The organism is Paenibacillus sp. 11B (genome assembly GCF_030487755.1).
GTDB lineage: Bacteria > Bacillota > Bacilli > Paenibacillales > Paenibacillaceae > Paenibacillus > Paenibacillus vandeheii.
In genome coordinates, this window is sequence record NZ_JAUKNS010000004.1 from 806577 (window position 1) to 921919 (window position 115343).

Genomic DNA, 115343 nt, shown 5'->3' on the forward strand with positions numbered 1-115343 from the left:
CAGTCTGATACTGCTTGATGATGTCGTTAACCAGCTTGTTCTGCTGTGCTGAACTGCCCGCTGGCCAGAGGTGCATAAACTTGAGGGTCACCTTTCCATCGGACCCGCTACCGCTTGCTTCACCCTTTTCATCGGAATCCGAACTGCTGCATCCGGTTAAAAATATGGTGAGGATAAGCGTCAATGTCAGAAGCATTGCTATGGGCTTTTTATTCATTTTCCCAACCCCCTGTATTCGTTTTTCGGTTGATGTAACCGCTTTAATTAAATTCTAACATGGGTACACCGACCCCATAAGACCAGGATGATTTGGAAAAACTCCACTATTTTATGGTTATTTATTCTCTTGATTGGTAATGGAATGACGATATTTACTTGGGCTGATCGCTTCGAGGCTCTTAAACACTTTAATAAAATATTTATCCGTCTGATACCCAACCTGCTCGGCGATCTCCGAGATGGGCAAGGCGGTCTGAACGAGCAATTCCTTGGCTCGCTGAACACGTTTCCGGGTCAGATATTCACTGAAATTAATTCCCATCTGCTCCTTGAACAGCACGCTGAAATAACTTGAGTTCAAATGCAAAAGCTCAGCGATTTCCCGCATGGTGACAGGCTCGCCCAGATGGGCCTCCACATAAGCAATAGCTTCGCTGATCTGGGGATTAAGTCGCTGATCTCCTCGCTCCCTGGCATCCAGCAGCTTCGGATCAACGAGCTTCTGCATCGTTTGAATGCGCCGCTGCTGTTCACCAAGTTCCAGGGCTTTCTCAACCGTCTGGATCAGCTGCTCCTTCTCAATCGGTTTGAGCAGATAATCCACCACACCGAGCTTGATGGCCTGCTGGGCATATTGAAAATCGGCATGTCCCGACATGATCAGTACGACAGGTTTACTCGGATAATCCTGCACCGCTTCAACCAGAGACAGGCCGGAGAACTCCGGCATTCGTACGTCTGTGATCAGCAGGTCCGCTGACTGTTCCTTGAGCCATTCGGCTGCCTCGACTCCACTAGCTGCCGTTCTGATCTCATTGCGGCCAGCCGACCAGCCTTCCAGCGTCTTGCGGATGCCCTCTCGTGTGCGCGGCTCATCATCGACGATTAGAATCGTTTTGCCATGAATCATATGCACCCTCCGTATCCTTCGGAATATCAAAGCCAATGATGGTTCCTTCACCCATTTCACTTTTCACAGACAACCCGCAAGCTTTACCGAGCTGATTGCCAAAATAGAGCTTCAGCCGACGATCGACGTTAATCAGACCCACGCCTGTCCCTTTGTCGGAAACTGCAGGTCCCCCATTCAATGCGTGGTCGACAGATTGAAGCCTTTGATCATCCATACCAGGTCCGTCATCCCGAACTTCAATGTGAACAAGCCCCTCCTTTGTCGATGCATCGACACGAACACTTACCTTTCCAGGTCCGATTCTGCTCTCCACTCCGTGAAGAATGGCGTTTTCCACCAACGGTTGGATGAGCAGTTTGGGGATTTTCACCATTCGCATGCTATCACTTAATTGAATCTCCCATGTCAATCTGTCGCCAAGTCTCATCTCCATGATCCGAAGATAACGTTCGGCGTGCTCCAATTCATCGGCAAGCGTAACCCATTCATTCTGATTCGGACTGGAGATAATATAGCGAAATAAACGGGACATCGCTACAACCATACGTGCCATTTCCTCATCTCCTTTGTCCTCAAGTGACCAATAGAACGCCTCCAGCGTGTTGAACAAAAAATGAGGATTAATCTGCGACTGAAGTGCCTTTAGTTCCGTTCGAGACTGCATAATTTCCTTCTCATACACTTCCTGGGTCAACTCGTTCAGCCTGTATACCATCTGATTGTATACTTCATTGAGCTTATGTATCTCCATTGTTGAACTCACCATAATATTGGGCTCCATTGCTCCCGGACGCGCACTGCGCATGGCCCTCATTAGTCGCCTGATCGGACGTGTAATCATGGTAGACAAGAGGAAGGACATGATTAGAAACAAAACGACGCCAAATAATCCGGATATGAGCAGCGCCGTACGAAGGATGGATACTCCTTCGGTTGTTTCACTCACAGGAGTAAGGACAGCCAGGGTCCACCCCGTAATTTCGGAATGCTGTCTGACCACGATATAGGGCTCATCCCGGGTCTGAACAATGGAGCGATCACTGCTCAGCAATGCCTCCACATTCAGGTCTGCTTCCAGATTGGAAGTCACAACGCTCCCATTGGCATCCGCCAACAGAATCGAGTCCAGCGTATCGTCCGCATCATCCAGATCATTCAACTGAAAGAAACTGCGCTGCATCCGCACTACAACGTAGCCTCCATGTTCAAAGGCCCGGTCCATCAAGCTGACACGCCGAATAGCCATAATCACGCCGGGATCTTCCGGATCGGGGCCAGTCCAGATCAGCCTTCCTTTTTCCTTGTCCGCTTCCGTAATCCAGTTCCGGTCCAGCCTCACATCCAGGGAGCGGTCATCCATGGGGAAAATCCGGCTGTGATTGGTGGTGTAGATTTCCATGCTCTGTACGCCATTCATAAAGGATTGATAGCTGCCCACAATCTGCAGGAGGGCCTGACGCTGATTGAATGTTGCCGATTCTCCGCTTTTTTCATTGCTCAGCAAACGCTGAACGTAAGGATCATCCGCCACTTGGGCTGTCAGGGAGTTCACCTGTGAAATAAGGGCATCCAATCTGCCGTTGGCCTGAACAGCCGTCTGATAAATATGCTTCTCCGCATTGGTCTTCAGCAGACCGGATACCCGATCATAGGCAACAATGCCTGCAATGAACAAGACCATCAGCATCACCAGTACAAAACCAACAAAGATCTGATTGCGTAATGAATTCCATCTGCCCATTTTCCCTCGCAAGACCCATCCTCCTCGCTGCATGTAAAAGAAATCGCCACCCGAATCTCATGCTGGGTGACGATGGAGTACAAGCTATGCCGAATCCAGCATCAGCAATATTTAAAGCGTTTACATAACGGCTGATTACTCCCTTTCTCTGCGCTTTGTTTATCGATTAAACTAACGACTAAAAAATAGCACAGTTCCCTTTGTTAATCAATCACTTATATCTATCATCCTGTCCAAGCAAGCAAAAGAGCCATAAAAACAAAAAAAGGCGGGCTCCATGATGAGCCCAACCTCTCATTTATTATTTTACCGAGCCTTGTGTCACCCCGTTGATAATCCACTTCTGCGCGAACAGATAGATGATGATCATCGGCAGCAATGCCAGCAAGTATGAAGCAAACGCCAGGTTAAAGTCGGTATTGAATTGACTCTGGAATACATACTGCACAAGCGGCAGCGTGTATTGTGCCGGATCACTAATGATAATGAGTGGCAGCAGGAAGTCATTGTAAGTGGACAGACAGGTCAGGATACCCACTGTGGCACTGATCGGCGCCATCAATGGGAAAATGATTTTCCAGAACGTGCCCCAGGTTGTCGCTCCATCTACAAAGGCCGCTTCCTCCAGTGCTACCGGAATGGACCGAATGTATCCGACGTATACAAATACGTTAAAGGCAAGTCCATATACCGTGTGCAACAGGATTAGACCCAACAGATTCGTCATGTCCAATGATGCAGTCAGCTTAACAATCGGCAGCATGATGATTGGAAACGGAATGAACATCGCGCTGACGAAGTAGTAGTACAGCCCTTTGAAAAACTTCCGTTTCTCCATATTTCGCGCAATCGCGTAAGCCACCATGGAGTTACTGAGCAAGGTCAGGATAACTGTTGATGCAGTAACAATCGCACTGTTACGGAACGATTGAAAGAAGTTAGTCATGTCTATTGCGCTTGCAAAGTTCTCCCAGTGAAGCGTTGTCGGAATGGCAAATACCGATTGGGCCATTTGCTCCGGATTTTTCAATGCGATGGTAACCGTCATATATAACGGGAACAGAATGAACAAGGTACCCAGAACAATCAACAACATAACAGGCCAGTTGGTACGTAAACGGCTTCTCATTACAGATCCGTCTCCCTTCTTTGCAGGAACCGGATTTGCAGAATCGAAATCACCGCAATAACGATGAAATAGATAACCGAGTTCGCAGATTGATATGCATATTCGCCGCCTTCAAATCCACCCGTGTAGATCAGATGGGAGATGGACTGTGTTGCCCGTCCCGGTCCACCATTGGTCAAGGCCACAATTTGGTCAAAGACCATCAATGAGTTTTTCATCGCCAGCACCATGTTAATCGTGAAGAATGGAGCAATGAGCGGGAATGTAATGCTCCAGAATTCACGCCATTTGCCGGCGCCGTCCAGATTTGATGCTTCATACAATGTTGTAGGGATCGTTTGCAATCCCGCCAGATATAGAATCGTATTCAATGCAACGGATTGCCATACGGCCACAATCACGATCCCGATCCATGCCAGGCTTTCGCTGCCCAGAATGTTGGTGGATAGGGCGTTGATGCCCAGGTTTTGTCCCCAGATCGGAAATACGTTGGAGAACAGGTAGTTAAATATGTAACCTACAATCAATACACTCAGGATATTCGGCAAGAAGTAGATGCCCCGGAAAAAGTTACGGAACTTGATCTTGGCATTCAGCCCGAGTGCAATGAGTAGGCTTAGAATATTCGTCAGGATCGTTACAACGATCGCAAACTTGAAGGTAAACCAGTAGGCATTGCCTACATTGTCATCCTGAAACAGATTGAAATAGTTTTTGAATCCAACAAAATCATAACCATTACCAAATCCGTTGTAGTTCGTAAAAGAATAATAGATCCCCTGGAGGGCCGGCAGCGTCATAAATACGAAGAACAATACTACCGCCGGAACCGTCATCCAGTAATAGGGCGCAATGCGCTTGTTCATACTCCATCCTCCTTCGGACAAGGCGTTATCGCCGATTCGCTACCTTGTCCCATTCTTTGTCGAGTGTATCCAGATAGTTGTCGATGTTTTTGTTCTGCAAAAAGGACTGTACGATGGAATTCAGCTGCACCGCAGCCGGAATATAGTGATCGGCAAAGTCGATAACCTTGCCCTGCTCAATGTAAGGTGTCAGTTCCTGTACAGCAGGATCATCTTGTTTTACACCTTCCACCGCAGAGAACAGCGTTTGTTCCTTAATGTACTTGCCTATATTTTCAGGCTCCAGCAGAAATGCGATGAACTGCTCAGCCTGTTCCTTGTTTGGTGTATCCGCTGCAATGGTAAACAGGGAGTCGATTCCGTTCACCAGCTTAATCTGGCTTGGGTCATTGCCTGTCGGGAATGGGAAGAAACCAATGTCCACATTCGGGTTCGCTTTGCGAATCTCGGAGATCGCCCAGGTACCCTGGATGTACATATAAGCTTCGCCATTGGCAAAGGCACGGTTACCATCCGAATACGCTTTACCGAAGTTGTCGCCGTGACCATAATTCATCAGTTCCAACTGCTTCTCCGCGACCTCACGGTATTTCTCCTTGAAGGTCACCTTGTTCTCGCGACGCTCCAGATAGAAATCAATACCAACCAAGTTAGGTCCGAGTGCATTGAACGGCAGATTCGTCTGCCAGTCATCCTTGTATGTGAAGTAAAACGGAATTTTACCTGCATCCTTAATTTTTTGGGCTGTAGCAATCAGCTCGTCCCAGGTTTCGGGAACATCCAAACCCATTTCCTTAAACAACGTTTTGTTATACATGATTCCGTTTGCATTTGTTGCGTAAGGAACGCCCGTCACTTCATCCATTCCCGTGACATCCTTCAGCATCTGTATGTAGTTGGGATCGATTGTTTTTAACAGTGGACTATCGGTCAGATCGGCGAAAATATCACTCTGTGCAAGAATGGAATAGGTATCCGTCGCCCCCATCGCCATAATATCTGGCACATCGTTCTTCACCACACGTGTCTTCAGCACCGTCTCCGCATCTGGTGGATTCACCTGAGTGACCTGAATATCGGAGTGTTCGGCGTTAAATGTTTTGATTAACTCATCAAATGTTCCTTTGGCTTCGGGTTTGTTCTGAAAAAATTCAACCTGCACTTTGCCGTTGGCATGATTCCCGCTGGTGCAGGAAGACAGCAATACAGCCGTTATTCCACAAAGCAGCATTATCCCGAGTGCCTTGGTAAACGATGTTCTCATGTTGTACCTCCCTCAGCTTATATACGTTAAGATTTACCCATTAAATTAGTGAAGTAACCATGTGGTTAATCCTTCCACCGATTCCTACTATGAGCGTTGACTATAATGTGTCCTATTATTCCTAAAACGGTTTCGATAAAATTGAATCAGCCCCACTGAGCGTGAGTCCGGTCATCGACATAACAAAAAAAGACATCGGATGATATCCAATGCCTCTTAATTATTCACTTATAATGGCCTACAGCAAAGCCGTTGCTGTCTCATTATGAACGTTCAATTTTCGGCAATGCATTTCGCAATCGCTTCGCCCGATAGCTCTGAAATGCACGAATTAACATACCGATGACCAGCAGCATCACGCCTATGTTTATTGCAACATCCGCCAGATTGAGTATTCCGCGTCCCGACGGAAACACGAGAAAATCCGTTACGCGTGCGTAAATAAAGCGATCGATTGCATTCCCCAAAGCACCACCGACCATGAAGCCAGCACCTGCCTGCATCCAGAAACCGCGAATTTCACCTTTTCTCCGATAATACATCATACCTGCGATAAATAGAATGGCGACCACGCCAAACAGACGCGCGTTCCCCTGAAACAGGCTGCCGGCCATTCCACTGTTCTCATAATGCTGCAGCTGCATACCCGAATCGCCAAGTCTCATCGTGTCGCCAACTTCCATATACATCCTCACCGCCATTTTGGTGCCCTGATCCACCAAGGTAACCAGCAGTGCTATAAAATAAAACAACATGTTGCCTCTCCTCCTGCCAGACTGTACAGCCTAGCCTATGTTAACCCCTCAGTCTTCTACCGTACCATTGGGTTTAACGTAATGTTTCCTCCACTTTAACACAGCCGCTGTATTGAATCCATATGAGCTGTCGTACCTGTGCTCACACGTTCTCTCGTTTCCGTTTCAAATGAAAAAAAGCCCCCAGCCGTCTTATACGGAATGAGGGACAATTAACGAAATTATCGAATAGCGGAGAGCACATCCAGCAGCATCGATTTGAATTTCGGACGGTCAATGGCCTCGCAGACGCGTACGTTCGGTTCTTTGCCGAAACGTCCGTTGATATCCACCACGCTATATCCGCGCGTTAATTCTCCTGCTGCTTCCACATCCACGTAATACTGACCGGATTTGGTCATGAGCGACTCATCTGCAGCAACAGCCATTAGCAACGTATCCGGATGAGTGGTGCCGTTCAGTTTATGTACCGATTTGTTGAACTGCATAACCACTTTGTTGATGGCCGTGAAGAAATCCGCACCAGATGTACCTAGCGCTGCAATCTCCGCATGATCGTCATCATCCATAACGGAATACTGAGTACACATCTCCCAGCCAACCATGGTAATCGGAATGCCCGCGTGTAATACAATTTTGGCTGCTTCCGGATCAACATAGAAGTTATACTCCGCGGCTGGCGTAATATTGCCCAGTGCATTATTCGTTCCACCCATGATGTAGAGATGTGCAATCTCTGGAATAATGGTCGGGTCCTTCTGAATGGCCATCGCAATGTTGGTCAGCGGTGCAATCGCCAGAAGTGAGATCTCGCCCGGCTGTGCGTGTACCTTTTCAATGATAAAATCAACTGCATGCCCTGCCTCGGGACGCTGGTCCGCCTTCGGGAAATGGGCTCCGCCCATGCCGTCATCACCATGTACGTCTTCCACCGTGCGGTGTTGGGCCTTGCCATAGGCCATTAACGGGCGTTCGCATCCTTTGTACACAGGCACCTTGCCGCCATGACCCGCAACCTGCACGGTGTACAGTGCATTTTCCACCTCTTGGTCAAACTGCACGTTCCCACCTGTAATCGTGATGCCCTCCACCTGGAAATGGTGCAGTGCCGTCAGGATCGCAATCGTATCGTCTCCTGCTGTATCTGTATCAATGATGACTTTTCTCATGATGCTGCGCTCCTTCTTGGTTAAATATTTATTCTGAATTATCGTTTATCGCTAGCATTTATTTTACATCAAAAATGTACCGATGACGATGGAAACGCCGATGATAATGGAACGCAGCAGCTGTGCCACGGCCATATTCCCTCGTGCAATTTCATCACATACCCGCATCTTGGGGGTCAGGAAGTCAAATATAATATAGACCAGACACAAAATAATGATTCCCAGCGCCGACCAAAGCAGCATATCCAGCCACGAGTGCGTGGAGAAGGACACCATGCCCACAATAATACACAGGCCCAGCAATTTGCTCCCCATGTATATGCCTGCCGCCTCGTTGCCTTTCGCAATTTCCTCACTATCGTTATACCGGGTCAGTTGGCTAAAAGCGAAATACCCGCATACCAATACAACCAGTAAAATGCCCACACCTACCGCTACATTCAGCAGGTTCAATCCCAAATTGTCCATTCCTTCTCCTCCTCATCATCCATCCGTTCATTGACCGTGGCCGCACAATAATAGGCCATATCCCCTGTCACTTTCTCCCCGATTCGCGGCAGTACACCCGCAAAACGTCCATTAATGACAAATACTCCGGTAAGCAAATAACCTCTGTATTCGCCATCCTCTGTCTGAATCACGGCCTGTTCCATTGGAACGAGCTGCTGATAAATCTTGGGCTGATTGTTATAATAGGCGGCAAGCTCCTCTTCTTCATCCACTGTGCCTGTTTCGTTCGAGTTTGATGGCGTCTGAACGCTCACAGGTGAATACGTATTCGGCTTGCCCGTAGTCTGCTCCGTTTCGTCACCCAGCAGTGAGGTCCCTCGGCCTTCACGTCCCCAATAGCTTTTGGCTACATATGGAATGGAATCCAGCTCAAAGGGTCCTGCTTCGAAATAAGTTGGCAGCAAATACCGCGAAATGGTTTCCAGATCCGCATCGTTAAACAGCCGAAATCCGCAATATTCCGGGGTCTGTTCATTGCGTTCATAGAGCGACCAGATGGCGGCCATGAAGCCTTTGCTCTGCATCAGCACATGTTGTACGGGATTCATCAGACCGAGTCGTCCTTCCTGTACCAGCTCAAGCAGCGCAGCGCCGATATCCACCCCCGTCGTCTCGTCTCGATCATCGATCAGATACTCCAGGGGATATAGACGGTACAGCAGGTTGATCTCGCGCCCTTGATGGTAGAGTGAATCCCCGGGGATAATCTCCAATTCCTCCAGTGGAGCGTAAAACGTTTCATATCCCGCTTCCTGACACAGCTTCATCAGATACTCCGTATTGGTCCGATCCTCCACATGATCTCCGAACGAAGTAAAGGTCACCACGCCTTGCAAGCCCTGCTTTGCATAAGCACCCAACCAGCTGCGAAAGCATTCTCGGATACACTCATCCATGCCTTTGGACGGAGGATAGAGCGATGTTTTTTCAGCCATCCCAACCAAAATACCTTCCAATGCAGCTGCTTCTGGTATGCCTGTTGGGGTATCGGTGTTATTTTCAATGCATTTGGGACCCGTTTCCCCAATAATCCAGTCCTGCCGAGTGATCCCGCCTGTCACCATCTCCATACGAGCCGCTGGAATAAGGCCAGGGTGAATACCCAATTGATGCTCCAGAAAAGAGTCGGGCATGTATTGCTGGATAAAACGCATCACCTTGCAATAAATCCCGTCTACAGCCTCAACTGCTGCACGTAATTCCTGCATCTCCGCAGGGGTATAGACCGTTAATGCAGGTACACAATATTGCTTGCCATACATTCGGTGATAGGGAACTTGTTGCCCTGCTTCGTCCCTGAATACTTCTTCATGGCTGAACGGCATCTCGTATATATGCCTCATCAGGTTCTAACCTCCCGAACTGCGGAAGAAGCTGCCAAAGCCGCTCGATTTGGAACTGGATTTGCTGTAGGAACTGCTGTCCTTGTTGCTCCGATAGGACGATCCGCCACCATAGTAATAGTGCCCGCTGCTGGAGTCATACTCACATCCGGTATCGTATTCCGGGTCGCAATCATCGCTATTGCTGCCACAACCGGATAATACGGCAGGCACTGCAAGCATGAGCGAGAAGGCAACCAGCTTGGCACGTGAGCCGGGTGTGGGTGTGAGATTTTCGGCCATTACAGATCCACCTCCTTCATAAAAAACAACACTTTCTTGCGATCCGCATCCAGCACGGAATACACAAATTCATAGGTTATACCGCCTCGGACCATGTAATGGTCCAGTAGTTGCTCGCCAAGCTCCATCGTGTACGAGGAGGATTCTGCCAAGTCCAATTCCTGAAATGCACTCCCATTCCACAGCATGTATTCCGCGCTGTACATGGAGGACATTTTGCACATCGACAGTGCAGCGTCCGCAATCGCTGTACCGTGTTCCGCAGGCTTTTGATTGTTGTACTCGGTCAAGTAGACTGCATGCTCCCGACGATCCTCGCATTCATTGGACAGATGTGCCCAAAGCTTATTTTTCATCAGGGTGGCATCAACCAACTTGCGCATGAACAGTTCATCGCGAGTGACCGAAACCTGCTCCAATACCCCCGTCTCCACCTGCCGATCATCCGACCAGTTCCGATAAGTCAATGAATAATAAATAACGATAACCTGCCTTTCTGTAAGCTCTAAGAGGAGCCGTTTCAATACACACAAACGTATTAAACGCACGAGAAGGAAAAAAGTTACACTATTCCCGCTGACATGTAAAAAAGCATTTTATATAAATCCCAAGAGCGCTTTTCAAAGTAAAGAATATGTACACTTGCCACTCCGATGACAGAACAACCTTCCGATCGCTGTTATCGTGTAAATGATTAGTTCAATTTATAGAGATCGAAATGAATCTATTCGTATGTTAGTTTTGAAAAGCAAAAAGGCCAGAGAATATTCTCCAGCCTTCTTCCGTTCTTCATCTATTTCAAATCTATTTCAAGATCTATTTCAAATCTACCTTGAGATCAGCTCCATATCGACTGTCTCACAGCTCTGCCCACTGGGCCAACATTTCATTGTATTCCCCAGAAAGTCGCTCGCGTTCGTTCCATATTTGCTCCAGCTCATCTGGCGTGTTCTCCGCAGATTCAAGCTGATGATCCAGCACCTGAATTTGCTCTTCCAGTCGAGCCAGTCTCTGCTCCAATTGTACAGCGGAAAGCTTCTTGGATGTGGACGTTGTATCAGGCGTTGCAGCGGACTTCGTCTCCTGTGGCGGTTTCGCACTCCCACGTGTTGGAGTCGCTACACCTGCCATCTGCTGATTTGTTGCCGCTGCATGGGCTTGCAGTTCAAGCTTCTTCTCGCGATAGGCTTCATAGTCTCCCAGATAGGCGATCATCTGCCCATTCTCCAGTTCCCATACACGGGAAGCGAGTCGATTGACGAAGTAGCGGTCATGTGAGATGGCCAGCACCGTTCCTTCAAAATCAACGAGCGACTCTTCGAGCGCTTCCCTTGAAGCGATATCCAGATGGTTGGTCGGTTCATCCAGCAAAAGCACATTCGGCTTGCGCTGAACCAGAAGAGCCAGCCTTAGCCGTGTCCACTCCCCTCCAGACAGCTGCCCTACCGAGCGGAACACATCTGCTCCGTAGAACAGATATCGGGCCAAAATACCACGTGCTTCTCCTTCTTCCACGCCCGCTTCCAACCGGAAGTATTCCAGCACGTTCAGCTTCGGATTGGAAGGCTCCTCCTGCTGGGCCAGATAGCCGACATCCACTCGTGCACCCCACTCCAGGCTGCCTGCACTCGGCTGCTCCTCGCCCAACAAGAGCTTAAACAACGTCGTTTTGCCTGAACCATTGCGTCCAATCAGGGCAATTTTGTCGCCATATTCGAGCAAACCCGAGACACCTCGCAGAATTGGGCGTTCTCCATAAGCCTTTTCGACCTGTTCCAATACGGCCACCCGTTTTCCCGTACGATCCGTAGGACGTACATCGAAGTCAGCGTTACGCCGCTCCAGTACTGGCCGCTTTACCTGCTCCATCCGCTCAATAGCCTTGCGCATGGAAGCCGCACGCCGGAAGAACTTTTCATTGCCCCCGACTCGGCCCCATTCCTCCAATTGGCGGATCGTTTCCTTCATTTTTTTGATCACCTTCTGCTGCTCCTTGAACTCCTCAAACTGCTGCAGCAGTCGTTGTTCCTTCACCTTCATATATTCCGTATAACCGCCAGCAGACGTTTGCGCTTCTCCATCCTCCAGCTCCAACGTCCTAGATGCCACACGGTCCAAAAAGTAGCGATCATGTGAGATCAGGATAATCGTACCTGTATACTCGCGCAAAAATCCTTCCAGCCATTCCACCCGCTCCAGATCAAGATGGTTGGTCGGCTCATCCAGCAATAACAGATCAGGCCTTACAATTAGCTGTGAAGCCAGCACAACCCGTGTCTGTTCACCACCAGACAACGAACCAAAACGCCATCCGTAATGCTCCTTCGCAATATCCAGACCGTCCGCGACCTGATCGATCCGGGCATCCATCTCATATCCGCCCTCACGCTCAAACTGTTCCTGCAACGCCGCATACCGCTTCAACAGGCGCTCCAATTGGTTCGGATCGGCTGCACAGTCCGGATCGGACATCTGCTGCTCCATTTCCTTCATTTGGCTCCGGCACGCCATAAGCTCCCTGAATCCAAGACTCAGCACATCCAGCACCGTGTAATCATCCATTCCTTCCGGCACCTGAGCCACGTACCCAATACGAGTATCCTTCTTAATCATTAATTGTCCTTCATCCGGTTGGCTCAGTCGTGCCATCAGGCGCATCAATGTTGTTTTGCCGCTTCCGTTGCGGCCGATCAGGGCGACCTTGTCGCCTTCCATAATTTCAAACGTAATGCCGTCCAGCACCAGATGTGCTCCGTGGTATTGAGTCAGTTGTTGTGCGCTAATAATCATCATAATAAGGTTCCTCCTATGGATTGGAAGATCCTGACCGCAACACAAAAAGAGCCGCAGGAGGTTAGCTCCGCGGCTCTTCAGAATTCAAGCAAAATTGCTTATCGTCCGAATGAGGTCAAGGCAGGCATCTTCTCGCAAATGTTAATTTCCGTATATTCAAATTTAGACAGACTTCTCCCGTTAGTTGGAAAAGTATGAACAATGCCAGCCATAGCAATCGGCAGCTGGCTAATACGGTTGTTAAGCATCGCGTGATTCACCTGTCTTCACCTCCCTTGTCATAATTAATGCCAATATATCACAGACGAATGCATTCCTGCAACCGTCCGATCGCTCCATCATTTTTAAAGTACAGCAGTTTAACTGTTCTGATTAATTCCTTCCCCGACGCCGGAACACCACATCCGTAATTGCCACCGTAATTAGTGTCAACATTCCCGATGTACCGAGCGATGCCCCAAGCAAGGCATATCCGATGCCGTTCCACCCGCCAATATCAATGCTAATCATGATCACAGTAGCTCCGCCGAGCAAGGCCACACATGGCAGTATATATTGAACCCAGGTCATTCGGCGTCCTTGCATCCGATAGATGAGCCATTCAATCAACAGCAGCACCGCCCACATACCGACCGTCCACAGGATGAGTACATCCATAAGGTTATCCTCCTTCTTGCTGAATGGTTAGAACCCGTTGTTACAGACCACGTATTACTTCAACCAGTTCGCGAAAAAGTTCCGGTATCCCTCTTTCATGATCGTGCGTGAGAAAGCACCGAACGCATACTCCCGGTTATCTTCCGACACACTGCGCGGCGCGGCAGCCGCCATGTTCACCAATTCAAACCAGTTATCCTCATTGCCTGCAAAGGCATGCGTGGAGCGAATGTGGCCGTAGCAGGCATGCTCCGGCTTCACAACCATTTTGCCCATCGCCATCGCTTCGGTCAGCGGCATCGCAAACGTATCAAAGGCCGAGCAACTCCAATATACCTTGGACGAGTTCATCAGGGTGAATACTTCATCCTGCGTCAGCGCGAATTGCAGTTTTACGTTGTCCGGGATGCTGTATTTCTTCATGCTTTCTTCGTATCGTCTGCCCCCAAACACCATGTACACTTCCTTGTCCGGGTTCTGCCGGGCATATTCCAGCACCAGATCGGGGCGACGATTCGCTTCATCCCGACCGATCCAGAGCACGCGATTATGCACGACCTGACTCGGGTCGTAATGTCGGTTCGCCAGCTCTTCACTAAAGCCAATCGGAATGACGTTCACGTCATGTACCCCGAAATTGCGGCCCAGCTCTGTTTTCAAAAACTCCGTCTGCACAATCGCTTTATCCACCATTGTATAGAATGGCTTCATCATCTCATATCCCGTCAGCGCCGGGTCGGGAAAGCTGTGCGGGAACAACACGCTTTTCGGTAAAAACATCTTCAAAAACGTAAACCCGGATACGGTATAGATGACATGCTCTATATTTTGGCTATATATCTGGTCCAGTACGATATCATAGTTCACCAGGTCGCCTTTCTCATGCTCATAACCCGGCAACCAGTCATACCCGCTCACATGGCGCTCCGGCGAGATGAACACAATCTCCACACCCAGCTCCAGCCCGATCTGCTTCAGCCGATCCGCAAATACGCGCGGGCCCTGCGCCTCGGTGAATTGAATTTTACGCATAACGAGTCCTACTTTACGCATGTTCTACACCCCTCATTTCTATTCCGTGAACAATCGGTTCATGCACTGTTCCAGCGTCATTGCCGTCTCGTGCCACTGGTTCCGCAGCTGTCCCTCGGGCCATACACAGTCTGCACTTCTCAGATCCCCATCAATTAGACGCAGCATCCAGAGCGAGAATACAATGGCATATGCACTGTACCAGCTTTTAAAAGTAACCCGATCAACCTGAACGCTATGGCGCTCCAGCCCGTCCAGATAAACATTAATGATTCGCTCCCGCAGCTCAGGCGTAACGGTTCTCGGGTACAGCGGATGCGATAGATCCACCAGATGATATATGTCCCAAAGCGGCGTGTTGAGATGGGCATGCTCCCAATCGATGATGACCAGTCTGCCGTTCACATCCGCCATGTTGCCGGGATGCAGGTCACCATGACACAGAACTCGTGGAAGCTCTTCGTCTGCCTTGCTGATTAGCGTGATGATGCTGTCCCAATCGATTGGAGACAGCGTCATTCCCAGTTTAAACAGCAAAGCCTCGGTAGCTCTCGCCTGCCCGAGCAGCTCGTCCAGCATGTTCCGAATGGGTGGTTTCTGACCTTCATGAGGCATTTCGTCCCAGCCGGAAACAGGTATCATGTGCCATTTGGCCATGTTTACAGCAGCAGCTGACAGCGTATTTTCCCGCGAATCATGCACCAGTTGCCCCAGATCCTCGTAGATCAGCCAGCTCTGAGCCGGTGTAGCGTCTCTGACTGATGCAGCGATGAGCCGGGGATAGATCGGCGGTAAATGCACCAGCACATGCTCTGCCACCCATTGTTCACGCCCATGCTGCCCTTGATGGGTCAACGGCTTAAAAATATAGCTCTCTCCGCCCGGGGCTGTGAATCGCTCGACATATCTGCCGTTCATGCCTTTGTACAGCCGTTCACGTTTGCATACATAACGGTCATTCAACATTCCCTGCGGGGTCACCCAGCAAGAAACATGTAATTCTGCATTCCTCTGGTCCCCCATACTCCGTGCCCTCCGTAATTCGTCCGTATGATAACGCCGGCATTTTGCATCATTAGCTTCCGCCATACCCGCAGGGACAAAGCTCCCGTTGAACAGGCGTATCCCTCTATATCTTGCAGTTTGTAAAACGTAATCGGTAATGATGTAAAGTGCTTATTTCTATTCATCATACGTTGACACCTACCAAGCTGCAAGCTTTTGAACAGAAGCACTCTGGATGCAGAATATCAAGCAATTCATAAATTACACTTGCAATTTAGTTAGTTATCACTTACTATACAATCATGAAGAACAAACCTCATGCAGACAGCAAAAAGAAAGACATCTTACAAGCGGCAATGCGCTTGTTCGCAACCAAAGGCGTTGACGGCATTTCCGTCAAAGAGATCGGTGACGCCGCTGGTGTAACCGATGCGGCGATTTACAAACATTTTAAGAATAAAGATGCTGTTGCTCTCGAAGCCTTCACCCAATATTGCGCGGACTATACCGCCTTGATTGACGGTTATGTTCACCAGGAAGGTCCGGTGCTGGAACGCTTCCGGCAACTGATTACAGAGGTTCTTCAATTGCATGATGAAGATCCTTACGGACTACTGTTGATCTCACAGAATCATGAGATTTTCATTGAAGCTGGAAGCAGCGAAGATTACCGTCAGCCGCTGGATGCGTTAATTGACCTGGTCGATCAAGGAATTATGCGGGGGGAGCTGCCAGATCAGGATTCACGGCTCACGGCTGTTCTGGTTATTGGCGCCATTACACGCATGGGCGTCTCCAGTATGCAAGGTGAACTGCCTGAGCTGCTTGTTCCGTACACTGGGGAAACCGTTCATCGCCTGTCATCGATGTTGGGGCAGGTATCGGCTGAATTGGGATAGAACCGACGACTACAGGCATTGTGAAGCCGTTCCGATCTCGCAGTCTTTAAGAGATGGCTCTGATCAAGATGGGTTCCGTTGTAATATCATTCGTTTAAATTATAGGCAAACCAGCTTCAACTACCTTCAGGGAAATTCCTGAACGATTACCGGGTCATTCGTGACCTTTTCTTTTTGCACATGAGGTTAGTGTTCATTAACTAAAACAGACAGGACGTGTCGTCATCATGAAGAAAATATTAATCATCCAAGGCAATCCCGTTTCCCCAAGTTACAATGGCGCAATCGCCGAAGCTTATCGTAAAGGTGCTGTGCAGGCAGGTGCCGAGGTTCGCATGATCACCCTAAACGAACTGGAATTCAACATGAATCTAGAGGGAGGCTATCGTAATAAACTGCCGCTTGAACCGGACTTGCTAGAAGCCCAAGAGGCTATTAAATGGGCAGAGCATCTCGTATGGATATTCCCGATTTGGTGGGGAGGACCGCCAGCTTTGTTCAAAGGATTCATCGACCGCATCTTCATGCCAGGTTATGCCTTCAAATATCACAAAGGTAAACTTTTCCCGGATCAGCTGCTCAAAGGCCGTACGGCTCGCATGATCACCACCATGGATGGTCCGAACTGGTACTACAAATGGTTCCAAGGTGAGCCCGCACACAAAATGATGAAGATCTCTACCTTTGCTCTGACAGGCATCAAACCTGTGCGCATAACACCTGTAGATCTGGTGGGAAAACAGTCCGAGGAACAGAGAAAGAAATGGTTGGAGAAGATTGAGCAGCTTGGGCGGAAAATGGGGTAGAAAGGCCAGGTTACCAGACTCCTTTAGGTGGATACAGCGTCGTTTAATACGTAAGATTGGATCGAACAAAAAATAAGGTTGCACCCGCGTGCAACCTTATCATCTGTTCAACAGCAACTTATTCTAAGCTGAACCAAAACATTATTTAGCTATACACGAGGCGTCCAGACGGATGCTCGGGCAAGATGGACGAAACCAACTGCTGTACAGCCGGATGCTGGGACTGAAGAATCGATTCCTTTTCGTCTCCACAAAACACCAGTCGCCCCTGATCCATCACCGCCACCCTGTCACATATCGTCATCGCCGCTCGAATGTCATGTGTGATAAACAGGTAGGACAACCCATAGGAAGCGCGCAGCTCTGCCAGCAGCGATAAAATTTGAGTCTGATGCACCATATCCAGGCTGCTGACCGACTCGTCCAGGACAATCAGCTTGGGCTTGAGAGCAATCGCTCTCGCAATGTTAACACGTTGCAGCTGTCCACCACTGAACTGATGTGGGAGCTTGCTGCTGTCCTCAGGTGCAAGCCCCACCTGTTCAAGCAGCTGACTAATCTTCCGCTGCTGTTCCTTCGCTGACATTCGCTCATAATTATCCAACGGCTCGCCAATAATTTGCGCTGCCGTCATCAGCGGATTCACAGCAGAATAGCAATCCTGAAATACGACTTGCAGGTCACGTCTCAGACCCTTGAGCGCACGCTTGCTTGATTGATAAATATCCTGCCCCTGGAACAAAACCCGCCCTTGCCGGGGTCTTTCCAGCCCCAGTATAATTTTGCCCAGCGTACTTTTGCCCGCACCGCTTGTACCCAGCAGACCCAGGCAAACTCCCTGCTCGATCATGAGTGAAATATCCGCCACTACTGGAGCGGGCGTACCCGAGCGATCCAGCCAGTTACGTCTGCCATAGCTATGGCTTACTTCACAAACTTGAAGCACAGGTCATCATCCTCTCACATTCCTTGGCCTTACACCGCTTTGTCCCTTACCCATACTTCTCGCAGTCTGCACACACTCCATACCGTTGCAGCCCGTAGATAATACCTCATCAGCCCAAAGCCAGCCTTGGCCGGGCATGGAGCAGCATTCGTGTATACTCATGCCGGGGATGATCGAACAGCTGGTGAATATCTGCCTGCTCCACGATTCGTCCCTTCTGCATGACAGCCACTTCATCCGCCATCTGCGAGATAACGCCCAGATCATGCGAGATAAGTAAAATAGACGTCCCGTGTTCCGAACGAAGCCGGTCGAGCTCTTGCAGCACTCGACTCTGATTCACGACATCCAGCGCTGTAGTAGGCTCATCGGCAATAACCAGGGCCGGTCGCAAACACATGGAGATGGCAATCATGACCCGTTGCAGCATGCCTCCGCTGAGTTGGAACGGATAACGCTTCATTAGCTTGGCAGGCTCCGGTAAATTCATATCGGCCATTGCTGAAATCGCCTGTTCCCGGGCCTGTTTCTTGTTCATCCCTGTATGTGTACGCAAGGTTTCAATGAACTGCGAACCTACCGTATGTACCGGTGTAAAAGCATTCATCGGATTCTGCATAATGAATCCAATCTCCTTGCCCCGGATGCGGCGCATCTCCTCACGGGGCAACGAACCAAGCTCCCGCCCATGTAGACGTATGCTGCCGGATACTTCCATGCTGCGCGGGTCAAGCATCTGTAGCAATGCATTACAAGTGATGGTTTTGCCACTGCCACTCTCACCGACCAGACCAAACACACAGCCTTTTCTCAATTCAAAATCAATCGGAGCAAGCAGCGAGACCGGACCATCCCCGGTTTTAAGCTTTACTTGCAGACCACGAACCTCAAGCACCTTGTCTGTATCCACCATACTTACGTTCACCCCCGTAAGGCTGCCAGCCCATTTCAACTAACGTTTTGCAATGCCATATCGCTCGGACAATGCTTCACCCAGAATATTGAACGTCATAACCACCAGCAAAATCAACACGCCCGGATAAATCATCAGCTCTGGATGACTTCGGATGTAACCCGTTCCCTCATGAATCATCGCGCCCCATTCCGCATTGGGAGGCTGTATACCAAGCCCTAGAAAGGAAAGCGCGGATATGTCCATAATCGCCCAACCCATCTCCAGTGTGCCCATCACAACGATGGGGCGCTGTACGTTCGGGATGATATGTTTACGGATAATCTTCCAGGAGGATGACCCGCTAATGCGCGCAGCGGTGATGAAGTTCCGCTCCTTCAGACTCACGACCATATTCCGGCATATCCGGGCATAATACACCCACTGCACCATCATCAGAGCGAGCAGAACCTGCATCAATCCAGGGCCAAAAATACCAACGATACCCAGCACCAATACCAGATTCGGAAATGCCATAATCCCTTCACAGAGACGCATGAGCATACTGTCAACCCAGCCGCCAACATACCCGGAGACAGAGCCTACAATCACACCAATAATTAGAGAGGAGAGGAAAATAAGAGTAGCAAAACCAAGTGACACTCTCGCTCCATAGATTAGTCGGGATAGGGTATCCCGGCCCAGGTGGTCCGTTCCCAGCCAATGCTCCACAGATGGACTCTTGAGCTTTTGCAACAGATTCACCTTGACCGGATCATGCGGAGCAATCCACGGGGCCAGGAGCGTCACCACGAAGAACAGCAAAATAATAATCGAGCAGACCAGGATGGCTCTCTGCCCTTTGAACACTGTACGCCATTTGTTTATCAATGCTCTGCCCGTCCTTTCGCTGAAATTCGTGGGTCCATAGCCAACTGCACCAGATCAACGAGCAAATTACATACGATGAACAGGCATGCCGCAAGAAAGACGTAACATTGGATAACCGGAATATCCCGGTTAAATATCGCATCGACAAAGTAACGTCCGAACCCAGGCCAGGAAAATACCTGCTCCACAATAATGGTTCCTGTGAGCAGCTTGCCCATACTCATCCCCATTCCCGTAATAAGGGGGGATATCGCGATTTTCAGGACATGCTTCAGCATAATCACCCGTTCCCGTATCCCGCGTGTTCTCGCGTACTGCACATATGTCTCCTGTAATTGCTCCAGTACGCTGGAACGTAATAACCGAGTATATAAGGCAATCAGAATTAAGGAGAGTGTTACTGTAGGCAGCACCAGATTCTCCCACGATCCGCGTCCTTCCACAGGCAGCCAGTCCAGCTTCACCGAGAAAAAAAAGATAAGCAGATACCCGAGCCAAAATTGCGGGATGGACGCCCCAAAATAGGAAATCCCCCGGCTGACCATATCAATCCAGCTATTTTTGTACACCGCCGCCAGTATTCCCAGGGGAATGCTCACCAGTGCGGAAAACAATATGCTCCACAAGGCCAATTCAGCCGTCGCGGGGAGCTTTGATTTCACCTCATCAATGACAGGTTTGTTTGTGAGATACGAAGTGCCAAAATCCATCCTGGAAATCTTCCCAAGCGTATCGATATATTGGGTAAACAGTGGTCGATCCAGACCAAATTCATGACGTTTCTGCTCCAGCAGCTCCGGTGTTGGATAGATGTGTGCCGCAGTCAGATAAGCCTCTGCCGGATCAACCGGTGAAATATGAATAAGCGCAAACGTAACAAGCGTAGCGACAAAAACGATAGGAATGATCGCGATCATCCGTTTACCAATATAGCTGATCACTAAAACGTTCCTCCCTTTTTTATCAAGCTACATCGCCTGCTGTATAAAATCATATTGATGTGTTTATTTATTGTTCTCCCACTTCAATGCCCGGAAACGGATTTTCATCACGATTGGCCGGGAAAACAAAGTTGGTAATACTCTTCTGATATACTGCCGTTTTCTTGATATAGGAGATCGGGACAATCGCCGATTGCTCCTGAAGTGTTGTCAGGATCGCACTATACAGCTCCTGGCGTTTCGTCTCGTCTGTCGAGGACAGAGCGGCGTGCACCTGCTCGTCCAGTTCCTTTTTCATGGGCAGCGCACTCAGCGTCTCAGAGATTCCAAATCCAGGACTGGCCACAACATTAATAAAGGAATGTGGATCATATGGAGCTCCGTAATTATACCAGAAGTACAGGTCGAAGTCGTTGGCCTTCAAACGCTTGATCTGCACAGTCAGCTCAAGCCCGGTAAGGTTCACTTTGACCCCCAGCTCGCTCCATTCCGCCTGAATGGTCTCCGCCATCGCTTTTTGAATCGGGTCTGTTTTATCAAAAATCATCTCGAATTCAAGCTGCTGACCATCCTTCTCACGCACTGAACTCCCCGCAGACTGCTTCCAGCCCGCTTCATCCAGCAATGCTTTGGCCTGCTCCACGTCATATTCGACCGGTTTCAGGTCCACATTGGTGTAAGGATAGTTTTTGGACAACACAGTATCCGCCGGTTCTTCCAGACCGGAAGTAATCCCTTCGACCATTGCTTTTTTGTTGAATCCTTGCTGAAGCGCCATCCGCACTCTCACATCAGACAGCTTTGGATTCGAAGAATTCAGCAGCAGATCGCGAGTTCCCACCGGCTCAGACAATTGAGTCACATATTCGTCATTGTCGCGAAGCTGTTGGAATGCATCCAAACTGATGACACCTTCACCGTAGATCAAGTCGAGATCCCCTTTTTCAAAGGCAAGCACACGGGTTTCTGCATCAGGAATAATTTTGACCGTGACCTGATCGATCTTCGGTGCAGTTCCCCAGTAATTCGGATTACGCTTAAAGACGGCATATTCATCCTGTTTGTATTCAGCCAGCATCCATGGGCCAGTACCCACCGGCTCCTTGATGCCTTTGGACGTATCGCCATCATCGGGGAATCCAGCTTCTCCCAGGAAGCGGAACGGACGGACAACAGACAAGTCCTGAAGCACAGGATAATACGGCTCTGTGAGTGTCATGCGGAAGGTATGGTCGTCCAGCACCTCCGTCTTATCCAGCACACTCACAATGCCCAGCCAGCTGTGTGTGTCTTTATTTTTCATGACAGCATCAAAGTTCTTCTTCACAATCTCCGCATTAAAAGGCGTGCCATCGGAGAATGTAACGTTCTGACGAAGCTTGAAGGTATACACTTTACCGTCCTCAGAGATCGTCCATGATTCAGCCAGTGCAGGCTCGAGCTTCCCGTCCTTCTGATAACTGATCAGCGGCTCATAGATCATGGATTGGGCAAAAAGTTGTGAAGGATTATATGTGTGCGGATTCATCGTACCGATATCACGCGGCCAAGACATCGTAATGGACTTGCTAGAGGATGCTTCATCCGAGGCAGACGATGAGGAGGCCTTCTTGTTATCTGTATTGCTGCAGCCCACCATAACCAGCAGCAGCAATAACGCGGTTGCCAGCAGGAAGGCAGACGATTTTCGATGTGATGCAAACATGGATGTGGAACCCCTTTTCTCTATATTATATTTGATAATGATTCTCATACTCATCTATTAAGAATAGGCAGGAGCTTACTTTTTGTCAATATAATTCGACAGTTCGACAGTCAACTTTAGCACCTGCTGGTGAAAACTAAAAAAGATACCCTTCCTATTATAAGAAAGAAGAGTACCTTTTCATTGGAATTTTAATTATCGATCATTGAAACACCTTGCCATTCAATTTAAACTTCCACCGCAATGCCTTCATAGAAACGGCGAATGATTTTCTCCGCTGGTTTACCATAAACGCCGTATCCATCGTCGCTCAGGGCATCCTGCTTCTGATGCAGATGGGCACTCCAGTCCCACAGTCCAAAGCCGCGTACCCACTCCCGCTGACTGGCATGACGGAACATGGCTTCATAGAACTGCTCCTGTTCCTGCGCGTTGACCTCACCTGTTAACCCCCAGTCGTTTGGTACCTGCGCCGATCCACTGCGGCTAGGGCAACCTGCTTCCGCGAAGAAGAAAGGTTTGCCGTAGGGTGCAATGACCTGTTCAATCCGATCCAGCTGCGCTTCCCAGTCTCCGATGGGATAGTATCCACTCGACGAGATGACGTCCACGGCATCCCACCATTTCACATGCCCTTCTTGGTACTTGTCCGTATTGTACGACACGAGCCCGGAATACACTTCACGCACTCCCGCGATGACCTCGCGCCATTCCTCACTCCGACGCTCAGACTGCACCATCTCACAACCTACAATAAACATCTCGCAATTCTCGCGCTCTGCAATGGCTGCATAGTGCTTCTGATACGTGGTATAACTGCGGAACCAGTCTTTCCATTTCCGCTCACACGGCACATCGATATCAAAGAAATTAATGTGTGCCCGCCATGTGCCATCGGTGCAATTGACAGTTGGTTTCAGAATGACCCGCAGTCCGAGCGTGCGGGCGTAGCGTATCATGTCCACCAATTCATCGTCTTCCACCATATGTTCACCCTCATATTTGACCTCTACCGCCTGCGGATGATCCTGCTGCGCCGCCAGTGCAAAAATAACATGCGAACTGCCTGTGCGTTCAGCCATCAGACGCAAAGATTCTTTCGCTTCCGGCTTGCGGAAATCCCCCCTGCCACTCATCCAGCCAAATGTAAATCCCTTGATGTATTCCATATGCATTGTTCCGCAATGCTCCTTTTTCACTTAATGTAAAATGAATGACCGAATGTTACACGTCCAACTACGATTGCAGTACCATCTTCCGATCGCCGTTATCCCCAGATTTTTTTGATTCCCTGATGAAAGGGAAAATCCGAGGATAAATGCGAACACTTCGTTTCTTCAGATCGGTTCTGCACTCTCCGTTTTTGTGTAAATTTCAGCTTTATTTAAAATTGTTTCACTTCAATTTATAGCTTTCCTTCCTCACGGTCTCCGGCGATAACTTCGTCGGTCCCAATCACGTAGTTCACGATCTCTTCGACAGTTGTATACGCCACACCAACGTAGGTGTCGGCTGCTCCATAATAGATGACGATCCGTCCTGTCTCCGCATCATGCAATGTGGCGCAAGGGAAGATAACATTGTCCACAAAGCCTTGCTCCTCATACCATTTTTCCGGTGTCAGCACGAAGTTGGAGGAACGATATTTTACTTTGGATGGCTCATCCAGATCCAGAATGACCGCACCCATGCTATATACAAAACCATTGCACGTACCGGTTACGCCGTGGTAGAACATCAGCCAGCCTTCGGACGTTTCAATCGGAGCAGGACCGCCGCCAATTTTGACCGATTGCCACCAGCCTTGACCACCTTTGCTCATGACATGACGGTGTTTGCCCCAGTACACGAGATCCGGACTTTCGCTGAGGAAAATGTCTCCGAACGGTGTATGTCCGCTGTCGCTTGGTCTGGATAACATCACATAATTGTCATTGATTTTACGCGGAAACAACACGCCATTGCGGTTAAACGGCAGCATTGGGTTTTCGAGACGCACAAACGTTTTGAAATCATCGGTTTTCGCCAAGCCCAACGCTGCGCCGTAGAAATCGGTACACCAGATGATGTAATACGTATCTTCCACTTTTACCAGACGTGGGTCATATGCATAGTTCGGCATGAAGGCATCGCCGGTTTCATCCACAAAGGCAATGCGTTCCTCTTCGATACTCCACTCCAGCCCATCCTCACTCGATCCCATATGCAGGTGCGGACGTCCGTTAATCGTTTCGGCGCGGAATACCCCGATGAATTTCCCTTCATAAGGAATCACTGCACTGTTGAAAATACGGGCAACTCCCTTGACCGGATTACGCGGCACGACTGGGTTGGCTGAGTGTCTCCAGACTGGTCCGTCTGTTCCCTCCGGTTTATCCTCCCAAGGTATATTCGGCAATGCATCCCCAACAATGTGTACGTGTTTCGTATCGACAACTGTCATCGTTTCATTTCTCCCTTCGTTTATTATTTAACCGAGCCTTGTGCAAAGCCGTTATAGATGTACTTTTGTAGCAGCAGGAAGATGATCATCGTTGGAATGATGGCAATCATAATCCCCGCGCTGATAACCTCCCACTGTGATCCGAACGGTCCCTTGAATTTGAAAAGAGCCGTGGATATGACCTGCAAGTCTGTCTTGGGCATGTACAGGAACGGCGTGTAGAAGTCGTTGTAAATGTTGACACCCTTCACGATAATGACCGTTACAATCGCCGGTTTCAGCAGTGGCAGAATGATTCTCCAATAAATCGTGAAGTAGGAGGCACCGTCCAGCATGGCGGATTCATCCAGTGCGTTGGAGATGGAGCCCAAGAATTGCAGGAAAATATACACCGCAATGATATCTGTACCCAGGTACATTACAATGGCTGCCCAGCGGGTGTTGAACAGGTCGAGTGCGTTGATGATCTGGAAAGTGGCGACCTGCGTTGTGACACTTGGAATGAGGGTAGCAAGCAGGAAAGCTGCGACCATAATTTTTTTGCCTTTGAATTTGAAACGATCCAGCACATACGCGATCATGGAACCTGTTAAAGTGGCACCCACGATGGAGATGATCAGGATGATAATTGTATTTTTGAACCCGACCAGCATGTTGCCGTCCACAAAAGCCTTTGTATAGTTCGCGAAGTTCAGCCAATTGGCTGGTGGGGCAAGCGGACTACTGGTCGCATATTCGGCATTGGTTTTGAGCGATGCAAACAGCACCACAACGATGGGTACCAACGCAATGAACGCGGCGAGAATGAGTGAAGCATATTTAAATATGCTCGCAAGGGTGTATTTGAATTGGTGCACGTTCATTCCTCCCCTTTCATGGTGACACGCTGAACCAGCGTAACAAGAATGACAATAAACAGCAGCACAACAGCCATCGCTGACGCCAAGCCCAGCTTGCCGTACTTGAATGCCAAGTGAACGGTCTGAATGACAAATGTCTCACTGCCGTTGGAACCATCGGTCATAATATATGGAATATCGAACGCACTGATTGCGCCGCTAATCGCCAAAATCAGGTTGAGCTGCAGGATGCGCGTAATACTCGGCAGAATGATATGCCGGAACTGCTGCCAGCGATTGGCCCCATCAATATCCGACGCTTCATACACATCCTTCTGAATGGAAGATATTGCACCCAGGAAGATGATGAAGTTAAAGCCCATGTACCTCCATACCGATGCGCCCGCGAGCGACACATTAATAATGTTCGGATTCCCCAGCCAAAGCTGAGTGTATTGTCCAAGCCCTACAGCCTGCATGAGTGTATCGAGGGTACCATCCGGTTTGAAGAAAAAGAGGAAGATAAATCCGATGGCTACGCCATTCAGTAGATAAGGAAAGAACAATATGCCTTTGAAAAAGTTTTTTCCTCGGATTTTGAAGCTCAGAATCGTTGCAAAGTAGAGGGCCAGACCCATTTGTACGAAGGTAGCCACAAAATAATACAGACTGACAATAAACACTTTAAAATACTCAGGGTCCCTGAATATCCGCGTGTAGTTCTCAAACCCAACATAATCAAACCTTTTGCTGTATCCGTTCCAATCCGTGAAGCTGTATTTGAACATGTTAATGACCGGTAAATAAGCAAACGTGAACAGCAGTGCCAGCGGAATGATTGAGAAGGCACAGATAATAAATATACGTTGCGCTGAATAGCCCCAATTCGAAATCTTCAAGTATTTCATGCTCTCCACACCTCCAAGCGGTTCTACCGCTTTTATATCAAAAGAAGACTCCCATCCAGTACGCGGTACTTCGCTGCATGTCAACGGTGGTCGGCCATATTCATCGCGCTTTTATTGGCCGACCCATCCGCCGCAACTGGCTTATTTTGCGAGTTCTGCCCGCGCTTTCATCCATTTGTCATTCAGGTCCTTCATGATGTCGTCATACGATTCGCTGCGGTTACCGATGCCTGCTTCGATAATGCGTTTCTTAAAGTCAGGCTGCCAGAGACCGATTTCGCCTTCGTTGTCAATTTTATCAACCAGACCTTCCTGTCCTTCTTTGGCTGGAGTCAGTGTGGAGAATTTAACATCTTTGTACTGGTCCAGAATCGGTGGCAATTCAGCATTTTTGTCTGCGCTCATGCCTCCACCTTGCTCAACCGCGTAGTTCGATTTGGCCAGGAACCAGTCAATCCAGGCTTTTGCAGCAGGTTTGTTCTCGCTGTTTACGTTCATGCCAATGTTATAGTCTGCAGCAAGCGGAACGACCACATCACTTGCATTCGTAGGGAATGGCAAGAATCCGATGTTATCCGGTGTATCCGTCAAACCTTGAATTTGTGTAATTGCCCATGATCCTAGTGCCATCGTTGCAATTTTGCCATTCGCCAGATCCGCCTTGGAGCTTTCCCAGTCGGTTGTCGTTGGATCTTTCTCGATCAGGCCATTTTTGGCTGCATCATAAAGCACTTTGTACAATTCGTAGTGCGGCTTGCCAGCCACAAAGTTCTCATCCGTGTTCGGTTGATCAATGTTAACGTAGTCGACACTGCCTGCAACCGTCGGCAGATCCGCTTCCCATTGTGTCAAAGCCCAGCCGGATGCATAGTTGGTGTACAGTGGCACCGCATCTGTATTATCTTTGACCAACTGAAGCGCAGCCTGGAATTGCTCGGGTGTTTTCGGAACTTCCGCAATGCCAGCATCTTTGAATACCTGTTTGTTATAAATGATACCGGAGAACGTAATTACCGTTGGAATGCCATACACCTGGCCGTCCACCATACGTTCTTCAATGCCTGTGTACTTATCTTTCAGCTCATCGTACGTGCCCAGCGGTTCAAAAAAATCCGGAATGTCCGCAATTGGTACGCTGGTGGGGATCATCAGCACATCGCCGTAATCCTTGGTGCTCATACGGATCTTCACTTGTCCCTCATAATCGGCCAGTGCCTGGAAGTTTACTTTGACATCCGGGTATTCCTTATTGAACTCCGCAGCATAGTCTTTGAACACGGTATCCACAATATCTGTACGCTGCGTCAGGACGGTAATTTCACCCTTGATGTCCGCCGGATCTGTGCTAATTTCCTCTCCTGCCTGTGAAGAGCCACCGCCGGAAGAGCAAGCTGCGAGCAGAGAAGTAATGAGTAGCATGGTAAACAGCAGTATCCAACCTTTGTTTTTTCTCAATTGATTCTACCCCTTTTCTAAGTTAATTTAAGTTATCGTTAAGGTTACAAAATGAATTTTATTATGGTAACGCTTACCTGTCAATTAAATTATTTATTACTTAACAAAAAGTTTTTCTTTGATGACTCGTTGACAACGTTATTATCCGACACTAATATTATTTAATAAAGTTAACGATAACTTAAATTAATTCGAATCCTGTACTTTGAAGGAGCCCTAACTTATGACTTACACCCTTGACATCAAAACGGAAATAAAGGAACAGTGGGAAGGACATATATTGCCATTCTGGTCTGCCCTCAAAGATCATAACAACGGCGGCTTCTATGGCCGGGTCGGCAATGACCTTCAGGTGGATCCTCTCGCTCCCAAAGGCGGCATCGCCACGGCACGGCAGCTCTGGTCCTTTGCAGCCGCCTACCGGGTAACCGGGAATGAAGTCTGGCGGGTTCACGCCGAACACGCCTACCGTTTTCTTGCGGATCATGTGCTGGATGCCGAGCATGGAGGCTTGTACTGGATGGTGGATGCCAAAGGGGAACCACTGGACACAAGTAAACATGTGTATACGCAATCCTTTGGGGTGTATTCACTAAGCGAGTATTATCGCGCAACCGGGGATGAATCTGCTTTGGAACTTGCGAAAACGCTTTTTGCGCTGATTGAGGATCAAGGCCTGAATGCCGAATTACCTGCATACAAGGAACAATTCGACCGCTTCTGGAATGAACAGCCCAATGAAATGCTGAGCGAAAATGGTGTGATTGCGGATTACACGATGAATACGCATATTCATGTGCTGGAGGCCTACACCACGCTCTACCGCGTATGGCCGGATCCGCAGGTGAAAGCGGCGCTGGAGCGCCTGCTTGGGATTTTGTATCAACGAGTGTATGACAAAGACACGAAGTTTCTCGGGGTGTTTTTCGACAAACAGTGGGATTCCATTATCGATCTGCGCTCGTTCGGGCATGACATTGAAGCCAGTTGGCTGATCGACGAAACATTGAAAGTACTAGGTCTGGATCAACACCCGGAGTATTCCGCAATGGTTACGGATATTGCCTATAACATTTCCCATGTGGCCGTGAATACAGATGGTTCGCTGTTGAATGAACAAGAGGGTGACCTTGTAGATGAGACGCGCATTTGGTGGGTTCATGCTGAGGCAATGGTCGGTTTCTATAATGCCTACCAGCGCACAGGTGATCCGTTGTTTCTGGAGAGAGTGGAACGTTTGTGGACGTATACGAAGGAACATATTATCGATCACCGTGCTGGCGGGGAATGGTACTGGTCGGTAGACGGGAACGGCATACCGGATCAAAGTGAAATCGCCGGACCGTGGAAATGCCCGTATCACAATAGCCGATTCTGCATTGAACTAATTGAGAGGATGGGATAACGATGATACACCCCAAATACAATGAATTGTTGGAGCAACAGGAGCAGCTGCTTACGCGTCAAAATGAAATTGATCCTTCCTTCTACAACGGCGTATATGATCGGTACCGATATCCGGTAATCACACGCCATCATGTACCGCTGCACTGGAGATTTGATCTGGACGAAACGACAAATCCACACTTTATGGAGCGTCTGGGCATTAACGCTACGCTTAATCCGGGGGCCATCTATTTCAACGGTAAATATGTGATGGTCATCCGAACCGAGGGCTTGGACCGCAAATCCATCTTTGCCCTGGCTGAGAGTGATAACGGCATTGACGGATTCCGCTTCACAGGCAAACCATTAGTATGGGAAGATATCGATGCCGACGAGACCAACCAGTATGATATGCGATTGGTACAGCACGAGGATGGCTGGATCTACGGCATCTACTGTTCTGAACGCAAGGACCCGGAAGCTCCGGCTTTTGATACATCCAGTGCCGTAGCCCAGGCCGGACTTGTCCGGACGCGTGATCTGGTCAGCTGGGAGCGTCTGCCCAACATCACGACCAACTCCCCTCAACAGCGGAATGTTGTATTGCACCCGGAATTCATGGATGGCAAATATGCGTTCTACACACGTCCACAAGATGGATTCATCTCCACTGGCAGTGGTGGCGGGATCGCTTTTGGTCTGTGCGATGATATTCTGAATCCAGTTATTGATGAAGAAACCATTATCGACGAACGCAAATATCATACCGTATACGAGGTGAAAAATGGCCAGGGTCCTGCTCCGCTCAAAACGGATCGCGGCTGGATTCACATTGCCCACGGAGTACGCAACACTGCAGCTGGCCTGCGTTATGTGCTGTACACGTTCGCCACGGATCTGAATGATCCGGCACGCATCATCGCCAAGCCGGGCGGTCACTTCATTGCTCCTTATGACGACGAGCGCGTAGGTGATGTGTCCAATGTTATTTTTTGCAATGGTGCAGTAGTCAACGAACAGGGTGAGGTCTTCATCTATTACGCGTCCAGTGATACCCGCTGTCATGTAGCCACTACAACGCTTGATAAACTGGTCGATTATACCTTTAATACCCCGGCTGATCCGTATCGTTCCCTGGATTGCGCCAGCCAGCGCGGGGATCTGATTGAGCGGAATGAGAAGCATCTCCAAAAGCAGATGGCTTAAATCTGACGAACAACCTTCAACGGAAAATGCAGCATGCTGAAAAATTAACGGAGCGCTAACCAGAATTTCTTTATTCCATGTGGGTAACGATGTATACTAATATGGATTGTTATTATGATTGAAGGAAGCGCTAACCATAATGACAGCACATTGTACGTAAACCGGCTTGAAGGAGGCGACCAAAGCTGAAGAATAATATCACCATGCGGGATATCGCCGACAAGCTCGGAGTTAGCAGTGTGACGGTCTCTAAAGCATTAAATGATAAAGATGGCGTCAGTGGCGAATTAAAGGAAAAAATTAAAGTGCTTGCCGTTCAGATGGGCTATCGGTATAATGCCGCGGCCCGTTCAATGAAGGAAGGCTTGACTCATAATATTGGCGTTATTATCCCGGAGCGTTTTACCGGGCCTACACAATCGTTCTATGTACGTGTATTCCAGCGCATTACCAAACATCTGGAGGATCAGGGGTACTACGGCATCCTGCACATTCTGAATGTGGAGGACGAAGAGGAATTAACGCTGCCCAAGCTGTACAGTGACAACAAGGTGGATGGTTTCATTGTGCTTGGACAGATCCGTAAAGAATATATCGAGCTGGTCCAGTCGATGGACGTTCCCAAAATGTTTCTCGATTTCTACGATGAGCATTCGGATATCGATTCTGTCGTCACCGATAACTTTTACGCTGCTTATGAGCTGACCAACGTTCTTGTACAACAGGGACACCGCCGCATCGCTTATGTCGGGAATCTCTATTCTACCAGCAGCATTCAGGACCGATTCCTCGGCTATTACAAATCATTGCTGGAACATCGGTTGCCGATGGATCAAAATCTGGTGCTTAATGACCGCGATGAGCGAGGTACGTTTATTGAAATTGATCTGCCCGAGCAGCTGCCAACAGCTTTTGTATGCAACTGCGATCAGGTCGCTCATTTGCTCGTTCAGAAACTGACTTCCCTGGGTATCCAGGTGCCTGCACAATGCTCCGTTGTTGGGTTCGATAATGATATCTATGCCACACTCTCCGAGCCCAAATTGACTACGGTTGAGGTGGATGTGGAACAGATGGCGCGGACCGCGGTTCATTCCATGCTCAAAAAGATTGACAACCCGAGTCGCAGCTTCGGTCGCGTACACGTGAAGGGCAACATCATTTATCGTGACTCGGTGAGTGCTGCACCAGCCCTTTCGGAGGAAGCGTCTATCTAAAAAGAAACAGGGTTCCCCTGTTTATACAAAAAGAGTGCTCCCGGCCATTATGGCTGCAGGAGCACTCTTTGCTTATGAAAAAACGAGGAAGCAGCAGCAGGAATCCTGTAGATCACGGCCACTCGTTTCACACCCTACTCTTGTTGTAACTTAGTAGCTCGTCTTCAACCAGTTGTCTTTGGACCAGGTTAATTTGCCTGCACCCGCACCACTTGTTCCGGTAAGACGTGCATTCAGCGTCGCTGGATCATCGGTCGTGTAACTGTAAGGAAGGGAAGAGAATCCGTTCCAGGAGAAAGCTTTCACTGCGGCCGGAACCGGGCTAAGCGGACTGCCGGACGTATCACTGTTTCCACGGAATGAGCTTCCATCCAGGGAATACATCGTGTCCGTCACCTGAATTTTACCGGTATATGTGGCATCGGCCGGATCTGTCTGGTTATTGCGGACCGGGAACTGCACGTCTTTGATCACCGACTTTTCGACCAGCACTGCGCCGCTTTCGGTGGAGATCGCTCCATTACCGATAATATCAAAATGGTACCCTTTGGATGAAATCGCCGTTGCCATTGCAGAAGTGATTCTGGATTTGGCTGCACGTGCCCCAGTCGCATCCATCACGATATTGTAGGCGTGTGCATTTCCTCCGCGCAGACGCGGCATCCGATCCTGAATATCCTTGTACAAGTTATGGTGCAGGGTCAAGGACAGATTGGCGTTAGCTGATTCAAAGCTGGTCGAACCAACCAGATGGCCTTTTTTCTGAGGAGACGAAATGGCAATGATATCGGCTTTGCTGAGCCCAACCGCGCTGCTGCGCAGATAGTTGTACATTGGATAGGTAGCCTTGTTCGCTTCCAACTCGTTAATCTGCTGGGTAACCCAGCTGTTTGAGCTGCCGTCATCTCCTTTGAAGAGGGACCAGGAGATGGTCACACCGCTGGTTCCTTTTTTCGAGTCGACAAGCCCATCATAGGCTTTATTGAATGTACAGTGGTCAATCCATACGTTATTGTTCTCTTCCAGGGTAATGTAATCCCAGTCGTTTTTGTCATAATCACCTTTGGTTGATTCATCCCATTCCCATAATTCATCGAATTCAAGGTTGCGGATGATGACGTTGGAGCTGCGTTTGACGCTGATGGCTGCATGTTTGATCTTGGCCCCATTGGCTGAGAAAATGGTCAGGCCATTAAAGCTGTCGATCGTCAGCTTGCTGACGCCCGTTTGTTTTAGCACGGGGTGAGTCAGTGCATCATTATGCTTGGCAAAAGGCGAAGTCTGTGCAGCGCTCGGGATTTCGTTCCATCCCAGATTAAGGTCGTTCATAATCTCGACGACTTTGACCCCGGAATTCTTTTTCAGAGCGGCAGCCAGATCCGTTGCATTGTACACCTTCTTATACTTGGACGTATCCGATTCGCTGATCGTGCCCCCACCCGTATTCCCTTGGGAGAAACCTGTAAGATTGTAATCTGCATTGCCCGCTGCCTGTACACTTGTCGGTCCAGACAGGAGGGTAAAGCCCAACGTCAGAGCCAGTGCTGCACTGCACCATGTTCGAATTTTGCTTTTCATAAAACCATTCCTCCCTAATGATAATGATTACGTCCGTCCATCTCTGCCATCGCATGTCACGAAGGACATGTCCTCAATGTAAATGCTGGAAGCGATTACGACAATAATCCTTATCTCAGGTCGTTTCGTGATCCTGACATCAGCCGATATACGACACCCAATTTAACCTGGAGCATTCCAATTTCAACTTATGTACATGAGAAAAAGCCCCCGAAGAGGCTTACTATTATCTCGAATATTCCTTAATTATCTTTTGATCGAACGTGTCCAGAACCCGCCATGGAACTGTTTGGGTTCGACCGTAATGACAAATGCTTTGGGATCCAGCGCCAGAATCGTCTGATACAGCAGTTTCTGGTTTTTGCGTTTCGCCAAAATCTCCATAACCAGTCGATCTCCGTCACGCCCACTGCCAACCCAGGCGGTAACACCGTAGCCTTTATCCCGCAAGGCATTCGCCACATCCCCGCCCATCTGGTTACAAATCACCTTAACGGTAACATAACCGAGCGCAATCTTCTCTTCAATCCAGGCACCCAGCAGCACCCCTAGCCCGTAACCAACGGCATACACAATTAATGCAGAAGGCTGAGTCAGATATTTGAGTACCAAATTCAGGCCGAGTACATAGATTACAATCTCGCCCATACTGATGAGCGCAGCAATATATTTCTGTCCTTTGAGCGTCAAAATCATCCGAAGTGTATACGCAGATACATACACAATCTGGATCAAAAAGATAAATACCAGTATTTTAAGCAATCTCCATCCCTCTTTCCTGACTTTCACACCGGAACGGGCTGTTTGTTGTGCGCCTTCATTCCGTTTCCTCTGCACGTCATTTACGCGTCTGTACGTCTACTCTATCTCCATCATTGGACGTTATACGGTCATTTTAAACGGTTGAATAACAATCGGCTGCATTTTCTGCCCACAGGCATGCCGGAACTGCCATTATAGAGCCCTTTCTGCTCATTATCAACCCGGCCTGAGACCCAGGGGCGAAAACCTGCGGGACTGAATATGCTGAGTCATCAGCAAAGAGAACGAAATGTTAGGCAGCAGGTTCGGGAAACGACGGCTACCAAAAGGGGGAAAGGCCATGCAGTTGTGGCACGAGATGGAACGGGAAGGTATGGAAGAACTCATATTTTGCCATGATCCACGCAGCGGGCTCAAAGCCGTCATTGCCATTCATAGTACGGTACTGGGTCCAGCACTTGGAGGATGTCGCTGCTGGACGTATGCATCGGAAGAGGACGCTGTTCGGGACGCCATCAAACTCGCCAAAGGCATGACCTACAAATCGGCGGTATCCGGCCTGCCATATGGTGGTGGTAAAGCTGTGGTATGGGATGTGCCAACCAAGCTGAGAGGTATAACAGGTGGCAACAGTCCAGGCAGCGAAATCCTCAAGAAAAATAACGAGAAAACCAAGGGGCAAACACACGGGGATCAAGAAGCGGCGGGAATCGAAGCAGGAACGAAAAAAGATATCGGAAACAACATAAATGACGGACCGTTTAATACTTCCGTGATAAGTACAAATAGAGATCCGGAACCTCCGGATAGCATCGCCTTGAGCTTACAAACCTCCAAACGTGAAGCGATTTTCCGTGCGCTTGGTCGTTCTCTGGAAAGACTGAACGGCCGCTATGTCACTGGGCTTGATCTGGGCACTACGGCGGCAGACATGGATCAGATCCGGCTGGAAACGGCCCATGTGACGGATACGACCGGATCGCTTGGCGCACAGGATGACTTCACAGCCGAGATGACCGCCTATGGGGTGTACACCGGCATTGTGACATCGCTGTGTCACCAGGGCATCGGCGCCTTGCAGGGCATTTCCGTTGCCGTCCAGGGACTGGGCAAGGTCGGGTATGCCCTGTGCCGTTACCTGCATGCAGCCGGGGCACGGCTCATCGTGGCAGACGTTGTACCCGAACGTGTACAACGTGCCCTTGTGCAGTTCAGCGGCGCAATTTCGGCCGATCCGGCCCATATTCACGCCGCTGACTGCAAGGTGTTCGCCCCCTGTGCCCTGGGGGCGTACTGACCCCGGCAACAGTGGAGGAGCTGCGCTGCTCCATCGTTGCCGGGGCGGCGAACAACCAGCTCAGTGAGCGGGAGCTGGTTGTTCGCCGTATGCAGGCGCGCGGCATACTGTACGCGCCTGACTATGTGCTGGGCGCAGGCGGAATCATCAGCACCGCCTGCGAGCTGGAGGGCGCGGGGCCCGACCTGATCCGCCAAAAGGTGGCGGGGATTGCGGGCACGCTATCCAAGGTCTATGCGAGAGCGAAGCAGTCTACCATGTCTACAGCAGATGCAGCCGATCAACTCGCAGAAGCTGTCCTGCAAAGCGGGAAATCCCGCGCTTAACATGCCGATGGATCAACCAATCGAACGCTAAACTCCAACGTCTCCAGCGATCCATATTCCAAAATGGAGATTACGGTTACCTTGGCCCTATCATTTTCTCCATCATTAAGATCCAATATCGCCCCAGAGAACCTGCAAGAATTTGAAAACCGTAAAAAAGCCACTCGGGTTCAATGACCCGGAGTGGCTTAAAGCAACTTTATCTTAACGCGTTCATCTTCCAACCTTCATCATGGAACCTCAACCGCTACTGCATTACCCTTCAACCGTTACAGGTGCTGGCTTCACCCGATGCCGGTGCAGCATCGTCCAGAACAGCACATTGGTCACCACCAGAAGCGCAGTATAAATCCAGATCCCTGCTGGTATGGTGCGAATGAATACATGTAATCCCCATAACAGTGCCATTAGAGGAAAGAAGGCAAATATGAGCCAGCCGTCACTCTGCCCGGCCACACTGAAAGATTGGGAAAACGGCGGTTTTCGCAGCAGCAGCCTTCCAGACAACGGAATAAGTGCAGTTGCCACCAACAATATAATGACCAGATCAGGGAGAATCCGTAGACCAAAGGTCCACACAAATACAATAACGTTTAATATAAATACGGGCAGAAACATATTGCATAAGAAAGCCTTCAGCGCTCCGCTATATAGCACGCCCTCATTAGCCAGAGGAGCCGCCCGGAACGTCCAAAACGCCTTGTATTGTCCAGAGTACTTCAGCATGGTTACCACCGTCACAATCAGTAAGAGAACAATATATAGCGTGTAAAAGAAGGAGCTTTCCCTGAACTCTGCCCATGTGGAACTCTGTAGTTGAGTGAACCAGAACACATACGGCAATACGAAGGATAATCCCATGGACGGGTACACCTTGAGCTTGAATTCCCGCTCATTTCGCATCATACTGGCAGACAACCGAAAACACGCCTGTTCTTCTCTCGAACGAGAGAATACCTTCGCCATGATGCGATCCCATCCCCCACGTCTTCGTCCAGAGGTTTGACCTGCATGTGCCATTTTCTCCAAATACAATTCAAAGGAAGGCATCAGCTTCACGTACACCAACAGACTTACCATTGGCACAATCAATGCAAGCGCCGAGAAAACATACAGCCAGGCGCCTCCACCGCCGCCGAACAGCAGCTCAAATGCCGCTGCATACCATACCGAAGGCAGCAACAACTGCCACCAGGCAGGTGTGAACACCATATTAAAATCGATAATGCTGAACGATCGTATGACCAGCTGATAACCTACGGCAATCCCGATGGAGAGCAGGATCTGCACCATATTAATCATGTCCTTCAGCTTCTCGCCATCCAGAAACTTCATCATGTATAGATAGATCAGGGACGTGGTCACCAGAATCAACATATTTATCAGAATTAGCTCCACCAGAAAAAGCAGGAAAAATCCGATCCCGTGGGCAATCAATCCCGCTACCAGCGGCGCAGCCGTCAGGGAAACTGTCAACAGCAGCAGATAGACGCCTGCGTGGATGGCACGAGCCATGCCAACGGTACGTCCGTTTACCGGCTTGGTCATGATGATATTACGATCCCGAATATCGAGCAGTACCGAAGAAAAGTCCGAGATCATGGATGTCATGATCATAAACATCAGCATGGCGGTCACTAAACCCATCTGAAGCATATAGTGTCCCGTATCCCAGACAACAAAAGGAACCATAATCAGCCCCATCAGTGCGTATAACCAGAGGGAACGCAAATACAGATTGCCTTCTTTCTGCTCCTTGTTGCCATTGCGCGCTGACAATACCGTCGGCACCCTGCGCTGATCCATTTGAAACTTCACCCGTAGAATAAGACGCAGCACATCATAATCCGCGCCTGTTCTGGCGATGATATGTCGAAAACGATCCAGAATCTTCAGCGTGCGGAAGTCGGAGGATTCCGCCATATCAGTACACCTCCTGCACGATGGACACAAAGCGTTCCGCAATCGCCTGATGCTCATTGAAACCCGTCAGTTGATTGAATACTTCCTCCAGTGAACCCTCCATGGATTGCTGCTGAAGCTGCCTGAACGTACCATCCGCCATTACGCGACCTTCGGCAATCAGGACGATTCGGCTGCTGATCTTCTCCACCACATCCATGATGTGTGACGAATAGAATATGGTTGTGCCTTTGGCAGACAGCTTCGTCAAAATCTCCTTCACGACCATCACGCTGTTAGCATCCAGTCCACTGAGCGGTTCATCCAGAAACAACAGATCCGGGTCATGCAGCAGCGCGGAGATCAGCAGCACTTTCTGACGCATGCCTTTGGAGAAGGAAGCGATGCGGGAATGATAAGATTTTTCCAGTCCAAAACAATCCATCAGCAATTTCGCCTTATAATCAGCATCTTCATAGGACAACCCATACAATTCTCCTGTAAACGTCAGATACTCTGCCGGGGTTAATTGTTCGTATAATTCCGCCACTTCAGGCACATAACCGATTCTGCGCTTATATTCCACGTCACCGTCCGCGATATCCTTGCCAAAAATGCGAACCGTACCCACATACCCCTCAACCAGTCCGAGCAAAATCTTGACCGTCGTGCTTTTACCCGCACCGTTCGGACCGATATATCCGATCATTTCGCCCCGATTCACTTCCAGATCAATACCATTCAGCACATAACGGCCGTTATACCTCATCCGCAAGCCTTCAATTGACAGCACTTGGTTATCACTCACTTCGTTATCCAGCTCCTGTCTCTATGTATATATTTCTACAATTCTACTAGTTTACCACAGTTTGGAATAAGAATGATTAAAGAATAATTGAAAATACATCACGATGCGAAAAATCGTCTGGATATCATCTCTGTGCTAGCATCACGCAACGCACAATGGTAACAACACACAAAGCCCTTATCCCGCCTATAGGTAGGTGCGGGACAAGGGCTTTGCAAGATCTTTTTAATGATTACACATATACCTCAACATAAATCCTTATTGAACCTTAACAATCTGAAAATGCTGATTCGTACCGCCATTATCTGTCCACTGGATTGCGGCGGCCCCGTCTGCCAGGGATTGTCCAGAAATATCAAGCAGCTTGCCTGTGCTGCGGTTTTTCAATTTATAGTAACCTCCGCCCACACTAACGAGCTGCCATTGCTGACTGGCCCAGCCGCCATCGTTCCACTGCTCAATCACAGCTCCATCTGCTGTGGAGCCATTTTCCACACCGATCAGCTTGCTGCTGGATCGGTTGATGATTTTGACATAACCGCCACCCGCAGCCGTGATCTGCCACTGCTGACTGGTCGTGCCGCCATCTGCCCGCTGCTCCAGATCGGCACCGTTATCCGCAGAACCGCCGATGACATTAAGCAGTTTATTGCTTTTACGACTAATCAACTGATATGAAGCATTGGGGTCCCATACGTCAGGCGTATCCACTCCGGTTACGGAACCTGTAGCTGCATCAATGGTAACACTGCTTGCCCAGTTCATCGCCAGACTGGTTGCACTTGGGAAAGAGAGTGGCAGCCACACATACTTGGAGTCCTGCACTGGCCCGCTCCAGGCGCCAGCCCAGCGATCACCCATATAGAGATAGGATGTGGTCTGTGATCCTTCCACCGGAAGCACGTATGCCGATTGGGAACCATAGGTTGTACTATCCCCAAAGTTGCTCAGGCCGCTCCACGTACCAGTTATGCTGGAGGCCGTCGCATATTTGGCCTGATTCGGATTCCATCCTGTAGCCCCGGATGTGATCAGGAAGTAGACGCCGCCCTTTTTGAACATGGCAGGTGCTTCACGATATTGCCCCGGCCACAGCGTCGTTACGAGTGACTCCACCCCGAGAAAATCCGGAGTCAGCTTGTAGATATTCAGGTCGGCATTTACTTTGGTCGCTGAGATGAGATAAGCCGTGCCATTGTCGTTGTAGACCGTCATGTCTCTCGAATCGTAGCCAAGCGGACGATAGCTGCCCACATACGTATAATTGCCATCCACTGTACTGGAGGTCGCTACAGCTACTCGGGCTTCACCATAATCGACCCCGTTTTCCTTGTGCATCCAAAGAACATATTTACCTGTTGTACTGTTATAGATGACTTTCGGGCGTTCGATGTTGGAAATGTTTAGCTCGGCAGCTGAGCTGCTGGTGAGCACATCATTGCGATACTCCCAGTTTTTCAGATCCGCTGAACGGTATACGGACACCGCCTTGAACGTTCCATTCGGATTGCGGTTCTCTCCAAACCAGTAGTAGTATCCGTTAGCCTTAATCATCCCTCCCCCATGAGCATGAATGACATTACCGCTTGTATCCTTGAACTGAACCCCATTGGTCACACTGAGTGGAGAAGCGGAAGCCTGTTGTCCTGGAGCGACCAGCATAGCTAGCGATTGTAGCGCCAAGATCAGAGCAAGCAGATAACAAAGGCGACGAGTGAACCGATGTGAATTTGTTTTCTTTTTCAACCAATCCTCATTCATAGAACAATACACCTCCGCACTTTATTTGTAGAGCGCTTACATTAAAATCAATACGTCTCTTCTTCCTCCGATCGATGATGCATTTCATCAAATACTTACTTCTCAGACTGGATCGGCACTCACCTCCTGGTTACGATTGTATCCGCCAAGCCCCTGCTCGAATAGTGAACAATACGGCGGAACATGTACGATTACACACTGAACTTGCGAGTGAACAGTAAATAAGACGCTTCATTCGAAGCGCCCTGCTACACATGGCTTAACTCTATCATGTAGACTCTCTCTTTAGTTGAGCTTTGCGCTCACCCTTGATCACCTGTACGGAATCAATCCTGCTGAGCTCTCCTTCATTCAGCCATTCCATTCTCCCGTTCTATTACAAGACGAATTACAAATTACCTAAGGCATCTTCTACCAAGTCATCCCCGGCGATCAGATCAAAAGCCATGCGATACGTCTTCTCCTCCTGAAGGGAAGCAGCGATTACACGGGCCACATCTTCACGCGGAATACTTCCCGGTTTTAGATCTGTTCCTACAGAGATTTTGCCAGTGCCTGGCTCATTTTTCAAACCACCAGGACGGATAATGGTGTAATTCAGATCACTTGCGAACAACGCCCGGTCGGCATAATGCTTCGCCACGTAATACGGCTTGATGGCATCCGACCATTTCTCCCGTTGATCGGCCCCAAACGCACTGACCAGAATATATCTGGTAATCCCCTGCTGCTGTGCGGCCTCCATCGTTTTCACCGCACCATCCAGATCAATGAGCAGCGTTTTGTCCGCGCCCGTAGATCCGCCAGAACCCGCTGTAAACACGATCGCATTGTGATCCTTCATCGTCTCGGCCAGATCTTCCACGCTGCCTTCCAAATCACCAATCACGACATTAGCACCGAGCTGCTTCAATGCATCAGCCTGCTCCGGTTTGCGAATCATCGCAGTGACCTGATGTTTCCCTTCCTGCGCCAGCTGCTGCACCAGAAACTTGCCGATTTGTCCGTTCGCTCCAATAACTAATACGTTCATATATCATTCTCCTCTCGGTTTTCCTTTTTGTAACCAGCTTTTTATAAATCAGACTTCTCTTTCATTTAAACGAAAATGGACATGATATATCTCCCTTACCTTTAAAAAATGCTTTTACATGCCCATAAGGTATTCATTGCTACAACAAAAAAGGCACCTCGTAGAGGTACCTTTGTGTGCTGCATGGCGTACAGAACTTAGTAAGCCAGTGCAAACAATCCGTGAATATGAGCAAGGTAACGGATGTTACTTGCTTCTTTCATCATGGTTGCAGGCAGACCTTTCAGACGAGTCTGGTTGCCACCGATCATGCCGACAGCATCCTTACGACCCAGACTTCCCAGTGTACCGGAGAATACTGGTGTGAAGGATTCCATTGCGCCACCTTTGAACATTACGCCCAAGTTGTGACCAATAGTTTCACCCATTTGCCAAGCCAATTGTGCTGTTGGAGGGTATGGACGAGCGCCTTCGCTAGGGAAGACCACTGCGCTGTCACCAGCAACAAACACGTCTTTATGGGATGTGGATTGCAGTACTTCCGTAACTTTCGCACGGCCACGATCCACTTCAATTCCGCTGTTGGCAACAACTGCATTACCTTGAACGCCGCCAGTCCATACGAGTGTGTTCGTAGGGATGGAGCTTCCATCTTTCAGCAGAACTTCATTTTCTTTCATTTCGGTAATCGCTACGCCAACGATGAAGTTAACGCCACGTTTTTCCAGACTTGATTTAGCACGCTCAACCAGTTCTGGAGGGAATCCTGCCAGAATGGAAGGACCTGCTTCAACCGTGTACAGGGAAACTTCTTTGAAGTCGATACCTTTTTCTTGGCATACAGCCGGAAGAAGGTCAGCGAATTCACCAACAAGTTCGATACCTGTCAAACCGCCGCCACCAATAACAAACGTAGCGTCTGCTTTGTTGCCGGATTGTTTGTAAGCATCCAGACGAGCTTCCACGTGTGCACGAATGCGGTTAGCATCGCTAACGGATTTCAGCGTGAAGCTGTACTCCTGCAATCCTGGGATTCCGAAGAATGCCGTTTCACTGCCCAAGGCAACAACGAGCGCATCGTAAGAGTAAGTAGAACCACTTGTCATGAGAACTTTTTTCTCGTCCGGCTTGATTGTATCCACCGTATCGATTTTCAAGTTCACGTTTTTACCACTCAGCAATTTTTCGAGTGGAAGGGCCACTGCTTTTTCAGCAATGCTTCCCGCTGCAAGACGGTGCAGTTCCGTAATAATTTGGTGCGTAGGGTAACGGTTCACGACTGTAATAGTCGCTTCTTCCGGTGTCAGGTATTGACGCGCAGTCAGCGCAGTCAACAGACCGCCGTAACCTCCGCCCAAGATCAAAATTTGCTTCGACATATCCATCCTCCGTTCTTCTAATCTTAACGTTGCTGTTGTTGACGCTCGTTCAGGATGCTCAAGAATGATTGAGCAAAACGCAGCGTTTGTTGTACGTTTGGATCTTTAAGCATTTTGAGCATAGCGAACAAACCAACCGAAGTTTGCTCGGCTTGCGCACGATCACTCGCTTCGATGGCAGCAGAAGCTACACCTTTAGCTTTGTCTACAACAGGTTTAGCAAACTCACCCATTGCACTCATTGTGTCGCTGATCAGAACTTTGTCTGTAGCTACGCTTTGTGCAAAGTCATAAGCTTTGGTCATTGCAGTGACCATTTCAGCCAGTTTAGGCAGGTTCTCCACCAGAACGGTCAAAGACTCCTGTACCTCAGGCTTCATCAGTTGATCCAGTACGTCCAAGGACTGGCGTTGGGAAACGTCGGCACCTTCTGTAACCGGCACCTCTTGTTGAGTAGGCGATTGTGACATAAGAGAAAGTCCTCCTTTACTTTGGGATAGAAGTCCGCGACTTTCATGATGCCTGTCAAGCAGAGCCGAACCACAAATACATCCAATACAACTAAATGTACCAAATTTCACACAATAGAATGAGCATAGCCCATGGACCGCTCCCACATCATGTATTGTATCTTGGGTCTATTGCGGACAACATGTGTTGACGCAAAACGACAAGCAGGCCGAAACCGAACTCTATACCCCTATATTACACCTCTTACACATGAACATGAAAAAGAAATTTTTTACACTTGTGAAGATATTGTGAACATTGTAACAAAATCGATTTTTTTGTCAAGCATTGCAATCGAATTACAATCGTTCTTCATCCTGTCCCAGATCCGTAATCCTACCATATGTGGTATGAAGACAAGATCCCATATGGCTATATGCGCGATATGTACACAAGGGAGGATTTTTCAACTTAATTTTTCAGGAATTGTTTTCCAAAACCATGAATTCATGCAACGAAATTGGTCACTGTCGTTATTATGCAGCTAGGGGTACAGCCTTATTCCTGAATTGACATCATTTCTTACCTTAGTATGAACCTATCGTGGCTTGAAAGCAAAAAAGACACAAAGGAGGCCTGACGAATCGTCCTGCCTCCTGAGGTTTATTTCACTGTTCGCCCGATCGTTTTTCAAATCATCTACAGGCATCTCTGTCCCCCGTGATTGCACACGCTCGCGCACACTGAATTCCAGAATGCTCATCGCTTTGCTGATGGCCAGCAGAATTTTTGCCCCCTATCCACAAGCGAACGTTTAGACTACGGATATCCCGGTTAATAAGGACTACACCAGAAACGAAGGAGATGTTCGATTATGAGTAATTCAACTAGCGATAAAATCAAAGCAGGCGTAAACAAAGCCAAAGGCGAAGTGAAGGATCAGGTCGGTAATGCAACTAACAACAGATCCCTTCAGGCTGAAGGCAAGAAAGATAAGGCCAAAGGTGCTGTACAGGATAAAATTGCCGATGTGAAAGAGCATCACTAGATCCATTCGTTTAACGTGAAAACGCACGACGATTCGTGCAGTAGATATAGGTAAGCTGCCTACCGTTCAAGCCGAATGAACATTCGGAATTGTACGGGGGCGCAAAAAAGCCAAGGAAGGTGTTATTCCCTACACCCTTCCCTGGCTTTTTTTGTTCTGGTTTATACAGCTGGAACTGCGTATCTGGCCATATCAATAATAAAACTGCGCGTCTCCCTTGTCGTATGATATTCCCGGCTGAATTGCCTTACCCAATCGGGATGTTCCTGATACCATCGAAAGGTCTGCTCTAGCCCCTGTTCCAACGTTATCTTGGGGAACCATCCGAGCTCTGCTCGCAGCTTTCCAGAGTGAACGACCAGGCTCGAGCCCCTGGATTGGGTAGGTTCCTGCTCCCGAATCTGTGCCGTTCCATGGGAACCATGTATGGTTTGCAAAAGCGCCCCTATCTCTTGCATGGTCGTTCCTTGCCCCGTCGAAATGTTATAGATCTGCTGATCTTGTCCATTCAGCATAATCTGTTCAATCGCTCGCAGCGCATCATCCACATACAGAAAATCACGTACAGCCGATCCCTGGATATCCAGCGGAAGTCCGTCCATGATTCGCCCAAAATTACGCGGAATAATCCGATCCGGCAGCTGCCAGGGACCATAGAGGTTGGTCAACCGAAATAGTTTGACAGGAAGTTGATAACATTGAGCATAGGATAGCGCAAGCATCTCACAGGCTACCTTGGACGCGGAATACGGGGATACCGGAGCATAATCATCCGTTTCATGATACACTCTGCCCATCTCCCCTCCATATACCTCCACGGATGAAGCCAGTACGACGGGAATATGATGATCGGATGCATATTGCAGAATGGCCTGTGTACTGAGGGTGTTGTTACGAAACACTTCTCCGGGGTGATGATACGAATAGTCTACGTGTGGCATCGCTGCCAGATGAATAATATAATCTGTTTCGTGTGGCAAGCTGAATCTGTCTGTAGCGAGGTCACAACAGATGAAGGCCATGTCATGAAGTGGGGAGCTGTGAACAAGCCTCTGACAATAATCATCCTGATCCACCAGGGTGATTCGATGTCCTTTTTGCGCTAAATACTGCGAAAGGTTAAAGCCTACAAATCCAGAAGCCCCTGTAATGACAATGTTCAAGCACATTCCCCCTTGCGATTTATACAACAAGTTCACTAAAGAGAGTCTATGTTCTGAGTATAACCTTAAAGCGATACAATTTGTATCATTTTACCATTGTTTTTTGTTCTTCTCCAGAAATAAACGGGTAATGTCATAAAGAGGTGATATTTACGATGAAGGATCGAATGAATGATGTACAGACGATGTTATTTCAAGACGATGGTGTGATTCCCAATCATACGAGCCTGCCTGTACTTCTCTATAAAGGGATTTGGGCAAAAGATTCCTCTCGTGCGGAGTCGTTACTGAACGGTAACGGATGGGGAAATAGCTGGATTAACGGTGTGTTTGATTATCATCATTACCACAGCAATGCTCATGAAGTACTTGCCGTGGTCAGCGGCTGGGTTCAGCTCATTCTTGGCGGGGAACATGGACAGACTGTTCGCCTTCAGGCTGGAGATGTCGTTGTACTTCCTGCGGGAACCGGACATAAGCGGCTCAGTGCGAGCCTTGATTTCCGCATAGCCGGGGCTTATCCGGGTGGCATGAGTTACAATACTAGGACGGGTAAACCCGGAGAACGACCTGAAGTTCTGCGAGAGATTCAAGAGGTTCCGGTTCCGGATACCGATCCGGTATATGGACAAGAAGGGCCACTGTTGGAGTTATGGAATGAGAAAAAGAATTGAAAGAATACATGCATCATCAGAATGAGAAATAATTACATCAATAAGGCTATCTCGCAGGGATTTCGCTCTACCTTCCACGGCTAACGAACCTACCGCACCCTAAACTGCGAATTCTCAAGAAATACAAATGTTAACGAACTACAGAAATGCTATTTCGGTGCAGCACGGTCTAAAGACCTTAGAAATCGCCCCAATCGACGAAATAACGTCTCTGTGATTCGTTACATCTCAGAACTAAGCAAATGGGAGCGAATAGCGTGTACTAGGTTCATTAGATCAAAATGAGACTAAAATGAGGCTCCCCCATCATGCCCATAACTTATGGGAAAGCCCCTTTTCAGTTACTGGGGGAGCCGCACACTGTAGAATCGCATGGCATGTGGATTTCCTTCCATCTCTAGTCGTCTCTGTATGATCAACTGTCGGACTCGGTATTCAATAAAGGCGTCTCCGACAGCTTGTTCGAGATGGCCCAACACCTCACCAACAAGACGGGCTGATTTTATGAATTCACCAGGCTGTCTGGTTAACGTAAGCTCTCTGGCTTTTTGCATAATGTATTCATCAATCGCGTCTTCGGGCAGGCTTTGAATCTCGCCATCCTTCATTAACCGCAGAAGCCCCGGCTGTACAGCCAAATCCACCCACTCTTGCTCCATGTGTCTGCGTTCCTCCAAAGACAACGGTTCAGCATTCACGCAGTGTCGCCACATGGATAACAACTTCTCGGAAATAATCTCACCTGTTCTAAGAACATCATGCTGAACTTCAGAATTATTAAATAATTCCTGATATAAAGCACTTGTCTCGATCAAATAAACAGGGGCAAGCCGGTTACGCAGCAAATACATGGCATATAATAGTCCCGTTTTCTCATGAGCATTATTCGCATACCAGATCGTTATTCGCGTATCTTCATCAATCGAACTCACTACGCTGTTTAATCGAAGCAGCTCATCCATGCCTTCAACAGCATAACTTCCATGTTCACTCAAATAGAGTTTCTCGAGTAACCAGAGATGTCTGCGGTGTAAATCCGTCTTGTTCGTCAAATCGCCCAATGGACCGATGGCATAGTAGTCATTCATAGAGAAAAACCGCCGCTCCGAGCGCCCTGGAACCTTGCCCATCGCAACCTTAATGCTGCCTAGCGGCGATTCTCCAATCGCTATATGAATTTCACGTGGTTTCTGTGCCATCAACGCCTGTTTCTCAGCTTTCTCCCGGTTCCGATTCTCGTCCAATGTATTAAATATAGACTGAATTTTCGTTGCAAAATGATCAGAATGTTCTTCCGCTGGCTGAACACTGACTTCCCTTTCTGCAATAAGATAAAGCATACGCAATAGCGAACGCAGCTCATCCTCATTCATAAGGTGCAGCTCCTTATCAAAATCAAAGACATTGTCAATCATGCTTATCCCCCTATAAACAGTCTAAACAGATGTCATCTCCGATTAAACCATTCAAAATCGAACGTACGTATTTGCATTTCCGTAAGTTTACGACGAAATAGACTTTCCAGAGGAGTGACTCAGATCATTTATTTCCTCACGATTTGATGACGAACGGGTAAAATGACGCTCCAATTTCCGGCTTGCCCACAGCGAGACCGCAATAAACAACAACACGCCGCCCCACCGCACAGGATGCTCCATAAACTGAGCTACATTGGAACCGATATACGTCACACAGAAGATCATAATGGCTTTACCAAAGCTCACCGCAAGCAGGAAGGACATGAATCTCATCCGCGCGATACCTGCCGCTACATTGATAATGACGAACGGACCCACCGGGAATATACTCAGCAAAAACACATAACTAAACGCATTCCGCCGAATCCATACCATACTGCGCTGCACACGGGGTTTACTCGCCCAACGTTCCACAAAAGCCGATTTCCCAATCTCCCGAACAATCAGGAATGTAACAGTACAGCCAAGTACCATCCCGATCCATGAATATAGAAACCCTGCCCATAGCCCGTACACCGCACCGTTAACGCCAACAATCAGCAATGTAGGCAGCGGGGGCACGAACGATTTCATAAAGGTAAGCAAAATTCCCGGTAAAGGGCCCAGGGAGCGAAACTTCTCCAGCCAAAAACGAATATTCTCTTCCGTAATATAGGACATGATGTCCAAAGATGCCGGGATCATCTGCTTCCCTCCAATCTATAAGTCCAATATTTCTTCTATGATGTTTGTTAACAAATCCGCTTTCGAATATAAGGATGCCGAAATATCTTTACTCACTCCCCCCAGTATAACGTACATATGAACGCCGTACCGTTGTCAATTTGAAGAAATTTCACCCGCTGCGCTGAAAAACAAAAAAGCACACCTGGACCTGTTCAGTCTTGGTGTGCTCTCCTTATCAAATGCACCGCCTGAAACGGATTGTGGAACAAGCCGGGGCAGTGTATCCCTTAAAATTATTCTAGCTGAGCTTCCTGTATATCCAATTCCAATTCATTAAGCTCTTCCTGATGCGCAGCATTCCACTCGGGAATACCGGAACGCATGAATTCCTCGGCATCCATCGCTGCTTTGGACTGGTTGCACAGATTGCAGGCGCAGACACAATTGAGCGGAGTGGTATGTCCACCCTTGGCTCGCGGCAGAAGATGGTCAATTGTGTCTCCATACGAGCCACAGAAATAACAGGTATAGTTATCCCGAGTCAAAATAAACCGCTTGAAGTCCTTGTTACTGAACAGTCGGCGAATCGTGTACCGATTAACCACAACAGCGGCCTTTTCCTTGACCAACGTGACCGCCAGCTCCATATCCACTTCTTGGTGCCAGCGCCGCCCTTTGTCTGTCTTGCCACGCATGCGCACCATGCCTTGCCGGTTAGTCCGAAGCGATGCCGGATCTTCCGGGTCAATCGCTACAGGAGCCGCCGGAGTATGACGGCGGGGACGGCTTTCCGTTCCAGCCCCGTGACTGCGGCTGGAATGTGCAGGCGCCCGCTGCCCGGATGATCCGGCACGGGCGGTGTCTTCGCTGCCCGCCTTGGGCGCACGCTCCTTGCGTGCAGGGCGCGGCTTCGACCCGGGCGAGCCTGGCTGGCGCACGGGTGCAGGAGGCGCAGCCTCCATAGCCGCGCCCGATGCTTGGCCGGGCGCGGGCTGTGCAGCAGCGGCAGGCTGTGCTGCCGCTGTGGGTCCAGCGACCGTATTGGCATCGCCACGGTCGCTCTGGTCCGGCGCACTGGCCTCAGCTATGCTGCGGGCCTGTTCTGCGCCGGACGGCAGCGCGGCAGCACGTTTGCGGCGCCGCTTGCGTTTGCGCTTGGCTGCGGTCGGCTGATCCGCAGCCCCTGGCTCTGCTGCCGGGCCTTGCGGCTTGGCTGGCAGCAGAGCCTTCTTGGCCGCCGCCATTTCCTGCTCGGCGGCCTGATCCGTGCCAGCGGCTATGCGCGCGCGGGCACGCTTCGCAGATGGATCAGCACTCGCTGTATGCACCTGCGAATCCCTGTCTTGTTGTTGGAGTACATCGGTCTGTGGAAGATCTGCAATGTCGCTCGTGGGGTTCGTCTGCGAAATCAATTCCGTCGGCTCATGACCCGTATGCACGTCAGTACGCTTCGCTTTCCTCCTTCTTCTCCGTTTCTTCCTGTTGCCTGAAGGAGGCGAAGGAATAACAGCAGAAGCCGCGACAACATTTTCTCCATAGTCAGCAGAGTCCCGCTCTCTCGGAGAAGTTGAATTCACTGAAGGCTGAGCATCCATACGTCTGTCTGACGCAGACACAGAACCTGAATCCCCGTCCACTGCATCTGTGATCAGGTCTGCTGCGTGGTTTACAGACGCAGAAGCGTCGGCAGCTATATGCCGCCGGGCTGCTGTGACACTATTTTGATTCCCCGTACGCTCATCCGTCTGCGGAATTGAGACGTTATGGGCACTATCGTTATCCGCTTGTCCACCGAGCTGACGACAGCGGCGACAAGCGCCGCGTCTGGCTCCGGGGCCAGCCCGCTTTCCGGTTCTTCGTCGAAATTCGGACAAAGGTCGCTTTTGCCCGCAATACATACATGTCTTGGTCAGTTGCGCTTCATGTTCCGTCATTTCCTGCCGGAAAGGGGCCAAGCCCGTCTCCATGTTGTCACCTCGGTTCCGTATGAATCCGGTTTCTTTCTATTGTATCACATCTGCTCGCTAACACACTCATAGCCAGATGTCTCGTAGTCTTTTGTCTTGTACTCCTGCGTCTGCCCCACGCATTCGTGAAGGATATGTTCCACGTATTCCAATATATCTTGCATCGGTTTCCCGCATTGTTCACATGTTGTCATTGTTCTCACCTTAATCCTGTTCTTAAAGTTCTCTACTTATCAAATTATTTAAATGGTGTTCCGCCTTCTCATTACCCTTCGCGTATGAAAAAGAAACATCCGTTCCCCATAATGAATCCAACCAGCAACCAAAAAACCGTTCCCCGCTCAACCCTAATGGTCGACCAAGAAACGGTTTATTATTCCTGTGTTGGCATAAATATTTTTTAACGAACGTCGAGTTGTCCCGAGTTTTGTTGCGGCACCAACCTTGGCTTCGGTTTGGGCAAATTGCCGAAAATCACCCATGCAAACGGAATGAATCTTGCCGTGAGTCCAACCACAATCCACGATGCAATCAGCGCCACACCAAAACCTCCGGCGTACCACAGGTGAATCAACCAGGAAACCCCGGTTTGTGGTGGGAAGTTCCGATAAACCAGCAGGAAAAATGGATGAATCAGATAAATACCGAAGGACAGTGCCCCCAGCCGATTGAGCGGCTTGACGATCAGCGATGGTCCTTTGCGATAGAGCAGGTACGCAATCTGAATGAGCACCAGCGCACAGGCGAACGTATGCAAGTTCCAGAAGAACTCATACCACAGCGTGTTATAGGTCGCAATCTTCATGCGCAGCAGATAATAAATGTACACATGACCGAGTCCGGCAAAAATCCATACTGCCCATAGCAAAATCCATGAAACTACACGAGCTTTGGTTGCATTGGCCCGACTAATGACAAACCATTGTTTAATCTTCGGAAAATATACCCCGATAAAAGCACCCAGCATGAAGTAGGAAAAGTACGAGAAAGCCCAGCTTCCCTTGTTCGGCACCTGGAAGCCATATTTATTACTTACGATAAATGCCCACTGAATGAGCAGCCCAATCGGTACTGACCATTTGACGACTGAGGGATATTTCTTGAGCAGCCACAAGACCAACGGGAATAACAGATAGAACTGCATATTAATAAATACAAAGTACAGATGCGTATACGCCTTGCCCGTGAACAGTTTCGTTATGAAACTTACGGCTGATTCACCGAACGGACGGCCCTGATAATGCGTGAAGTGCAGAATCACAAAATACATTAATGAAAATATGAAATAGGGTAGCAAAATATAAACAAATCTTTTTTTGTAAAAGTTACTAACCAGCTTCTTATCGAGTGGGCGAGAATAATAGTTATAGAACAGCACAAAACTGCTCATGAAAATAAACGTGGGTGTACCATATTTCATAAAAATATTAATAAAATTGTACAGCCAGTAATACCCTGAACCTGTCATGTCCACCGTAGCGTATGAAGTGGAATGCACACACAGCACGCCGATGATGGCCATTGCCCGTACGAGATTCAGCTCTGGAATTCGCTCTCTTTTGATGGTTTCACTCATAATTAGCGTTTCTCCTTACTATGTTCGTTGATATGTCTAATGTGACTTAGTACGATAAGCTCACTATCTATTAAAAGGCATAAAGCTTAAGAAGGGTAGTCCAATTTCTTAAAAGTTCCTAAATTTTCAACAATTTTCACCGTCTTCTCATGTCTATATATGTAAAAAAGACCGCTATGACGCGGCCTGTGAGCATGTTCCTGTGGGTCCAAAATAATGTTGGGTCACAGGGATGAAAATGGTAAACTCCAATACTAAAATGGATCTTTCCTATATCAACCTATATGTTAAGGCGAGCTTCTTAACCATTGGTCTGACGACTCGCCAGAATTTGTTTATAAACATCAATAGCCGACTGACGGGATGTTTTCAGATCAACAATCGCATCCTGGCGGGGCTGATGAATCTCTTTGCTATGCAAATCCTTCAGGTCAGGCAGCCATTTGCGGATATAATCGCCTTGAGAATCATACTTCTCTGACTGTGTCACGGGGTTGTTCACCCGAAAGTATGGAGCTGCATTCTCTCCAAGTGATGCACACCACAACCAGTTGCCCCGGTTTTGAATGTTGTCATAGTCACTGAGCTTGCGTCTGAAATACGCTTCGCCCAGCGTAAAGGGGCATTGCAGGTTTTTGGTAAGAAACATCGCGGTCAGAATACGAAGCCGATTCGGCATATGTCCCGTCTCATTCAGTTCCGTCATCGCTGCGTCGATAATCGGAATGCCTGTTTCGCCCTTGCACCACCGTTCGAAGTAGTAATCGCTGAGCGGCGACAGATCGTAACTTTTCTCATATGTAAAATAATGACTCTCATACACTGCCCGATACAGGTAGAAGTCACGGAAGCACAATTGTCTGATCCATTCGTCCGAATAGTCCGTGCGTTTCGCAGCATCATACATCTTGCGGATGGATACAGCTCCCACAGCTACATAAGAACTGAGACGGCTCGGTTCATATGCTTCATATTCATCCCGATGGTCTCCGTAATCGGCAATCCTGTCGGACAGAAAGCAGTCCAATACGAGATGAGGATCATTCAAATCTGAACTATTAAATGCCAGCAAATGTGGGGGTACCTGGAAGGTCTCCGGCCACTCTATCTGCTGATCACTGACCTTCATATCCGCAACCGTAGTGGTTGATGCTGGATTGGGATGCTCATTCATGAATTCCACCCAGCGCCGGTGGAAAGCGGCAAAAACTTTATATGGCTCCGACTTGCCCGTAAAATCAGCGAACCCCGGCAGGTCCATCAGCAAATGATCCGTCAGCTGCGTAAATGTGACATCTCGTTCCTCGGTTACCTTGCGTATTCCACGATCCCGTTCGATTGCATACGGGGTCATATCCCGATGAACAATGACTTCATCTACACGACTTTGCATTTGTTCGAGGATGTAATCAATCACCTCAGCTGGTTTGCCATAAGCCACGTGCAGCTTGCGGCCTGACTCCCGATACCGCTTACCAAGCTTTACAGCATGCTGTAGAAAGTTCACTCCGCTATGTTCCTGATCACGCCCCTGCCGCAGCAGGAAAGGATCATAAATGAGCACATGCAGACTCTCCGCATCCTGATTCCGCAAATAATCGAATGCGACCAGATCATCTGTACGCAAATCTTTGCGATGTATGAATAACTTCATGCTTCATCCTCCTGCGTGAACTTCTGCCTACTTTGCCGTTAATTCTTCATATAGTCTGCTTGTCTCCGACTCCGGTTGATGTCCCAGTTCCTCAAGCAGGGTCAGCGTAAATGAATGATATATTCTGAGTATGGCTTGTTGATCATCCATGGATGCATATACTCTCATCATTAATCGGCAGATCTCCTCGGCATAGGGCTCCCGTTCCTGTAGTTCGCTCAATTGCTCTATCGCTTCCTTGCCACGTCCATGCTTCATGTCCCATTCGGCGATATCCATAACCAGCCCCACATATTTACGTCTCAGATCTCTCACTTTGGATTGAGCCCAGCGATAATCATGCTCCTCCAGATAATCACCACGATAGAGCGGGATAATATCCCTCAACTGATCCACATTGTCTGACGTAACGGCAGCGTATGCTGTCCTTTGCTCGAATTGCTCTACATCACTGACCAGATTACCCGATAACAGACGATAACGGTTCATGTTGTATTCCAGCTTGCCTGTCATGCTCCATTCCTTCAGCAGTTTGCGGATCTGATATACGGAAGTATGCAAATGCGTTAGGCCTTTCTCTTGTGAGACATCTGCCCACAACTGATCGAGCAGAATCTCTTTGCTTACCCAATCCCCTCTATGGTGAAACAAAAACGCAAACAGTTCCTGCGATTTGGCTGTGCGCCACTTGTGCTTCTGTGCTTCCGGGTCCAGGCTTCTGTAGATATCCAGATGTTTGAAAGTAAGCAATCCAGGTACATGGGTATCCACTCCCACGGCCTCAAGTTCCTGATCCTCAGCAGTTGCAGCAACCTGAGAGGATGACGATATCATTCCTGCAGCAATGCGATCAATCGTTTTGGCAAGTCGCACTGAACTTACCGGCTTCAGGACATAATCCAGCGCCTCAAGCTCAAAGGCATCAACCGCATAATCGGCGTAAGCCGTTACAAATATAATGCGAATACTGCTGTCCAATTGCTGTATATATTCAGCCGCTTCCAGTCCATTCATTTCCGGCATGCCAATGTCGAGAAACACAACGTCCACACGCTCATTTGCCAGAAAATCCAGACCGGCACGGGCTGTCGAAAAACACTGCATGGGAATAATCCGCCCATCCGATCGTAAGAGGCGCTCCAGATGAAGCTGCGCCGGTTTCTCGTCATCGATTACAATGGCTTTCATCGCTCTTCCAGCCTCCTGCCATGAAATATTCAATGGGAATACCGCGTATACTGGCATCCGCTTATTCCTTTTTTAACCAGATCCAACTCAAGAGGCTCGTTATTTGGAGATGAGCCCCTCCTTCACAGGTATGCGGAACCGTATTATCGTTCCTTTTCCCGAATGGCTCTGAATCTCCAGTCCGTGACCATACAAGGACAACAGACGCCGATTTATATTCTGCAGCCCTACACCTCCAGGACCTTCCGTGCGCCCGGAATGTACCTGAGCCAAACGCTCAGGGGGTATGCCCACTCCATCATCCTGAACCTGAATGACAATGTGCTCACCTTCCCTTAGAATGCCAAGGTTAACCGTACCGCCTGCAGCACGCGCCATCACCCCATGTCGAATTGCATTCTCCACAAGCGGTTGAATACTGAGCGGTGGCAGGTACAGACGCACATCCGGGTCTACATCATAATGAACTACCAAACGTTCCTCAAACCTTGCCTGCTCCAGATGTACATAGGACTCCACCAATTCCAGTTCCTTGGCAAGCGGAACCAGTTGGTCGCGGTTCTGGAAGTCGAAACTTCCCCGCAGGTATTGGCTCAGTTCAATAAGCAGATCGGTCGCTTTGTCCGGATTGACAGCGCATGTTGCAATAATGACGTTGAGCGCATTATATAGAAAGTGCGGTTTGATCTGAGCCTGCAAAAAAGCCATTTCCGTGCGAACAACCTCCTGTACCGAGGTACGCATCTCAATTAACGTCCGTACCCGGGCACGCAGTTCACCTGCATCTACAGGTTTGCTCAGAAAGTCATTTGCTCCTGCCTGGAATCCCATTTTGATGTCCTCAGGCATCCCGCGAGCCGTCAGCATCAGTATGGGCAGTTCGGACAGGGAACTGCTCTCCCGCAGCTTGCGACATAGCTCAAGCCCGGACATTTGCGGCATCATCCAATCGGTAATGACAAGAGCAATGGATGGGTGTTCTTCACGCAGTTTTAATGCCGCAGCCCCACTATCCGCTGCAATGACACGATATCGTTCCGTCGATAACAGGTTGAACAGGACCTGTCGGTTCACGGGATCATCATCTACAATTAGAATGGTATGTTCAGCTTCCACAATCTCATCTGTCTCATCCCAATCGATTGCAGCCGTATCCTGTGCTCTTATTTCTTGAGCAGCTACATATTGGGCTGCAACAGGTCTCGAACTTGCCTGCAGCAGCGGAAATTGAACAATGGGCAGAGTGAAATGAAAGGTCGAACCTTCACCCGGCTTCGATTCTACCCAGATGGTCCCTCCGCCAAGCTCGACCAGTTTGCGAGTGATACTCAGCCCAAGGCCAGTTCCCCCGTTAACCCTCTCACTTGTTCCGTTGCCCTGTTCGTAAGACTGAAATATGTCTTCCAGTTTATCTGCAGCAATTCCAACCCCCGTATCCGCAACAGATACCGTCACCAGAGCTCCATCCACACGGGCATACAGCCGAATTTCCCCTTGCTTCGTATACTTATACGCATTGCCCAGCAAATTGTACAGAACCTGTCTTAGTCGATCCTCGTCGGCCTCAACCAACGGTAACGCTGGCGGCCATTGCTGAATCAGCACAATCGGTTTGTCCTCAAAGGTGAAACCAGAGACTTCAACGACTGTTCGAGCAACCGATTCGAGATCAACAGCACTCCGTTTTAATTCAATTTCACCATTTTTGAGCTTGGAAAAATCCAGAATATCGTTTACCAGCAGCGAAAGCCGCTTTCCAGTGGACGTGATCATGGACAGATTTTTGGCCTGCTTGGGTGTTACCGCCCCGGCCGCCCCTTCCAACATCGATTGCGCAATATTAATGATGCCATGCAGGGGAGTTCTCAGTTCATGGGACGTATTCGCCATAAATTCATCCTTGAGACTGTCGATGGCAAGCAAACGTTCAGACAACGCTTCAACTTCACGGAATGATTGTGCGAACCGGATCGCTGTTAGAATCATCTGTGCAAAAACAAATAACAGCAGCTCGTACAGCGCAAGAAATGTCGTATCCACAGTGGTGAAAGCACCCACGGTGTGCAGCACAACCACCATAAATATACTCATCATGCTCATCAGGACAAAATGACCATCATTCGGTCGCTTTTTCAGCCAATGGAGCATGGCTCGTAACGTGTAACCAATGACCACAATTGAAATCAGCAGCATAGGCAGCTCCAGCATGGAGAACAGCACAGGAGACAATATAAGACCCACCGCGCATTGGACTAGTACCAGAACCACACCCAAGCGAACAAACCATGAATGGACCGCTCCAGGTACAAGCGCATCCATATAACGAAGCAAGTAATAATACGCAAGAGCCGCGCTAATTAATTGAATCCGCAGAAATTCATTATTCGGCAGGAATGGTAACAGTGTCCCCAGCAACTTCTCTCCATGAGTCAAAGCGTACATCGCACCGGACAGGCTGAATAATCCCAGATACCGAAGCTCTTTTTCACTGCGTCGCAGCCGGAAAAGCATCAGGAAGAAGGCAGCTGGCAGAATAAATCCGAACAGGGTCATCAGGTCCTGGAGCCAGTCCTGCTGTTGGCTTTTCAGAATGCTGTGCTCGTCCCCGAACAAAACGGATGCAATGATGCCGCCAGACGAGTAGCTGTAATTGGATACCTGAATGATAATATCTGCAACGTTGCCTTCTATGGAGGTAAATCCCGTAAAAGGCAAATTGAGCTGAATATCCGTATTTTGCGTTGTGCCTGGCAGCCCTTTGCCGCCAATCTCTTTGCCATCTATAAATATCCGATGGGCCATACGAATATTTTGGGTACGTATCCCATAATCATTCTTCTCTGCTCTTGGGGGAATTCGAACACGCAAATGATAGGTCCCATACCCATGCGCCTCTCCCATAGTCCCATTCCAGCGGGATGGGACATGGATAGGTAAAGGCTCGGAGAGGGGCTTGCGTCCTGATAAATGCGCCTCAAAGTCAACGGGTGCCAACAATTGCCCCGGATAGAAATCCCACGTACCATTCAGGGATGCAGCCCCCTGCCTGTCGAAATCCCAGCGTGTCAGATCCAGGACCCCGTCCCTCCCATGAGGATTTCCGCGCTCGGAAAATAACGTTTGTACAATGGATCCTAGAGGAAAGACAACAATACATATAAAGCTAATGGTGAGCATAATCCAGTGTTTTCTCATCTATGTAATCCTTCCGCCTCCATCGCGAGAGACGTCTAATTTTGTCGTTTTATATCTATAACTCCATGTTACACGTTTCTGTTGCGGACGGAAATAGTTCTTCTATGATATTTTAACACCAAAAAAGCCACAGGCTTAACTACCGGAATGCAGACCGGAGTAAGACCTGTGACTTATTTAAATTTGCTGACATCTGTTTTACTTCTCTGTTGTACTTCTCCCTTTTTCTTACGCTTGCCCAACCACTTGGGCCAGTTTCTGTACAATTCCGGCCCAGCCCTGCTCCATCCGTTCACGAACCATGGCATGAGCTTGTCCAAATTCAGTCAGCTTGTCGGCATCCCAGCCACTGTGAATCAATGTAAAATCTGTATCTTGTCCTTGCTCCGTCAGTTCAAATGTTAGTGTCCAGTCCTTACCCCATTGGAATGACAGCTTGTGTGGCGGTTGAACCTCTGTGACCTTGCATGGTGATTTCCCGAAGGGTCCTGCCTCCAATATAAATTCATGCCCTTCCACCGGCTCCAGATTGCTCGGCATAAACCATGATTCCAAGCCTTTGGAAGTCGATACAATTCCCCATACGTTCTCCACAGGTGCGTGAAGCAACAATTGTTCCCGAATATCCGGCAATGCACTTGAAGATTCCATTCGAATCGCCTCCTAGTATATATATCAGCATTTTTCATCTTTCCATTTGATCGCTCATGGGATTATGCAAAATGCCCTTTTCACTTATTGTTCAAGATTCAATAATGCGTGTCAAATATATTCAGCTAACAACAGGTATTCTGTTGACCAACCCTTCAAACCAAATCTATAATTGGAACATATTACATAAAGGTGCGTGATTCCTATGTTAGTCTGCTCCGAAAAATCCAATTCCAACCGTTGCCGGAAGGGATAAACCTCACAGGCATTCCCTTCCACTGCTTATTTTAATTATGTTGCGGAGGAAACGCTACATGTCTTTTAGTTATTATGGTCCATTATGTACCGAATCGACTGTTACGAAATAATCACACTAAAAAGGGATGCCCTCCGTCATGTTCATGACTTGTGGGGCATCCCTTTTCAATTGCATTTATATAAATGTTCTAATCAAGATTAATATCCGCGGGAATATTGCTCTGCAATAGCCGCTTTATCTTTGCTGACGCCGAGTTCCAGAGCTGCATGAGTCGCCCAGTACGGATCGCGCAGCATGCCTCTGCCAACGGCAACCAGATCAGCGTCACCGTTGCCGATAACTGCTTGAGCCAAAGCTGAATCCTCAAGCATTCCCACCGCGATGACAGGAACGTTCAATTCTTCACGGAAACGACGGGCAAATGGAACCTGGTAACCAGGGTAGTTCCCCGGTTTACGTTGTCCGGAAGATCCTTCACCACCGGAGCTGATGTGGAACATGTCCACGCCGGCTGCCTGATAGGCACGAGACATTTCAATGGTATGATCAATATCATATCCGCCATCGGCGTATTCTATGGCCGAAATCCGCATAATCAACGGCATATCTTCCGGCATTTCTTTCTTCGCCGCACGGATAATCTCAACGCCAAAACGGGAAAGATCCTGTCCATACACATCCTCACGATGATTCATCAACGGAGAATGGAATTGGTGAATGAGGTAACCATGAGCACCATGCAGCTCAATGGCGTCGACCCCGGCAGCTACTGCACGTCGTACCCCGTCCGCGAACTTCTGTACCATGGCTTGTGCTTCCTCTGTTGTTAAAGCGTGTGGCGTATTGAAGCTTTCTCCAGGGAAGGTAACCACCGACGGAGCTACAGGCCGAGCCGCATCCTCTGCTTTACGTCCTGCATGCGCGATCTGAATCGCCACTTTGGAGCCATGAGCGTGAATGCCATCCACCAGTTTGGCAAAGGCAGGAATGTGATCGTCCGACCAGATGCCCAGGTCATTATCGGTGATGCGTCCGTCCGGATCAACATCCGTCATCTCAATTATAATCAATCCAGTACCCCCAACGGCACGGCTTACATAGTGAACTTGGTGCCAATCATTCGGAATACCATCTTTGGCAGTTACGGAATATTGGCACATTGGCGCCATGACGACACGGTTATTTAATTGAAGCCCCTTAATTTGAAACGGGGAAAATAATTTCTCTGTCATTTCAGGTACATCTCCTATTCAATAAGGTATATGTTAAGGCGTTTACTTGTTTTGCTGATCGGAAAATAGCTTTCCATTCTTGCCGTAGTTACTCTTTTCCAGATCCTCAATGAAAATGAATACGTTACTCGGATCGACGTCCAGTGTCTCACAAGCCACTTGGGTCATCCGTTCAATCAGCTGGCGTTTCTGCTCCGTCGTCTTGCCTTCCAGCACTTTAACGGTTATAAATGGCATGGCTAAATTCACATCCTTTTATCATTGATTATTATGAACTTTACCTACAGAAAAACAAGTACGTACTTTTTTGTGAGATAGTACCCTTTTTTATACCTAGTTGGTCCTTTCTTTCCTCCGATGCGTCCGGCATAACTCGAAATGGACCCAAAACATGATATGATAGCCCTACAGACATACTGGAAATAATATACCCACTTTATATAAGTTGTATCTAACGGTTACACGAAAACGGACCTCATAGTGTTTCAGTGTAAAATAAGTAATTCAACTTATATAATAAACCGAAGCCAAAGGAGCGATTACTGGTGAAAGATATTTTAATTCAAAGACTCACAACCTATGCTCAAATGGATACGCAATCCGATGAAAACAGTGAAACCTGTCCTTCCACACCAGGCCAACTGGTCTTGGGAAAACACCTTGTTGAAGAATGCAAATCCATTGGTTTGCAGGAAGTGACGATGGATGAGAACGGCTATGTGATGGCTACACTGCCATCCAATACAGACAAAGATGTTCCTGTGATCGGTTTTCTCGCTCACCTGGATACAGCGACCGACTTTACAGGCAAAGATGTAAAACCACAGGTGATCGACAACTATGATGGACAAGATATTGTACTGAATCAGGAACTGGATGTGGTGTTATCCACCACCGATTTCCCGGAACTGCGTGAATATAAAGGCCACACCCTGATCACAACAGACGGCACAACACTGCTTGGTGCGGATAACAAAGCAGGCATTACCGAGATCATGACGGCGATGGCCTATCTGATTGAACACCCGGAAGTGAAACACGGGAAGATTCGCGTCGCTTTTACACCGGATGAAGAGATCGGCCGCGGGCCGCATAAGTTCGATGTCCCTGCTTTTGGAGCCAAATATGCCTATACGGTGGACGGCGGACCGCTCGGCGAGCTGGAATACGAAAGCTTCAACGCGGCGGCTGCCAAAATCACAGTACGGGGCACCAACGTGCACCCGGGAACAGCCAAAAATAAGATGGTCAATTCCGCCAAAATTGCGATGGAGCTGAACCGCCGTCTGCCTGCGGAGGAAGCTCCCGAATTCACAGAGGGGTATGAAGGATTCTATCATCTGTTATCCATCGAGGGAGACGTCGAATTGACCAAGATGAGCTACATCATCCGGGATTTCGATCGAGAGAAGTTTGAGGAACGCAAAGCGTATTTGTTGAGTGTCGTGGACGAGTTAAAGAGCAAATATGGCGAGAAGAGCATCTCCATTGAATTGAATGATCAGTACTATAACATGCGTGAGAAAATCGAACCTGTGCGTCAGATCGTCGATATTGCACATGAAGCGATGACCCGCCTGGATATCGAGCCTGTCATCCGTCCGATTCGCGGAGGAACAGACGGTTCCCAGCTCTCATACATGGGTATGCCTACACCCAACATCTTCACTGGCGGAGAGAACTATCACGGCAAGTTTGAATATGTATCGGTTGATAATATGGTGAAAGCCACACAAGTCATCGTGGAAATTGCCCAATTATTCGAACAGCGCGGAGATGTTTAATCGAAGCATAAAGCTGCAGCACAGCAATTAAAATGGATCATTCACCAACAGGTGAAGGCAAGGGCACCCTCTTTCATGTGATAAGCTGAGGGTGTCTTTTGCCGTTCCGTGCACCTTATTTATTCATACATATTGCCTCCCGCAATTTCACGCAGCTGATCCAGATTGCAGATGACCATGCTGCGCTGTTCTTTACGGATGATTTCACGGTCGCAGAGATCATGGATGACCCGGTTCAAGTGTCTATAGCTCGTGCCCAGCATATCTGCCAGCTCTGTCAGCTTGGAGGTCTGGATTTCTTCGGTGACTTGTTCCCCTTGCTCCATCGTGGACAACAGATAACTCGCAAAGCGGCTCTCGACCGGATATAGCAGATTGAGACTCGACAGATTCGAGAAGGTATACAACTTATGGGTCACATGACTGAGCATAAAATGGAGGAACTTCGGGTTCTCAGCATAAGTATTTTTGAGATAGCGATAGCTTACACCGAGCAGCAGGCTCTTGTTGACGGACTCAACCGTATTTTTGGCTTCCTTGCCATTCACCAGCTCCAGATCACCTACGAGTGCAGGCGGCATACTGAAACGAAGCAACAGTGACTTACCGTTTGGCAGCGTTGTATAAATCTTGAGTTTGCCCTGAACGAGAAAATACAATCGCTCGGGGCGTTCACCTTTGGCACATATAATCTCGCCTTTGGAGGCTTCAAGTAACCTTAATTCAGCAAGCGCAGGCTCGTCGAGCACCTGATCCAGGCCATGCTCCCGCGCAAGCTGATGCAGCAATTCAAAGTCCATGATTTCTCTCATCTCGGATTAACCCCCAATGAAATTTAACCGTCTACTAATGGACCCAGGTCCTTTTATCCGATAAAGAAGAAGCCTAAGCGGCCTTCTGCGTATTATACCAAATGCTCATATAACAAAGAGGACTTGGAAGTCCCATGATGGAGTTTCCAAGCCCTCTTTTTATATCTTTTTATCGTGCTGTAAGTGTATCTTGTGTTGTATCTAAATCTGTTATTCCTTTATTATTTGGCAGCTTTATTTAATTCTCTTCCTACTACCTCGGCCTCAGACTCCCAGCACTCCACTTCACCCGGAATGTGAATACGGTCCCGCGTAAAGATCGGGTCACGCCCTTCGGCTTTTTGCTTCTTATAATCCTTCAACGCATCAAATGTCACCTTGGACAGCATCAGGATGGCAATGAGATTCACCACCACCATCAGCCCCATGAACAGGTCGGCCAGATCCCATACCAGCTGTACTTTGGCAACAGCACCGAAAAGAACCATTGCGATGACACAGACACGGTATACCCACAGCCATACTTTACTGGATTTGATAAACTCAATATTGGTTTCCCCATAGTAATAATTCCCGATAAGCGTACTAAAGGCAAACAGAAACACCATAACTGCCAAAAATCCGGACGCCCATGAACCAATATGCACACTTAATGCCGCCTGGGTCAATTCAATTCCACCCAAATTCGAGCCTTTGTACACGCCTGATAACAAAATAATCATGGCTGTGCTTGTACAAATGACCAACGTATCCGTCAACACGCCCAATGCCTGAATAAGTCCTTGTTTGACCGGATGTGTAGTATGCGCCGTAGCCGCAGCGTTCGGTGCACTACCCATACCTGCTTCATTGGAGAACAAACCACGTTTGACACCATTCATCAGCGCAGCTCCAAGTGTACCACCAGCGACCTGTTCAATGCCGAAGGCATTTTTCACAATCAGCGCAATCATGGCCGGAAGCTGGGTGATGTTCGACAGAACAACAAATGCAGCTACGCCAATGTATAACACCGCAAGAACAACGACAATGTATTCGGACGCCTTGGCAATCCGTTTAACACCGCCCATTATGATTCCAGCAAACACAACAGCCATAATAATACCCACGGTCAACCGATCGATGCCGAATGAATTTTTGAATGCCACCGTAATCGTGTTGGACTGCACCGCATTAAAGACCAAACCGAACGACAATGTGATGAGAATCGCGAACAAAATTCCCATCCAGCGTTTCCCAAGGCCACGCTCCATATAATAAGCCGGACCCCCGCGGAATCCGCCCTTATCTTTGATTTTATAAATTTGAGCAAGTGTACTCTCTACAAAACTGGAGGCTGAACCAAAGATCGCGATGACCCACATCCAGAATACAGCCCCGGGTCCCCCCAGTGCAATTGCCAGTGCAATACCGGTAATATTCCCGGTACCTACGCGGGCTGCCATACTGATACAAAATGCCTGAAACGGCGAAATTTTGCCGGGCTCCTTACTTCTCGGCTCCCTAAGCACTTTCACCATATCTCCAATCATGCGGAATTGCATGAACCGGGTCTTGGTCGTAAAGTACAGACCGCATACCACCAACAATATGATTAACAGCTTGGACCACAGAAAATCATTGAAAACTGCAATAATATCTTGTATTGTTTGCTCCATTGGCAATGCCCCTTTTCGTAGATGGTTCATTAAAAAGTGTTTCCCAGCTGTATGACTGAGCGAAAAATTCTTATACTACTTCATAGAGCATCGTTTGTACCATTCTGCACATCTCGGAATCCACATTTTCGGATGTTACTTATACTACAGGGGCATCTACGGAAATCGACAAATACCTACACAGAATCATTTAAATTTTTTTATAAATAAGCAACGTTTATCCATTCACTGTTACTTTATCTGACATATCGGTCGCATACACGGGTCTTCACATCGGGATATACAACCAAGTATGATAATAGAGGACATCAAAAGCAGGATAAATCGTCTTCACCCATACATTTTTCTCATAACGACTTCATCAGAAAGGAGGTCACTGAAATGCGTTATTTTATTGTGGATGATGATCCTGGCGTACGATCCATGCTAATGGATATCATTGAAGATGAGGGGCTTGGAGACATTGCGGGAGAAGCAGAGGATGGAGCTCACATTACTGCCGAACTGCTTGAGCTGCACAAGGTGGATGTACTGCTAATTGATCTGCTCATGCCGCAGCGAGACGGGATTCAGACCATACGTGCGCTTGAAGGAAGGTTCAATGGCAAGATCGTGATGATCTCCCAGATAGAATCGAAAAATATGATTGGGGAAGCCTATTCTCTTGGCATTGAATATTATATTACGAAGCCGATTAATCGGCTGGAGATTCTGTCTGTTCTGCGACTGGTGGACGAACGTCTTCGTATGCAGCAATCCATCGCAGATATTCAACGTACACTGCAGGGACTCTCCAGACTGCAATCTTCCGAACGTACTGCAACACCGGTTCCCGACAAAACGATTACGACGGCAGGACATTTCCTGCTATCCGAGATGGGCATGATCGGGGAAGCAGGCAGCAGAGATCTGCTGGACATGCTGGAATACCTGGAGCAGATTGAAACCGAGGAACATAAGCTCTCTCCATACACGTTCCCGTCACTTAAGGATATCTTCCAGAATGTAGCCCTGCGCAAGTTGGGCACTGATGCTTCAGCAGCAGAAGTGACAAAGGAGATCAAAGCATCCGAACAGCGCGTACGCCGTGCCATTTTCCAAACATTGAGCCATGTCGTATCGCTCGGGCTCACGGATTATACACATCCGAAGTTCGAGAACTATGCGTCAAAGTTCTTTGATTTTACGGAAATTCGCAAAAAAATGCTGGAACTGCAAAACAATGTGGAGCCCTCCTTGTCCCAGACCCGCATTAATACGAAAAAGTTCGTTCAGGTGCTGTATCTGGAAGCCAAGCGGCTGTTGCATTAAATAGTAACAAAAATATGCGCGTATGATCGTACTGGAATTGATTCAGCATTCGTTCTTCCTGCTGTCTATTCCAGCTATTATCATGCGCGCATAATTGCCTAAAAGTGCATCTATATCCATCAAGCCCTTGGCTTGCTCAGGTTCATTCGATTATACTCATTAATCAATTCATCCAGTACCATGGACTGCTGAAGCACATCGGGGTGTCCAAATCTACCCTCGTTATGCTCTACCAACATATGAAGGTTATGTCTGGCTTTCTCTATTTGATTTTTCAATTCCAAACTCATAACCATCGCGTCTGATCCCTCCTTATTTCTGTGTTACATTTTAGGTTTTCCTGTCAATCTATAGTTGGATTAACATATGGCATAGTTGGCATGGATGTTTTGTATCCTTCTCCAAATTTTGATAGTCACTGATACCATCTCTATAGGGCTATCCGTAAATGGCTCTGGAGCGCCTTATTGAAGGTAAGATTGTAAGTTTACAAAGCAAATTTCCCCCACTACCTTCATAATCAAACAGTTGTGTCATTATTGTGTATGTTAAAAAAACAAAAAAGCACCTCTCAATATACAGGCTACCCAAGGGGTTATCCTATATCGATAGAGAGGTGCTTCATTATTTAATCAGGTTAATTAATGCGTGACCTTCACTGTAATCAATTCACTGGAAACCGATCCACTTTCATTGATCCATTCCACAACGTATTTATACTCTCCAGGTTCGAGATCGTTGATCGCTGCTGTCGCTGTCTGTGCATTCTGGGATGCAGCAGTCAACGGCTGGCTGTCGATCTCTTGACCGTTCTCATACAGACGATAGGAAGTGGCATTTGTGCCCCACCACAAATTCATCGTAATGATATAGTTTCCATCTCCATCCCAATTGTCATGAGAGAGCACCGGTTTTGCTGGCGCTGCATCACGCACGGTTACGGTATGGGGAGCACATTCAGTTATTCCCTTTGAATTGATCAATTCACAAGTATATTCATACGTACCGTTTACCCGGCCCGAAATATTGGTAGATGCCTTTTGGGCGGAAGGGCTTGAGGCGGTGAGCTTCTGGGTATCGATCAGTTCACCGTTCTCATACAATTTATACTGTGTACCGTTATTCCCCCACCACATATTCATCGTGATAGTGTATGTTCCATCCGCCAAACCATCGCCATGCTGGTTATCGTCGGACAAGGACGGTACACCTGGTGCACCTGTGGCTTGGTCTGCGGCAATGACTGTCACTTCCACGGAAAGCTCGGTGATGAGCCCCGCACCATTAACCGCCTTGGCTGTAAAGATGTGTTTTCCCACCAGACCCGTCAGTGCAATCTCATCACCCTGTTCTACGACCTCACCATCCCAAGTCAATTCCAGAAGAGTGATTCCGGACTCCGGATCTTCTGCCTTCACATCAACTTGGAGTACATCTTCTTCGCTCATCTGTTCCGCAGGCATGCCAGTAATGACCGGAGGTGTGGTATCTTCGGGTTCTTGCGGAGCACCTACATAACGAATATTCGGTGCCGCTGGCTGCTCCATGCCTACTCCCAGATGGAAGCCGGTATGTGGCGGCTGGTTATAGGCTACATTTTGCCAAGCTACGCCAAGTCGATAGACCGGATCATGCATCAACGTGCGAATACGTACATCCGTCTCATCTGTCGTCGTATAAATACGTAATTCCGAGCTGTCCTGACTGCGCCACATCACTTCTTCACGCCAGTCACCAAACAGGTCAGCCTGCAAACTCGGATTGGCTTTAGTGCCATTGTTCGAAGCCGAACCTGTTGCTGTCAGCAGATTAACTGTCGTTTGGTTCGCATAATCCCACTTGTCGATACGAATATCGTCCTGAAGCTCACGCAGCAGGTCACCGTCCCACCAGATACCGAAGTTCGTGGACGATGGAATCTTCGTCGTGATCAGTTCACCCTGAGCGCTGTAAAGCCCGGTGATTGGAATATGTTCAGCATTGGTGATCGTTGCAGCCCACACCTCAGACCCCGGATAATTTGGATCAATATCCGCAGCCATGCCGCGTCCGGTATCGATACCTGTGAACACACCCCAGAGAATCTCTCCTGTAGCGGCATCACGCATTTCCATACCGTACTGCGAATCTTTATGTTCGTGTACGTCGAACACTTCCAATCCTGGACGAGTCGGGTCCAGATCACTCAGATGCATGGCATCGCCATGACCAAGCTTCGTATTGTAGAGCGGTTTGCCATCATCATCGATGGCCATGGCGCCAAATGTAATCTCATCCTTGCCATCGCCATCCACATCTGCAACCGAGAGGTTATGGTTTCCTTGGCCTGCGTACTCGCCGTAGCCATCATCGTTGGAGTCAAAACGCCACACTTTGCTCAGCTTGCCATCACGGAAATTGTAGGACGCGAGCACGGTACGTGTATAATATCCACGGCTGAACATCGCACTTGGATGTTCACCGTCCAGATACGCCACCGCTGCGAGGAAACGGTCCACCCGGTTTCCATAGCCATCGCCCCATGAAGCCACATCTCCACGCGGCGGATCATATTCCACCGTATCCAGCGCTGCTCCGGTTTCACCATCAAACACCGTCAGGAATTCATCCCCAAGCAGAACGTAGCCCGAACTGTTCCGGTGGTCTGCATTGGCGTCACCAATGACTTTCCCTAGTCCATCGACGGTACCATCTGCGGTACGCATCATCAGTTCCGCTCTGCCATCACCGTCGAAGTCATAGACCAGGAATGGAGAGTAGTGCGCACCCGCTCGGATATTCGGCCCCATATTGATGCGCCAGAGTCTTGTTCCATCCAGCTTGTAGGCATCCATATAGACAATGCCGGTATATCCGGATTGGGAATTATCCTTGCCGTTGTTGGGCGACCACATCAGGACAATCTCATATTCACCATCACCATCGACATCGCCAACACTGGCATCACCCGCATAATACGAATACGGCTGTCCGTCTTTCGTATACGCATCCGCAGGTTTTTGCAGTGGTACAGACAGATACTGCTCCTGCCAAACGCCAAATTCCTTCGTTGCTGCTTTTTCAATGCCGTTTTGTACCGTCATGACACGATATTTGGACGCATCCGTTCCTTCGGCATCCGTAAAGTTGGTGCTTCCCGTTATCGGTTCATCGTTAAGCTTCACGCCATCCCGATACAAATTAAAGGCAATGGTCTCGGCATCCAGACCCAGCATGCGCCAGCCGATATAGTTGCCGTTTTCCGTTTTTACAGCGACCGGAGCACGGTCCAAATATTCCATTTCGCGATTCAGCGTCGTTGCTACCGGTGTTTCAAGTGCACCCGAAAGTTCGGATACCCCACCCGCATTCACAGACGCCACTTTATAGAAATAAGGAATGGTGCTGAGAATGGTGGAGTCTGTGTATACTGTCTCCTTGGTACGAGCAATTAGATCATACGGCCCATCCAGCTTCACAGCGCGATAGATTTGATATGCACGTGCACCTGCTGCTTCCGTCCAGCTGAAGGAAACATCATTTTTGTTGATGCTTTGTAACGACAGGCCTGAAGGAACCTCTGCCTTGTCTACAGATGAATCAATCGTCGATACAGGCAAAGCATTGGATGCAACCGATTCTGTTCCTGTACGATCCGCAGCCGTTACCATATATACATAATTCATGCCCAGGTCGACCTTGTTGTCGATATAGGTTGTTGTATCGGTAGTTGCCAGCAACTCGGCCTTGGCCGCTCCAGTGGACTGACGGTATACCTTATACTGCACGTCATCCCCAATAGCGTCCCATGACAATGCAGCACTGATTGGGTCACTCTCCAGATCCAGGCCATCCAGCTTTAGATTAGAAGGGGCCACCAATACTGGTGTAATCTCAAGCCCGTTGAGATGGGCCGTTTGCCCGCTGAAGATCAGATTCATCTGTCCATCCTGAACGTTAATCTGGTTGATCACTTTTTCGGCTATATTTTGAGCGCCGGAAGATACCGTTCCATAATCTTTGCCTTCAATATTGATGTTGGTCCGCGCCGAACCAATCCAGTCCCCCGTGTACGTCTTGACCGAATAGGTACCATTCGGCAGATCAATTTTGAATTCATATGAGCCGTTAAAATAGATCACGAAGTCACGACGCAGGTTATCCGTCGCACTGCCACGATCCCGATCGGCCATATTGGCGGAAGACGTTAATCCATAACCGCGTTCAGGCGTATACAGCGTATTTCGATTGACTTCCGTATACCCTTCAGCAACCGGAGAACCTACCGGGCCAAAGTCATATCGATACGCAGCCGATTTGGTGGTGAAGCTGACTTCATCCGAAGGTTCGGATTCGCCGCGGCCATTCACAGCGGTTACTCGAACCGTGTACGACTTTCCTTCGACCAGTCCGCTCAGCGTTAAAGTCGGTATGGTTGCCGTTCCTGCCAGCTTGTAGGCAGATTCCGGCTCTGTTGAAAGTTTGCGGTACACTTTGTAGATGTCTGCGGTGTCATCGGCCGTCCATTTCAGTACTGCTCCGGCGTTGCTGATGCTGCCTGCCTTCAATCCAGCAGGTTTGGCTGGCAATTCAGCCGGAACTTCGGCATCCTGGACCGCTTCCGATAAGGGCAGGTCCAGATCGCGAACCGCACCTGCAACCAGACGGGCGATCTGAATCGCTCCGTATTCCTGGAAGTGGGTATTATCCGTTGCCCCATTCGGGAACGCCTGATAGATACCTGGTGATACATGGAGGAAGACAGACAATGTCGCTTCCGGTCCAATGGAATCATAGTACGCAATGCTGAGTGCGCTCAGATCGATCAGCTTCACATTTTTCTCTGAAGCTACTTCCTTCATCGCCTGCACATATTCAGGGAAGGATACATTGAACTTGCCTGTGTCTGCGTTAAAGTCCCTACGCCCCATTGGCGTTACCAGAATTGGCGTAGCTCCCCGCTGCTGCACTCCGTCTATGTAGGTTTTCAGATAGTTCTTGTAATCGGCGGGTGAAGCATAGCGGTCAGGAACACTGATCGTTGCATCATTGTGTCCGAACTGCACGAACAGATAATCTCCCGGACGAATGAGACGCAGAATTTCATCCAATCGGCCTTCAAAAATAAAGGATTTGGAACTGCGTCCACCGATGGAATGGTTTTTAATGTCCACGGCATCACTGAAAAAGGACGGGAACATTTGCCCCCAACCCGCTTGGGGCTCCCAATATGGGTTATAGGTCTGCATCGTGGAGTCACCTGCAAGGTACACAGCAGGTTTGTTACCTGCTTCGCGTTCCTGCTGTTTGGTGATCACAAGTGCATTGATATTGGCGGCCGTTCCGGAGAATTCAAAGTTCATCTGCCCATCCACCAGTGCAATATCGAAGCTCATCTCCAGATATTCACCCGCTGGCTTGGTGTTCTGCTGAACCTTGCTCATGCTCTCCACTTTGATCGCAATATCCGTGCTGCCTGCACTGTCACCAGCAACAAGGGAGACGGTGTAGTCACCGTTCGGCAGATCCACCTTAAATCCGCTCCCATCAGCAACGGTGGCAAAATCCGATTTGATCGGATCACTTGTACCCCGATCCTGCACCGTTACCTTGGACACATCGGTGAATCCATAGCCACGTTCCGTGGAATATGCAGACACTGCGTCCACGCCTGTATATCCATACGCAACAGCTCCTGAACCAAAGTCGAATTTATAAGTGCCTCCTCCCGCAGCTTCATCAGCCGATACGGCTGCACTTGCTGTTGGTGTGCCAAACAGGCTCCCCCACCCCAGACTGGAAATGGTAAATACCCATAGGAGCAAAACCAAGCCAACTTGCCGCGTCTTCGCGATCATGAACACCCATCCTTTCGTTTCCTCATCAATGAATGATTACAGCCAGAACGATGGTACAACTTTTAAGTAAGCGGTTACATTACCACTCGATACTATCCCTTCTTCCAGGGAATGAACATGCAATTTTCCGTCTTTTTCCACCAAAAAACCGATCTCTTCATTTTTGATCTCTACCACAAGCCTTACAAGGGATCGGATAATGCTCCAAAAGGTAATAAAATCCCTTTTCATACGTAATTCATTCAGGTACAATAGGGCGATGTGTGTGTCCGGACCAGGCGGATGCGAATTAAGAAATATAGAGGACGGTTCAGCTTCTAGCGGATCATCCTGATTTGATTATTTGGAGGCTCATCAACACCATGCAAACTGATTCACAGACTAAAGTCAAAATCATAAACGCCGATCCCAGCGCGATGGGATTATTTGGGTTGGCTATCGTTACTCTGGTCGCTTCCTCCCAAAAGCTTGGCATTACAGATGGCCTTAGTTACGCCATTCCTTGGGCGATCTTCCTCGGTGCCTTTGCCCAGCTGTTCGCTTGCATTCAAGATTCCAAACGCAACAATACCTTTGGTACAACTGCATTCGGCGCATACGCATTCTTCTGGTTCGCCATGGGTGCCAACTGGTTGATCAAAATGGGCGTGTTTGGCTCCACTCTTGCGGAACAGGCAGATGGCAAGCAGCTCGGATTTGCTTTTGCCGGATACCTCGTGTTCACCCTGTTTATGACACTGGGTGCCGTTGAAGCCAACAAAGTATTGCTCATCATTTTTATTCTCATTGACTTCCTGTTCCTTGGCCTGACCTTTGACGCTTTCGGCGTAGCTCCTCATATCTTCCATACCATTGCTGCTTATGCTGAAATGGGAATCGGAATCGTGTCGTTGTACGGCACAGGCGCTTCTGTACTGAATGCTCATTTTGGCTACACGTTCCTGCCTGTTGGCGGACCGTCTGGCATTTTCAAAGCCAAGGCTTAATATACAGCATCAAACCGCCAGGGCGCCGGTCCCGCCTGGCGGTTTTTTTGATTCATGCTTCACTTGAATATGGATATAACCGACTACTATACTAGAACTAACATATAGAGACGATGGACACAGCAAGTCTTGCAAAGTACATCAGCCATACTGTCAGGAGGACCATAAAGAATGAGAGAGATACCTAAACCTACGGGGTTTGATCAAGTGGAGAGAAAGTATGTGCGCGAAACACGTTGTTTTAAGACGGCGAGAGTGTTCCCAACCGATGTAAATAATCATAATACGTTGTTTGGCGGCAAACTCATGTCCTACATCGATGACATTGCATCGATTGCCGCATCCAAGTTATGCCGGGTCAATACCGTCACAGCTTCCACGGATTCGGTCGATTTCTTGTATCCGATTAATCCGACGGATTCGGTGACGTTGGAATCCTTCGCATCATGGACGGGACGAAGTTCGATGGAGATTTTTGTGAAGGTAATCCGCGAGGATCTGAAGACGGGGGAGAAGAAGATTGCGGCGACGGCATTCCTCACCTTTGTTGCATTGGATGAAAATAACCGCAAACTTATCGTTCCTCGCATCATTCCGGAGACGGAGGAAGAGAAGAAATTATATGAGACTGCTCCAGCTCGGGCGGCCATGCGGAAACAACGGCGGGAAGAAAGCAAGAACTTCGCCGACTTCCTCACCGTTAGTTATCCCTGGGAATAAGAAATCCGAACACGTTATTCAGTCCTGCAGCTTACGTTCATGAATGGTCCGACCCTTCTGCCCTGGTTCAATCAGGAGACGGGTCGGTTTAATGTTTATCAGTGCAGTCAGCTGCTCCCCCATGTAATGGGAAGAATACTTGAACCCAATCTCTGCCCAGTGCATAATCACACCAACGGTGGCAGATACCAGATAACTCAGCATAATGTCATAATTAATGGTGTAGTCGCTGTCTTCGGTTACCAGTACAAAATCCTCGGTTAAGTAGGTTCTGAACATGTTGCAGAGTCTGGTTCCCATATCACCATGCATCGTCATCAAGGCTCGAAAGATGTCCTGGTGCGCTTCAATATATTTAAATACAGGCATCGTTGATGGCAGCAATGCCGTCATATCCACTTCTTTTAACTCCGCATAAGGTGAAGCATACGCTTGTCCTACTCCCTGCATGAAATCATCCAGAATAAATTGCAGCAGCTCGGGTTTACCGGGAAAATGTAAATAGAACGTTCCCCGGTTATAATCCGCCCGCTCCGTAATATCACGAATCGTGACGGCTTCAGCTCCCTTTTCCAATATCAAAGAAACTGCCGCAGCAATGATAGCATCCTGCGTTCTTCGTGCTCTCCGATCCTGAGGGTGTTCGATAATCAACATTTCCACCTCCTCTGTCCATTATTGTAATCTAAATGAACACCGCTTACATCTCTGTCCGATAGCTGACATATGCGCTGTCAATGATGATTGTCACATTTCTATGTATATCTTAACATTGAGATAGGAACGATAGACGACAGGTTCACTGTTTTTTTCACAGTTCACCTGATCTTAATGATAGAAGGAGCGGAACATTCATGAGTACATCCTATACCCAAACAGCAGTTATTACAGGAGCAGCCGGAGGCATCGGTAAAGAATTGGCACGTCGCCTTGCTGAACGCAAAATTAATTTGGTCCTGGTTGATCTGAACGAAGAAGCTATCCAGCAAACCATTACGGATCTGCAAATCGACAAGGAGCACGTCATTGCGGTGAAAGCCAACGTATCTCAGGAAGCCGATGTGAAAAACTATGTGCAGCAAGCACTTGATGCGTTTGGCCGAATCGATTATTTTGCTAACAATGCCGGAATTGAAGGTCCAACAGGGCTTATTGAAGACCTTAGTGTTGAAGCACTCGACCTCGTATATAACGTCAATGTGCGCGGAGTCTTCCTTGGTCTTCAGAACGTTATCCCTGTCATGAAAAAACAAAAATCAGGCGCGATTCTGAATACCTCTTCCCTTGCAGGTCTGATGGGAGCTCCAGCTGTCTCTCCCTATATTATGTCCAAACATGCTGTTATTGGTCTCACTCGCACAGCAGCGAATGAACTCGCGCCTCATGGTATCCGGGTCAACGCGGTATTGCCAGGCACCATTAATACCCGCATGATGCGCCAAATCGAGGCAAATTCCGGTAACGTGGAAGATTATCAATCCGCTACTGTAGCCAGCATTCCGCTGGGCCGCTATGGTGAGCCGGAAGAAGTGGCCGCAATCATGAACTTCCTGTTATCGGAAGAAGCTTCTTATGTCACCGCTTCACTCTATACGGTCGATGGCGGTATGATGGGTCAATAACCAGTTAGTTGGAAAAAGAGTGCTTAGTAACGGGGCTTACCTATAAGGCTCGCCCCGATGAATGTCAAAAATGACCTCAACATCCACCGTAACGTGGAAGCTGAGGTCATTTCTTTGATATCAAACACCGGGTGCACAACCGCAAAACTAAACCGTGTTAATCCACGTAGCCTGCGAGACCTTTTTCCATCAAGTAGTCCATTTCAGCATCCAGAATGCCTTCAACGGTCAACTCATCCAGTTTCACATCTTTACGGCTCAGAATGTAGTCGGCCAGATCGTCACCGTCGATATCCACGTCGCCTTTGGCATTTTCATGCGCCTTGTTAATATACGCCTGCTCATGCTTCAGGACCAGAGCGATATTTGCTTCGCTTGCCTTCGTCTTCTCTGCAATATATGCCTTCATTTCCTGTTCATTAATTGAGTTTGCTTCAGTCACGTCATAGTCAGCTCCTTGATTCATACATACTGTTGCCATTGTAGCATAGGTTAACCCACAACAGACATGCCTTATTCCTTATCCCTAGGATAAACGAACGTAGAATGTTGCGCCTTCCCCCACCACACTGCGTGCATATATCTCGCCTTTGTGCTGTTCCACGATCGACCTTGCAATCGCAAGCCCCAATCCATGTCCACCATGTTTGCGTGCTCTGGAGGCATCCGTGCGATAGAAGCGATCGAAAATCCGGTCCAGATGCTCAGGCGCAATGCCCTCTCCTGTGTTGGAAACGGCCAGCACAACGTCATTGTTCTGTTTCTTCAACGATACGTTGACCGAGCCTTTGGCTCTGGAGTATTTCACGGCATTATCGAGCAGAATCAGAATGACCTGCTTGATCTGTTCGCTGTTGCCATGGACCATGAGCTGCGGCTCAATGCTGTAGTCCAGAGATATATTTTTCTCATAAATCACGGCTTCCATCGTCAAAATGATCGTCTCCACCGCATCGCTCATATTGAACTTGGAATGAATCATCGAGGATCTTGAATCGTCAATTTGAGTCAGGTATAACAGATCATTCGTCAGTCCCGACATGCGTTCCGTCTCCGACTTGATGTAATGTAGCCACTTAGCCTGATTCTCAATCGTATCCTCCCGGTTCGCGAGAAGCACATCGGTGTTGGTATTGATGATCGCCAGCGGCGTTTTCAACTCATGTGAAGCATCGGCTATGAACTGCTTTTGCTTCTCAAAGGCTTCCTTGACCGGGGTAATGGAACGATTGGCGAAATAGCGGCTCAGGAAGTAGATGACGATCAGCATGATCAAACCTACGACGGCAAAAGTATAAATCAGATTCGTAAGAATGCCCTGTTGGGCCGTCACATCGATAAACACAATCATATGCCCTGTGCTGCTCGGGTCGATCACATAAGCCCAGTCCGTTCCATTCAGTGTAAACTGTCCGGTCTTCCGATCCACATCGTCGACTTTATTCACCTTTTGCAAAGCTTCCGTATAGAACGTGTCGTCCATATCAAATCTGGAGTGCGTATCCGTAATTGTCCATGCAGTGTCTGTCTTGATCATGAACGACACGGAACGCCCTGGCGGTGAATTCGGATCACTCCCTGGAGCTCCGTTTTCTATAGAATCAGATGGGGGGGACCCCGTTCCCGAATCCCGATCTTCTCCACGCTGCATTTTGGTGGAATTGTACGGGCCATGATAGAAATCCGATACTTTGAACAGCTCCATGTTGGTTTCCCGCTGCACATTCTGGTACGTAATCATGTAGATCGTGGCAAAGGCAACCAGCATCATAATCGAGATGGATACCAGGTTCACGATCAGAAATCGGTTTCTGAGTTTCTTGAACATCAGGACGTCACCTCAAGTACGTACCCCACACCCCGAATCGTATTGATGCGGACCGAAGAGTTCAGGAAGGTTAATTTTTTGCGCAAAAACGAGATGTACACCTCCACATTGTTATACTCCACTTCCGAATCGAAACCCCACAACTTCTCAATAATCTGCTCTTTGGAGGTAATGGCCTGTTTGCGCGTAATCAGCAGTTCCAGCAGCTCATTTTCCTTCAAATTCAGCTTGATTTCCTTGCCTTGCACACTCAGCTTCAGCTGCGTCGTATTCAGTTCGATGTCACCGAACTTCAGTCCATCCTCCGGAACAACTTCTCCCTTCCTTCTCAGAGCGGCCCGAATCCGGGCGAGCAATTCCTCCGTCGCAAAGGGCTTCGCTATATAATCATCGGCTCCATAATCCAGCCCGGTCACTTTGTCTGAAATTTCTCCTTTGGCTGTGAGCAGAATGACAGGCGTATGATTGCCTTCGCTGCGCAGTTTCTTCAGCACGGTAATCCCGTCCATTTCCGGCATCATGATGTCGAGCAGTAATAGATCATAGATTCCGCTCAACGCATAATCCAGACCCGATCTCCCGTCATGCACCATGTCTACAGAGTAATTGTGTTTTTTCAATATTTGCGATACGGCTTCTGCCAAATGAACCTCATCTTCCGCAATCAGTATTCTCATCGGTTCTTCATTCCTCTGCATGAATTGTTTTCGATATATGTCAATCTATTATACCAACGATTGTATCAACGGAACCTTGAACCAATCTTAATTCATTATTTTTGGAGAACTATTAAAGGAAGGTAAAAAAAGATCAACGGAATGAGTCTTTTTTTGTTTATCAATAATGACTTGAGATTGAGTTCCTTCCGGATCCCGCGTGCGGATGAAAACGAACGGCCATCGCTAGGCTGTCAGGTACAGGCAGTTCCGGACCTCTGCACCGCCAGTATAAGTGAAATCGCGTATGTCCTTCCAAATCCCGGCGTGTGGATGCCAGCGGACGGCCAACGCCAGGGTGTCCGTTGCAGGCGGCTCCGGATCCCTGGAGCGCCGAAGACCGAAACGGATTGTAGCGACAATCTGTTTAGCATGGCGATGGTGCTCGCTTCCCTTGAGAGTGCCCGCACCGGCAAGAAAGTGTTCATTGCCGATCTGCTGAATATGGGGAATGTGTAAAAACGCTATCTCCCTCTATTAAATTATGAGTGCGTATTACAATTAAGAAACGAAGAGGGTGAACTACCAGTCAAACCCGTTAGCTTTTACAATGACGGATTGTAATATGAAGTGCGACACCTACTTGAAATAAATAAAAAAATGGCCCATGGCCGGATTCGTGTAGAATGAAGGTTCCTACACCACATTCACACAAAGAGAATCCACCATGAGCTACACACATCTTAGCATAATGGAGCGCAGCAAGCTAGAAACCCTCCATCGGCAAGGTCAAAGTTCAAGAGCCATCGCAAAAGAATTAGGAAGGCATCCTTCGACGATTTGTCGTGAATTGGATCGTGCTACTTCAACGCAACCCTATCATGCAGAGCAGGCTCAGAGCGCTTATGAGGAGCGTCGTAAAGCTTCGATCTCACCCGGTAAATGGTCCGAAGCCATCGTTATTTCCTTGGAGGAAAAACTACAGGCAACGTGGTCTCCGGAACAAATCACGGAACGTTTCCGCATCGAAGGTTTGCCGTCGATCTCCTTTAAAACCATCTATCGCTGGCTCTACGCTGGGCGTCTGGTTCGAGGCACGTTGCAGGTCCTCCGGCACAAAGGGAAGCGTAGGAAGCCCACAGAAACTCGCGGTAAATTCGCTATCGGCAGATCGATTTCGGATCGTCCCAAAGAGGTTCGTTCCCGTGAAACGTTTGGGCACTGGGAACTGGACACCGTTGTTTCGGGTCGTGGGAAAAGTAAAGGATGCGTAGCCACGCTGATTGAACGCAAAACCCGTCTGTATACCGCGATTCTCATGCCTGATCGCACGGCTTTGTCCATGGAAATTGCACTTGGTGTAGCCATCTCACAGTATCCTACTGGTACTTTTCTCACAGCCACGGCTGATCGGGGAAAAGAGTTTGCATGCTATACCAATCTGGAAACAAGCCATGACCTGCACGTTTATTTTGCTGATCCATATTCGTCTTGGCAACGCGGTTCCAATGAAAATGCGAATGGCTTGCTTCGAGAGTTCTTCCCGAAAGGCACCGACCTCGCTCAAGTGGAGGATGAAGATCTCGCCGGTTCACTAGATTTAATTAACCACAGACCACGAAAATGCTTGGGTTGGAGAACCGCTCACGAATCTATCACAGAGGAACTGTCGCACTTGGTTTGACAATCTGTCCAATAATAAAAGAAATCCCTTGCAGGAAAACGCAAGGGATTCTTGAGGTTAACTCGTTTAGTATTTCACATCTACTGGATATTCGATAACAATTGGCTTTTTAGTACCATTCAAATAGGTGTAACCGGCATTTTCAGCCACTCTTCCTTGGAATACTGTTCCAACATATTCATCATAGTAATCATATTTCACTACTACAATATTATATTGATCGTAGTTCATAGCTGCATAATAGTTTCTTGTATTGAAGGCAGAACTTTCAGGGGGACCAGAGTAAACCTCTGTAGTACCCCATTCTTTAGAAACTGTACCGCTTATCTCGCCTGTCAGACTCTGATTAACTACGTATTTAATGCCAACATCAGCTGTTGCAGAAAACTTCACCGTACCACTTACAGACGATTTAGAGGTCTTTGATGAAGTTTTCCCCTTTGGAACACTTATTAAAAGAGTTTGTTGTTCAATCGGCCCTACAGAGTAACCAGTAATTACGGATTTACTTACAGAATAGCCTGATTTCACATAAACACGACGATCACCTGCTTGTGGTGTGATTTCACTATTGTTTTTTCTTACAAGCTTAGGATCTACAAATTCATATGTAGCATTAGGGTTACCAGGCGTTTCATACTTCTTATTACCAGACAAGTCTTGAGTAACTATAAACTCAGTACTCGGTTTAGTCACATCAACTACTGGATTAGGATTTAATTGAATCTCATTGCCATACTCACTTTCAGCAGAAGCCATTGGAGCAAGAATAGTTAAAGCTGTAGATAAGGATAACAACACTGATGTTACTTTCTTCAAATGTAAAAACTTCTTTCCCATGTATTTTTTTTGGTATACCCTACTAATATACGACAAAAAAATATTATTCCCTTCTTTATTTTTACAAAAAATAAAATAAAATAAAATGTATAATGACCTATAAATATAAAGGAGTGATACATATGTTTAAGGATTCGAAACTGATTATTCCCTCATTAATCATTGGCGTTTCATTGATTTTAGGGAGCTTTATTAATGGATATTATGATTCTGGACAAAAATCTGGAAATCCACCGACAATTCAGAGTTCAGAAAATACCACTATGTTAACGAAAGAAGATGCGGCTGAATATCTACGACTTTCTGTAGCTGAGTTAGATGATATAATTAATAAAGATATTGATCGGAAACAGAACATGTCATCGGTTTATGACACGTATCAGTTTATTCCTTATGCTAATTTGAACGGTAAACTCATTTTTACTAAAACTAACTTAGATCAGTGGATCGATTACAATACAGGTAAAAAATAAATGAAGCCCGCACTGTAGTCTTTGATATGCTCCCATCATAGTAGACAGTAGAAAAACAAAACTCTACTTCTACCATGATGGGAGTTTTTGTAATGTCCAAAAGAAGCCCCATTTCATATGAAATCAAGATTCATGTTGTAAGGCGTTGTCTGCAACATGAATCCAATTCGAAACCGTGGTGTCATAGGCCCAAGTTCCTCCTCCAACCTGTCCACCTCCGAAAGGAGTTACCATATCACCTGTAATGGCTAAGCCACCACTTCTTACAGAAGAATTTTGATCAATAGTCGATGCGTAAGCCGAAGAAAAAGAAATTGTGCCAATCAATGCAACTCCAAAAACAACAGACAAAATCTTAAATGATTTTTTATTCAAAAAATTACCTCCTTTTTATTTTATTTATACCAAATAATACCATAAAATCTTTTTAATTTTCAAACATAACTGATATCTTTGCTTACTAACGCTAGCTCAAATGGGCAAATAAGCTTCTACTCCATTTAAACTATTAAAGGAAGGTTAAAAAAGATCAACGGAATGTAAAATCATTTAAGATTCATTCAAGGTTGGCGCTCTAAGATACAGACATGGAAGCAATACACGAGGAAACAAAACATACAAAACATGGATGAAAGGACTGAATCCCAATGGCAATTGAAGTATTCAACCGATATGAGAGCAAGTATCTCCTGACAGATGAGCAATACGAGAACTTTTACACCGACCTGCTGAAATATATGGAGCTGGACGCCTTTAACAAGAAACACGAGTTCTACTCCATCAGCAACCTGTACTTCGACACTCCGCAGGATTCCCTGATCCGCGCCAGTCTCTCCAAGCCCAAATACAAGGAGAAGCTGAGACTGCGGGCATACGGAGTACCTGAACAAAATGCGAAGGTCTATCTGGAGATCAAAAAGAAAGTGTTTGGCCTGGTGAACAAACGCCGAACTGCCCTGAAGCTGGACGAGGCATACGAATTCGTTCAGACAGGCAAGGCACCTGATCTGGCGGATTACATGAACAAACAGGTCCTCGAAGAAATTAAGTACTTCCTACGGCTGTACGATCTCGAACCGAAGGTATACCTGGCGTATGAACGTAAGGCTCTGTTCGATAAGAACAGCCGCGATCTCCGCATCACCTTTGATACCAACATCCGCAGTCGCAGATACGATCTGAAGCTGGAGCAGGGAGATTACGGTGAGCCGCTGGTGAAAGACGGGCGCTGGCTGATGGAAGTCAAAGCCGAGAAAACCGTTCCGATGTGGCTCTCCCAACTGTTATCCGAACACGGTCTTTATCGCACCGGATTCTCGAAATACGGCAATGAGTACAGACATCTGGCCAGAACAACCAATCTGAACTACCAGACTGAACGAAAATTGCTGCCGGGTACCGATTTCAACCCATCCATCGAACAAGAAAAAACAATCACAGAAAGAGAGCGTGTCCTGTATGCTTGATTCCATCTTTAGTTCCGCACTAACCGATACAACTCTGACCTTCAGCAATGCCATCGTTACCATCGGCCTTGCCATCATTATGGGCGCCATTATCAGCCTGACATACATGAAGACGAATCAAAGTACGTACTCCCAGAGCTTTACGCTAACGATGGTTGTGTTGCCCGTCATCGTAGCCATTATCATTCTTCTGATCGGCAGCAACATTGCCCGTGCATTCAGCCTGGCCGGTGCCTTCTCCATCATCCGATTCAGAAGTGCGCCTGGTGACCCGAAAGACATTGCTTACGTCTTGTTCACCATGGCTTCCGGTCTTGCCTGCGGTGTAGGCGCATTCGGTTATGCCGTACTGTTTACCATCATCCTGTGTGTACTGATGTTTGTCCTGAGCCGCTTCAACTTCGGAGCGAAGAAAAGCCAGCAAAAAACATTGAAAGTGACCATTCCCGAGAATCTGAGTTACGAAGAAGCGCTCGACGAAGTATTCCACAAATTCAATGTCGTGCATGAGCTCAAAAAAATCAGAACAACCGAGCTTGGCAGTCTGTACGAGCTGGTCTACAACGTCAACATTCATGAAAGTGTCAATCAAAAAGAATTTCTCGATATGATCCGTACCCGTAACGGTAATCTGGATATCTCGTTAACCATGAGTCCAACAACCACTGAATATTAAAATTCGAAGGGAACGATATAATATGAAAAAGAAAATTATAACTGGCAGCAAACTGTGGTCCGTCGCGATGATTACGGCAATGGTTACAGCATGCAGCTCTCCTGCAGCAACCAGCAGCACCGCAAATGCCGCAGTGTCAACGACAGGGACAACCAAAACCGTATCCGTTAGTGAACAAACCTCGGTGAAGTATGCCGATCTGGTCACTCTGGATGCAGATGATACCAATGTTAGCTGGAGTGCAACGGATTCTACAACGATCAAGTTGAACGGTACGACCGCTTCCATCACAGGATCAGGTGCAAAAGCAGCAAACGGATCGGTAACTATCTCCGCAGCGGGTACTTATGTCCTTAGCGGCAAGCTGACGGATGGACAGATTGTAGTCAATGTTGCAGATAAGGGTACCGTACATCTGGTATTAAACGGGGCAACCATCAATGATAACGACAGTGCAGCCATCTATATCCAGAAAGCGGGCAAAGCCATCATTACGCTGGAGGAAGGAACCGAGAATGCTGTCTCCGATGGCAAGACATACGTATATGCCGACGATACAACGGATGAGCCGGATGCAGCCATCTTCAGCAAGGCAGATCTGACGTTCAATGGTACAGGCAAGCTGACGGTTACAGGTAATTACAATGAAGGTATTACGAGCAAGGATGATTTGAAAATCATCAGTGGCACAATCAACGTCAAATCTGCCGATGACGGCATCAAAGGTAAAGATATGGTAGCGATTCAAGCCGGTACGATTACCGTTGATTCAGAAGGTGACGGCATCAAATCCACAAACGATACGGATACGACCAAGGGCTTCGTTGCCATTGCTGGAGGTACATTCAACATCAACAGCGGTAGCGACGGCATTCAAGCGGAGACCGCATTGGTTACCGATGGCGGCACATATAACATCGTAACCGGAGGCGGCAGTGCCAATGCACCGGCCAAAGTAGAAGAAGGGTCATTTGGCGGCGGTGGCGGCGGATGGGGTGGCGGTACACCTCCAACCGATATGGGCACACCACCGGATGGAGAACCACCTGCCGGTATGCCAAGCAATGATGGAACGAACGCAACAGGCGCAGCTCCATCCAGCTCGACCAATGCAACAGCACCTGTTGATTCCAATGCAGATGCAGACACAAGCACAACAACAGAAGAAGAAACGACGAGTGCCAAAGCACTTAAAGCCGGAGTTGACCTCACCGTCAATGGCGGTACGTATACGATCGATTCCATGGATGATTCCCTGCACAGTAACAACAATGTGACGGTTAATGACGGCAAGTTCAGCATTGAATCAGGGGATGACGGCATTCATGCAGATCAGGCGCTTACCATTAACGGCGGAACGATCGTGATTGCCAAGAGTTATGAAGGCCTTGAAGGTGCAATCATCACCCTGAACGATGGGGATGTGGATGTAACTGCATCAGATGATGGCGTGAATGCTTCCGGTGAAATAACTGCAACTGACGCTGATGCGGATGCAGCAACCACTGCAGATGATAGCACTCAAGCAGCCGATACAACTGCAGTCTCCAACATTTCTGTTACAGAGACGACTGGCACAACATCAACTACGAATCAAGCAGATCAAAGTACAGACGCGAATAACAACACTCGCCCACAAGGCGGTGCTCCAGGTGGTATGCCTGGTGAATCTGCCAGCAGCAGTGAGCTTCATATCAACGGCGGTTCCCTCACCGTCAATGCTGGCGGCGATGGACTGGATTCAAATGGCTCCATCTATATGACAGACGGAACCGTCATTGTGAATGGTCCAACAGACAATGGCAACGGAGCACTGGATTATGACGGTAACTTCGAACTGAGCGGCGGATATCTTGTCGCAGCGGGAAGCTCAGGCATGGCTCAGGCAACATCTGAAGCATCCACTCAAAATACCATTGCCATGACGTTCCCTGAAACGCTAAAAGCAGGAACACTGGTGCATGTGGAAGATAGCGAAGGCAACAATATCCTGACCTTTGCTCCAGCGAAAGATTATCAAACGGTAGTTATTAGCTCCCCGGATCTGAAAAAAGACGGTTCTTATGTGGTCTACTCCGGCGGAACATCGACTGGCAAAGCAGTGGATGGACTCTATACAGACGGTACGTATAGTGGCGGAACCAAAGTCGTTGCCTTCCAATCCACAAGCAACGTAACTTGGGTGAATGAATCTGGTGTAACAACTGCCAACTCAGGTATGGGTGGTCCAGGAGGAGGTCGTGGCCAAGGTGGTTTCGGAGGCGGAAGAAACAGAACAGAGTCCGGTACATCGGGCACAACGACCGATACCAATCAATAATCATCACAAAAAATAAGGATTATTATTTTATATTCAGTATGAATATAGCTACTAAAAAAATCCACATATGGGGTGTATGAGAAAACCCCATATGTGGATTTTTTGTTTTAAAACTAGAAAACAAAACAACTGATTCAAAAATTATGGTAAAATAAAGTGGTGTAATTAACCATATAAAAAATTAAGGGACCAGATCCATCCTGCTTTCTCTAAAAAGAAAATCGCAGAATATTTCAAGTCCCGTGTCTAGTTTGGCTATATACTTTTATTATATGCTATTTTTCCAAAAATGCAACACCAAAAAAAATAAATAGGAGTATATGTATGTACAAAATTAGCTCTATACAAGGTAATAACCCAACACTCTTGTCTCATCAGGCTTATTTCATACATAGGTGGGGTGAACTATTTGAGAAAAGTCATCTCCATTATAGAAAATTATCTTATCCTTGTGTACGTGCAGTTCTAAAAGAATCTGTTCAAGTTATCGAGAATTATAAAACAGAAGTTTTATTCGAGCACAATGTATTTGAAATTTTCACTGAGGTTATTACAACTTTAAAAAGAAATAAAGTATTTGAAGATCAATTTAAAGAAGACTGGAGCCTTGTTATAAGCAGATTGGAACTGTTCTTAACTGAGAAGGAGACTTTCCTTCAACATATAAATCGAATGGACAAACATCGTAAGTTAGAACTCCCTCTTACTCTAATTGAAGGCTTATTAAATAAACTTGAGAACATAGACATACCTAAATTATATGTAGATTTATTATCTAAAGAGTTGTCCAAGCCCACACTTTCTTTTGAGCAAATCGATAATTACTTAGAGTTGCTGATGAGTGAACTTATATTTGAAGGCCACCACAAGCAGTACTTGTATAGGTGGGGTCAAGGCGTACTCGTTAGTGATGGAGAAAGTAGCTTTCTGAAAAAATTAGAACGTATATCTGAGTTAGGTATAAAAAACAAAAGGAATTTCGAATGTTTTATACCTCTTCGATTGCCAGATGGATACGATAGTCTAATCGGGACCGACGGACCATTAACTTTTTTCAGTGATCCTGATCGCGCAAGGCTGACAATAGACGATGCATACGATGTGCCTCAAGTCCATGACGCTCCTGTAATCGAATTCTTTAAAAAGGATACTCATATTGCTCGCATAAAGTTAGCTGCAACAGATGATGTTGCAGCAATAAATACAGCCAGAGAAGAGCTTAGTTCTATAACAAGGCTTTTTACGCTTGAAAATCGTCACAAACTATATAATCCTGGAAACTTCACTCAAGCTTTAGTATTTGATCTTAGCACTAAAAAAATAAACACAGATCCAATTATAGAAGTTTCCCAATATGGGTTACAGGTAACTCGAAGCGATACGTATATTAAAATTAACATGAGTTCAAAACTAACTGGAAAATATAAAGGACTAGATCAGCTATTACAATGGTGTCGTGTGATTCAGGATTCGCCCAAAGAAACCGGATTAGTAGCAATGTGGAGTTTAATGGAATATCTATTCATAACAGAACCTACCAATAAAAGAAAAGGTATTATTGAGCATGCTACCCCATATTTATCACAGTTTTATTTGAAGAGCCTTGTATACAGGTGCAGGGAACTTGTAAAGCAAAACCAGACTGGAAATAAAATCTTAAAAGACGTAGTTCAAGAGAGGCTTGGAATTGAATCAATTGATAAAAAAAACAAAGAAATAAAGCTTCATTACCTACTCCAGTTTATTGCAGAATATAAGAACGAAGCTATGTCAGCGTTTACCGGAGACTCTTTGAGCCAACGATACATTGGACTCCTAAACAAGTATATGCAGTTAAGAGGTAAGAAAATCTGGTTCTATGAATATTTAAATGATTTCGAAAAACAAATTGAATGTGATTTATCTCGTGCCTATAGACTACGGAATATTTTGACACATCAAGCATACGTGGATAAAATCTTTTTCGAGGAGATTTATGAGAGGCTTTCTTTTTACTTAAAGCTAATTTTGGATGACATGTTGTACTCAATGTCTTTACAGCCAGACAATTCATTGCATCAACTGGTAAAAATCAAAAAGGAAAGCTACGGAGATTATAAAAAATTAATTACTGGTATAGATAAAGTTACATCATACAAAGACTTGCTAAAAACAAAATCTTTACTCATATAGGGGAGATCGTCCTCTTTCAGGGTAAGTGGTGATATCTACAAAAGATGACTCTTACTATTAAGAATCATCTTTTTAAATACCACTCTAATCAGAACGTATACACATACACCTTGGTCCGCAGCGTATCCCGGCACGTGATTGTCCGTAGGGGCACCTTGCCTGGAAGTGCAAAACAGACACTAATTACCTTCGCTCCTGGCGGCAGCTCACGGCTGAATTTGTCCACGAGCCGATCCATCGCACCAGGGAACAAGTAACAGATAACGCAATCCGCATGTTCATATGAACGGGTATAGATGTTGCCACGGACAAATCGCAGCCGTCCCTCCAGAGAATGGCGTTTTCCCTTCACTCTCCGCAAGCGGACACTTAGAAAAGCAAACAGTTGGGAAGCCCACAAGGGAACGATTGAATTCTCAATACCCGTAAGCCGTTTACCAGGGCAGTGCCTAACCACGTCCAGTGCCAGCGTTCCCCACCCGGAGCCCGCTTCAATGACATCGCCGTAGCCTGGAATACGATTAACCTCCTGGATGACCGTATGCCTGACGAGGCGGGAAGTCGGCATCGGCGAGATTCCGTTTTTCCAACTGACCAGCACGATAGATATCACAGATATAAGTGTCACCACAGCAATCAGCCATGGTATAAATTGAAATATGAACATAACCTCAACCCTTTGGATTTAATAAAAAAAATGGTAATCGCACCTTCATCATAACAAAAGAAGCTTCTCCGGGTCCAAACAAGACCTGGCAGAAGCTTCCTTCTTTTTATTCCATTATGGCTTTCCCTTATTCCATCCTGCTGCTCATTCCACGCACTCAATCCGGTACATGGGACTTCATGTATACCCCTTTTTTGTAGACAGACTTGATTGTAAAATGAACCCCCAGCTTGCGATTCGTCCGGTAGATCAGCGAGTTAATCTCGTCAATGCCTACCGACTCACTCTCCAGCATGCTTCGCTCCGGCCACACTTGCCCAACAATCTGCTCCCGGGTCACAAAGTGATCCAACTGACTGTAGAGCAGCTTGAACAGCTGGTACTCCTTCTTGGACAGTGGAATCTCCACCTCGCCAATCTGCACGGTTTGCAGGTGATCCTGCAAACGCACACCCTCACCCAGCAGATCGGATATCCGATACTCTCTCGTTTCTTCAAGATCTCCCTCTGTGCGAAGCTGGATCAAGCCGTTGACCAGAGTCAGGCTGTCTCCCTCGGCAAAGGGGTATTTCTCATAGGGAACGAGGCGCTGTCCGTTCAATTCGGTTCCATTTTTGCTATCCAGATCCTCAATCCACAGCTGATGCTGCTCATCATAATGAATGCGACAATGCCGCTTCGATATCAACTGATTGTAGACAGACAAGTCCAATTCATCTCCACCCGTATAACGCCCCACTGTAATGGAGCGCCCCTGGCTGACATAAGCGAACGAACCGTCACTTTCCTGCCCTGGCGTACGAATGACGATTTTTGCCGTCTCCCGCATGTTATTCTCCCACCTTCAAATATCACTCGATCTCTATGAGCGTTCCGTTCATAAATAATGATAAATTCATCAGATTTGTTCCATTGTTTGCAGTCATAATAATTTATATAGTGTATACAGGCATCGTTATATGCTCTTCTCTACTATACCAGACGTTGTGCCTTTTTTCTCATAACCGTCGTATGCACGCCTTAGCCCAACAACAAGAGAGGTACCTCACCATGAATAAAAAAAACATTTTCATATATGTGCTGCTCGCCTTCACCCTGTCCATTACATTAACAGTGCTCTCCCGCATCAATGATAATCCCGGAGAATCACTTAAAGGCACCACCACAACCGAAACTTCATGGTTGCAACTGAACGCCCAGCCGTAAGTATACTCTATTATAACGTGATCACCACAAAAAACGTTTCACGAATGTCATCTTATGCTAGGTCATGCCATGTTAGATGAGGATTAGATCCTCCATTCATCAGAATAAGGCCCCTGGACGCTATGAAGTAGCGCTCAAGAGCCTCATTTCAATGCTTATTTATGATATGCATACTGATAAGCTAACCGGATCATGACTTGTTTCAAAAGTGATGTTGCTGCGGAATTACCTGTCTTCAGCGGCGCTTTTTCCTGATGCCAAATTTCCTCCAACCATACACAATGAGAGCTATAGGACCAGCAATCCATAACAACTGCCATAACATGATACTCAGGTCAAATCCCATACTGTATCCCTCCCCAAAAAATGGTGAATGCTCCGTCGACTATCCTAAAATTGGTTCTTTTCATCCTCCGGCAGATCCGGTTCATTAGGCTGTTCGGTTTCTCTGGCCTGTATTTCCTCCATCCGGCTCGACACCTTCTGATACAGGTAGGAAATGCCCAGCAGCAGTACACCAAAGCTGAAATAGGCAATGATTTTGCTGCCCGATGTGAGCAATCCGACATCATAGAACACCATCTTCCCGGTGGAGAACAACGTCAAGCCCAGACCAAGGCGCCGAATCATTACATATTTTCTTCGGAACCCATAGGCAATGTACAGGATCGCAAGCAGCAGATAGATCAGGCTGAACAGCAGCCCTACATCTCCCCAATGGAACTGAATCGTCAAGAACACAGTAATGACTCCCAGCAGATAGACCCCTGCGATAACCGGGTACCACTCAATGCTCTTAAACTGCCCGCGGATCGCCGCAATCAGCAGATCCCTTCCTGCAAAGAACACGCCCACGTTAAAGATAATCAACACAAGCAGACCTACGATTTCAGCCGCTGTATGCTGCTGAACATCCGGCTGAAGTGCCGGCATGGATAACGTTACCGCCAGTGCAATACAACAGCCCACCGCATGCAGGAAGATGACATAATACTGTACGATCCGGTCACGCAGCAGCTTCACTTTGCTCAGCCCATAAGCCATGGCAATGGTCAGTGCAGCGAACATCAGCCACTTGTAGAATAGGTATAACAGGAATGAGTCATCGACGGCTTTCATATACAATTCATTCGACTCGTACAGCACGTATAACCACAGATTCGCCAGTGTGACGTACTTGAATGCATTCAGAAAACCCAGTTCTGTCAGGCCATAGTGGTGTTTCTTCTGCGACAAGGAGCCATTACGATCCAAGGCGTAATACAGTGTAATAAGCAGCGCGCCCAGCGTGATGCAGGAGTATTTTAGCATGAAATACGATTGCTCCCCCATAATGAACAGCACCAGCACATCATAGTACACAAAGGTGAACATGCACAGCAGCACGATGCCCCATCCGGCACGCTCCACCAGCTTAAGTCGCTTCAGATGTCCGAGCGTAACCAGCAGAACCCCTTCAATCAGCCAGCCCATGGACAGCCACTTTGCCCCAAATTGGAACGGTATAATCAGAATGGCAAAGGTCAGGGAAGTCACGTAGAACAATAGAAGAGTCTGTTTCTCCTGCGGCATCCTCTGCTGTACAAATCGGGCGAGCCCGAAATAAACCAGAGCGAAAATCAGAGCAAGCAAGCCCTGTGCGTCATTCCATCCCGCTGCATCGAACAATACATATAACATCAGACAGCTGATGCTTGTATTCATGGCCAGCAGTGCGAAGTCCCACCACGTTAATTTCACCCGATGTCTGAAGGGATACGCCAGTGTAATGCCGAGATATAATGCAAATGTCACAATGGAATACACCATGCCGATCTTCTCACTTGGCGAGAGCCATAACAGGATGAGCATGGACGGTGTGTTGAACAGAAAACTGATATAATGCACAATCGGCCACCGTTTGCCAAATGAAATCGATACAATAATCCCGTTTAAGAGCAGCAGATAGATCATCGCAACATATACAGCCGAATCTTGAAGGCCGAAATAGGCCATGTAGGAGATTAACGGCAGATACCCTCCAATCAACCCAAGTGAGCAGATTGTTCTGGACTGATACCTCAACGATAACAGCACAGATATGGCTGAAACCAACACCGACAAGGCAAGTCCCGTATATAACCCGATAATATGCAGTAAAAAGTAACTGTAGAAGATCGAGCCAAACAGAACAGAAAGCCCGCCTCCCAGCAGCCCCATCGCGAACGTCTGCCGTTTGCGCCGGAACAGCCATTCACCCCCGGCAAGCATAAGTGCACCGAGCAGGAAAAATGCTCCGCCTTTCATCTCATCGTTGAACCAGGTAGCGTAGGAGTACTGAAACGCCGCTCCAACGCCAAGAATGATAAGCAGAATGGCGACCTTGTTGATCCAGCTTAGGCCAATCTTCATCTCCATCCGGTTCTGGCGAATACGCCGCTGAATGGTCTCTTCGCTTAAGCCTTCTTCCGCCATATGCTCGTATCCCTGCTGCATCTGCCCGCGCAGTACCTCTTCTCTCTCCCACAAGGTCTGTCTGTGCTGCTCAATTCGTTCCTGCACCTCAGCAGCCAGATAATCAATTCTCTTCTTAATCTCGGTGGCGTCGCTCTGAAGTTCCTCTGAAGCCCTGTTGAATATGGCATTCAAATTCACTTTGGCACGATGTTCATGCGCTGCCAGCCGATCATTATGTACACTCGTCTTTCCTCGGAAATACGTCTCCATCTTCTCCTGGGATACACGAATGAGATTCAATTTCTCATCCAGCATCTGTTCGGACAACGCCATGCGAAGACGGGCATTCTCTTCCTCCATCTTGCGTGTGCGTGCTTCAAGCTCCTGCAGCTTGAGTTGATGCGCTTCATATTGCGCTCGCAGTTGTTCATTCTCCACGATCAGATCATCGGATTGATACTCCTGGAGCAGCGCATTGTATTCCTTTACCAGCTGCTTCTGCTGCTCCTGAACCTGGTGAAGCCGATCCTTGAACTCGTTCATGAGCTTCCTCCGTTGGTTGATGTTTAATCTATTCCCTATATTTTACTATATGTATGCCATAAAATGGGGTTTACAGAATAGATAACAACAAAAAGCCCCGGAAGCATCAACTTCCCGGGCTCTCATTCATAGAAAATATATTGATTCTGCATAGGTACTCAGCTTTGGGGTAATCTTACTGTACCTCCGATGCTTACGCCGGATCTTTCGTATCTGTCGTCTCCGGCTCCATAATTTCGGTGGCATCCGGGTCCAGCCAGTTAGCAAGCAAGGTCCGCACATATTGCAGATCACTCTCTGACAAATCATAGTACCATGTTCCGCTGCGCGTTGCGCCCTCACCCTTCAGCATATAATTGCTGATTGTTGGTGTGGTGTCTTTCATATATAGAGACTCGGCAAATTTCACGATGAAATCCGAGTTCATGTTGGTTGTAAAATTCGATCCGGCAATCTGGATCACGTCCGGGATCTTGGTCAGATTTTTGACCTCAAGCGCACGATTCATGAAGGCACTGAGGAAAAGACGGTGACGCATCGTCCGATTGAAATCGGAGTCTTCCCGGTAACGCACATAGCCCAGCGCTTCTTCGCCGCTATAGATTGGTTTGTTCGCTTCCACAAACAGCTTCTCATGCGCTTTCAATTTGTTCTCAATATTTTTTTTGATCGGCAATTCAACACCGCCAACCGCATCAACAATATCCTTGAGTCCGTTAAAATTAATCGCGGCATAGAAATCAACTTTATTTTCCAACAGATGCTCCACAGTGTCCATCGCCATCTTGGCTTCACCATGCGCATAGGCTGAATTAATCTTCGATTTCACATCCCGGCCGACAATATCGGTATAAGAGTCACGTGGAATGGACAGCAGCAACACTTTATTTTCTTCCGGACGAACGACAGAATAGATCATGGTATCCGAACGGCTTGGTTCGTTATCCCGTTGGTCAATCCCTAGCAACAACAGCGAGAATGGATCGGTGTGTTCTACAACGGGTGCATCCTTATCGCCAACCGGCTTGAAGGATTCATCGAGCGTTTCCTTTACGGTATCCGAAGCAAACAGGTTAAATGCAAACACGACGAGTTGCTTTTGATAGATAAATCCGAGTCCCCCCAGCACAATCAAAGTGCTCAGGATGATAATTAAAGGTTTCTTCCATCTCTTCTTCGGTTTCTTCGGCTTCCGTCTAGTTAAATGTGCGGCACTGTTTTCCATCATATCTCCTTTAATAACGGTCTTAAAATCATTTAACTATATTAATAACACGTTTTCAATAGATTACGTTATAATCTGCTATACAAGAAATGACACAGAAGGAGCGATAAGCGATGGAATATAGACGTTTGGGGAATAGCGGTCTACGTGTTTCCGCACTTGGACTCGGCACCAATGCCTTTGGTAAACGGGCGGACGACCCGACTTCGATCCGCATTATTCATGCGGCACTGGATCAGGGAATTAATTTTATCGATACTGCCAACATCTACGCTGGAACGGAATCAGAGCGGATTATCGGACAGGCCCTTACAGGTCGACGGGAAAACGCTGTGCTTGCTACCAAAGCCGGACTCCCCCGGCATGACGGTCCCCATGGGCGCGGTTCCTCGCGCTATCATTTGCAGCAAGAGCTTGAACATAGCCTGCGGCGTCTGCAGACGGACTATGTGGATCTGTACCAGATCCATACCTTTGATCCGCACACACCGCTGGATGAGACGCTGCGCACACTGGATGATATGGTCACTTCCGGCAAAGTCCGCTATATCGGTGCTTCCAACTATGCAGCCTGGGAGCTGATGAAAGCTCTTGGCACCAGCGAGCTGAAAGGATATGTACGTTATATCTCGACCCAAACCAGCTACTCTCTGGCTGATCGCACACCTGAGCTTGAACTTATACCGATGTGCCTTGATCAGGGCGTTGGCATCATCCCGTATTTCCCGCTGGCAGGCGGCATTCTAACAGGGAAATACAACGGCGAATCTGGCGTACCTTCCGGTTCCAGAGCAGATACCGATCCAGCCTTCAACCGTTTTCTGCTGGAACACAATATTCAACTGGGGGAGCAGGTCAGCGAAAAGGCATCGGCGTATGGATGCTCCCCAAGTGTCCTGTCGCTCGCTTGGCTGATGGCACGCCCTGCTGTTTCGACGGTTATCGTTGGTGCAACGAGTACAGAGCAGCTGGAGCATAATCTGGCTAGTCTGGACATGAAACTAAGCGATGACATGATCACCGAGCTCGATCAACTCAGCGACTCATATCGCTATGGCAAGCCGTTTGCCACATATCGGATAGATTGAAATTGAAGCAACAGGAATAACCTCCCGGCTAAAAAGCCAGGGAGGTTATTTCAACTTTTGTATAAGAAAATCAGAATTAGATTAACATGACAACTTCCAACTTCACTACACACTGTAGTCTAATAAAGCATAGGAAAAAATCGTTCTATGGATTAAACATCTGTTTTATGTCGGATAAATTCCTGCATGATTTCCATGTATTCGTCCTTACGACCACTTAACACATCAAAGAACACCTTGTCGGCGGCTTCAACTAGATGAATACCTTCAAGTGCCAAGCGGGTTCCTTCCGGCGTTGTTGTAATAATATTCGCACGGGTATCTGTAAGATGACGCTTGCGAGTAATCAACTCTCTCTTTTCAAGAGCACGGAGAACTTGAGAAGTAACATTAACATCCACATTGGCAAAATGCGCTAGCTGAACCTGGGTTACTCCCTTGCCCTCAGTGTCGCGTTCATTGAGCCACACACAGGCATGCAATAATACAAATTGGGGTTGGGTTAATTCCAGAGGCTCCAGCACCTTGCGTATTTCCTTTTGCCACATCGTAGTCACCTGCCATAGCAGATACCCCGGGCTTTCCTGAGCATTTTTATACCGTGAGCTTTCCATTTCTATATACCTCCATCATTACACCTTGAGCTTCATCTATCTTATAACGAATGTTGGAACCGATGTGTTTCAACGTTGTACATTTGCAATGGGATACATTAGCGTGAAGGAATAAATTGTTTCACCCATTGGCCAAATCCATGCGGATTACGACTCTGAATTAGAACGGTACCTTCACCCCGGAATCGGCATACCAACCCTTCTCCACTCGTCACGCTGGATAACCAGCCTTGGGATGCTTTCTCAATGCGATAATCCACATAACTCGGCCATGCGACCAAGTGAGCATTATCCACGATCACTTCTTCACCCGCAGCCAGATTGATGGCATGGATGGCACCATAGGAAGACAGGAACACAGTTCCTCGACCACTGATTTCTATAATAAAGAAACCTTCTCCAGAGAAAAGACCTTTCTTCAGGTTCTGCATTTTGGTATTCACCTGAATGCCTTCCGTTCCAGCCAGAAATCCATCCTTCTGTACGTAGAGCGAATAGGAACCATCCAGTTCAACCGCCTCCACATCTCCCATGCTGGACGGCGAGAGCAGAATTTCTGCAGATCCCCCTGCAGCCGTCAATTCCTGAAAAAAGAATTTCTCGCCGCTGAGCATCCGTCCGATTCCGCCAAACATGCCGCCTTCAGCAGATCCCTTCAAATCAACGGTTGGTGTCATGGATACCATTGCACCGCTTTCCGCCTTGAACCGTTCTCCCCGTTGCAATTGCACCTTAAGCATCGCAAATGCACCATCATATAGAATTTCATAGTTCATGGCTTCATCAGCTCCTTGTTGTCCGTGTTAAAATCATTTAGCCCATTATCCTCCAACACGGAGAATTTGTCTCCGTATTCCTTAATAATATGCTGATCTCCCCAGTTACATAGGGCGTTCAGAATCGGTTCCAAACTTCGGCCATATTCACTCAGTTCATACTCCACTTTGGGAGGAACCTGGTTATAGACAATACGGTTCACGATCCCGTCATCCTCAAGCTCCCTAAGCTGCTGTGTTAACATTTTTTGCGTAATTGCGGGCATAATACGCTTCAGATCACTGGTTCGTTTCTTCCCATGTGTCAGATGGCAGAGGATGACGCATTTCCACTTGCCTCCGATGACTTCAAGCGTCGCTTCAACGGAAATATTATATTTCTTTCTGATCATGTTGAATATCCTCCCGGAATTCTTATTTCATAAAAACAAATGCTATATAGGCACTAAAAAGTACGTAGGGTACTAAAAAGTACGTACTATTCATTTTATGTCGAATAACTCATAATAGCATTTGCCGGTAAGTAAATCTACATTCTAGGAGTTGAACAAGAAATGATTCAAGATTCAAAACGCAGTACCTGGGCACTGCTGGCGCTGGCAATCAGTGCGTTTGCCATCGGCACCACTGAATTTATCAGCGTTGGATTATTGCCCCTTATTGCAGATGACCTGGGCATTTCCGTAACGACGGCGGGACTGACCGTTACTTTATATGCATTAGGTGTAACCTTCGGGGCACCGATTCTAACCTCACTAACGTCAACAGTGTCACGAAAGACACTGCTGCTTGCCATTATGGTCGTTTTTATCGCGGGTAACACCATGGCTGCGCTATCAAGCGGAATTACCATGCTGCTCATTGCGCGAATTGTCTCCGCTCTGGCACACGGCGTATTCATGTCCATTGGTTCCACCATTGCGGCAGACCTGGTTCCTGCAAATCGCCGGGCTAGCGCCATTGCCATTATGTTCTCCGGCTTGACCATCGCTACGGTAACCGGTGTACCCCTGGGAACACTCATCGGTCAGAACTGGGGCTGGCGTGCAGCTTTCATTCTTATCGTTGTCGTCGGTGTTATTGCCTTCATCGGTAACATGATTCTTGTACCGTCCACGCTGCAACGCGGAAAGCGGACTGCATTCCGCGAACAGTTGAAGCTGATAACAGGCGGACGATTGCTGCTGGCTTTAGCCATTACCGCTGTGGGATATGGCGGAACGTTTGTTGTGTTTACCTACCTGTCCCCACTTTTGCATGACATCAGCGGTTATTCCGACAAAACAGTCGCGGGAATTCTGCTGCTGTACGGAATCGCCATTGCGATCGGTAATATTATCGGAGGAAAAGCGGCCAACCACAATCCGCTCCGAGCACTGTTCTATATGTTTATCATTCAGACCATCATTCTGGGCATCCTGTATTTCACCGTTCCATTCAAGTTTGCAGCATTAATCACCATTCTAGGGATGGGTCTGCTTGCCTTCATGAATGTGCCAGGGCTTCAGATGTACGTCGTGACGCTAGCAGAACGTTATGCACCGCAGGCCAAAGACGTGGCGTCCGCCTTCAACATCGCGGCATTTAACGCAGGGATCGCCATCGGTGCCTATTTGGGCGGCGTAATCACGGACTCCATCGGTCTGATTCATACCACATGGGTGGGTGCAATTATGGTCCTGGTTGCCGTTCTTCTGACAGGTTGGGCAAGAGCGCTTGATCGTAAAGATCCGTATTCTCCATCCGAGACGTAAGACAGGTTCAGTCAGAGCAACAGGCTTAACCATGCATCATTCCAGTGTTAAAGCAATCCGGTTTCCCCTTTATTGTAAATCTAGTATAATACGTTAATTCGAATTTAATCTACTATGACTTAATGAAGAACAACAGGATTTATCGTTTTACATCATTACTATTATTTTGGTTCATACTATGAGGAGGACTTCACATGACAGCACAACATTTACAATCCACAGTAGCTTTAAATAACGGTGTTCATATGCCTTGGTTCGGACTTGGCGTATTTAAGGTAGAAGAAGGAGCCGAATTAATCGAGGCTGTTAAACAAGCCATTGCTCACGGTTACCGCAGCATTGATACAGCCGCTATCTATGGCAACGAATCGGGTGTAGGTCAAGCGATTGCCGAGGCGCTAAAAGAAAATAATTTGAAGCGTGAAGATCTGTTCGTCACATCCAAAGTGTGGAACGAAGACCTCGGATACGAGGAGACGCTTGCTGCTTATGAAACATCACTGAACAAACTGGGACTGGAATACCTGGACCTGTATCTCATTCACTGGCCAAAGGCAGGTAAATATAAAGGTGCATGGAAAGCGATGGAGGAGCTGTACAAAGCAGGACGCGTCAAAGCCATTGGCGTCAGCAACTTCCAGATCCATCACCTTGAAGATCTGATGCAGGATGCCGAAGTGAAACCAATGATAAATCAAGTGGAGTACCACCCTCGTCTGACTCAAGTCGATCTTAAAGCGTTCTGTGAAAACAATGGAATTCAGTTCGAAGCATGGTCCCCGCTGATGCAGGGTCAACTTCTGGACAACCCGGTCCTGACCGAGATTGCCACTGCGAAAGGTAAATCGGTAGCACAAGTCATCCTGCGCTGGGACTTGCAGAACGGTGTCATCACCATTCCGAAGTCCACCAAAGAAAAACGCATTGTCGAGAACTCTTCCATATTCGACTTTGAACTGTCCAATGATGAGATGGATCGCATTAGCGCCCTGAACGAAGACGTTCGCGTTGGACCTGACCCGGATAACTTTGATTTTTAATTGAAGGTTTCTGATTAGTCCAAGCCTGATATACAGATAAAAAAATAAGTAGGGCAAAACCTGTTTGGAGCCTGCTTTGGCATACTATAGCGAAAAACCACCGGATCAAGAGCCGGTGGTTTTTCGTCTTCCATTTTCTTATCTTCTTCGGTTTAGCGGTACAAGCCAATCTACACGAACACTGCTCGCTTAATTAAAAATGTTGTATTCAAATTTTTAACTATTGAAGCTGCCACAAGGCAGGCACATTGGATGGTTCCCATCCTGTCAAGGACGTGTGGGGCTGCAAACATTTGTACGTCTTGCCGTTATATGTGACCAGTTGTCCTGCAGTGTAAGCTGTGTTTGCCTGCCAAGCGGAAACGCCGGGATTCGTCGTTCCTGCCGAGGTTTTCACGCTCACCGCGTTGCTCGCTGCAGACACATTGCCTGCTGCATCCTTTGCTTTTACCGTAAACGTATACGATGTATCGGCCGCAAGCCCGCTGATTGTTGCCGTCGTTCCGGTTACTGTTGTCGCCAGTGTTGTCCCGTTGTAAACGTCATAACCCGTTACACCCACGTTATCTGTGGATGCCGTCCAGCTAAGCGTTATGCTGGAGGACGTTTGCGCGGTGGAAGCAAGGTTTGTCGGTGCAGTTGGCGCTTGTGTATCGCCTCCCGGCTGAGTCGTAGTGCTTACGGTTACTGCATTACTGGCTGCAGACAGATTACCTGCTGCATCTTTTGCTTTTACCGTGAAGGTATATGACGTACCCGCTGTGAGTCCGCTGATCGTTGCGGTCGTTCCGGTTACTGTTGTCGCAAGATTAGCGCCATTATAGACGTTATAGCCTGTCACACCTACATTATCTGTTGAAGCATTCCATGCCAGCGTCACCGAGTTTGCCGTCACGCCTGTCGAACGGGCATTTCCTGGTACGCTTGGTGCCGTCGTATCTACTGGTGGCACTGTACCTCCGGTAGGCAGATCGGCTTTCAGTTTGTTTTGGAGTGTTTTGTTACGGTCACCGCTGAGCTCCCAGAACATCGCTCCGCCGAGCCCTTTGCTCTTGATATAAGCCGTTTTATATCCAACGGACTCTGCATCGTCATAACTGATAAAGCGTTTGTTGGACGCATTATAGAGATATGGCACTTTGGCCGTGTCATTCCAGTAACGTGTATATCCGTTTTTGTTGATGTAATTGGCTTCCAGATCATAGAAGTCAAAGGAGCCTGCTTCCCATGTTCCAACGGAAGAACCACCCGTGCACGTCTGATACTGGCCGTTGCCTGCCTGTGCACATCCATCCCAGCCACGGCCGTAGAATGGAACACCAAGCACGAGTTTAGCAGCCGGTACGCCTGCATCCAAATGCCCTTGTGCTCCGGCAGCCACATTAAATGTATTGGCATCTGGCACGCCAGCGGCTGAAGCCGCAGGATCATAGTTCAATGGCGCATTATGCGCGCTGATTTTTTGCCAAGCCCCGTTAAAATCGTATGTCATAATGTTAATCCAGTCGACGATGGCAGCAATTTTTGCAAGCTCCGTATTGGCAGCATAGGTCGCAGACGCACCGCTTGCAATCGTAAGCAGATACTTCTTGCCGTCCACAGCTCCCGCTGCATCCAGCTTTTCACGGATTTTGCTCAGGAGCAAAGTGTAGTTTTGCTTATCTTCAGGACGTTTACTGTTACCATTAAGTCCGCCGGATACCGGGTACTCCCAGTCCAGATCTACCCCGTCAAAATTGTACTTCCGCAGGAAGTCGACGGCAGAGTTCGCAAAGACCTCTCGAGTTGCAGCAGTCGCAGCTACATCAGAGAAGCGGTTGGACCACGTCCATCCTCCGACGGAGATAATTGTTTTCAGGTTAGGATTGGTTTGTTTCAGCTTGTTCAGCTGATTGATATTGCCTGCAATGGGCTGATCCCACGTATCCCCTGCAAAGGTCTTGCCCGTATCGATCCATGGATCGCCGAGCACAATCGTTCCGTTCGGAACATTGATCGTTTGGCTTTTTTCATTCTGGCAGGTCCAGGTTACAGGATTGGGTCCCGAAGGGTCTGGATTTCCATGAATGCCGTTCCAGCAAATATCGGCAAACGCATAGTTGATATGCGTCACTTTGGTCGGATCGATATCGGCTACATTATAGTTTCTCCCGTACGCAGCCCAGGATGGGTAGTACTCAACAATTTTATAAGAATCTGCTGCTTCGGCCGTAGCAGGTTGGAGTGCAAAAGAAGGAACAATAACGGATAAGAGCAAGGAAAGACCAAGGAAAAACTTTGCAGTTTTCTTAAACGCAGTGTGTTTATTTAAATTTATCATTTAATACACAACCTCCTCTGTCTTTTGCGTGCTAAGCCCATTCAGGAATGGACGATGTGCGTTCGAGAACTGGTTATTTGTATATGCGTCCCAGTTGATTGACCAGGTCATAATGCCTTTGAGACCGGCATAGCCTGCAGGCTGGCGCAATGTATAGGAACCGCCGTATGATACTCCTTTGATCAGATAATTCAATGCCTTTTGCAGCTCAGCTGGCGCCGTATAGCCACCTCCAGCAGCCTGCTGGGAAGCAGGTACGCCAATCGCAATCTGGTCCGGTCGCAAAGGACTAAAGAATGGACCCGAGCTTCCGCCTACGTTAAAGCCTTGAAGCAGCATTTCGGCCATGGCGACATGGAAATCGGCTGTCCCTTGAGCGTATGAGCGGCCGTCCAGTCCCACCATCGAACCGGTGTTATAGTGCTGCACATGCAGCAGGGTCAGGTCATTGCGCAAGGCATGAATCACTGGAAGATACGCCCCCCAAGGACCACCATAGTTCAGATATCCGCCCTGTACGTAGGCCGTTTCCGGTGCAGCAGTTAGAACGAAATTGGCACCGAAATGTGATTTAAGCGCTTTCACGCCGTTAATCAGGTTAACAATCTTCGGAGTCGTTGGACTACGGAAGTCGGTATCCCCCGCATTTAGAGACAAGGAGCTTCCTTCAAGATCGATGTCGAGGCCATTGAATCCATAAGTCGAAATAATGGATTTTAGGGAATCCTCGAACTGTTGTCTCTTGGTCGCATCCGTGAGCTCAATCGTGCCATTGGCTCCTCCCATGGAGATCAGTACCTTTTTCCCTTGGCTCTGAAGGTATGCAATGTCCGACTTGAACTCTTCTACCGTAGCGTTATACGGAGTAAAAGCAAGCGTTCCGCTGCCGGGTGAGATCGGCTCGGCAAAGGAGACATTAATAACGTCATAGGCTGTTGACACGTTGCGAAGTTTAATATTGGTAGAGCCATTGTCGAAGTTGTGCCAGTAGCCGATCAGCCATTTACTGCCGGTTGGCCCAGGATTCGAAGGTCCGGTGGAAGTCGTAACGCTGAGAGAGGTACTTGCAGCGGACAGATTGCCTGCCGCATCTTTTGCTTTGACTGTAAAAACATATGTGGTGCCGGCTGTCAGTCCTGTTACTACAGCCGTAGTTGTTGAAGTGTTCGCCGCGAGAGTACCGTTCCGGTACACTTCATATCCGGTTACACCCACATTGTCCGTGGATGCGTTCCAGGTAAGATTGACCGATGTATCCGTGACGAAGGATGAGGTTAAACCTGCAGGAACGGAAGGTGGTGTCGTATCCGGAGTTGGAGTCCCCCCTCCCGTACCTTCCCCGACGTATTTCCACAATGCGGGTACATTTGAGGGCTCCCATCCGGTCAAAGCCGTATGGGGCTGAATACATTCATAATCTTTATTTAAATAGGTTACTAGATCTCCTTTTTTGTATGCGGTGCCTGCCTGCCACTGGGCAGCGGCGTCTGCTCTTGGTGCAAACCACGTAATAATCAGAAGAAATGCCAAAGCGAATGTAATGACCGGGCGGAATCGAACAGCTTGATTCAAGCAAAATCCCTCCTGTATTAAGGTTATTTTCACCTTGCAAACCATGCTTCACTGGTGCACTTACATGTGATCCGCGATCTATAGAGCATGTATAACCGTCTTACGATGAGCGTCGCTTCACTCCCTTTCCTTATCAAAATGGACCTTCCCTCTCGTTTTCTCTTTTTGCAGGCATCAACCAAATTTTACAGGGAATTTACAGATCCTCACCCTGTATTTAATCAGTAAAATGCAATTGAGATAAGGGATAAATTATTTCTATGGGGGGCGAAAAATGTAATATACCGGGCAAAAGGCCGTCTACCACGTCATTAAGAGACGTGATAGACGGCCTTTTTTTATTTTAAAGTAACGGATGTATTACCACGTTTATTTTAATTTCGAGGAAGCTGTTCAAATGACAGCATACCTTCGAAAGGCTGCCACCCATCCTCGCCGGATAAAATAACAGGCACAGCGTATTCGGCCGCTTCCTGCTCACTGAGTATTTTCGCCCATGGAACTCTCCCCATCACACTTCCGGCCCCAGGCCCCGCACTATGATATTCAACGTACGCAACCGTCGCTTCCGCATCGGTCTTGTTCCAATTGTGCCAGCCCTCCTGCTTCACATGCGCGCCCATCCAACAGTTCAGGAAGCAGACTTTGGCATGATTACGCCATGGTCTGCCCAGATATACGGACTGGGCGGGGGCATTGCTGGTTAGGTCACAATCGATAAACACATAGCCATAACGTACATCCTCGGGTGTAGAGGCAGCGGTAATCCAGCCGTTCACATCTCCCTCCGCCGCCGCTGAATCCGATAAACGATTCTTTGCAAAGATCTCACACCCCTGGAACACCGCCGTAGCCGAGCCGAAAATAAAATCGACATCGCCCTCAATGTAACAGTCCTCATAATATTGACGCAGCTTCCGCCGCTCCGCCCCGTCACGCGGCCCCCCGAAGAAACTCCGGTCCATCGGCTGCTCAGGCAGCGGTCCGGTAAAGATCGTGTCCTGGTGACCTATAAATCGGCAATGCCGGAAGGCTGCCCGATCCCCATCCACGTAGACGGCCAACGCCTGACCAACCTCACCACCAGGTCCAGCCGAGTTTACGAAGGAAAGCCCTTCTGCGGTAAAATCATCTTCACCGATAAAGACCGTGTAGGAATGAAAGGTATGATACAACTCCCCGTTCGGGAACTTCTTGAGCGCGTAATCATCATACGTGATGATGGTCTGATCGGCTCCCGAACCCATGAGGTGGACCATTGGCTTCTCAATGTGCAGTTTTTCAACATAGGTGCCTGGCTTTATACGAATTGTATACTTTTCAGTGCAGTCGGCCGGAATCGCATTAATGGCAGCCTGAATAGTGGAAAAATCGCCACTTCCGTCCGCAGCAACCAGGTAACCATTCCTGTACAGATCCAGATTCGCTCCTTGTGACAGAGGTTTGTTCATGTCAATCGCTCCATTTCCAGCGCAGCCAGCAGGAGCGGTGCCATGCCCATGAACGAGTCACTCACAATCTGCTCGCCGACATAATAACTGTACGAACCATCCCGATCCAGACTCAGCCCTGCCCCGTGACAGATCGCGTTCAGCTTCACGCCTTCCTCTGTTTCTTCCACCAACCGGGACGTCAGTCCTTGCCATCCCTTCTCTGCGGCCTGCCTGAAATGCGGCTCCAGGTAACGCAAGCGAACGCCCTTTGCCATGGCGTACACAAACATGCTTGAACCGGAAGCTTCCAGATAATTGCCTCTGCGGAATCCCTGGTCCAGCACTTGAAACCAGAGTCCGCTCTCCTGCTCCTGTACACGAACCAAGGCATGACACATACGCTCGAAGATGCCAATGATTGTGCCCCGTTTCGGATGATGGATCGGGAAGTGCTCCAGACTATCCACGATCGCCATCGCATACCAGCCCATCGCCCGACTCCAAAAGTGCGAAGAGCATCCGGTTACGGAGTCGGCCCAGATCAGCTCCTTCGATTCATCCCAGCCATGATAGAGCAGACCTGTGCGCGGATCACGCGTCTTGTGTTCAATCAGCAAAATCTGATGAGCCACTTCATCCCACAGATCAGGCCGATCAAACGTCTTGGCATATTGCGCCAGGAATGGCGACGACATATACAACCCATCCAGCCACATCTGGAACGGATAGATTTTTTTGTGCCAAAATCCACCCTCCGATGTTCGGGGCTGTCCTGCAAGCTGGGCTGCGAGCAGGTGTGCGGCTTCAGCATATCGCTGATACCCGGTGGTCTCCAGCAGTTCGAACAGGTTCTTGCCCTGATTGATCTGATCCAGGTTGTACTCTTCCAGGGAATACGTTCCGATGGAACCGTCCTCCTGAATATACAGATCCATATGTCTTTTCATAAAAGAAACATACTCGTCCTTGCCGTATTGCTTGCCGATGCGTGCCATTGCCATTAACGTCATCCCCTGAACATAAGCCCACCGTTCCGAAGGAAACACATGATAGCCCTCTCCATCACATTGCCGGCAAATCATCTCCGCTATTCGCTCCGACCAAGATAACTGCATTTGTACCTGCATAAAAGAACCCTCCCTGGACCTTGAATGTTGTACTCAGCCTATCCTTAATGCTCAGACACCTGCTGCCGACAAACGGCTGTCGAATTGCGATGATTCAGCTGCGGCTGAATGACGACCGGATAATCCACATGCTCATCACGGATCAACGATACGATCAACTCTGCCGCCTGTGCGGCCAGTTCATCCAGTGGCGGACCAATGGTTGTCAGTGCCACCTCGGCATACTGCATATCCGGCAGATCATCATAACCGATTAACGAAATATCATTGGGTACACTGTAGCCTGCTTCCAGCAAAGCCCTCAGCGCACCTCGGGTCACCAGGTTGTTCAAGCCAATAAATGCCGTTGGTGAATCGGGTTCAAACGTATAATTTCGAATAGCAAAATATCCGTCCTCCCAGGAGGAGTGTGCAGGCAGCACATGGCGGTGATCAAATTCAAGACCCGTGCGCTGCAAAGCTTCCCGATACCCTTCAAGCTTGATATTCTGCGAGTTGCCAATGAAACCAATCCGGCTATGTCCCAGTGAGTTCAGATGCTCAACCGCTTTGTATATGCCCTCTTTCCGGTCAATCTTGATATAAGGGGAGTTCGGGGCTTCATCTGTACCAAGCACAAAACACGGCATGTTAAGTGTCGCGAACTTTTTCCAGAAGGCATCCCGATTATCCAGCGCATAATCCCACAGAATGCATCCATCTACGCGAAGCTGGCTAAAAACATCCAGCCCATCATCCGCGACGACCAAAATCATCTGGTATCCCCGCTTCTTCAACTCTGCGTGCAGATTGCCCGATATATTCGAGAACAACGGATTGCTCAGTTCATCAAGAACAAAGCCGATAATGTTGCTTCTGCCGGTGGAAAGCTGCTGTGCCATAATGTTTTTTCGATATTGATGCTTCTCCGCAACCGCGAGCACCTTCTGCCGCGTCGCCGGTTTGATACGGGGATCACCGTTGAGCGCCTTGGATACCGTGCTGTAGCTCACTCCCGCCAGTTTGGCAATGTCCTTAATGGTTATCAAATCAATCCACACCTCTCAACCCTTGGGAAGCTTATTGCTGTGCAGCCTTATACCGGTCATATTGCGCCTGTCTGCCGGCAATAACCTGCTCAATGTTCATTTTTTTCAGCGTCTCAATATAATTGTCAAACTGATCCAGACTGGTATCTCCGCTTATAAATTTAAAGTTCATCTCTTCCACATATGTCGTAATATCCGGCATGGACATGCTCTCTACACTCGCCTCATCCGGCAGAGCATATACGAATGGGAACGGTTCGTGGATGTAAGGCTCCAGTTCCTTGTCAAGCTTGGCATGCCATTCAGCCACAACGGAATCCGCCGAGTCCGTAGACTGAATGTTCGGCAGATTCACGGGACCAATGCCGAGTTTCTGGATATAGTCGTTATCCTTGCCTTTGTCCGTGAATGTCTTCACGCCATTCTCTTCAGTATACGTATCATCCTTGATTCCCCACGTATAATACGTTTGCGCTTCTTCACTCACCGCATAATCCAGGAAACGGAAGGCGAGCTCCGGATTTTTGCTGTCCTTGGAGATTCCAAAGATGCCACTCACGGCTGTACGTCCAATATAAAACTGGTCACCATGCGGTCCTTTTAGTGGCAGAATGCCTTTGAAGATGGGCTCCGCAGGATCATAATCCTTGAACAGCGGACTGTAGACCATCGACATGTACCAGCTAAAATTAAACGTGGCTCCGGTTACATCCTGTGAGATGCGGGAGGTCACCTGATCGCTTGTCGTACTGGCATAGTCCACCCCGAGCAGGCCTTCTTTGTACAGCCCATTCAGGTATGTGAGATATTCCTTGTAGGCAGGCTCATAATAGCTGAAATGCACCTTACCCTGGTCATCGGCATAGAACTGATTGGACAGATCCAGGCCAAAAGCAGGGCCAAATGCCATCGGCACAAACTTGGATTCCATGGACAATGGTATTTCATCCGCCTCGCCGTTACCGTTCGGGTCATCTGTCTTGAATTTGCGCAGCATCGCTGTGAACTCATCCAGTGTCGTAGGTTCGTTCAGTCCCAGCTTCTTCAACCAGCGTTCATTCACCATAAACAATGGCATGTAGTTCTTCGTAAGCGTTTGCTGCGGAACATAATACATTTTACCATCTGGCGTCGTTAAACTGGCTTTGACGGATGGGGATTTGTCGTATATTTTTTTGAGATTCACGCCATACTTCTCTACCAGATCATTCAGCGGAATAAACAGACCACTGTTAATGTATTTCATGAGCTGATCCTGATCCGGCAAATAGACGATATCCGGCAATCCCGTTCCAGCCGCAAGCCTTGGATTCACCGCATCCGCGTAGTTCTGCGGCGGGATGAGATCCCAATCGACCGTTACCCCAGCATTGCTCTCAATTTTCTTCACAATCTCGGCAGTCGAGAGATCCACGTTGGTCGTCCATGCGTTGGTCCCGAGAATCGACAGCTTGGCATCTTTCTGGTCGGTTACCGGACCTGCCCCTGTGTAGTTAAACGCTGGTTCCGAGCTTGTTGAAGCACTTTCCTTGTCTCCCCCTGCTCCTGTACTGCTGCTGCATGCGGCGAGACTGATGGCAAGTATCACCGCGAGAACACTTTTTCTTCCGGCCCCTCTGATTATCATCCGTTATTCCTCCTCGTTATGAACAATCTTGGGTGATGCATGGTGATCAATAAGGCTATCCTTTCACGGCTCCGAGGGTAATCCCTTTGACGAAGTACCGCTGGATAAAAGGGTAGATCGTAACGATTGGCAGAATGCTGACCACAATCGACACATACCGAACCTGAAGTGTGGACACCGCCAGCGCGCCTGTGGTCATCGTGCCACCCATTTTTTGCATGACCTCCGGTGATGCCATGATCAGCACTCTGCGCAGGAACATTTGCAAGGGCTGCATATCCTGTTTGCCCAGATATAGCAGGGCTGAGAAGAAGTTGTTCCAGTGGAATACGGCGTAATATAACGTCAGCACGGCAAGCGTTGGCTTGATGATGGGTATTGCTAGACGGTATAACATGGTCAGTTCATTGGCCCCGTCTATGCTTGCACTTTCGAAGATTTCATTCGGAATACCCTCGAAGGCTGAGCGGCAGATCATGACATTAAACGTAATGACCAGCACGGGCAGCACCATCACCCATCGCGTATTGTACAGCCCGAGTGACGTAATCAGCATGTAGACCGGGATGAGTCCACCCGAGAAATACATGGTGAAGGCAATGAAAAAGTTCAGCTTTCTGCGAAGGAAAAATTGTTGTCTGGATAACGGAAATGCAGCGAGGCACGTAGCTACAATATTCAGCAGTGTACCTATAACGGTGTACCACAGGGTGTTATAGAAGGACACCCACAACTCCCGGTATTGGAGCACCATTTTATACCCGGACAAGGTGAATCCTACCGGCCACAACGCAACCTTTTGTTTGTCGATCGCATCAACCGAACTGAATGAAATGCTGATCACATACAGGAAAGGATACAGCGTAACGACGACAGCCAATATAGTCAGCAGGTAGACAAATCCGTAGAATAACCGGTCACTTCTTGATTTTTGCATACAGGTCTCCTTTGGGTCGGGATATGGTCTTACCAGAGTGACATCTTGGTCAGGCGCCGGGTCATCGTATTAGCCGCGAACACTAGCACAAAGGTGATAATAGAGTTGAATAGGCCGACAGCTGTCGCAAATCCGTAGTTCTGTCCTTCAATCCCCATCCTGTATACGTAGGTGGATAACACGTCTGCGGTCTCATAGGTAGCACCGTTATAGAGCAGATATACTTTCTCGAAGCCTACGCTCATAATGCCGCCAAGCGACAGGAGCAGGAGGATGACAATCGTTGGTTTGATACTTGGAAGTGTCAGGTGCCATAGCTCCTGGAATTTGTTGACGCCGTCCATTTTGCCGGAATCATACATTTCGGGGTCAATGCCCATAATGGCTGCAATGTAGATGATGGAGCTGAAGCCAAAGCTCTGCCAGATATCAGAGCTGGTGAATATCGTTCGGAACCACCCGGCGTCCATCATGAAGTTCACTTTCTCCATACCGAGCTTGGCAATCAAGGTGTTCACGATCCCGTCAGTGGGTGACAGGAAGTTGATAATCATGCCCGCGACCACGACGGTGGAGATGAAATGCGGAAGGTAGGTGACGGTCTGGGCGAACCGCTTGAACGTCTGATTCTTGATCTCCACAATACAGACGGCGAACAGAATGGGGATGGAGAAGCCGAACAGGAGTGGCAGGAAAGCGAGCAAAAACGTGTTGCGCAGCAGCCTCCAGAAGTAGATGGAGTTCACAAACTGATCAAACCACCTTAGGCCAACCCATTCCCCGCTGAACATTCCCTGCCCTGGCATGAAGTTGCGGAAGGCCAGCAGCATGCCAGGCATCGGAACATACATGAAGATGACGTAATACAGAAAAATGGGTGAGAACATCAGCAGCAAAACCTTATCCCGTTTGATCAGGCTGAATAGCGTCGACATGTGATTTTTCACCATTTAGACTCTCCTTCGCATTAAAATTACAACGTTTGAATTTTTGGACATAAACATACCACTTCATGCATAATTCAGGTCATCCCCTTAAATAAAAACCCATTAAATCCCTTTTTGAATGGAGTATTAATACAAATAAAAAACGATTAAAGACATAGATATAAACATAAATCCATAATTACAACGTTGTAATTTTACCCTTAATGTATACGCTTACATAAACTATTTTTCCCATCTTAGCAAAGTCCATCTGGTTTGGCAACAACAAAAATCAGTGTATGCCTGCACAGAGAACTGCATGGTTTTGTTGGTCAGGGTGACCTGCTAGTGGCAAAAAAGGAGAGAAAAAAAGGGCAATGAACGTTTTCTTCCGTTCTGCCCGGCTCTTGTCCTTCCTCCGCCAGCGTTCTGGCGCAGCGCAGGATTGTTTTATTTTTCAAAAAGTGTACTTATGGCCCAACGTCTTCGGATTTCTACATCTGGTTCCGATACTCCATCGGTGTTACACCCGTCACTCGCTGAAACGCTCTGTAGAACTGACTGACATTGGAGAACCCCAGCCCAAAGCTGATGGTGGTCACCGAATCTGTTGTATGGCGCAGTCGTCGGGTCGCTTCCTCCACACGCAAATTCAGCACGTACTGATACGGAGTTGAACCTGTCAGTGCCTTAAAGGAACGCATAAAATGATATCTGCTCTGGTGCGCAACCGCCGCCATGGATTCGATGTCCATTGGACTTGTATAGTCACTGTATATATACTCCAGCACGCGCTGCATATGGGGGTCAATGAACGCGCCGCCGTTGGCGCTTGTTCGCTGAAGCAGATTCCGAAGCTGCCCGTAAACCAGGCTCCCGCCCGAACTCCCTTCCCCACCCATTCCTGTGGCTGCCAGCTTCAGGCTACTCCCATTCTGTTGACCGGTCAGCATCCGTCCAAGATATGTCTCTACCGCAAGCTCCGTTTCCTGTATCTGCAATGGTTCGGGCGCATCGTCCAGCAAAATGGCGTTCCAGCCTCGAAACAGTCTGCTGATCTCAGCCGGATCGAAGGTTTGTGTGGTCCGAAACTCAGTCTGCGCTCCTTGTTGATCTGAATCCTCCAATCCGCCAATTGGCGGATTGCGAAACTTGATAACGATAACCGCGGAATCCGCACCAATCTCGAAAAAGTGCTCCATCCGGGGATGGGCAATAATCCCCAATCCTGCTTGCAGAGGATATGTCTGCTGTTCCTGCACCAGATGACACTCGCCTCTTACAGGCATCGTTACCTGATACCAGTCATCGTGCACATGGGGTTCATTGGCGAATCCGCCAGAAGCCTTCCACAATTCCAATCCATTCAGCATCATATTTAATTCCATCGTTTCCTCACCTGCTGACATTATAGCAAATCGTGCTCACTTTCCAAGCACTTTTCACAAAGACAATAGCGGCCTGTATCTTTTATCATGGTAAAAAATAATTCGAGGTGATCTCCCGTGGCTCAAGCCGCTGTAAGCAAAATGCAAATCAATCACTCCGCCAATTGGGCGCTTGCCGGGGTCAGCTTCGCCCATCTGCTGAATGATGCGATGCAGACCGTTGTTCCGTCTGCTTTCCCGCTGTTTCAGCAAACCATGCAGCTCAGTTTCGCCCAGATGGGCTGGATTGCCTTCACATTGAATATTACCGCATCGGTCCTTCAGCCGCTGGTCGGTTATATGTCTGATCGCAAACCGATGCCGATCCTGCTTCCCGGCGGCATGTTATTCTCCCTGATTGGTGTTCTCGGCTTTGCCTTGTCTTCCGAGTTATGGATGCTGTTAGTATCCGCAGCATTGATCGGCATAGGCTCATCCATTCTTCATCCCGAATCCTCACGTGTCGCCCATCTGGCCGCTGGTCGCGGTCGCGGAATGGCACAGTCCATCTTCCAGGTCGGTGGTAATACCGGTCAGGCTCTCGCCCCATTGCTCGTTGCCTTTATCCTGCTCCCGCATGGGCAGCTTAGTTTTCTGTGGCTGATGGCCTTTGCCCTGATCGGGATCTTTATCCAGTCTTCCGTTAGCCGCTGGTATAGAGACAAATTGGCGGACAATCGCAGCCGTCAGCAACAGCCTGTACAGGCAAACGGCATTGTGCAGCCTGCTGCCCAGCATGTAAGTCGGGGATTTATCGCTTTTACAATGGGTATTCTCATCCTGCTGCTGTTTTCCAAATTCGTATATATTGCCGGTATGACCGGATACTATGCTTTTTATTACGCCGATGCGTATAACCTGCCTCTTTCGCAAGCTCAGATCTGCCTGTTCGTTCTGCAATTTGCTGGCATGGTTGGCACCTTGCTCGGCGGCCCCTTGGCTGACCGTTATGGACGTAACCGATGATCTGGTTCTCCATTGCGGGTACTGCACCATTTTCACTATTGCTGCCTTATGCGGGACCTGCTCTATCCATGGTGCTGTGCGGCATCATCGGACTGATTCTGATGTCAGGATTCAGCGTCATCATAGTGTATGCGCAGGAATTGCTGCCGCGTCATATTGGGACGGTATCGGGATTGTTCTTCGGTCTGTCATTTGGTATGGCAGGACTTGGATCGGTTGTGCTCGGTTCCCTGATTGACGTGACCAGCATTTCATTCGTCATCAAGCTATGTTCCTTTTTGCCGCTGCTCGGGGTGTGTGCTGTATTCCTGCGCCGGGATCGGCCACGGAACGCCTAATATGCATTGAAACGTCAGTCGTTTTGTGACTACAATAAGGTCAGGATAATTGAGACAGAGGTTAACAGAAGGAAGGAATAACCCATGATCATTGATGTAAAGCATGTTACTTGGAAAAGGGGACCGATCACCCTGCTGAACGATGTCAGCTGGCGTGTAAACGAAGACGAACATTGGGCACTGCTTGGCCTGAATGGTTCCGGTAAAACCACACTCCTGAACATGATCACCGGATATCTCTGGCCGACAGAAGGTACGATAACCGTGCTTGGACACCGTTACGGAGATGTGGATTTGCGCGAGCTACGGAAGTCGATCGGCTGGGTCAGCTCCTCCCTTCAGGAGAAATTATATGGTACCGATCGCACACAGTATGTTGTCATCAGCGGCAAACACGCCACCATTGGACTGTACGATAAACTGTCAGACGAGGATCTGGATCAAGCACGGGAATTGATGCATACGCTCGGCTGTCAGCATTTGTGGGATCGCGAATATCGCACCTGTTCCCAGGGGGAGAAGCAGAAGCTGCTCATCGCCAGAGCCCTGATGGCTAACCCCCGTGTTCTCATTCTGGACGAACCCTGCAATGGGCTTGATTTGTTCTCCAGAGAGCGGCTGCTGGAAAGTATCAACGAGCTGACGCAGAAGCCGGATACCCCTTCGCTCATCTACGTGACCCATCATACGGAGGAAATATTGCCTGTATTCAGTCACAGCCTGCTGCTTCGCCGGGGCGAGATCGTGAATAGCGGATTAACCAGCGAGTTGATGAACCGTGACGTATTGAGTAACTTTTTTGAATCCCCTGTGGATGTGGATCGGCATGGAGAACGTGTCTATGTAAGAGCATCGGATAAATAATTTTCTATATCTATATAAATTGAACTAAACATTTACACGATAACGGAGAGGACAGAAATAACCTGAAGAAGCAGAGCGTTCGCCTTTATCCCCGGATTTTCCCCTTTAAATAAGGGATTCAAAAGAATCTGGGGATAACAGTGATCGGAAGGTTGTTCTGTCAACGGAGTGGCAAGTGTAAATATTCTTTAGTTCAATTTATCTATTCACAGTCAGAATATTCGAAGCAGCCCAGAATCTTATCCACATGTGGACAGGCTTTTGGGCTGTTTGGTTATGTTATGAATTATCCACAGTTTTCTGTGTACTATTTCCGGGCAGAGAGGAATAAAAACAACGGAATGCGCTGTCTGCGCAGGTACGTCTCCTCGTTCACAAAATACGGACGCTGAGGCGTCGATTCCCGCAGATGCTGTACTTGAAATCCCGCCTGCTGTAATGCCATGTAGTAGGATTCAATGGAGCGATGCATTTTTTTCACCGTACCTCCAAGCCATTGCTGCTCCCGGAATCCCTCCACAAAATACTGATCAACCACCCAGTTGGTTCGGGTCCCCGAAGGCTGTAACGTCGACGTAATCACAGGATGTTCTACCGAAAATACGAATGTACCATTCTCTTTTAACGTGTGATATACCTTTCGGAACAAGCTATTCACATCTTCAATATAATGAATCGCCAGTCTGGAAATGACCAGATCATATGTATCCGCGGGATAGCTCCAGTCTTCCATATAAGCTTGCTCAATCTGTGCGTTCTTGCCCTTTATCGTTTCATTGGCAGCCTGAATCATATTCACTGAACCTTCAACTCCGGTATAATTGCCTCCAAGATGGCCAGGGCCCAGCAGTTCTGCTCCGAACCTCGCATCCCCACAGCCGAGATCCAATATGCTCTTTCCCCCAACGTCTCCGATCAATTCCAGCATCACAGGCTTCTCCAGCGTATCGTTGGCATTTTCCTGCCACTGCCGGCGTTCCATATACTTCTCAAAATTAGCTTCATCTTCGTAAAAATCAGATCCACGTTCGTTCATTGCGTACCCCTCCGTTACTGAGATGAAGTTTAGCTCTCCTATTCAGCCTGAAAGATTATACACCTTTGGAAGCTATAGTTGGAACCCTTGCCTGATTCAACCTCGGCAAACCTAAAACCAAAAAAGTACAGCGAGCGCCATCTTGGCGCTTCACTGTACTTCTTTTTTTATAGAAAAGCATGGATCAGGAACAATACAGCAAAAGCGAGACCCGATCTCAGATGCCACTGCCGATCTAGCTTCTTGTAACGGAAAATCCCGGCAATCGGAACAGGAAGCAGAGCAATCCCAGCGAGCAATCCCGTAATATGATTAAAATCCAGCATGAAGTTAAACAAAAAAGCTCCAATCACATGAAGGGCTATCAATCCCATTGCAACAATGGCTATCGGGACGTGTACACGACGGGCTATGCCCAGCAGCTTTATAGCTAGTTTCCTGATTTGCGCCCAGGCGTCAAGCCATTTACGTTTCATCACAAACAGGATCACGTAATAAGCCAGCACGATAAAGAGCAATATCTGGGCCTGAGAGCCATAACCCTTATAAGCCTCGCTGATGTGGTGGTCGTTCCAGTTTGTTGTACTGTTATACAGATGAATTAAACTCCACAGACCGTAAGCCAAAATAACTGCTGCCACCACCAGACTGAGCAATACCCATTTACGGTCTTTCTTCGGTATATACGATTTCTTCTTTACGGCTGCTTTGTTCATGATCGTTGCCCCCCCCTTCACAATGAATGGTTTATTCCTGATGAGAAGAAGTATAGCATCACTTTCTGTGAATTTACTGAGAAAAGCGTCTATCGACATGCTTCAAAGAAGCCATACGTATAATAGGACACGCAGGCGTAAATGAAATGGATTATAGCAATCAAGGACAGAGATAGGATTTATTCAGATTGATCCATATAAGGCCGGCGGCCGCCTTTTTTGACGAATTTCCAATCCACCTCGATATTATGACGCATTCGGCGTAAGAGGTTCACGGCTGTCTCAATCTCCTCTTCCGTCAAGCCTTGAAGCGTCACCTGGTCCGAGTGAACTCCTTCTCTGCGGATAAACTCCCAGGCTTCAAGACCAGCCTCTGTCGGATATAACAGCTTATTCTTCTTATTATCCAATGCGGATTGTTTGACAATAAATCCGTCCGATTCCAGTTTGCTGATAGCTCTGGCTGCCGTGGTACGGTCGACTTTGATTAGTTCAGCCAGCTGGTTGGGAATAATGCCAGGATTCTCGCAAATGCGATAAAGATACAAATACTGTCCACGAGACAGGTTTAGA

The 115343-nt window shown here is 48.0% G+C and carries 101 protein-coding genes and 1 pseudogene (2 of these 102 cut by a window edge); 26 read left to right on the forward strand and 76 right to left on the reverse strand.

Annotated features, from left to right (window positions below; all coding sequences use genetic code 11):
- From Q0V21_RS20540 to Q0V21_RS20620, 17 genes are all read right to left on the reverse strand, one after another.
- Positions 1-217: the 5' portion of an extracellular solute-binding protein gene (locus tag Q0V21_RS20540; protein WP_301880389.1), read on the reverse strand. 1103 nt of this gene lie to the left of the window's left edge; 217 of the gene's 1320 nt are visible here — the first part of the coding sequence; its start codon is at positions 215-217; its stop codon lies off the left edge, out of view.
- Positions 218-334: 117 nt separating this feature from the next.
- Positions 335-1129 carry a response regulator transcription factor gene (locus Q0V21_RS20545; protein WP_301880391.1) on the reverse strand — a complete coding sequence of 265 codons (795 nt, stop codon included), beginning with the start codon at positions 1127-1129 and terminating at the stop codon, positions 335-337.
- Positions 1095-2885 carry a cache domain-containing sensor histidine kinase gene (locus Q0V21_RS20550; RefSeq protein ID WP_367620537.1) on the reverse strand — a complete coding sequence of 597 codons (1791 nt, stop codon included), beginning with the start codon at positions 2883-2885 and terminating at the stop codon, positions 1095-1097. The genes Q0V21_RS20545 and Q0V21_RS20550 overlap by 35 nt, the downstream gene beginning before the upstream one ends.
- A gap of 289 nt (positions 2886-3174) precedes the next feature.
- A complete protein-coding gene (locus Q0V21_RS20555; RefSeq protein ID WP_301880393.1) occupies positions 3175-4002 on the reverse strand; it encodes a carbohydrate ABC transporter permease in 828 nt (275 codons plus the stop codon).
- Entirely contained in the window at positions 4002-4868 is an 867-nt protein-coding gene (locus Q0V21_RS20560; protein WP_024629816.1) for a carbohydrate ABC transporter permease, read from the reverse strand. The genes Q0V21_RS20555 and Q0V21_RS20560 overlap by 1 nt, the downstream gene beginning before the upstream one ends.
- 25 nt (positions 4869-4893) lie before the next feature.
- The gene (locus tag Q0V21_RS20565; protein ID WP_443145137.1) at positions 4894-6132 is read right to left on the reverse strand and encodes an ABC transporter substrate-binding protein; all 1239 of its coding nucleotides are present in this window, start codon (positions 6130-6132) and stop codon (positions 4894-4896) included.
- A 263-nt stretch (positions 6133-6395) separates the two neighbouring features.
- Complete coding sequence (gene lspA / locus Q0V21_RS20570) at positions 6396-6887, reverse strand: signal peptidase II (RefSeq protein ID WP_301880395.1); 492 nt, start codon at positions 6885-6887, stop codon at positions 6396-6398.
- A gap of 221 nt (positions 6888-7108) precedes the next feature.
- Positions 7109-8056, reverse strand: a complete 948-nt coding sequence (locus Q0V21_RS20575; protein WP_301880397.1) for a nucleoside hydrolase — start codon at positions 8054-8056, stop codon at positions 7109-7111.
- 63 nt (positions 8057-8119) lie between these two features.
- Positions 8120-8524, reverse strand: coding sequence for a DUF350 domain-containing protein (locus tag Q0V21_RS20580; protein WP_285075977.1), 405 nt, complete (start codon positions 8522-8524; stop codon positions 8120-8122).
- The gene (locus tag Q0V21_RS20585; RefSeq protein WP_301880399.1) at positions 8506-9909 is read right to left on the reverse strand and encodes a glutathionylspermidine synthase family protein; all 1404 of its coding nucleotides are present in this window, start codon (positions 9907-9909) and stop codon (positions 8506-8508) included. The genes Q0V21_RS20580 and Q0V21_RS20585 overlap by 19 nt, the downstream gene beginning before the upstream one ends.
- A gap of 6 nt (positions 9910-9915) precedes the next feature.
- Positions 9916-10191, reverse strand: a complete 276-nt coding sequence (locus Q0V21_RS20590) for a hypothetical protein (RefSeq protein WP_079347982.1) — start codon at positions 10189-10191, stop codon at positions 9916-9918.
- Positions 10191-10610, reverse strand: coding sequence for a hypothetical protein (locus tag Q0V21_RS20595; RefSeq protein WP_301880401.1), 420 nt, complete (start codon positions 10608-10610; stop codon positions 10191-10193). Before Q0V21_RS20595 ends, Q0V21_RS20590 begins: the two co-directional genes overlap by 1 nt.
- Positions 10611-11049: 439 nt before the next feature.
- Complete coding sequence (abc-f, locus tag Q0V21_RS20600; RefSeq protein ID WP_301880402.1) at positions 11050-12984, reverse strand: ribosomal protection-like ABC-F family protein; 1935 nt, start codon at positions 12982-12984, stop codon at positions 11050-11052.
- A 98-nt stretch (positions 12985-13082) separates the two neighbouring features.
- Entirely contained in the window at positions 13083-13244 is a 162-nt protein-coding gene (locus Q0V21_RS20605; RefSeq protein WP_179132735.1) for a hypothetical protein, read from the reverse strand.
- Positions 13245-13356: 112 nt separating this feature from the next.
- On the reverse strand, positions 13357-13641 hold the full coding sequence (locus tag Q0V21_RS20610) for a YesK family protein (RefSeq protein ID WP_301880404.1): 285 nt from the start codon (positions 13639-13641) through the stop codon (positions 13357-13359).
- Positions 13642-13695: 54 nt separating this feature from the next.
- Positions 13696-14694, reverse strand: coding sequence for a glycosyltransferase (locus Q0V21_RS20615; protein ID WP_079347990.1), 999 nt, complete (start codon positions 14692-14694; stop codon positions 13696-13698).
- 18 nt (positions 14695-14712) lie between these two features.
- Positions 14713-15696: a phosphotransferase family protein gene (locus Q0V21_RS20620; RefSeq protein ID WP_301880407.1), complete on the reverse strand. Its 984-nt coding sequence runs from the start codon at positions 15694-15696 to the stop codon at positions 14713-14715.
- 284 nt (positions 15697-15980) lie between these two features.
- Between Q0V21_RS20620 and Q0V21_RS20625 the strand changes: the two genes are divergently transcribed.
- Positions 15981-16577 carry a TetR/AcrR family transcriptional regulator gene (locus tag Q0V21_RS20625; protein WP_301880408.1) on the forward strand — a complete coding sequence of 199 codons (597 nt, stop codon included), beginning with the start codon at positions 15981-15983 and terminating at the stop codon, positions 16575-16577.
- A gap of 224 nt (positions 16578-16801) precedes the next feature.
- A complete protein-coding gene (locus Q0V21_RS20630) occupies positions 16802-17383 on the forward strand; it encodes an NAD(P)H-dependent oxidoreductase (protein WP_301880641.1) in 582 nt (193 codons plus the stop codon).
- A 145-nt stretch (positions 17384-17528) separates the two neighbouring features.
- On the opposite strand, the gene nikE is transcribed toward Q0V21_RS20630, so the two are convergent.
- From nikE to Q0V21_RS20680, 10 genes are all read right to left on the reverse strand, one after another.
- A complete protein-coding gene (gene nikE, locus Q0V21_RS20635; RefSeq protein ID WP_079347996.1) occupies positions 17529-18329 on the reverse strand; it encodes a nickel import ATP-binding protein NikE in 801 nt (266 codons plus the stop codon).
- Positions 18330-18438: 109 nt separating this feature from the next.
- Positions 18439-19242: a nickel import ATP-binding protein NikD gene (gene nikD / locus Q0V21_RS20640; RefSeq protein ID WP_285076477.1), complete on the reverse strand. Its 804-nt coding sequence runs from the start codon at positions 19240-19242 to the stop codon at positions 18439-18441.
- Between the two features lie 39 nt (positions 19243-19281).
- Positions 19282-20112 carry a nickel ABC transporter permease subunit NikC gene (gene nikC, locus Q0V21_RS20645; RefSeq protein ID WP_079348000.1) on the reverse strand — a complete coding sequence of 277 codons (831 nt, stop codon included), beginning with the start codon at positions 20110-20112 and terminating at the stop codon, positions 19282-19284.
- Positions 20109-21053, reverse strand: a complete 945-nt coding sequence (gene nikB, locus Q0V21_RS20650; protein WP_079348002.1) for a nickel ABC transporter permease subunit NikB — start codon at positions 21051-21053, stop codon at positions 20109-20111. Before nikB ends, nikC begins: the two co-directional genes overlap by 4 nt.
- A gap of 67 nt (positions 21054-21120) precedes the next feature.
- Complete coding sequence (gene nikA, locus Q0V21_RS20655; protein ID WP_301880413.1) at positions 21121-22758, reverse strand: nickel ABC transporter substrate-binding protein; 1638 nt, start codon at positions 22756-22758, stop codon at positions 21121-21123.
- 227 nt (positions 22759-22985) lie between these two features.
- The gene (locus tag Q0V21_RS20660) at positions 22986-23927 is read right to left on the reverse strand and encodes a glycoside hydrolase family 113 (protein WP_301880642.1); all 942 of its coding nucleotides are present in this window, start codon (positions 23925-23927) and stop codon (positions 22986-22988) included.
- A gap of 236 nt (positions 23928-24163) precedes the next feature.
- The gene (locus tag Q0V21_RS20665) at positions 24164-25201 is read right to left on the reverse strand and encodes a glycoside hydrolase family 130 protein (RefSeq protein ID WP_301880414.1); all 1038 of its coding nucleotides are present in this window, start codon (positions 25199-25201) and stop codon (positions 24164-24166) included.
- Positions 25202-25224: 23 nt separating this feature from the next.
- The gene (locus Q0V21_RS20670; protein ID WP_379437339.1) at positions 25225-26064 is read right to left on the reverse strand and encodes a carbohydrate ABC transporter permease; all 840 of its coding nucleotides are present in this window, start codon (positions 26062-26064) and stop codon (positions 25225-25227) included.
- Positions 26061-26948: a carbohydrate ABC transporter permease gene (locus tag Q0V21_RS20675; RefSeq protein WP_094938746.1), complete on the reverse strand. Its 888-nt coding sequence runs from the start codon at positions 26946-26948 to the stop codon at positions 26061-26063. Before Q0V21_RS20675 ends, Q0V21_RS20670 begins: the two co-directional genes overlap by 4 nt.
- A 141-nt stretch (positions 26949-27089) precedes the next feature.
- Positions 27090-28367: an ABC transporter substrate-binding protein gene (locus Q0V21_RS20680; protein ID WP_443146336.1), complete on the reverse strand. Its 1278-nt coding sequence runs from the start codon at positions 28365-28367 to the stop codon at positions 27090-27092.
- 259 nt (positions 28368-28626) lie between these two features.
- Between Q0V21_RS20680 and Q0V21_RS20685 the strand changes: the two genes are divergently transcribed.
- From Q0V21_RS20685 to Q0V21_RS20695, 3 genes are all read left to right on the forward strand, one after another.
- The gene (locus tag Q0V21_RS20685) at positions 28627-29808 is read left to right on the forward strand and encodes an AGE family epimerase/isomerase (RefSeq protein ID WP_301880417.1); all 1182 of its coding nucleotides are present in this window, start codon (positions 28627-28629) and stop codon (positions 29806-29808) included.
- Between the two features lie 2 nt (positions 29809-29810).
- Positions 29811-30995 (forward strand): glycoside hydrolase family 130 protein, encoded by a 1185-nt coding sequence (locus Q0V21_RS20690; RefSeq protein ID WP_301880419.1) that lies wholly within the window; start codon positions 29811-29813, stop codon positions 30993-30995.
- Between the two features lie 203 nt (positions 30996-31198).
- On the forward strand, positions 31199-32212 hold the full coding sequence (locus Q0V21_RS20695) for a substrate-binding domain-containing protein (RefSeq protein ID WP_301880422.1): 1014 nt from the start codon (positions 31199-31201) through the stop codon (positions 32210-32212).
- 150 nt (positions 32213-32362) lie between these two features.
- Here Q0V21_RS20695 and Q0V21_RS20700 read toward each other — a convergent pair whose 3' ends face one another.
- Positions 32363-33790 (reverse strand): pectate lyase family protein, encoded by a 1428-nt coding sequence (locus tag Q0V21_RS20700; RefSeq protein WP_301880423.1) that lies wholly within the window; start codon positions 33788-33790, stop codon positions 32363-32365.
- Between the two features lie 246 nt (positions 33791-34036).
- Positions 34037-34552: a DUF2179 domain-containing protein gene (locus tag Q0V21_RS20705; protein WP_094938752.1), complete on the reverse strand. Its 516-nt coding sequence runs from the start codon at positions 34550-34552 to the stop codon at positions 34037-34039.
- A 340-nt stretch (positions 34553-34892) separates the two neighbouring features.
- On the opposite strand from Q0V21_RS20705, the gene Q0V21_RS20710 reads away from it, so the two are divergent.
- Entirely contained in the window at positions 34893-35849 is a 957-nt protein-coding gene (locus Q0V21_RS20710; RefSeq protein WP_301880424.1) for a Glu/Leu/Phe/Val dehydrogenase dimerization domain-containing protein, read from the forward strand.
- 11 nt (positions 35850-35860) lie between these two features.
- The gene (locus Q0V21_RS20715) at positions 35861-36175 is read left to right on the forward strand and encodes a Rossmann-fold NAD(P)-binding domain-containing protein (protein WP_301880426.1); all 315 of its coding nucleotides are present in this window, start codon (positions 35861-35863) and stop codon (positions 36173-36175) included.
- 255 nt (positions 36176-36430) lie between these two features.
- Here Q0V21_RS20715 and Q0V21_RS20720 read toward each other — a convergent pair whose 3' ends face one another.
- The 6 genes from Q0V21_RS20720 to Q0V21_RS20745 form a co-directional block, all read right to left on the reverse strand.
- Positions 36431-38098 carry a hypothetical protein gene (locus tag Q0V21_RS20720; RefSeq protein WP_301880428.1) on the reverse strand — a complete coding sequence of 556 codons (1668 nt, stop codon included), beginning with the start codon at positions 38096-38098 and terminating at the stop codon, positions 36431-36433.
- A 1-nt stretch (position 38099) separates the two neighbouring features.
- Positions 38100-38885, reverse strand: coding sequence for an ABC transporter ATP-binding protein (locus tag Q0V21_RS20725; RefSeq protein WP_301880430.1), 786 nt, complete (start codon positions 38883-38885; stop codon positions 38100-38102).
- A 258-nt stretch (positions 38886-39143) separates the two neighbouring features.
- Positions 39144-40646 carry an RICIN domain-containing protein gene (locus Q0V21_RS20730; RefSeq protein ID WP_301880432.1) on the reverse strand — a complete coding sequence of 501 codons (1503 nt, stop codon included), beginning with the start codon at positions 40644-40646 and terminating at the stop codon, positions 39144-39146.
- 388 nt (positions 40647-41034) lie between these two features.
- Positions 41035-41679, reverse strand: coding sequence for an SDR family oxidoreductase (locus tag Q0V21_RS20735; RefSeq protein WP_301880434.1), 645 nt, complete (start codon positions 41677-41679; stop codon positions 41035-41037).
- Positions 41680-41876: 197 nt separating this feature from the next.
- Positions 41877-43058, reverse strand: a complete 1182-nt coding sequence (locus Q0V21_RS20740; protein WP_076287362.1) for an NAD(P)/FAD-dependent oxidoreductase — start codon at positions 43056-43058, stop codon at positions 41877-41879.
- 23 nt (positions 43059-43081) lie between these two features.
- The gene (locus tag Q0V21_RS20745; protein ID WP_024629786.1) at positions 43082-43528 is read right to left on the reverse strand and encodes a DUF1641 domain-containing protein; all 447 of its coding nucleotides are present in this window, start codon (positions 43526-43528) and stop codon (positions 43082-43084) included.
- A gap of 854 nt (positions 43529-44382) precedes the next feature.
- Here Q0V21_RS20745 and Q0V21_RS20750 point away from each other — a divergent pair.
- Positions 44383-44556 carry a CsbD family protein gene (locus Q0V21_RS20750; protein ID WP_285076017.1) on the forward strand — a complete coding sequence of 58 codons (174 nt, stop codon included), beginning with the start codon at positions 44383-44385 and terminating at the stop codon, positions 44554-44556.
- Positions 44557-44717: 161 nt separating this feature from the next.
- On the opposite strand, the gene Q0V21_RS20755 is transcribed toward Q0V21_RS20750, so the two are convergent.
- Entirely contained in the window at positions 44718-45725 is a 1008-nt protein-coding gene (locus tag Q0V21_RS20755; protein WP_301880437.1) for an NAD-dependent epimerase/dehydratase family protein, read from the reverse strand.
- Between the two features lie 149 nt (positions 45726-45874).
- Between Q0V21_RS20755 and Q0V21_RS20760 the strand changes: the two genes are divergently transcribed.
- The gene (locus tag Q0V21_RS20760) at positions 45875-46393 is read left to right on the forward strand and encodes a cupin domain-containing protein (RefSeq protein WP_079348034.1); all 519 of its coding nucleotides are present in this window, start codon (positions 45875-45877) and stop codon (positions 46391-46393) included.
- Positions 46394-46734: 341 nt separating this feature from the next.
- Here Q0V21_RS20760 and Q0V21_RS20765 read toward each other — a convergent pair whose 3' ends face one another.
- The 10 genes from Q0V21_RS20765 to Q0V21_RS20815 form a co-directional block, all read right to left on the reverse strand.
- Positions 46735-47808, reverse strand: coding sequence for a DUF1835 domain-containing protein (locus Q0V21_RS20765; RefSeq protein ID WP_301880438.1), 1074 nt, complete (start codon positions 47806-47808; stop codon positions 46735-46737).
- 87 nt (positions 47809-47895) lie between these two features.
- On the reverse strand, positions 47896-48555 hold the full coding sequence (locus Q0V21_RS20770; RefSeq protein ID WP_301880439.1) for a TVP38/TMEM64 family protein: 660 nt from the start codon (positions 48553-48555) through the stop codon (positions 47896-47898).
- Positions 48556-48830: 275 nt separating this feature from the next.
- Entirely contained in the window at positions 48831-50504 is a 1674-nt protein-coding gene (locus Q0V21_RS32910) for an HNH endonuclease (RefSeq protein WP_367620538.1), read from the reverse strand.
- 400 nt (positions 50505-50904) lie between these two features.
- A complete protein-coding gene (locus Q0V21_RS20785; protein WP_301880440.1) occupies positions 50905-52080 on the reverse strand; it encodes an acyltransferase in 1176 nt (391 codons plus the stop codon).
- Between the two features lie 301 nt (positions 52081-52381).
- Complete coding sequence (locus Q0V21_RS20790) at positions 52382-53734, reverse strand: cryptochrome/photolyase family protein (protein WP_301880442.1); 1353 nt, start codon at positions 53732-53734, stop codon at positions 52382-52384.
- 27 nt (positions 53735-53761) lie between these two features.
- Positions 53762-54922, reverse strand: coding sequence for a response regulator (locus tag Q0V21_RS20795; RefSeq protein ID WP_301880443.1), 1161 nt, complete (start codon positions 54920-54922; stop codon positions 53762-53764).
- A gap of 99 nt (positions 54923-55021) precedes the next feature.
- On the reverse strand, positions 55022-58117 hold the full coding sequence (locus Q0V21_RS20800) for an ATP-binding protein (protein ID WP_301880444.1): 3096 nt from the start codon (positions 58115-58117) through the stop codon (positions 55022-55024).
- Between the two features lie 228 nt (positions 58118-58345).
- Positions 58346-58768, reverse strand: a complete 423-nt coding sequence (locus Q0V21_RS20805; protein ID WP_079348046.1) for an SRPBCC family protein — start codon at positions 58766-58768, stop codon at positions 58346-58348.
- Positions 58769-59224: 456 nt separating this feature from the next.
- Positions 59225-60259 (reverse strand): NADH:flavin oxidoreductase/NADH oxidase, encoded by a 1035-nt coding sequence (locus tag Q0V21_RS20810; RefSeq protein ID WP_079348048.1) that lies wholly within the window; start codon positions 60257-60259, stop codon positions 59225-59227.
- A gap of 42 nt (positions 60260-60301) precedes the next feature.
- A complete protein-coding gene (locus tag Q0V21_RS20815) occupies positions 60302-60496 on the reverse strand; it encodes a tautomerase family protein (protein WP_079348050.1) in 195 nt (64 codons plus the stop codon).
- A gap of 308 nt (positions 60497-60804) precedes the next feature.
- Here Q0V21_RS20815 and pepT point away from each other — a divergent pair, with 308 nt between their 5' ends.
- The gene (gene pepT, locus Q0V21_RS20820) at positions 60805-62043 is read left to right on the forward strand and encodes a peptidase T (protein ID WP_301880446.1); all 1239 of its coding nucleotides are present in this window, start codon (positions 60805-60807) and stop codon (positions 62041-62043) included.
- Between the two features lie 119 nt (positions 62044-62162).
- Here pepT and Q0V21_RS20825 read toward each other — a convergent pair whose 3' ends face one another.
- Positions 62163-62855, reverse strand: coding sequence for a Crp/Fnr family transcriptional regulator (locus tag Q0V21_RS20825; RefSeq protein ID WP_301880447.1), 693 nt, complete (start codon positions 62853-62855; stop codon positions 62163-62165).
- A 221-nt stretch (positions 62856-63076) separates the two neighbouring features.
- Complete coding sequence (locus tag Q0V21_RS20830; protein ID WP_301880448.1) at positions 63077-64513, reverse strand: alanine/glycine:cation symporter family protein; 1437 nt, start codon at positions 64511-64513, stop codon at positions 63077-63079.
- Positions 64514-64894: 381 nt separating this feature from the next.
- On the opposite strand from Q0V21_RS20830, the gene Q0V21_RS20835 reads away from it, so the two are divergent.
- Entirely contained in the window at positions 64895-65824 is a 930-nt protein-coding gene (locus Q0V21_RS20835; protein WP_301880449.1) for a response regulator, read from the forward strand.
- A gap of 119 nt (positions 65825-65943) precedes the next feature.
- Here the strand turns inward: Q0V21_RS20835 and Q0V21_RS20840 are convergent, their stop codons facing one another.
- From Q0V21_RS20840 to Q0V21_RS20850, 3 genes are all read right to left on the reverse strand, one after another.
- Entirely contained in the window at positions 65944-66120 is a 177-nt protein-coding gene (locus Q0V21_RS20840; protein ID WP_024629767.1) for an aspartyl-phosphate phosphatase Spo0E family protein, read from the reverse strand.
- Positions 66121-66465: 345 nt separating this feature from the next.
- Entirely contained in the window at positions 66466-71661 is a 5196-nt protein-coding gene (locus Q0V21_RS20845; protein WP_301880450.1) for a rhamnogalacturonan lyase family protein, read from the reverse strand.
- Between the two features lie 36 nt (positions 71662-71697).
- Entirely contained in the window at positions 71698-71892 is a 195-nt protein-coding gene (locus Q0V21_RS20850; protein WP_024629764.1) for a hypothetical protein, read from the reverse strand.
- Positions 71893-72023: 131 nt separating this feature from the next.
- Between Q0V21_RS20850 and Q0V21_RS20855 the strand changes: the two genes are divergently transcribed.
- Positions 72024-72647 carry an acetate uptake transporter gene (locus Q0V21_RS20855; protein WP_024629763.1) on the forward strand — a complete coding sequence of 208 codons (624 nt, stop codon included), beginning with the start codon at positions 72024-72026 and terminating at the stop codon, positions 72645-72647.
- 207 nt (positions 72648-72854) lie between these two features.
- Positions 72855-73367 (forward strand): acyl-CoA thioesterase, encoded by a 513-nt coding sequence (locus Q0V21_RS20860; protein ID WP_024629762.1) that lies wholly within the window; start codon positions 72855-72857, stop codon positions 73365-73367.
- Between the two features lie 18 nt (positions 73368-73385).
- Here the strand turns inward: Q0V21_RS20860 and Q0V21_RS20865 are convergent, their stop codons facing one another.
- A complete protein-coding gene (locus tag Q0V21_RS20865) occupies positions 73386-74024 on the reverse strand; it encodes a TetR/AcrR family transcriptional regulator (RefSeq protein ID WP_301880451.1) in 639 nt (212 codons plus the stop codon).
- Positions 74025-74221: 197 nt separating this feature from the next.
- Here Q0V21_RS20865 and Q0V21_RS20870 point away from each other — a divergent pair, with 197 nt between their 5' ends.
- Positions 74222-74989 (forward strand): SDR family NAD(P)-dependent oxidoreductase, encoded by a 768-nt coding sequence (locus tag Q0V21_RS20870; RefSeq protein WP_301880452.1) that lies wholly within the window; start codon positions 74222-74224, stop codon positions 74987-74989.
- Between the two features lie 157 nt (positions 74990-75146).
- Here the strand turns inward: Q0V21_RS20870 and Q0V21_RS20875 are convergent, their stop codons facing one another.
- The 3 genes from Q0V21_RS20875 to Q0V21_RS20885 all read right to left on the reverse strand — a co-directional run bounded on the left by Q0V21_RS20875 (position 75147) and on the right by Q0V21_RS20885 (position 77494).
- On the reverse strand, positions 75147-75398 hold the full coding sequence (locus Q0V21_RS20875; RefSeq protein WP_029880845.1) for a hypothetical protein: 252 nt from the start codon (positions 75396-75398) through the stop codon (positions 75147-75149).
- Positions 75399-75515: 117 nt separating this feature from the next.
- Complete coding sequence (locus Q0V21_RS20880) at positions 75516-76817, reverse strand: sensor histidine kinase (protein ID WP_301880453.1); 1302 nt, start codon at positions 76815-76817, stop codon at positions 75516-75518.
- Positions 76817-77494, reverse strand: coding sequence for a response regulator transcription factor (locus Q0V21_RS20885; RefSeq protein WP_063567761.1), 678 nt, complete (start codon positions 77492-77494; stop codon positions 76817-76819). The genes Q0V21_RS20880 and Q0V21_RS20885 overlap by 1 nt, the downstream gene beginning before the upstream one ends.
- A gap of 706 nt (positions 77495-78200) precedes the next feature.
- Here Q0V21_RS20885 and Q0V21_RS20895 point away from each other — a divergent pair.
- Positions 78201-79157 (forward strand): IS30 family transposase, encoded by a 957-nt coding sequence (locus Q0V21_RS20895; RefSeq protein ID WP_301880454.1) that lies wholly within the window; start codon positions 78201-78203, stop codon positions 79155-79157.
- Between the two features lie 66 nt (positions 79158-79223).
- Here Q0V21_RS20895 and Q0V21_RS20900 read toward each other — a convergent pair whose 3' ends face one another.
- On the reverse strand, positions 79224-79976 hold the full coding sequence (locus tag Q0V21_RS20900; protein WP_301880455.1) for a hypothetical protein: 753 nt from the start codon (positions 79974-79976) through the stop codon (positions 79224-79226).
- Positions 79977-80119: 143 nt separating this feature from the next.
- Between Q0V21_RS20900 and Q0V21_RS20905 the strand changes: the two genes are divergently transcribed.
- Positions 80120-80470, forward strand: coding sequence for a MerR family transcriptional regulator (locus tag Q0V21_RS20905; RefSeq protein ID WP_301880456.1), 351 nt, complete (start codon positions 80120-80122; stop codon positions 80468-80470).
- Between the two features lie 123 nt (positions 80471-80593).
- Here Q0V21_RS20905 and Q0V21_RS20910 read toward each other — a convergent pair whose 3' ends face one another.
- A complete protein-coding gene (locus tag Q0V21_RS20910) occupies positions 80594-80845 on the reverse strand; it encodes a hypothetical protein (RefSeq protein ID WP_301880457.1) in 252 nt (83 codons plus the stop codon).
- Between the two features lie 272 nt (positions 80846-81117).
- On the opposite strand from Q0V21_RS20910, the gene Q0V21_RS20915 reads away from it, so the two are divergent.
- The 4 genes from Q0V21_RS20915 to Q0V21_RS20930 all read left to right on the forward strand — a co-directional run bounded on the left by Q0V21_RS20915 (position 81118) and on the right by Q0V21_RS20930 (position 87104).
- Positions 81118-81936 (forward strand): polyphosphate polymerase domain-containing protein, encoded by an 819-nt coding sequence (locus Q0V21_RS20915; RefSeq protein WP_079348072.1) that lies wholly within the window; start codon positions 81118-81120, stop codon positions 81934-81936.
- On the forward strand, positions 81929-82612 hold the full coding sequence (locus Q0V21_RS20920; protein WP_024629755.1) for a DUF4956 domain-containing protein: 684 nt from the start codon (positions 81929-81931) through the stop codon (positions 82610-82612). The genes Q0V21_RS20915 and Q0V21_RS20920 overlap by 8 nt, the downstream gene beginning before the upstream one ends.
- A gap of 22 nt (positions 82613-82634) precedes the next feature.
- Positions 82635-84932 (forward strand): carbohydrate-binding domain-containing protein, encoded by a 2298-nt coding sequence (locus tag Q0V21_RS20925; protein ID WP_301880458.1) that lies wholly within the window; start codon positions 82635-82637, stop codon positions 84930-84932.
- Between the two features lie 324 nt (positions 84933-85256).
- Complete coding sequence (locus Q0V21_RS20930) at positions 85257-87104, forward strand: hypothetical protein (RefSeq protein ID WP_301880459.1); 1848 nt, start codon at positions 85257-85259, stop codon at positions 87102-87104.
- Between the two features lie 88 nt (positions 87105-87192).
- Here Q0V21_RS20930 and Q0V21_RS20935 read toward each other — a convergent pair whose 3' ends face one another.
- Both Q0V21_RS20935 and Q0V21_RS20940 read right to left on the reverse strand, forming a co-directional pair.
- Positions 87193-87771, reverse strand: a complete 579-nt coding sequence (locus Q0V21_RS20935) for a class I SAM-dependent methyltransferase (RefSeq protein ID WP_301880460.1) — start codon at positions 87769-87771, stop codon at positions 87193-87195.
- 157 nt (positions 87772-87928) lie between these two features.
- Positions 87929-88600: an FHA domain-containing protein gene (locus Q0V21_RS20940; protein WP_024629750.1), complete on the reverse strand. Its 672-nt coding sequence runs from the start codon at positions 88598-88600 to the stop codon at positions 87929-87931.
- Positions 88601-88821: 221 nt separating this feature from the next.
- Between Q0V21_RS20940 and Q0V21_RS20945 the strand changes: the two genes are divergently transcribed.
- Positions 88822-88977, forward strand: a complete 156-nt coding sequence (locus Q0V21_RS20945) for a hypothetical protein (RefSeq protein ID WP_301880462.1) — start codon at positions 88822-88824, stop codon at positions 88975-88977.
- Between the two features lie 390 nt (positions 88978-89367).
- Here the strand turns inward: Q0V21_RS20945 and Q0V21_RS20950 are convergent, their stop codons facing one another.
- Both Q0V21_RS20950 and Q0V21_RS20955 read right to left on the reverse strand, forming a co-directional pair.
- The gene (locus Q0V21_RS20950) at positions 89368-91956 is read right to left on the reverse strand and encodes a DUF2339 domain-containing protein (protein ID WP_301880463.1); all 2589 of its coding nucleotides are present in this window, start codon (positions 91954-91956) and stop codon (positions 89368-89370) included.
- A gap of 193 nt (positions 91957-92149) precedes the next feature.
- Complete coding sequence (locus tag Q0V21_RS20955; RefSeq protein ID WP_367620539.1) at positions 92150-93184, reverse strand: LCP family protein; 1035 nt, start codon at positions 93182-93184, stop codon at positions 92150-92152.
- 110 nt (positions 93185-93294) lie between these two features.
- Here Q0V21_RS20955 and Q0V21_RS20960 point away from each other — a divergent pair, with 110 nt between their 5' ends.
- Complete coding sequence (locus tag Q0V21_RS20960) at positions 93295-94269, forward strand: aldo/keto reductase (protein ID WP_301880464.1); 975 nt, start codon at positions 93295-93297, stop codon at positions 94267-94269.
- A gap of 152 nt (positions 94270-94421) precedes the next feature.
- On the opposite strand, the gene Q0V21_RS20965 is transcribed toward Q0V21_RS20960, so the two are convergent.
- The 3 genes from Q0V21_RS20965 to Q0V21_RS20975 form a co-directional block, all read right to left on the reverse strand.
- Entirely contained in the window at positions 94422-94883 is a 462-nt protein-coding gene (locus tag Q0V21_RS20965; RefSeq protein ID WP_301246140.1) for a MarR family winged helix-turn-helix transcriptional regulator, read from the reverse strand.
- A gap of 98 nt (positions 94884-94981) precedes the next feature.
- Positions 94982-95659, reverse strand: a complete 678-nt coding sequence (locus Q0V21_RS20970) for a TIGR00266 family protein (protein ID WP_024629740.1) — start codon at positions 95657-95659, stop codon at positions 94982-94984.
- Positions 95656-96051 carry a winged helix-turn-helix transcriptional regulator gene (locus tag Q0V21_RS20975; protein ID WP_063567750.1) on the reverse strand — a complete coding sequence of 132 codons (396 nt, stop codon included), beginning with the start codon at positions 96049-96051 and terminating at the stop codon, positions 95656-95658. Before Q0V21_RS20975 ends, Q0V21_RS20970 begins: the two co-directional genes overlap by 4 nt.
- 162 nt (positions 96052-96213) lie before the next feature.
- Here Q0V21_RS20975 and Q0V21_RS20980 point away from each other — a divergent pair, with 162 nt between their 5' ends.
- Both Q0V21_RS20980 and Q0V21_RS20985 read left to right on the forward strand, forming a co-directional pair.
- Positions 96214-97413, forward strand: coding sequence for an MFS transporter (locus Q0V21_RS20980; protein ID WP_301880466.1), 1200 nt, complete (start codon positions 96214-96216; stop codon positions 97411-97413).
- A 194-nt stretch (positions 97414-97607) separates the two neighbouring features.
- Positions 97608-98453 carry an aldo/keto reductase gene (locus Q0V21_RS20985; RefSeq protein ID WP_024629737.1) on the forward strand — a complete coding sequence of 282 codons (846 nt, stop codon included), beginning with the start codon at positions 97608-97610 and terminating at the stop codon, positions 98451-98453.
- 220 nt (positions 98454-98673) lie between these two features.
- On the opposite strand, the gene Q0V21_RS20990 is transcribed toward Q0V21_RS20985, so the two are convergent.
- The 9 genes from Q0V21_RS20990 to Q0V21_RS21030 all read right to left on the reverse strand — a co-directional run bounded on the left by Q0V21_RS20990 (position 98674) and on the right by Q0V21_RS21030 (position 110811).
- Entirely contained in the window at positions 98674-100773 is a 2100-nt protein-coding gene (locus Q0V21_RS20990; protein WP_301880467.1) for a glycosyl hydrolase family 18 protein, read from the reverse strand.
- Complete coding sequence (locus Q0V21_RS20995; RefSeq protein ID WP_301880469.1) at positions 100774-102345, reverse strand: chitinase; 1572 nt, start codon at positions 102343-102345, stop codon at positions 100774-100776.
- Between the two features lie 374 nt (positions 102346-102719).
- Positions 102720-103796, reverse strand: a complete 1077-nt coding sequence (locus Q0V21_RS21000) for a pectinesterase family protein (RefSeq protein WP_301880470.1) — start codon at positions 103794-103796, stop codon at positions 102720-102722.
- Complete coding sequence (locus Q0V21_RS21005; RefSeq protein ID WP_301880471.1) at positions 103793-104905, reverse strand: glycoside hydrolase family 88/105 protein; 1113 nt, start codon at positions 104903-104905, stop codon at positions 103793-103795. Before Q0V21_RS21005 ends, Q0V21_RS21000 begins: the two co-directional genes overlap by 4 nt.
- A gap of 44 nt (positions 104906-104949) precedes the next feature.
- Positions 104950-105933 (reverse strand): LacI family DNA-binding transcriptional regulator, encoded by a 984-nt coding sequence (locus Q0V21_RS21010; RefSeq protein ID WP_301880472.1) that lies wholly within the window; start codon positions 105931-105933, stop codon positions 104950-104952.
- A gap of 31 nt (positions 105934-105964) precedes the next feature.
- Positions 105965-107560: an extracellular solute-binding protein gene (locus Q0V21_RS21015; RefSeq protein WP_301880473.1), complete on the reverse strand. Its 1596-nt coding sequence runs from the start codon at positions 107558-107560 to the stop codon at positions 105965-105967.
- Positions 107561-107615: 55 nt separating this feature from the next.
- Positions 107616-108497, reverse strand: coding sequence for a carbohydrate ABC transporter permease (locus tag Q0V21_RS21020; protein WP_063565907.1), 882 nt, complete (start codon positions 108495-108497; stop codon positions 107616-107618).
- Between the two features lie 29 nt (positions 108498-108526).
- Entirely contained in the window at positions 108527-109447 is a 921-nt protein-coding gene (locus tag Q0V21_RS21025; protein WP_301880475.1) for an ABC transporter permease, read from the reverse strand.
- A gap of 470 nt (positions 109448-109917) precedes the next feature.
- The gene (locus Q0V21_RS21030) at positions 109918-110811 is read right to left on the reverse strand and encodes a helix-turn-helix domain-containing protein (RefSeq protein WP_301880477.1); all 894 of its coding nucleotides are present in this window, start codon (positions 110809-110811) and stop codon (positions 109918-109920) included.
- A gap of 141 nt (positions 110812-110952) precedes the next feature.
- Here Q0V21_RS21030 and Q0V21_RS21035 point away from each other — a divergent pair.
- A pseudogene (locus Q0V21_RS21035) lies at positions 110953-112154 on the forward strand (MFS transporter).
- 84 nt (positions 112155-112238) lie between these two features.
- Entirely contained in the window at positions 112239-113018 is a 780-nt protein-coding gene (locus tag Q0V21_RS21040; protein WP_301880479.1) for an ABC transporter ATP-binding protein, read from the forward strand.
- Between the two features lie 307 nt (positions 113019-113325).
- Here Q0V21_RS21040 and Q0V21_RS21045 read toward each other — a convergent pair whose 3' ends face one another.
- The 3 genes from Q0V21_RS21045 to Q0V21_RS21055 form a co-directional block, all read right to left on the reverse strand.
- Positions 113326-114054 carry a class I SAM-dependent DNA methyltransferase gene (locus tag Q0V21_RS21045; protein WP_079348115.1) on the reverse strand — a complete coding sequence of 243 codons (729 nt, stop codon included), beginning with the start codon at positions 114052-114054 and terminating at the stop codon, positions 113326-113328.
- Positions 114055-114221: 167 nt separating this feature from the next.
- The gene (locus Q0V21_RS21050; protein WP_079348117.1) at positions 114222-114770 is read right to left on the reverse strand and encodes a hypothetical protein; all 549 of its coding nucleotides are present in this window, start codon (positions 114768-114770) and stop codon (positions 114222-114224) included.
- Positions 114771-114949: 179 nt separating this feature from the next.
- Positions 114950-115343 carry the 3' portion of a MarR family winged helix-turn-helix transcriptional regulator gene (locus Q0V21_RS21055; protein WP_079348493.1) on the reverse strand. It continues 47 nt past the right edge of the window, so the window shows 394 of its 441 coding nt (coding positions 48-441); the start codon falls outside the window, past its right edge — the gene reads right to left on this strand; it ends in the stop codon at positions 114950-114952.

What these genes read in the sequence shown, in the direction of transcription:
- Q0V21_RS20545 (WP_301880391.1), bottom strand. Translation starts at nt 1,129, where the DNA reads ATGATTCATGGCAAAACGATTCTAATCGTCGATGATGAGCCGCGCACA.
- Q0V21_RS20555 (WP_301880393.1), bottom strand. Translation starts at nt 4,002, where the DNA reads ATGAGAAGCCGTTTACGTACCAACTGGCCTGTTATGTTGTTGATTGTT.
- Q0V21_RS20560 (WP_024629816.1), bottom strand. Translation starts at nt 4,868, where the DNA reads ATGAACAAGCGCATTGCGCCCTATTACTGGATGACGGTTCCGGCGGTA.
- Q0V21_RS20565 (WP_443145137.1), bottom strand. Translation starts at nt 6,132, where the DNA reads ATGAGAACATCGTTTACCAAGGCACTCGGGATAATGCTGCTTTGTGGA.
- lspA (WP_301880395.1), bottom strand. Translation starts at nt 6,887, where the DNA reads ATGTTGTTTTATTTTATAGCACTGCTGGTTACCTTGGTGGATCAGGGC.
- Q0V21_RS20575 (WP_301880397.1), bottom strand. Translation starts at nt 8,056, where the DNA reads ATGAGAAAAGTCATCATTGATACAGATACAGCAGGAGACGATACGATT.
- Q0V21_RS20580 (WP_285075977.1), bottom strand. Translation starts at nt 8,524, where the DNA reads ATGGACAATTTGGGATTGAACCTGCTGAATGTAGCGGTAGGTGTGGGC.
- Q0V21_RS20585 (WP_301880399.1), bottom strand. Translation starts at nt 9,909, where the DNA reads ATGAGGCATATATACGAGATGCCGTTCAGCCATGAAGAAGTATTCAGG.
- Q0V21_RS20590 (WP_079347982.1), bottom strand. Translation starts at nt 10,191, where the DNA reads ATGGCCGAAAATCTCACACCCACACCCGGCTCACGTGCCAAGCTGGTT.
- abc-f (WP_301880402.1), bottom strand. Translation starts at nt 12,984, where the DNA reads ATGATGATTATTAGCGCACAACAACTGACTCAATACCACGGAGCACAT.
- Q0V21_RS20610 (WP_301880404.1), bottom strand. Translation starts at nt 13,641, where the DNA reads ATGGATGTACTCATCCTGTGGACGGTCGGTATGTGGGCGGTGCTGCTG.
- Q0V21_RS20615 (WP_079347990.1), bottom strand. Translation starts at nt 14,694, where the DNA reads ATGCGTAAAGTAGGACTCGTTATGCGTAAAATTCAATTCACCGAGGCG.
- Q0V21_RS20620 (WP_301880407.1), bottom strand. Translation starts at nt 15,696, where the DNA reads ATGGGGGACCAGAGGAATGCAGAATTACATGTTTCTTGCTGGGTGACC.
- Q0V21_RS20625 (WP_301880408.1), top strand. Translation starts at nt 15,981, where the DNA reads ATGAAGAACAAACCTCATGCAGACAGCAAAAAGAAAGACATCTTACAA.
- nikD (WP_285076477.1), bottom strand. Translation starts at nt 19,242, where the DNA reads ATGGTGGATACAGACAAGGTGCTTGAGGTTCGTGGTCTGCAAGTAAAG.
- nikA (WP_301880413.1), bottom strand. Translation starts at nt 22,758, where the DNA reads ATGTTTGCATCACATCGAAAATCGTCTGCCTTCCTGCTGGCAACCGCG.
- Q0V21_RS20660 (WP_301880642.1), bottom strand. Translation starts at nt 23,927, where the DNA reads ATGGAATACATCAAGGGATTTACATTTGGCTGGATGAGTGGCAGGGGG.
- Q0V21_RS20665 (WP_301880414.1), bottom strand. Translation starts at nt 25,201, where the DNA reads ATGACAGTTGTCGATACGAAACACGTACACATTGTTGGGGATGCATTG.
- Q0V21_RS20670 (WP_379437339.1), bottom strand. Translation starts at nt 26,064, where the DNA reads ATGAACGTGCACCAATTCAAATACACCCTTGCGAGCATATTTAAATAT.
- Q0V21_RS20675 (WP_094938746.1), bottom strand. Translation starts at nt 26,948, where the DNA reads ATGAAATACTTGAAGATTTCGAATTGGGGCTATTCAGCGCAACGTATA.
- Q0V21_RS20680 (WP_443146336.1), bottom strand. Translation starts at nt 28,367, where the DNA reads ATGCTACTCATTACTTCTCTGCTCGCAGCTTGCTCTTCCGGCGGTGGC.
- Q0V21_RS20685 (WP_301880417.1), top strand. Translation starts at nt 28,627, where the DNA reads ATGACTTACACCCTTGACATCAAAACGGAAATAAAGGAACAGTGGGAA.
- Q0V21_RS20690 (WP_301880419.1), top strand. Translation starts at nt 29,811, where the DNA reads ATGATACACCCCAAATACAATGAATTGTTGGAGCAACAGGAGCAGCTG.
- Q0V21_RS20695 (WP_301880422.1), top strand. Translation starts at nt 31,199, where the DNA reads ATGCGGGATATCGCCGACAAGCTCGGAGTTAGCAGTGTGACGGTCTCT.
- Q0V21_RS20700 (WP_301880423.1), bottom strand. Translation starts at nt 33,790, where the DNA reads ATGAAAAGCAAAATTCGAACATGGTGCAGTGCAGCACTGGCTCTGACG.
- Q0V21_RS20710 (WP_301880424.1), top strand. Translation starts at nt 34,893, where the DNA reads ATGCAGTTGTGGCACGAGATGGAACGGGAAGGTATGGAAGAACTCATA.
- Q0V21_RS20720 (WP_301880428.1), bottom strand. Translation starts at nt 38,098, where the DNA reads ATGGCGGAATCCTCCGACTTCCGCACGCTGAAGATTCTGGATCGTTTT.
- Q0V21_RS20730 (WP_301880432.1), bottom strand. Translation starts at nt 40,646, where the DNA reads ATGAATGAGGATTGGTTGAAAAAGAAAACAAATTCACATCGGTTCACT.
- Q0V21_RS20735 (WP_301880434.1), bottom strand. Translation starts at nt 41,679, where the DNA reads ATGAACGTATTAGTTATTGGAGCGAACGGACAAATCGGCAAGTTTCTG.
- Q0V21_RS20740 (WP_076287362.1), bottom strand. Translation starts at nt 43,058, where the DNA reads ATGTCGAAGCAAATTTTGATCTTGGGCGGAGGTTACGGCGGTCTGTTG.
- Q0V21_RS20745 (WP_024629786.1), bottom strand. Translation starts at nt 43,528, where the DNA reads ATGTCACAATCGCCTACTCAACAAGAGGTGCCGGTTACAGAAGGTGCC.
- Q0V21_RS20750 (WP_285076017.1), top strand. Translation starts at nt 44,383, where the DNA reads ATGAGTAATTCAACTAGCGATAAAATCAAAGCAGGCGTAAACAAAGCC.
- Q0V21_RS20755 (WP_301880437.1), bottom strand. Translation starts at nt 45,725, where the DNA reads ATGTGCTTGAACATTGTCATTACAGGGGCTTCTGGATTTGTAGGCTTT.
- Q0V21_RS20760 (WP_079348034.1), top strand. Translation starts at nt 45,875, where the DNA reads ATGAAGGATCGAATGAATGATGTACAGACGATGTTATTTCAAGACGAT.
- Q0V21_RS20765 (WP_301880438.1), bottom strand. Translation starts at nt 47,808, where the DNA reads ATGATTGACAATGTCTTTGATTTTGATAAGGAGCTGCACCTTATGAAT.
- Q0V21_RS20770 (WP_301880439.1), bottom strand. Translation starts at nt 48,555, where the DNA reads ATGATCCCGGCATCTTTGGACATCATGTCCTATATTACGGAAGAGAAT.
- Q0V21_RS32910 (WP_367620538.1), bottom strand. Translation starts at nt 50,504, where the DNA reads ATGGAGACGGGCTTGGCCCCTTTCCGGCAGGAAATGACGGAACATGAA.
- Q0V21_RS20785 (WP_301880440.1), bottom strand. Translation starts at nt 52,080, where the DNA reads ATGAGTGAAACCATCAAAAGAGAGCGAATTCCAGAGCTGAATCTCGTA.
- Q0V21_RS20790 (WP_301880442.1), bottom strand. Translation starts at nt 53,734, where the DNA reads ATGAAGTTATTCATACATCGCAAAGATTTGCGTACAGATGATCTGGTC.
- Q0V21_RS20795 (WP_301880443.1), bottom strand. Translation starts at nt 54,922, where the DNA reads ATGAAAGCCATTGTAATCGATGACGAGAAACCGGCGCAGCTTCATCTG.
- Q0V21_RS20800 (WP_301880444.1), bottom strand. Translation starts at nt 58,117, where the DNA reads ATGAGAAAACACTGGATTATGCTCACCATTAGCTTTATATGTATTGTT.
- Q0V21_RS20805 (WP_079348046.1), bottom strand. Translation starts at nt 58,768, where the DNA reads ATGGAATCTTCAAGTGCATTGCCGGATATTCGGGAACAATTGTTGCTT.
- Q0V21_RS20810 (WP_079348048.1), bottom strand. Translation starts at nt 60,259, where the DNA reads ATGACAGAGAAATTATTTTCCCCGTTTCAAATTAAGGGGCTTCAATTA.
- Q0V21_RS20815 (WP_079348050.1), bottom strand. Translation starts at nt 60,496, where the DNA reads ATGCCATTTATAACCGTTAAAGTGCTGGAAGGCAAGACGACGGAGCAG.
- Q0V21_RS20825 (WP_301880447.1), bottom strand. Translation starts at nt 62,855, where the DNA reads ATGAGAGAAATCATGGACTTTGAATTGCTGCATCAGCTTGCGCGGGAG.
- Q0V21_RS20830 (WP_301880448.1), bottom strand. Translation starts at nt 64,513, where the DNA reads ATGGAGCAAACAATACAAGATATTATTGCAGTTTTCAATGATTTTCTG.
- Q0V21_RS20835 (WP_301880449.1), top strand. Translation starts at nt 64,895, where the DNA reads ATGCGTTATTTTATTGTGGATGATGATCCTGGCGTACGATCCATGCTA.
- Q0V21_RS20840 (WP_024629767.1), bottom strand. Translation starts at nt 66,120, where the DNA reads ATGGTTATGAGTTTGGAATTGAAAAATCAAATAGAGAAAGCCAGACAT.
- Q0V21_RS20845 (WP_301880450.1), bottom strand. Translation starts at nt 71,661, where the DNA reads ATGATCGCGAAGACGCGGCAAGTTGGCTTGGTTTTGCTCCTATGGGTA.
- Q0V21_RS20850 (WP_024629764.1), bottom strand. Translation starts at nt 71,892, where the DNA reads ATGAAAAGGGATTTTATTACCTTTTGGAGCATTATCCGATCCCTTGTA.
- Q0V21_RS20855 (WP_024629763.1), top strand. Translation starts at nt 72,024, where the DNA reads ATGCAAACTGATTCACAGACTAAAGTCAAAATCATAAACGCCGATCCC.
- Q0V21_RS20865 (WP_301880451.1), bottom strand. Translation starts at nt 74,024, where the DNA reads ATGTTGATTATCGAACACCCTCAGGATCGGAGAGCACGAAGAACGCAG.
- Q0V21_RS20870 (WP_301880452.1), top strand. Translation starts at nt 74,222, where the DNA reads ATGAGTACATCCTATACCCAAACAGCAGTTATTACAGGAGCAGCCGGA.
- Q0V21_RS20875 (WP_029880845.1), bottom strand. Translation starts at nt 75,398, where the DNA reads ATGAAGGCATATATTGCAGAGAAGACGAAGGCAAGCGAAGCAAATATC.
- Q0V21_RS20880 (WP_301880453.1), bottom strand. Translation starts at nt 76,817, where the DNA reads ATGTTCAAGAAACTCAGAAACCGATTTCTGATCGTGAACCTGGTATCC.
- Q0V21_RS20885 (WP_063567761.1), bottom strand. Translation starts at nt 77,494, where the DNA reads ATGAGAATACTGATTGCGGAAGATGAGGTTCATTTGGCAGAAGCCGTA.
- Q0V21_RS20895 (WP_301880454.1), top strand. Translation starts at nt 78,201, where the DNA reads ATGAGCTACACACATCTTAGCATAATGGAGCGCAGCAAGCTAGAAACC.
- Q0V21_RS20905 (WP_301880456.1), top strand. Translation starts at nt 80,120, where the DNA reads ATGTTTAAGGATTCGAAACTGATTATTCCCTCATTAATCATTGGCGTT.
- Q0V21_RS20915 (WP_079348072.1), top strand. Translation starts at nt 81,118, where the DNA reads ATGGCAATTGAAGTATTCAACCGATATGAGAGCAAGTATCTCCTGACA.
- Q0V21_RS20920 (WP_024629755.1), top strand. Translation starts at nt 81,929, where the DNA reads ATGCTTGATTCCATCTTTAGTTCCGCACTAACCGATACAACTCTGACC.
- Q0V21_RS20925 (WP_301880458.1), top strand. Translation starts at nt 82,635, where the DNA reads ATGAAAAAGAAAATTATAACTGGCAGCAAACTGTGGTCCGTCGCGATG.
- Q0V21_RS20930 (WP_301880459.1), top strand. Translation starts at nt 85,257, where the DNA reads ATGTACAAAATTAGCTCTATACAAGGTAATAACCCAACACTCTTGTCT.
- Q0V21_RS20935 (WP_301880460.1), bottom strand. Translation starts at nt 87,771, where the DNA reads ATGTTCATATTTCAATTTATACCATGGCTGATTGCTGTGGTGACACTT.
- Q0V21_RS20940 (WP_024629750.1), bottom strand. Translation starts at nt 88,600, where the DNA reads ATGCGGGAGACGGCAAAAATCGTCATTCGTACGCCAGGGCAGGAAAGT.
- Q0V21_RS20945 (WP_301880462.1), top strand. Translation starts at nt 88,822, where the DNA reads ATGAATAAAAAAAACATTTTCATATATGTGCTGCTCGCCTTCACCCTG.
- Q0V21_RS20950 (WP_301880463.1), bottom strand. Translation starts at nt 91,956, where the DNA reads ATGAACGAGTTCAAGGATCGGCTTCACCAGGTTCAGGAGCAGCAGAAG.
- Q0V21_RS20955 (WP_367620539.1), bottom strand. Translation starts at nt 93,184, where the DNA reads ATGATGGAAAACAGTGCCGCACATTTAACTAGACGGAAGCCGAAGAAA.
- Q0V21_RS20960 (WP_301880464.1), top strand. Translation starts at nt 93,295, where the DNA reads ATGGAATATAGACGTTTGGGGAATAGCGGTCTACGTGTTTCCGCACTT.
- Q0V21_RS20965 (WP_301246140.1), bottom strand. Translation starts at nt 94,883, where the DNA reads ATGGAAAGCTCACGGTATAAAAATGCTCAGGAAAGCCCGGGGTATCTG.
- Q0V21_RS20970 (WP_024629740.1), bottom strand. Translation starts at nt 95,659, where the DNA reads ATGAACTATGAAATTCTATATGATGGTGCATTTGCGATGCTTAAGGTG.
- Q0V21_RS20975 (WP_063567750.1), bottom strand. Translation starts at nt 96,051, where the DNA reads ATGATCAGAAAGAAATATAATATTTCCGTTGAAGCGACGCTTGAAGTC.
- Q0V21_RS20980 (WP_301880466.1), top strand. Translation starts at nt 96,214, where the DNA reads ATGATTCAAGATTCAAAACGCAGTACCTGGGCACTGCTGGCGCTGGCA.
- Q0V21_RS20985 (WP_024629737.1), top strand. Translation starts at nt 97,608, where the DNA reads ATGACAGCACAACATTTACAATCCACAGTAGCTTTAAATAACGGTGTT.
- Q0V21_RS20990 (WP_301880467.1), bottom strand. Translation starts at nt 100,773, where the DNA reads ATGATAAATTTAAATAAACACACTGCGTTTAAGAAAACTGCAAAGTTT.
- Q0V21_RS21000 (WP_301880470.1), bottom strand. Translation starts at nt 103,796, where the DNA reads ATGAACAAACCTCTGTCACAAGGAGCGAATCTGGATCTGTACAGGAAT.
- Q0V21_RS21005 (WP_301880471.1), bottom strand. Translation starts at nt 104,905, where the DNA reads ATGCAGGTACAAATGCAGTTATCTTGGTCGGAGCGAATAGCGGAGATG.
- Q0V21_RS21015 (WP_301880473.1), bottom strand. Translation starts at nt 107,560, where the DNA reads ATGATAATCAGAGGGGCCGGAAGAAAAAGTGTTCTCGCGGTGATACTT.
- Q0V21_RS21020 (WP_063565907.1), bottom strand. Translation starts at nt 108,497, where the DNA reads ATGCAAAAATCAAGAAGTGACCGGTTATTCTACGGATTTGTCTACCTG.
- Q0V21_RS21025 (WP_301880475.1), bottom strand. Translation starts at nt 109,447, where the DNA reads ATGGTGAAAAATCACATGTCGACGCTATTCAGCCTGATCAAACGGGAT.
- Q0V21_RS21030 (WP_301880477.1), bottom strand. Translation starts at nt 110,811, where the DNA reads ATGGAATTAAATATGATGCTGAATGGATTGGAATTGTGGAAGGCTTCT.
- Q0V21_RS21040 (WP_301880479.1), top strand. Translation starts at nt 112,239, where the DNA reads ATGATCATTGATGTAAAGCATGTTACTTGGAAAAGGGGACCGATCACC.
- Q0V21_RS21045 (WP_079348115.1), bottom strand. Translation starts at nt 114,054, where the DNA reads ATGAACGAACGTGGATCTGATTTTTACGAAGATGAAGCTAATTTTGAG.
- Q0V21_RS21050 (WP_079348117.1), bottom strand. Translation starts at nt 114,770, where the DNA reads ATGAACAAAGCAGCCGTAAAGAAGAAATCGTATATACCGAAGAAAGAC.